Genomic DNA, 112,921 nt, shown 5'->3' on the forward strand with positions numbered 1-112,921 from the left:
CGGCGAGTCACTTTTTGTCAAACGCGACAAAAAGTAACCAAAAAACGCTGCGCTCCATTCATCCGGCCCTCCGCTTCGCTCCGGGTTCCCTCACTCCGGCCTTACTCCCGGGAGGACCGCGCTGAACGCCCCATCCTGGGGCGCAGCGCTTGACGGGCATTCATGCCCGTCACCTCCCTCCGCAAGACCTGCGTTCGGCCTCCTGAAGTCGCGAAGTTACGGGCGGCGCCTGCACTGGCGCAGCTGGCGCTCGCAGGCTATGGGGTTGACCTTTTGATCGCCAAAGGCAAAGGCAAAGACAAAGGCAAAGGCAAAGGCAAAGTCGAAGCAGCGAGCTTCAAAGGGCGTTGTGGCGAGCCAGGGCCCATTCCACGTGTTCGCGTACCAGCTCCGAAGGATCATCCCGCCGCGCATTGAGCGCCTCCAGCACGGGGATGGTCGACGGGGCGTTGCCAAGCCCCACCGCGAGGTTGCGCAGGAACCGTTCATACCCCGCCCGGCGCAATGGCGAGCCTTCGGTGCAGCCGAGAAAACGCTTTTCATCCCACAGGAACAGTTCGGCCAGCTCGATATTGTCCAGCCCCCGGCGGGGCATGAAGTCGTCTTCGGTCGTGGTCTTGGCGAAACGGTTCCACGGGCAGACGATCTGGCAATCGTCGCAACCAAACACTCGGTTACCGATCAATGAACGCAGTTCCATTGGAATGGCCCCGCGCAATTCGATGGTCAGGTACGAGATGCAGCGCCGGGCATCGAGCTGATAGGGCCCGACGAACGCCTGGGTCGGGCAGATGTCCAGGCAGGCCTGGCACCGCCCGCAATGATCGCTACCCTGCACGCCGTCGATCGGCAGCGGCAAGTCGACGAACAACTCGGCGAGGAAGAAATAGCTGCCCGCCTTGCGGTTGAGCAGCAGGGTGTTCTTGCCTATCCAGCCAAGGCCGGCCTCCTGGGCCAGGGCTTTCTCCAGCACCGGAGCGCTGTCGACGAAGGCGCGGTAGCCGAACGGGCCGATGGCTTCCTGGATGCGGTCGGCGAAGTGCTGCACCCGCTTGCGCACCAGCTTGTGATAGTCGCGGCCCAGGGCATAGCGCGAGATGTAGGCTTTTTCAGGGTCCGCCAAGCGCTTTGCCATCTGCGTGTCGCCGGGCAGGTAGTCCATGCGCAGCGAGATCACCCGCAAGGTGCCGGGTATCAGCTCGGCCGGGCGCGAGCGCTTGTTGCCATGCTCGCCCATGTACTCCATCTCGCCATTGTGGCCAGCGGCCAGCCAACGCTGCAGGTGCTGTTCGTGCTCGCCAAGGTCGACACCGGCGATGCCGACATGGGCAAAACCGAGTTCGCGGCCCCAATCCTTGATCGATTGGGCCAGTGTGGCGATGTCTGGAAGGTCGGCGGACATGTATGAACAAGCATTACAAGCGGAGGTGCGTATAATTCTGCCAGACATCGGAGCCTTTGACCCCATGCCTCAGACCAAACACCCCCCATTACCGCTCAGCAGCCTGACCTTGGCCAGGTTGCCGCCACGTGCTGCTGATGCCCACAAGGGCGATTTCGGCCATGTGCTGGTGGTCGGCGGCGACCTGGGCACAGGCGGCGCGGTCATGCTCAGTGGCGAGGCGGCGTTGCGTTGCGGCGCCGGCCTGGTCAGCGTCGCCACCCGCCCCGAGCACGTAGCTGCGGGGCTGACACGCCTGCCCGAGACCATGTGGCTGGGCGTGAGCTCGGCCAACCAGCTGATGCCGCTGCTCGAGCGTGCCACGGTGCTGGTGGTCGGCCCTGGCCTCGGCCAGGCCGGGTGGGGGCGCAGCCTGTTGTCGGCGGTGGCCAATGCCCACCGACCACAGGTGTGGGACGCCGATGCGCTCAACTTGCTGGCGCGCACGCCACTGGCACTGCCCAGCGGCAGCATCCTCACCCCGCACCCCGGCGAGGCCGCGCGCCTGCTGGGGATTTCCACCGAGGCGGTGCAGGCTGACCGGCCGGGTGCGGCGCGCAAGCTTGCGCGTCGTTACGCCAGCGTCTGTGTGCTCAAGGGCGCCGGCACGTTGGTGGCCGACCCTGCCGGGCAACTGGCTTTTTGCGGCCGTGGGCACCCAGCCATGGCCGGTGCCGGATTGGGCGATGTGTTGACTGGCGTGCTGGCAGCCTTGCTGGCCCAGGGGCTGGATGCCTGGCAGGCCGCGTGCCTGGGGGTGTGGCTGCATGCGTGCGCCGGCGAGCGGTTGGGTGTCAAAGGTAGAGGGCTGGCGGCCAGTGATCTGGTGCCGGTCATTAGAGCGTTATTGGAGGAGCATTCAGCGTGTCAGGCATAACCCTGTTTCTGGGCGACGAGGACGCCACCGTCGCCTTTGGCGCGAAACTGGCCGAAGTGACCAAAGGTCATGGTGTGATTTTTCTCGAGGGCGACCTGGGGGCCGGCAAAACCACCCTGTCCCGCGGGCTGATCCGGGGCCTGGGTCATACCGGCCCGGTGAAAAGTCCGACATTTACCGTGGTTGAACCCTACGAGATAGGTGATGTTCGCGCCTTCCATTTCGACCTCTATCGTCTGGTCGACCCGGAAGAGCTTGAATTCATGGGCATTCGCGATTATTTCGAGGGCGATGCATTGTGCCTGTTCGAATGGCCCGATAAAGGTGCGGGCGTTTTGCCAAAGCCCGACCTGACCATTACCATAAGCCCGCAAGCGGGCGGACGTTCGCTGAACCTTTCGCCGCAGGGGGCACGCGGCGAAGCCTGGTGTGCCGTTCTGGCCAAAGAATTCATACAGTAAGTGGGGAAAGGTATGCGCATACGCGCACTGGTCGCTGTCGTTGGGCTGCTGCTGACCGCGGTGACCGTTGACGCTCTGGCCGTCACTCAAGTCAAGAGCATGCGCCTGTGGCGCGCTCCGGACAACACGCGGCTGGTCTTCGACCTGTCCGGGCCTGTGCAGCACAGCGTCTTCACCCTCACCGCTCCCGATCGTCTGGTGATCGACATCAACGGTGCCACCCTGGGGGCGCCGCTGAACGTCTCCACCTCGAACACGCCGATCACCAGCGTGCGTTCGGCCCAGCGCACGCCCACCGACCTGCGCGTGGTGGTCGACCTGAAGAAAGCCGTGTCGCCGAAGAGCTTCACCCTGGCCCCGAACGCCCAGTATGGCAATCGCCTGGTGGTCGACCTGTACGACCAGGAAGCCGACGCCATCGCCGCCAGCAACCCGACACCGCCGCCGACACCGCAGCCACCGGCCACCACGCCGGCGGTGCCCGTCACCCCGGCGCAGCCGGCGATCAAGTTGCCACCGGCACCGAGTGGCAAGCGTGACATCGTGGTCGCCATCGACGCCGGCCACGGCGGCGAAGACCCGGGCGCGTCCGGCTCGCGTGGCCAGCACGAGAAAGACATCGTGCTGGATATCGCCAAGGAACTGCAGCGCCAGATCAACTCCGAGAAGGGTTATCGCGCCGAGCTGACCCGCACCGGCGACTACTTCATCCCGCTGCGCAAGCGCACCGAGATCGCCCGCAAGAAGGGCGCCGACCTGTTCGTCTCGATCCACGCCGACGCCGCGCCGTCCAAGGCTGCCTTCGGCGCCTCGGTGTTCGCCCTGTCCGACCGCGGTGCCACCTCCGAGACCGCCCGCTGGCTGGCCGACACGGAAAACCGCTCCGACCTGATCGGCGGTGCCGGCAACGTCAGCCTCGACGACAAGGACCGCATGCTGGCCGGCGTGCTGCTCGACTTGTCGATGACCGCCACCCTCAGTTCCAGCCTCAATGTCGGGCAGAAGGTGCTTGGCAACATGGGCCGGGTCACGCCGCTGCACAAGCAGCGGGTGGAGCAGGCCGGGTTTATGGTGTTGAAGTCGCCGGACATCCCTTCGATCCTCGTTGAAACCGGGTTCATCTCCAATGCCAACGAGGCGGCCAAGCTGGCTACCCGCAGTCATCAGCAGGCCTTGGCGCGTTCGATCCATACCGGTGTGCGTCAGTTCTTCCAGCAGAACCCGCCGCCTGGCACCTACATTGCCTGGCTGCGTGACAGCGGCAAGATCGCCGAGGGCCCGCGTGAGCACACCGTGCGACCGGGCGAGACCCTGGCGATGATCGCCGTGCGCTACCAGGTGAGTGTTGCCGCCCTGCGCAGCAGCAACAGCCTGAAAAGCGATGAGTTGAAAGTCGGCCAGCACCTCGACATTCCGACCACCGCCCTGGCGTCCCAGCGATGAGTGGCGGCTCGCGCATCCAGCTGCTCAGCCCGCGGCTGGCCAACCAGATTGCCGCCGGCGAGGTAGTCGAACGTCCCGCGTCGGTGGCCAAGGAACTGCTGGAGAACAGCCTCGACTCCGGTGCCCGGCGTATCGAGGTCGAGGTCGAGCAGGGCGGCGTGAAGTTGCTGCGGGTGCGCGACAATGGCAGCGGCATCGCCCCTGACGACCTGCCGCTCGCCCTGGCGCGCCATGCCACCAGCAAGATTCGTGAGCTGGAAGACCTCGAAGGTGTGCTCAGCCTCGGGTTTCGCGGCGAGGCGCTGGCATCGATCAGCTCGGTCGCCCGCCTGACCCTCACCTCGCGTACTGCCGAGGCGAGCGAGGCCTGGCAGGTGGAGACCGAGGGGCGCGACATGCTCCCGCGGGTGCAGCCGGCGGCTCATCCGGTCGGCACCTCGGTCGAAGTGCGTGACCTGTTCTTCAATACCCCGGCCCGACGCAAGTTCCTCAAGGCCGAAAAGACCGAATTCGATCACCTGCAGGAGGTGATCCGGCGTCTGGCGCTGGCGCGCTTCGACGTGGGCTTTCACCTGCGGCACAACGGCAAGACCATCTTCAGCCTGCATGAGGCCGCCGACGAGATGGCGCGGGCGCGGCGCGTCGGCACCATCTGCGGCCCGGGCTTCCTCGAGCAGGCGCTGCCGATCGATGTCGAGCGCAACGGCCTGCGCCTGTGGGGTTGGGTGGGCTTGCCGACCTTCTCGCGCAGCCAGGCCGACCTGCAGTACTTCTTCGTCAATGGCCGCGCGGTGCGCGACAAGCTGGTCGCCCATGCGGTGCGCCAGGCTTATCGGGATGTGCTGTTCAATGGTCGGCACCCGACCTTCGTGCTGTTCCTCGAGTGCGACCCGACTGGCGTGGACGTCAACGTCCACCCCACCAAGCACGAAGTGCGCTTCCGTGAAGGGCGCATGGTCCATGACTTCCTCTACGGCACCTTGCACCGTGCCCTGGCCGATGTGCGCCCGGAAGACCAGCTTGCCGCGCCGGCGGCCAGCGACGAACTGGTCCGCCCCAGCGGCTTGCAGGCTGGCGAGTTCGGCCCCCAAGGCGAAATGCGCCTGGCCTCGCCAGTGCTCGAGCAGCCTCAGGGCGAGCAGCGGGGCTTCGCTTCGAGCGGTTCGGGCGCGGGCTATCAGTACCAGTATACGCCCAGGCCCTCCCAGCCGCTGAATGCCGGCGAGGCGCAGGCGGCCTACCGCGAGTTCTACGCCCCCCTGGACAATGCCGCCGCCGCGCCGAGCGCGTTGCCGGAAAGCCAGGGCGATATCCCACCGCTCGGCTACGCGCTGGCGCAGCTCAAGGGGATCTATATCCTTGCCGAGAACGCCGTCGGCCTGGTGCTGGTGGATATGCACGCCGCCCATGAGCGGATCATGTACGAGCGTCTGAAGGTGGCCATGGCCAGTGAAGGCTTGAGCGGCCAGCCATTGCTGGTGCCCGAGTCGCTGGCGTTGAGCCAGCGCGAAGCCGATTGCGCCGAGGAGCATGCCCAATGGTTCCAGCGCCTGGGCTTCGAACTGCAGCGCCTGGGCCCGGAAACCCTGGCGATCCGCCAGATCCCGGCCTTGCTCAAACAGGCCGAGGCTAATCGCCTGGTGCAGGATGTGCTGGCGGACCTCATGGAGTACGGCACCAGTGACCGTATCCAGGCGCACCTCAACGAGCTGCTGGGGACCATGGCCTGCCATGGCGCGGTGCGGGCCAACCGGCGTCTGGCCATCCCGGAGATGAACGCCTTGCTGCGCGACATGGAGAACACCGAGCGCAGCGGCCAGTGCAACCACGGCCGACCGACCTGGACTCAGATGGGCCTGGACGATCTGGACAAGCTGTTCCTGCGGGGGCGATGACATGAGTGCCAGACCTCCGGCGATTTTCCTCATGGGCCCGACCGCGGCCGGCAAGACCGACCTGGCGATCGAGCTGACCAGCAAGCTGCCCTGCGAGCTGATCAGTGTCGACTCGGCGCTGGTCTATCGCGGCATGGACATCGGTACCGCCAAGCCCTCCAAGGAAGTGCTGGCCGCGCATCCGCACCGCCTGATCGACATTCTCGACCCCGCCGAAAGCTACTCGGCCAAGCGTTTCTGCACCGATGCACTCCAAGCCATGGCCGAGATCACCGCGCGCGGCAAGATCCCGCTGCTGGTTGGCGGCACCATGCTCTACTACAAGGCACTGGTCGATGGCCTGGCGGACATGCCGCCAGCCGATGCCACGGTCCGCGCCGAGCTCGAGGCACAGGCGCAGGCCCTCGGCCTGGCCGAATTGCACCGGCAACTGGCCGAAGTCGATCCAGAGTCGGCGGCGCGCATTCATCCGAATGACCCGCAGCGGCTGATCCGTGCGCTTGAAGTGTACAAAGTGAGCGGCGAGAGCATGACCGCCCACCGTCAGCGTCAATACGCGCAAAGTAGCGGCGCAGACGCAGGCGCGGGCGAGCATTTGCCCTATACTGTCGCCAGCCTGGCGATAGCGCCTACAGATCGTCACATTTTGCATCAGCGAATTGCGTTACGATTTTCACAGATGCTGGAACAGGGCTTTGTCGACGAGGTCCGAACGCTGCGGGCCAGAAGTGACTTGCACGCCGAGCTGCCGTCTATAAGGGCAGTGGGGTATCGGCAGGTGTGGGACTACCTCGACGGCAAGCTGAATGAGAATGAGATGCGTGAACGCGGTATCATTGCCACGCGTCAGCTGGCCAAGCGGCAATTCACCTGGTTGCGCGGCTGGTCCGACGTCCACTGGCTGGATAGCCTGGCCTGCGACAATCTGTCCCGCACCTTGAAATACCTGGGGACCGTCTCCATATTGAGCTGAGTCCCTGCCAGTTGCCGTCTATTCTTGCGAAGGGGCGGCATAATTTATCGATTTTCTTGATTTTCTATTATTGATCCTTACAGGAGTGCGGCATATGTCAAAAGGGCATTCGCTACAAGACCCTTACTTGAACACCTTGAGAAAAGAAAAAGTCCCGGTTTCGATCTATCTGGTCAACGGGATCAAGCTGCAGGGCCAGATCGAATCCTTCGACCAGTTCGTCGTGCTGCTGAAAAACACCGTCAGCCAGATGGTCTACAAGCACGCCATTTCGACCGTCGTCCCAGCACGCCCGGTTCGTCTGCCAAGCCCGACCGATGGTGAGCACGGCGACAGCGAGCCAGGCAACGCTTGAAAAAAGTAGGAGCCTGCATTGTTCTTTGAGCGCCACGGTGGTGGTGAGCGAGCGTTGCTCGTTCACTTGGAAGGTCAGAACCCTGAGGCGCGCGAAGACCCGCAGGAGTTTCAGGAGCTGGCGCTGTCGGCCGGAGCCGATATCGTTTCGCTGGTGACAGTGGCGCGGCATCAGCCCACCGCCAAGTTTCTGATCGGCAGTGGCAAGGTCGAGGAGTTGCGCGACCTGGTCCATTCGGCCGAAGCCGACCTTGTGATTTTCAATCACACCCTCACGCCCAGCCAGGAACGCAACCTCGAGCGCGTCTTCGAGTGTCGCGTGCTGGACCGTACCGGGCTGATTCTCGATATCTTCGCCCAGCGGGCGCGTACTCACGAAGGCAAGCTGCAGGTCGAACTGGCCCAGCTCGAGCACATGAGCACGCGACTGGTACGCGGTTGGACCCACCTTGAGCGGCAGAAAGGCGGTATCGGCCTGCGTGGCCCGGGTGAAACCCAGCTCGAAACCGACCGCCGCCTGCTGCGGGTGCGCCTGCGCCAGATCAAGGCACGCCTGGAGAAGGTGCGCAGCCAGCGCGAGCAGGCCCGTCGTGGGCGCAAGCGCGCCGACATTCCTTCGGTGTCGCTGGTGGGTTATACCAACGCCGGTAAATCGACCCTGTTCAACGCACTCACGCAATCCGATGTGTATGCCGCGGACCAGCTGTTCGCCACCCTCGACCCGACCTTGCGCCGGCTCGAGCTGGCCGACCTGGGGCCGATCGTGCTGGCCGACACCGTAGGTTTCATCCGCCACCTGCCGCACAAGCTGGTCGAGGCATTTCGGGCTACGCTCGAAGAGTCGAGCAACTCCGACCTGCTGCTGCACGTGATCGATGCCCATGAGCCCGAGCGCATGGAGCAGATCGAACAGGTACTGGCGGTGCTGGGCGAGATCGGTGCCGAGAGCTTGCCGATCCTCGAGGTCTATAACAAACTCGACCTGCTCGAAGATGTCGAGCCGCAGATCCAGCGCGATGCCGATGGCAAGCCGCAGCGGGTCTGGGTATCGGCACGCGATGGACGAGGCCTGGAGCTGGTTGGCCAGGCGATTGCCGAGTTGCTGGGGGACGATCTTTATGTCGGAACCCTGTGCCTGGAGCAACGGTTTGCCCGCCTGCGCGCGCAATTCTTTGCCCTGGGTGCCGTGCAGAGTGAAGAGCATGATGAAGAAGGGCGCAGCCTGCTGAGCGTGCGACTGCCCAGGGTCGAGCTGAATCGCCTGGTCAGCCGCGAAGGCATGGAGCCGCAAGTGTTTGTCGAGCAACACACTTTGCAATAAATGCCCGTCGAGGTCGCCGGGCAGCCGTGACAGGCATTCTGTAGCATTGGACGGCGCGCCGTGGGCGCGTCTTTGCTTTATCAGATGGAGAGCGCTATGGCTTGGAACGAGCCGGGTGGCAACTCGAACAATCAGGATCCCTGGGGCGGCCGCCGTAATGGTGGCGGCGGTGGTGGCGACAAGAAAGGTCCACCGGATCTGGACGAGGCCTTCCGCAAGCTGCAGGACAGCCTGAACGGCATGTTCGGCAGTGGCAAGAAACGTGGCGGCGGCGGTGACCGCAATATCGGCAAGGGTGGCGGCTACGGGCTGCTGGGCATCGGCCTGGCGGCTCTGGCGGCAATCTGGCTGTACAACGCCGTCTATGTCGTGGACGAGCAGGAGCAGGCCGTGGTGCTGCGCTTCGGCAAGTACTACGAGACCGTCGGTCCCGGCCTGAATATCTACTTCCCGCCGATCGACCGCAAGTACATGGAAAACGTGACCCGCGAGCGGGCCTACACCAAGCAGGGGCAGATGCTCACCGAAGACGAGAACATCGTCGAAGTGCCACTGACCGTGCAGTACCGCATCAGCAACCTGCAGGACTTCGTGCTCAACGTCGACCAGCCGGAAGTCAGCCTGCAGCATGCGACTGACAGCGCCCTGCGCCACGTGGTGGGTTCCACCTCGATGGACCAGGTGCTGACAGAAGGCCGCGAGCAGATGGCCGTGGACATCCGCGAGCGTCTGCAGCGTTTCCTCGACACCTACCGTACCGGTATCACCGTCACCCAGGTCAACGTACAGAGCGCGGCAGCCCCGCGTGAAGTGCAGGAAGCCTTCGACGACGTGATCCGTGCCCGTGAGGACGAGCAGCGTGCGCGCAACCAGGCCGAGTCCTACGCCAACGGCGTGGTGCCGGAGGCCCGTGGCCAGGCGCAGCGCATCATCGAGGACGCCAACGGCTACCGCGATGAAGTCATCGCCCGTGCCAAGGGTGAGGCCGATCGCTTCACCAAGCTGGTCGCCGAGTACCGCAAGGCGCCGGAGGTCACGCGTCAGCGTCTGTACCTGGACACCATGCAGGAGGTCTACAGCAACTCCAGCAAGGTCCTGGTCACGGCCAAGGACGGGCAGAACAACCTGCTCTACCTGCCGTTGGACAAGATGGTCGAAGGCAGCCGCGGCACCAGTGCAGCGCCGTCCAGCAGCGTATCGCCGTCGGTCAATGACGCCGCCGCGCGTGCCGCCCAGGATCTGCAACCACAACCGCCGCTGCGTTCCAGGGAGAGCCGCTGATGAGCAATAAGTCACTGTTCGCCCTGATCGGCGCCGTGGTGCTGGCGATCGCCGCCTGGAACTGCTTCTACATCGTTTCGCAGACTGAACGCGCGGTACTGCTGCAGTTCGGCCGCGTGGTCAAGGCCGATGTCCAGCCTGGCCTGCACGTGAAGGTGCCGTACGTCAACCAGGTGCGCAAGTTCGACGCCCGCCTGATGACCCTCGACGCGCCGACCCAGCGTTTCCTGACGCTGGAGAAGAAAGCGGTGATGGTCGATGCCTACGCCAAATGGCGGGTCAAGGACGCCGAGCGCTTCTATACCGCAACGTCGGGTATGAAGCAGATCGCCGACGAGCGCCTGTCGCGTCGTCTGGAAAGCGGCCTGCGTGACCAGTTTGGTAAACGCACCCTGCACGAAGTGGTTTCCGGTGAGCGTGATGCGCTGATGGCGGATATCACCGCCTCGCTGAACCGCATGGCCAGCAAGGAGCTGGGTATCGAAGTGGTCGACGTTCGCGTCAAGGCCATCGACCTGCCCAAGGAAGTCAACCGCAGCGTGTTCGACCGTATGAGCACCGAGCGCGAGCGTGAAGCCCGCGAGCACCGTGCCAAGGGTAACGAACTGGCCGAAGGTATTCGTGCCGACGCCGACCGTCAGCGCCGCGTGCTGCTGGCCGAAGCGTACCGCGAAGCGGAAGAGACCCGCGGTGATGGCGATGCCCAGGCAGCTGCCATCTATGCCAAGGCGTACACGCAGGACGCCGATTTCTACGCGTTCTACCGTAGCCTCAAGGCCTACCGCGAAAGCTTCTCCAGCAAGAGCGACGTGCTGGTCCTGGATTCTAAGAACGAGTTCTTCCGCTTCCTGGACAAGAGCAAGCCCTGATCGTGCTCTCATGAGGGATTCGCCCCGCCGGGCAGCTAAAATGCCTGGTGGGGTGCATCCTGAATGAAAAGGGGTGTATGATGAGTCAGCCGGGAAATTCCCGGCTTTTTTGCGTCTGCAAGGTTGATTGGCAAACGGCCAGTTGACGGTTTGGTCAGGTCGCAAGGCAATTCGAGGGTATTGGCTACGGTGGTTGCGCTGGGATCAGTGCTGCCCGCTGTTGTGCGTCAATGCCTGCTTTACTCACGGCTCGCCAGCTGGCAGGCCGCCCGGACCAGAGGGGAAATGGCGTAATGGCAACGGTAGACCGCTGGCTACTGCCAGATGGCATCGAGGAAGTACTGCCACCTGAGGCCGCGCGCATCGAGATCGCGCGTCGTCAGGTGTTGGACCTGTTCCAGAGTTGGGGTTACGAACTGGTCGTCACCCCGCATATCGAGTACCTGGAGTCGCTGCTCACCGGCGCCGGCCAGGACCTGGACCAGCGTACCTTCAAGGTCGTCGACCCGCAGTCCGGCCGCCTGATGGGCTTCCGTGCCGACTTCACGCCGCAGGTGGCGCGCATCGACGCCCACACCCTGCGCCGTGAAGGCCCGAGCCGCCTGTGCTATGCCGGCAGCGTGCTGCATGCACAGCCGCGTGCCCTGTCGACCTCGCGCAGCCCGATCCAGCTGGGCGCCGAGCTGTACGGCGACGCCAGCCCTACCAGCGATGTCGAAGTCATCAGCCTGATGCTCGCCACGCTGCAACTGACCGATGTCGCCGATGTGCACATGGACCTTGGCCATGTCGGTATCTATCGCGGCCTGGCCCGTGCCGCCAACCTGTCCGGCGCGGTCGAGCAGCAACTGTTCGATGCCCTGCAGCGCAAAGCCGTCGATGAAGTGCAGGCGCTGACCGCAGACCTGCCGAAGGACCTGGGCAACATGCTGCGCGCCCTGTGCGAGCTCTGCGGTGGTCGTGAAGTGCTGGCCGAGGCCCGTGTGCGCCTGGGCCGTGCCCCCGCCAGCGTGCTGGCGGCGCTGGACGACCTGTTGGCGATCGCCGATCGCCTGGCTTCGCGCTACCCGGACCTGCCGCTGTACTTCGACCTCGGCGAATTGCGCGGCTACCACTATCACACCGGCGTGGTGTTCGCCGTGTTCGTGCCTGGCGAAGGTCAATCGATCGCCCAGGGCGGCCGCTATGACGACATCGGCGCCGATTTTGGCCGGGCACGCCCGGCCACCGGATTCTCCACGGATTTGAAGACCCTGGTCACACTGGGGCGAGCGGAGGTCGTATTGCCTGCTGGCGGCATCTGGATGCCCGACAGCAGCGATGCGGCCCTCTGGCAGATGGTCTGCCAGTTGCGCAACGAGGGCCAGCGAGTGGTCCAGGCTTTGCCTGGCCAGCCGCTGAGTGCTGCTCTCGAGGCGGATTGTGATCGGCAATTGATTCAGCAAGACGGGCGCTGGCAGGTTCTGCCGCTGACCCATTGAGATTCTTCGCCGGCAATGGGCCGGCACCAAGTTTGCGTGAATGAGGACAAATGTAATGGGTAAGAATGTCGTCGTCCTGGGCACCCAGTGGGGTGATGAGGGCAAAGGCAAGATCGTCGATCTGCTGACCGAACATGCTGCCGCCGTCGTGCGCTACCAAGGTGGCCACAACGCGGGCCACACCCTGGTGATCAACGGTGAGAAGACTGTTCTGCACCTGATTCCGTCCGGCATCCTGCGTGAAGGCGTGCAATGCCTGATCGGCAACGGCGTGGTCGTTGCCCCGGATGCCCTGATGCGTGAAATCACCAAGCTGGAAGAGAAGGGCGTACCGGTGCGCGAGCGCCTGCGCATTTCCCCGGCGGCTCCGCTGATCCTGTCGTACCACGTGGCCCTCGACCAGGCCCGTGAAAAAGCCCGCGGCGAAGCCAAGATCGGCACCACCGGTCGTGGTATCGGCCCGGCCTACGAAGACAAGGTGGCCCGTCGCGGCCTGCGCGTCGGCGACCTGTTCCACCGCGAGCGCTTCGCCGCCAAGCTCGGTGAGCTGCTGGATTACCACAACTTCCAGCTGGTGAACTACTACAAAGAGCCGGCCATCGACTTCCAGCAGACCCTGGACGAGTGCATGGCCTACGCCGAGCAGCTCAAGCCGATGATGCTCGACGTCACCGCCGAACTGCACAACCTGCGCCGCGCCGGCAAGGACATCATGTTCGAAGGCGCCCAGGGCTCGCTGCTGGACATCGACCACGGCACCTACCCGTATGTCACCAGTTCCAACACCACCGCCGGCGGCATCTCCACCGGTTCCGGCGTTGGCCCGATGTACCTGGACTACATCCTGGGCATCACCAAGGCCTACACCACTCGCGTCGGTTCCGGTCCGTTCCCGACCGAGCTGTTCGACGAGACCGGCGCCACCCTGGCCAAGCGTGGCCATGAGTTCGGCTCCACCACCGGCCGTGCCCGTCGTTGCGGCTGGTTCGATGCCGTGATCCTGCGTCGCGCCATCGACGTCAACAGCATCTCGGGCATCTGCCTGACCAAGCTGGACGTGCTGGACGGCCTGGAAACCATCAACATCTGCGTTGGCTACAAGAACGAGAACGGTGCCGTCATCGACGCGCCTTCCGATGCCGACAGCTACATCGGCCTGGAGCCGGTGTACGAAGAGATGCCAGGCTGGAGCGAGTCGACCTTGGGCGTTAAAACCCTGGAAGAGTTGCCGCAGGCCGCGCGCAACTACATCAAGCGCATCGAGGAGCTGGTCGGCGCGCCGATCGACATCATCTCGACTGGTCCGGACCGCAACGAGACCATCGTGCTGCGTCATCCGTTCGCCTGATCAGCTACTTGCTAGCTGACTGAACGCCGCGCCCCCGCAAGGAGGCGCGGCGTTTTCATATGGGTACGAAGTAGCGGGAGGCTTGCCCCGCGCGTGGCATCGGCGCAGGCAATTTCGCTGCCATGGATAATCGCCTCATATCTTTGGCATTTATACCTGCTGTCTCAGGCACAACCCTTGCTGTAAGAAGTTTCTGTAGATGCCATCAAAGTAATGGCGCCAGAAACACGAGGGTTACAACGTGTCTGCCATCCTTTCACTGTTACGAAGCCGCCTCTTGCGGCCTGTGTTTGTTGCGCTTGGTATCGCTCTTCTGGTGCAGGTGCTGGTTGCCGTTGCACTGACGCGGAGCACGGTCACCGCCCTGGAAGCCGATTTGGGGGCGCGCCTGGGCAATGACAGCCAGAAACTGGCTGCCGAACTGGAGCAGGCCGGGGAGGATGTCCGGGCTGGGCTCGACAGCCTTTCCGTCAGTACGCGTCAGCGTTTGAGTGCGGGCCTGTCCAGCCGTCTGCAGGATGAGCAGCAGCAGTTGCGCGCGACGCTGGAGGAAAATCTCAGGGACTCGGCCCATGAAATGGCCGATCTGTTGGCCTCGGTCGCGCCACGGGCGATCTGGGACAACGATGTGCCGATGCTCTCGGACTTCGCTCGCCGTGCCCAGCGCAATCCCAACGTGTTGTTCGTGATCTACGACGATGCCCAGGGCCAGCACCTGACCCGCTACCTCAACCGGCAGAACCCGATCAACCAGGCATTGATGGAAAAAGGCCAGGGCGAACGGGCGCTGGACAAGGTGCTGGATGCCGCACGCAAGGATTCGTCGGTGTACTTCGTAGAGGCGTCGATCAACCCCAACGGCGCAGAGATCGGCAAGGTGCTGATGGGCGTGTCCACCGCGGGCATCGACCAGGAGCTCAAGGCTCTGGATCAGCGCTTCGCGGCCTTGATCGCCAGTGGCGAGCAACTGGTCGGGGACAGCCTGGTGGCCGCCGCCGCCGACAGTGGCAAGGCCTTGCGTGCGCGCCTGGAGACAGCCCAGCACAGCGCCACGGCGATGCAGGCCAATACCGCGCAGACGGTGCGTGATGCCGCCGCCGAGCTGCGCTGGCGCATCGGCCTGGGTCTGGTGCTGGTCGGTCTGGGTGTGCTGCTGGTGGTGGCCGTGGTGCTCGGGCGTCGCGTCCTCAGCAAGCTCGGCCTGCTGATCGCCGCGTTGAACGACCTGGCCGCCGGCGAAGGCGACCTGACCAAGCGCGTCAAGCTCGACAGCCGTGACGAGATCGGTGACATGGCTTCGGCGGTCAATCGCTTCGTCGACAAGCTGCAGCCCATCGTCCGCGAAGCCGGCGAAGTGGCGCAGCGTACTGGCGTGGAGATCGACAGCATGGCCCAGCGCAACGCCGGTGCCGATGCCGCTGCCGCGTTGCAGCGCGACGAAGTGGCTGCCAGCCTGCGCGACCTGTCGAGTATGGCTGACGAGGCCCAGGCCGAGAGCCATGCCATGCAGGCGGCATTGCAGCAGGTGGTGGACATTCGCCAGGCGACCGACGAGAACAGTCGTGCTTCGACGCAGCTGGCGCGGTTGATCGAGAACCTGGCCGGCGAAGTGCAGACTGGCTCCCAGGTGATCGAGCGGCTGGCCAAGCAGAGCGAGCAGATCGAGGTGGTACTGACTGTGATCCATGGCATTGCCGAGCAGACCAACCTGTTGGCGCTCAACGCCGCCATCGAAGCGGCGCGGGCTGGAGAAACCGGGCGCGGTTTCGCCGTGGTGGCCGATGAGGTGCGTGCCTTGGCGAGCAAGACACAGAGCTCGACCGGGGATATCCAATCGCATATCGCTGCGCTGCAGCAAGGCGCCAAGGAGGCGGTGGCGACCATCAGTCAGGCCGGGCGCCAGGCCAGTGAAGGCTTGCTGGTGTTACGCGACAATGAGCGGCGCCAGCAGTCGGTGCAGGCTGCGGTCGAGCAGGTGCATGCGGCGATCGGCCTGGCCACGCGAGCGGCCGAGCAGCAGGCCAGCGGCGCGCAAGCCGTGCGTGGGCGAGTCGAAACCATCCATGCCCAGGCCGAGCGTTCGGCCGAGGTGGTAATGCAGACCACCGCCAGCAGCAAGGTACTGGATGACCTGGCGGCGCAGTTGCGGGCCAGTCTGGGGCAGTTCAGGGCCTGAGGAAAGGTGGGGGGCTGATCGCCGGCAAGCCGGCTCCCACATTTACAGTGCGGCTTGAGAGCGACGCGGTAGGGGTGGGAGCCGGCTTGTCGTGGCGACGAACCGCGGCAAAAGGGGCGCAACGCGCCCCCAAGAGGAGGTTGTCACGCCTTGTTCAGGTACATCCTGGTAGTCAGCAGATACACCGGCAGCCCCGACACCACGATCAACAACGCCGCATAAGGCGCCGCCGCCGCGAACTCGACGTTGGCGGTATGCGCCCACACCTCGGTGGCCAAGGTGGTCATCCCGGTCGGGCTGAGCAGCAGGGTCGCGGTCAGTTCCTTCATCGCATCCAGGAACACCAGGGCGAACGCTGCTGCCATCGCCGGGAAGATGATCGGCAAGGTAACCCGGCAGAAGGCTGCGAAGCTGCTGGCGCCCAAGGTGCGCGCCGCCTCTTCCAGGGTTGGCGAGGCCTTGTTCAGTGCGGTGCGCACCGGCGACTGCGCCAACGGCAGGAACAGCAAGGCATAGGCCAGGATCAGCAGCGCCGTAGTCTGGTACAGCGCCGGCACATAGTGCAGGGCGAAGAACACCAGGGTCAGTGCAATGACCAGACCGGGCAGGGCGTGCAGCAGATAGGGCAACCGCTCGGCCCAGATCGCCAGGCGCCCCTTGTAGCGAACCACCAGGAAGCTGATTGGCAGTGCCAGCAGCACGCAGAAGCCAGCGCCACCCAATGACACCGACAGCGAGGTGCCCAGGGCCTTACCGATGGCCGCGACCGGGAAGGCCGCCGATGAGCCCACGCTCAGCCAGTAGCCGAGCATGGCCAGTGGAATGCCACTGCCCAGCACCGCCAGCGCTAGGCAGAACAGCTGCCCCAGTGGCATCCAGCCGCGCAGTCGCAAGGGTTGGGCGCGGCGCGCCACGCCCTGGCCAATGCGCACATGACGCGCCTTGCCACGCACCCGCAGTTCCAGCCACAGCATCGCCAGGCACAGCACCAGCAGCACCGCCGAGAGCATCGCGGCGTTGGCGTTGCTGAATTCCAGTTCGAACTGCTGGTAGATCGCCGTGGTAAAGGTCTGCAGGCCAAGGATCGACAGGGCGCCGAACTCCACCAGCATGTGCAGGGCAATCAGCAGCCCGCCGCCGAGCATCGACGGCCACAGCAACGGCAGGGTGATCTTGCGGAACACGCCCCAGCGGCTGCAGCCCAGCGTGCGCGCCGACTCCTCCAGCGCGGTATCCAGGTTGCGCAGGGTGGCGGCCACCGGCAGGAACACCAGCGGGTACTTCGACAGTGCCATCACCAGGATCGCCCCGCCCAGCCCTTCGAAGTCCGAACTCAGCGACACCCAGGTGAAGCTGCTGACGAACGATGGCACGGCAAACGGCAGGCATAGCACCACGCCCCACAGGCGTCGGCCAGGCAGGTCGCTGCGCTCCAGCAGCCAGGCCAGGGCCACGCCCACCACCAGGCACAGCGCGGTGACGCCGACCATCAGCAGCAGGGTGTTGCGCAGCAAGCCCCACACGAACGGACGCCATAGCAGGCGCAGGGCTTCATGCCAGCCGGCATCCCAGGCCTTGAGCCCGACGTACAGCAATGGCAGCAGGCTCATGGCCACCAGGAACAGCACGGGCAGCACCACCCAGATGGACGGGCGCTTGCGCTTGGGGACGAAGCGCGCCAAGGCGGGCGAGGGCAGGGCGGCAGTCATCAGAGCAGGCCAACCTCACGTTCCAGCTCGATGGCTTCCTCGGCATTGCCAAGGTCGGCCGGCGAGATCTTCGGCGGGCGCAGCTCATCGAACGGCTTCAGGCCACGGTCAGAGACCATGCCTTTATGCAGCGGGTATTCGGCGGTGGTCTGGGTGATCACGCGCTGGCCTTCTTCGCTGGCCATCCAGTTGAGCAGGGCCTGTGCTTCTTTCGGATGCTTGCTGGCCTTGACCGCAGCGGCGCCGGAGATGGTCACCAGGTTGCCGGCGTCGCCGTCGGCCAGGTAGTACAGCTTGGAGTCGAGCTTGCCGCGCTCGCGCTCCAGGGCGTACCAGTAGTAGTTGTTCACCAGCACGGCGGCGACTTCGCCCTTCTCCACGGCCTTCAGTGCGACCATGTTGTTGGTGTAGGTCTTGCCGAAGGCTTTCAGGCCGGTCAGCCATTCTTCGGTGGCTTCGCGCCCGTGCATCTTGAGGATGGCCACCGCCTGTTCCTGGAAGGCGCCGCTGGTGGGCACGTAGCCGACACGGCCGTCCCATTCGGGGCCGGCGAAATCCATCACCGTGGTCGGCAGGTCTTTCTCATCGATCTTCTTCGGGTTGTAGACCACCACGCGGGTGCGCGCGGTAACGCCCATCCAAGTGCCGTTGGCGCCCACGTATTCCTTGGGCAGCATGTTCAGGGTGGCGTCGTCGATCTTCGCCAGTAGGCCCAGTTCGCCCAGGTTGTTCAGCGGTGGCGACTCTTCGGTATAGATGATGTCGGCCGGCGAGCGTTCGCCTTCCTCGATGATCTGGCTGGCCAACTGGTTGCTGCTGCCCTTGCGAATATTGATATGAATGCCGGTCTTGGCCTCGTAGGCCTTGGCGATGGCTTCACCGATTTCCTTGTGCTGGCCGTTGTACATCGTCAACGTGACCGGTTCGTCTGCCAGGGCGGCCGGAGCGCCGATCACCAGGCTCAGAACTGCGGCGGCCAGGGAGCGCATCAGCGGTTGCGGGCGGATCGTCATGCGGGTATTTCCTCGCTTACGGCTACATATTTGGAAACAATGGTAAACGAAATTGTTTCTCAAATGGGCGCATGTCGGGAAATTCATGGGTAGACGAAGGAGGGGCTGCCCGGCGACATGAAATCGCAGGCAAGAAAAAACCCACTAGCAAGCTAGTGGGTTTTTGAATGGTGCCCAGGAGAAGACTCGAACTTCCACGACCGTTAAGTCACTGATACCTGAAACCAGCGCGTCTACCAATTCCGCCACCTGGGCAAAGCTTTGCATTGTCTGCTGAAGGCGACTTTCGTCTGCTTTCACACAGTAGTAACAGATCCTTGGTCATCTGTTACTTGAAAATTTTTGGTGCCCAGGAGAAGACTCGAACTTCCACGACCGTTAAGTCACTGATACCTGAAACCAGCGCGTCTACCAATTCCGCCACCTGGGCACACATTCGAGATTAAAAGATGCTTTACAGCGTCGTTCATCTCTACTACAACTCCGGGGTTGTCCGTCGTTGTGGTGCGCACTATACGGACGCTCCTGATGGCTGTAAAGCCCCTGATCGAAAAAAAATTCAAAAAATTCAACCCGTTGATTCCACGCGCCTATTTCCGTTCGGCGGATACCGCGTCGGGGCTGTCCAAGGCTGACATTTCCGGTTTCAATACGTCTATGCCAGAATTCATATCTATATACCCCAAGGTGAACCCCTTCTGATGGCCGATTGGCAATCCCTCGATCCCGAGGCCGCTCGCGAAGCGGAAAAATACGACAACCCTATCCCCAGCCGTGAGCTGATCCTGCAGCGCCTCGCCGACCGTGGCGAGCCGGCTGCCCGCGAACAGCTGGCCGAAGAGTTCGGTCTTTACGAAGAAGACCAGATCGAAGCCCTGCGCCGCCGCCTGCGTGCCATGGAGCGCGACGGTCAGCTTATCTATACCCGGCGCGGCACCTATGCCCCGGTGGACAAGCTCGACCTTATTTGTGGCCGTGTCTCCGGGCACCGTGACGGCTTCGGCTTCCTCATCCCCGACGATGGTAGCGAGGACCTGTTCCTCAGCCCGGCACAGATGCGTCTGGTGTTCGATGGCGACCGCGGCCTGGCCCGGGTCTCCGGTGTAGACCGCCGTGGCCGTCGCGAAGGCGTGCTGGTAGAGATCATCTCCCGCGCCCATGAAAGCGTGGTTGGTCGCTACTTCGAAGAAGGCGGCATCGGCTACGTAACCCCTGACAATCCGAAAATCCAGCAGGAAGTCCTGGTCACTGCCGGACGCAACGGCGGCGCCAAGATCGGCCAGTTCGTGTCGATCAAGATCACTCACTGGCCAACCCCACGCTTCCAGCCGCAGGGTGATGTGGTCGAGGTGATCGGCAACTACATGGCTCCGGGCATGGAAATCGACATCGCCCTGCGCAGCTATGACATCCCGCATGTCTGGCCACAGGAAGTGATCAAGGAAGCGCGCAAGTTCCGCTCCGAAGTCGAGGAAAAAGATAAAGAGAAGCGCATCGACCTGCGTCATCTGCCTTTCGTCACCATCGACGGCGAAGACGCTCGCGACTTCGACGATGCGGTGTATTGCGAACCGTTGGGCAAGCTGCGCATGTTCTCCGGCGGCTGGCGCCTGTACGTGGCGATCGCCGACGTTTCCAGCTACGTGCGCCTGGGCTCGGCGCTGGATACCGAAGCGCAGCAACGGGGTAACTCGGTGTACTTCCCCGAGCGCGTCGTGCCGATGCTGCCCGAAGAACTGTCCAACGGCCTGTGCTCGCTGAACCCGCACGTCGATCGCCTGGCCATGGTCTGCGAAATGACCATCAACAAGGCCGGCCAGATGGTCGACTACCAGTTCTACGAGGGTGTGATCCACTCCCACGCGCGCCTGACCTACAACAAGGTCAGCAGCATGCTCGAGCATTCCCGCACCCGCGAAGGCAAGGCACTGCGCGAGGAGTACAGTGCGGTGTTGCCGGACCTGAAGAGCCTTTATGCCCTGTACAAGGTGCTCCTGGCGGCCCGTCACACCCGCGGTGCAATCGACTTCGAGACCCAGGAAACCCGGATCATCTTCGGTGAAGATCGCAAGATCGACGAAATCCGTCCGACCGTGCGCAACGACGCCCACAAGCTGATCGAGGAATGCATGCTGGCGGCCAACGTTGCGACGGCCGAGTTCCTGCAGAAACACAACGTGCCTGCGCTGTACCGCGTGCACGATGGTCCACCGCCCGAGCGTCTGGAAAAGTTGCGCGCATTCCTCGGTGAGCTGGGCCTGAGTCTGCACAAAGGCAAGGACCCTTCGCCTAAGGACTACCAGGCACTGCTGGCGAGCATCGCCGGGCGCCCGGACTTCCACCTGATCCAGACCGTCATGCTGCGCTCGCTGAGCCAGGCGGTGTACAGCGTCGAGAACAACGGCCACTTCGGCCTGAACTACGAGGCCTACACCCACTTCACCTCGCCGATCCGTCGTTACCCGGACCTGCTGGTGCACCGCGCCATCCGCAGCGTGATCCGCTCCAAGGTGGACACCCCGCACGTCAAGCGTGCCGGTGCCATGAGTATTCCCAAGGCGCGCATCTACCCGTACGACGAGAACAGTCTCGAGCAGATGGGCGAGCAGTGCTCGATGACCGAGCGCCGCGCCGACGAAGCTACCCGCGACGTGGTCAACTGGCTCAAGTGCGAGTACATGCGTGATCGCGTCGGCGAGACCTTCCCTGGCGTGATCACCGCGGTGACCGGCTTTGGCCTGTTCATCGAACTGACCGACATCTATGTCGAAGGCCTGGTGCATGTTAGCGCCCTGCCGGGTGACTACTACCACTTCGATCCTGTGCATCACCGCCTGTCCGGTGAGCGTAGCGGCCGCAGCTTCCGCCTGGGCGACACGGTCGAGGTTAAGGTCATGCGTGTCGACCTCGAGCAGCGCAAGATCGACTTCGAAATGTCGGAGAAGACCGTCACTGCACCGGTCGGCCGCAAGCCACGCGCTGCCGCGCAACCGGTGGCCGAGCAGGCGCCTGCCGTCGAAGCGAAGATTTCGCCCAAGCCGCGCAGCCGCAAGAGCGAGGCCTCCGAGGCGTACTTCCCGAAAGACGCGGTGCAGCGCAATGCCGAGGTGCGCAAGAGTCGTGAAATGAAGAAGGCGCTGATGGGCGAGGCGCGTGCCAGCGGCCATGCCGGCGGCAAGTCGGAAAAAGGTGGCAAGTCATCCGGCAAGCCGACCAAGCATCGCAAGGGGCCGCCCAAGTCCGGCGCGCCACGCAAGGGCAAGAACAAGTCATGAGTCAGCTGGAAAAGATCTACGGCGTGCATGCCGTGCAGGCACTGCTGCAACACCACCCCAAGCGGGTAAAGCAGATCTGGCTGTCCGAAGGGCGCAGTGAGCCACGCATCCAGGCTCTGCTGGAGCTGGCTGCGCAGAATCGCGTTCAGATCGGCCAGGCCGAGCGCCGTGAGCTCGACGCCTGGGTCGAAGGTGTGCACCAGGGGGTGGTTGCCGAGGTGAGCCCGAGCCAGGTGTGGGGCGAGGCGATGCTCGACGAACTGCTCGAGCGCACCGAGACGCCGCCCTTGATCCTGGTGCTCGATGGCGTCACCGACCCGCATAACCTCGGCGCCTGCCTGCGCACCGCCGATGCGGCCGGGGCGACCGCCGTGGTGATCCCCAAGGACAAGTCCGCGACCCTGACCGGCGTGGTGCGCAAGGTGGCCTGCGGCGCCGCCGAGGTGATGCCACTGGTGGCCGTGACCAACCTGGCACGTACCCTGGAGAAACTCCAGCAGCGCGGACTGTGGGTGGTCGGAACCGCTGGCGAGGCCGAACAGGAAATCTACCAGCAGGACCTGACCGGTCCGCTGGTGATGATCATGGGGGCCGAAGGCAAGGGCATGCGCCGCCTGACCCGTGAACACTGTGATTTCCTGGTGAAGTTGCCGATGGGTGGCAGCGTCAGCAGCCTGAACGTTTCGGTGGCCACCGGGGTGTGCCTGTTCGAGGCAGTGAGGCAGCGTCAGGCCAAGCGCTGATCTGACCGTGTGCGGGAGCGGCGCACCGCCGCTCCCTCGTTGTTTCTCAGGCTTGCGGCCTGTTGGGCGAATATGTTTCCGGCTGTTCAAATATTCGCCAACCTCCTTGCTTGTCCTTCCCGGCTTCTCTACAATTGCGCCCCTTGCCGAGCTGGCAGGCGCGCATGTGCCTTCTCTCTAGGGCAAGACATACAGTGTCATTCACTCCTTGTCTGACCAGGTTGCTGGCAGACTACTAACCCGTAAGGAGCATTCATGCGTCATTACGAAATCATCTTCCTGGTTCACCCGGACCAGAGCGAGCAAGTCGGCGGCATGGTTGAGCGTTACACCAAGCTGATCGAAGAAGATGGTGGCAAGATCCACCGCCTGGAAGACTGGGGCCGTCGTCAACTGGCCTACGCAATCAACAATGTTCACAAGGCTCACTACGTGATGCTGAACGTTGAGTGCTCCGGCAAGGCCCTGGCCGAGCTGGAAGACAACTTCCGCTACAACGATGCCGTGATCCGTAACCTGGTCATCCGTCGCGACGAAGCCGTCACCGGCCCGTCCGAGATGCTCAAGGCAGAAGAGAACCGCAGCGAGCGCCGTGAGCGTCGCGAACGTCCTGAGCATGCTGATGGCGCCGAAGGCGACGACAGCAATGACAGCGACAACAGCGATAACGCTGACGAGTAATCCACGGACCTTTTGAGGAGCCTATTACATGGCACGTTTCTTCCGTCGTCGTAAATTCTGCCGCTTCACTGCTGAAGACGTGAAAGAGATCGACTTCAAAGATCTCAACACCCTGAAAGCTTACGTATCCGAAACCGGCAAGATCGTTCCAAGCCGCATCACCGGTACCAAAGCTCGTTATCAGCGTCAGCTGGCCACCGCTATCAAGCGCGCCCGCTTCCTGGCCCTGCTGCCCTACACCGACAGCCACGGCCGCTGAGACCGGGTCGTCGACTAAGTAGCAAGGGATAGGCATGCGAGCGTTGGCAAGTTTCATCATGCGCGGTCGTGTGCAGGCCACCCTCGTGGTGGTCATCAGCGCGGTACTGCCGCTGCTGTTCTGGTTGAGTGCCGCCGCTGGGAGCCTGGTTCTCCTGCGGCGCGGGTTCAAGGACGCTTCATCGGTCATCGCCTGGGGCCTTCTGCCAGCGTTGATCATGGGGTTCTTCGGCGAACCGAGCACCTTGCTGGTGCTGCTGGGAACGCTGGGTCTGGCCGCCTTGTTGCGCGCTGGGCATTCGTGGACTCGGGTACTGCTGTCCAGTGTCGCGTTAGGCTTGCTATACAGCCTGATCCTGGATGCGGTGATGCGCGAGACCTTCGAGGTGCTGGCCAAGGCGCTTGAAAAAGCCCTGCCGCAGTTCGAGGGCCAACCGGTACTACCTGGTGAGCTGATCGGCCCTTTGCTGGTCGCTTCCAGTGCGGTAATGCTGCAGCTGTTCAGCCTGCTGGCTTTGATGCTGGCGCGGTATTGGCAGGCTGCGTTGTACAACCCCGGTGGTTTCGGGCGCGAGTTTCGCGAGCTGAGGCTGCCGCTGGTACCGATGCTGGTGCTGGTGTCATTGATGGTGTTGGGCCCGTTCATCGGGTCGCAGTTCATCGTCCTGGCCAGTGCGTCCAGTCTGGTGCTGCTGCTCGCTGGCATCGCCCTCATTCATGGGTTGGTGGCACAAGGGCGACTAGCTGGTTTCTGGCTGGTGGGGATGTACGTGACGCTGCCGCTGCTCATGCAGCTGATGTATCCGTTGCTCGTGGTTCTGGCCATTGTCGACAGCCTGATTGATTTTCGCGGTCGCAAGTCCCCTTCACAGGGTGACGACTCCGCGAACGGTGAAGGTTAAAAGTTAAGAGGTTTTACCAAATGGAACTGATCCTGCTGGAAAAAGTCGCCAACCTGGGCAACCTGGGCGACAAAGTAAACGTTAAGGCTGGTTACGGCCGTAACTTCCTGCTGCCATTCGGCAAGGCCACCGTTGCCAACGCCGCCAACCTGGCTGCGTTCGAAGAGCGCCGCGCCGAGCTGGAAAAAGCCGCAGCAGACAAGAAAGCTTCGGCTGAAAGCCGCGCTGCCCAACTGGCCGAGCTGGAAGTGACCATCACTGCCACCGCTGGCGACGAAGGCAAGCTGTTCGGTTCGATCGGCACCCACGACATCGCTGACGCCCTGACCGCCTCCGGCGTTGAAGTGGCCAAGGCTGAAGTTCGCCTGCCGAACGGCACTATCCGTCAGGTTGGCGAATACGACGTAGCCGTGCACCTGCACAGCGACGTTGAAGCTACCGTACGTGTGGTTGTCGTAGCTGCCTAAGCTGCCTTAATCGACTGGCCCCTCGTGGGTCAGGCGGTTAACATCGGGCACGGTCCTGTTTTGCGCAGGCCGTGCCCTTTGTCTTTTTCATCTTGCAGAATTTTTCGTGGCCATGAACGAGATCACCACCCCCGAACAACTCGACCTGCAAACCGCTGCCCTGAAGGTGCCGCCGCATTCCATCGAGGCCGAACAGGCCGTGCTCGGTGGCCTGATGCTGGACAACAACGCCTGGGAGCGAGTGCTGGACCAGGTGTCGGACGGCGATTTCTACCGGCATGACCATCGCCTGATCTTCCGCGCCATCCACAAGCTGGTGGACGCGAACCAGCCGTTCGACGTGGTCACCTTGCACGAACAGTTGGACAAGGAAGGTGTGTCCACCCAGGTGGGCGGCTTGGCGTATCTGGCCGAGCTGGCCAAGAACACCCCGTCGGTGGCCAACATCAAGGCCTACGCCGCGATCATCCGTGAGCGGGCCACGCTGCGACAGCTGATCAGCATCAGCACCGACATCGCCGACAACGCCTTCAACCCCCAGGGCCGTAACGCCGAAGAGATCCTCGATGACGCCGAACGGCAGATCTTCCAGATCGCCGAGGCGCGGCCGAAGACCGGTGGGCCGGTGGGGGTCAACGAACTGTTGACCATGGCCATCGATCGCATCGACACACTGTTCAACTCCGACAGCGATATCACGGGCGTGTCCACTGGCTTCACCGACCTGGATGAAAAAACCAGCGGCTTGCAGGCGGCAGACCTGATCATCGTCGCGGGCCGGCCGTCGATGGGCAAGACCACCTTCGCCATGAACCTGGTGGAAAACGCCGTGTTGCGCAGCGATAAGGTGGTGCTGGTGTTCTCCCTGGAGATGCCCGGTGAATCGCTGATCATGCGTATGCTGTCGTCGCTCGGGCGCATTGACCAGACCAAGGTGCGTTCCGGCCAACTGGACGACGACGACTGGCCGCGGCTGACTTCGGCGGTGAACCTGTTGAACGACCGCAAACTGTTCATCGATGACACTGCCGGCATCAGCCCCTCGGAAATGCGTGCGCGTACCCGCCGCTTGGCGCGAGAGCATGGCGAGATTGCCATGATCATGGTCGATTACCTGCAGCTGATGCAGATCCCGGGTTCGGCCGGTGACAACCGAACCAACGAGATTTCCGAGATCTCCCGCTCGCTCAAGGCGCTGGCCAAGGAATTCAACTGCCCGGTAATCGCCCTGTCACAGCTCAACCGCTCCCTCGAGCAGCGTCCCAACAAGCGCCCGGTCAACTCCGACTTGCGTGAATCGGGTGCGATCGAGCAGGACGCCGACGTGATCATGTTCGTTTACCGCGACGAGGTGTATCACCCGGAAACCGAACACAAGGGCGTGGCCGAGATCATCATCGGCAAGCAGCGTAACGGCCCCATCGGCTTCGTGCGCCTGGCGTTCATCGGCAAGTACACCCGTTTCGAGAATCTCGCGCCGGGCATGTATAACTTCGACGACGACGAATAAAACCATCGGGCTGGGCTGGCCCCTGTGGGAGCGGATCGTGGGAGCGGGCTTACCCGCGATGGCGATGGTGAATTCCCCGATGTCAACGCGAGGCAAGCTCGCTCCCACAGTGATATTTGTTGGCACGCTTGAATCCGACCACCACCGTCGGATTTGGTCAAAATTTGTGCTATATTTCGCGCCCGCGATTTCCCTGCACTTTAAAACCGGTCACTGACATGCAAGCAGCCAAACCACTCTACGACTATCCCAAGTACTGGGCCGAATGCTTCGGGCCAGCGCCGTTCCTGCCGATGAGCAGGGAGGAGATGGATCAGCTCGGCTGGGATTCCTGCGACATCATCATCGTGACCGGTGACGCCTACGTCGACCACGCGTCGTTCGGCATGGCCATCATCGGTCGACTGCTCGAGGCCCAGGGCTTCCGGGTGGGCATCATCGCCCAGCCGAATTGGCAGTCGAAAGACGACTTCATGAAGCTCGGCGAGCCGAACCTGTTCTTCGGGGTCGCGGCGGGCAACATGGACTCGATGATCAACCGCTACACCGCGGACAAGAAAATTCGTTCCGACGACGCCTATACGCCTGGCGGCCTTGCCGGCAAGCGCCCGGACCGCGCCAGCCTGGTGTACAGCCAGCGCTGCAAGGAAGCCTACAAGCATGTGCCGATCGTGCTTGGTGGCATCGAGGCTTCGCTGCGCCGCATCGCCCACTACGACTACTGGCAGGATAAGGTCCGCCATTCGATCCTGGTCGACGCCAGCGCCGACATCCTGCTGTACGGCAACGCCGAACGAGCGATCGTCGAGGTTGCCCAGCGCCTGTCCCAGGGTGAAAGCATCGAGCACATCACCGATGTGCGCGGCACCGCGTTCATTCGTCGCGACACCCCGCAGGGCTGGTTCGAGATCGACTCCACCCGTATCGACCGCCCGGGCCGCGTCGACAAGATCATCAACCCGTACGTGAACACCCAGGACACCCAGGCCTGTGCCATCGAGCAGGCCAAGGGCGACCAGGAAGACCCGAACGAAGCCAAGGTGGTGCAGATCCTCGATAGCCCGAGCGTCACCCGCGAGAAGTCGGTGATCCGCCTGCCGTCGTTCGAGAAGGTGCGCAACGACCCGGTGCTCTACGCCCATGCCAACCGCGTGCTGCACATGGAGACCAACCCGGGCAACGCCCGCGCCCTGGTGCAGAAGCATGGCGACGTGGATGTGTGGTTCAACCCGCCACCCATTCCCATGACCACCGAGGAAATGGACTACGTGTTCGGCATGCCCTATGCGCGCATCCCGCACCCGGCGTATGGCAAGGAGCGCATCCCGGCGTACGAGATGATTCGCTTCTCGGTTAACATCATGCGTGGCTGCTTCGGTGGCTGCACCTTCTGCTCGATCACCGAGCACGAAGGCCGGATCATCCAGAACCGCTCCCACGAGTCGATCCTGCACGAGATCGAGGAGATGCGCGACAAGGTGCCGGGCTTCACCGGCGTGGTCTCCGACCTCGGCGGCCCGACCGCCAACATGTACCGCATCGCCTGCAAGAGCCATGAAATCGAGAAGCACTGCCGCAAGCCGTCGTGCGTGTTCCCGGGCATCTGCGAGAACCTCAACACCGACCACAGCTCGCTGATCGAGCTGTACCGCAAGGCTCGTGCCCTGCCGGGGGTGAAGAAGATCCTGATCGCCTCGGGCCTGCGCTACGACCTGGCGGTGGAGTCGCCGGAGTACGTGCGTGAGCTGGTTACCCACCACGTCGGCGGTTACCTGAAGATTGCCCCGGAGCACACCGAGCGTGGTCCGCTGGACAAGATGATGAAGCCGGGCATCGGCACCTACGACCGCTTCAAGCGCATGTTCGAGAAGTTCTCGAAAGAGGCGGGCAAGGAGCAGTACCTGATCCCGTACTTCATCGCTGCCCACCCGGGCACCACCGACGAAGACATGATGAACCTGGCCCTGTGGCTCAAGGGCAACGGCTTCCGTGCCGACCAGGTGCAGGCGTTCTATCCGTCGCCGATGGCTTCGGCCACGGCCATGTACCACTCGGGCAAGAACCCGCTGCGCAAGGTCACCTACAAGAGCGAAGGGGTGGAGATCGTCAAGAGCGAGGAGCAGCGCCGCTTGCACAAGGCGTTCCTGCGCTATCACGATCCGAAGGGCTGGCCGATGCTGCGCGAAGCGCTGCAGCGCATGGGCCGCGCCGACCTGATCGGACCGGGCAAGCACCAGCTGATCCCGCTGCACCAGCCGGCGACCGACACTTACCAGAGTGCGCGGCGCAAGAACTCGACCCCGGCCGGGAGCCACAAGGTGGGCAAGGACCAGAAGATCCTCACCCAGCACACCGGCCTGCCGCCGCGCGCCAGCGATGGCAGCAAGCCGTGGGACAAGCGCGAGAAGGCCAAGGCCGAGGCGTTCGCCCGCAACCAGCAGGCGGCCAAGGAACGCAAGGAAGCGGCCAAGGGTGGCAAGGGCAAGAAGCCGCGCCAGCCGGTGATTCCGCGCTGATCATCAAAGGGGCTGCAAAGCAGCCCCTTCCTGGTCAATCAGGCTGTTTGTCGACCCACTTCGGCACCACGGGTGCAACGAAGCTGTCCATCCCGTCCAGCAACTCATCCGGCTGCTCCCCGAGCAACAGCATTGCCCGGTGCTGCGGCCGCACGAAGCCTTCCTCGACAATATGGTCGAGGAACCCGCCCAGCTTCGCGTAGAAACCATTCACATCCAGCAGCCCCAGCGGCTTGGCGTGATACCCCAGCTGCCCCCAGGTCCATACCTCGAACAGTTCCTCCAGCGTGCCCAGGCCACCTGGCAGGGCAATGAAGGCGTCGCTGAGTTCGGCCATGCGCGCCTTGCGCGCATGCATGCCGTCCACCACTTCAAGGCGGGTCAGGCCCTTGTGGCCGATTTCGGCGTTCATCAGGCTTTGCGGGATGATGCCGACGACTTCACCTCCCGCAGCCATGGCGGCATCGGCAACGGTGCCCATCAGGCCGACCGCGCCGCCGCCATAGACCAGCGTCAGGCCACGGCGGGCGATGGCCTGGCCGAGGGCGACGGCGGCTTCACGGTAGGCAGGGTTGGCACCGATGCTGGCGCCACAGAAGACACAAACGGAACGTACAGGCATTGCTTATCTCCCTTTACATGCGCGCACAGGGTAAGGCGCATGCCTGTCGGTTCCAAGGGGATCATTCGGGACGGGCGAACTCGCAGACCGCTGAACCGGCGGTACCGCAGGCGTAGGCTGCCAGCAGGCTGCGCATCATGTTGCTCAATGTCATGACATTTGCTCCTGATTGAGAGGTTGTCTCATCGTCCATTAAGAAGGCATGATGTGCACTTTGATTGGTTGTATACAATCCATTGAACAAATCTACTGGCTGGCGACTTGACACCCCTTGACCCATATCAGGTACGGGCGTCCTGTTTTCAGGCAGTCTCGCAATTGATAAAACCCTGCCAAGGAGATTCATGATGTTTGCGAAAGCTGTAGCGGTATCCCTGCTGACCCTCGCCAGCGCCTCCGTCTTCGCTGCTGACAAGTGCTCGGTGACTGTCGACTCGACTGACCAGATGTCCTTCAATACCAAGGAAATCACCGTCGACAAGAGCTGCAAGGAGTTCACCGTAAAACTGACCCACTCCGGCAGCCTGCCGAAGAACGTCATGGGGCATAACCTGGTGATCAGCAAGACCGCCGACATGCAAGGCATCGCCACCGAAGGCATGTCGCAAGGCCTGGACAAGGACTACATCAAGGCCGACAACGCCGCGATCATCGCCCACACCAAGATGATCGGCGCTCCTGAGAAAGAAACCGAAGTGAAGTTCGATGCCACCAAACTGGAAGCTGGCGGCGACTACAGCTTCTTCTGCACCTTCCCGGGCCACATCTCGATGATGAAGGGCAAGGTCGTCGTCAAGTAATCAAAACCTGACGCAATACCCTGTGGGAGCGGCCTTGCACCGCGATGGCGATGGTGAATCCACCACGTCATCGCAGGGCAAGGCCGCTCCCACAGTTGTTTCTAAGCCTGATCAAGGGGCGAACGGCAGCTCGCGCTTGTGCTGGGTCTTGCGGTAGGTAGCGACGATGATGTCGAACGCCTCCTGGCTCACCGGCTCACCGTGCAGGAAGGCGTCGATCTGCTGGTAGGTCACGCCGTGGGACGCTTCGTCCGGCTTGCCCGGTTCAAGGTCTTCCAGGTCTGCGGTCGGTACTTTCTCCACCAGCGATTCCGGCGCGCCAAAGCTGCGCGCAATGGCCCGCACCTGGTTTTTCACCAGCCCGCTCAGCGGTGCCAGGTCGCAGGCACCATCACCAAACTTGGTGAAGAAGCCCATTACCGCTTCGGCTGCATGGTCCGTGCCGATCACCAGGCCGGCACGGGCGCCGGCGACGGTGTATTGGGCGACCATGCGCGTGCGCGCCTTGACGTTGCCGACGACGAAGTCGACCAGGGTCGGCGAGCCGTTTTTCAGTTCCTCGACCTCTGCCGCCAAGGCCTTTACGGCTGGGGCGATGTCGATGGTGTGCACCTCGTCGGCCTTGATCACCTCCAGGCAGGCCTGGGCGTCGTGCTCGTCGTGCTGCACGTGGTATGGCAGGCGTACGGCGATGAAGGTATAGGCCTTGTCGCCGGTCTCGGCGCGCAGTTCGTTGATGGCGCGCTGGGCGAGGAGGGCGGCGGTCAGCGAGTCGACACCGCCACTGATGCCCAGTACCAGGGTCTTGAGCCGGGCATTGGCCAGGCAGTCCTTGATGAACGCCACGCGTCGGGCCACTTCCTGCTCGAGGGCGGCGGCATCGGCGAACGGCGGCTGCACCTTGAGCGCCTGGGCAATCTCTTGCTGAACGGCTTGCATGGGTTACTCCTTGCTGGGGACTTTGAATACATGGCGCATGTAGGCAACGAAGTTTTCGTCGCGGCACTGGGTCTTGGCGGCTTCGTCGGAGATCTTTGCCACCGGCGAGCCGTTGCAGTCGGTCATTTTAAGCACGATGCTCATGGGCGCCACGCCGGGAATGTCACAGGTCAGGTTGGTGCCGATGCCGAAGCTGACATTGATGCGCCCACGCAGGGCCCGGAAGATCTCCAGCGAGCGGGTCAGGTTCAGGCCATCGGAGAACACCAGGGTCTTGGTCATCGGGTCGATACCTAGCTTCTGGTAATGGGCGATGGCCTTTTCCGCCCAGGCCACCGGCTCGCCCGAGTCATGGCGCAGGCCATCGAACAGCTTGGCGAAGTACAGGTCGAAATCCTTCAGGAAGGCATCCATGGTGATGCAATCGGTCAAGGCGATGCCGAGCAGTCCGCGGTATTCGCGCACCCAGCAGTCCAGGGCGGCGATCTGGCTGTCGATCAGTCGTGGGCCGAGCTGCTGGTGGGCCATGATCCATTCATGGGCCATGGTGCCCAGGGGCTTGATATCCAGTTTCCATGCCAGGTCGACGTTGCTGGTGCCGACGAAGCGGCCCGGGAACTCATCGCGCAGCACCCGTACCACGTCTTCCTGCACGCGGCTGGAGAAGCGCCGGCGGGTGCCGAAGTCGGCTACCTGCAGTTCGGCCAGTTCGTCGTCGCTGGCGTGGGCGCGCAGCCAGTCGAACTTGCGATATAGCTGGTCGCGGGCTTCGGCCAGGCGCATGCGCGGATGCAGGTGGCGGTTGCGCACTTCGCTGATGATGGCCAGCAGCGGCACTTCGAACAGGATCACATGCAGCCATGGGCCTTTCAGGCGGAGAAACAGTTGGTCGTTCTCGATGCCGATGCGCACATAGCGCAGGTTGAAGCGGAACAGGCGCAGGAAACGCAGGAAGTCCGGCTTGAGGAAGCTGATGCGCTCGAGGAAGGCCAGTTGGCCGTCATCCAGGGTCAGCTCGCTGAGCAGCTCGAGCTGGTTGCGGATCTCGCCCAGGTAGGGGCGCAGGTCCTCGCCGTTGCGGCAGCGAAACTCCCATTCGACATCGGCGTCCGGGTAGTTGTGCAGGACGCCCTGCATCATCGTGAGCTTGTAGAAGTCGGTGTCGAGCAGGTTGTGCACGATGCGCTCGGCGAATGCGCTCTCGCTCATCAGGGGGAAGCTCCAAGGCGGGCAATAGCGACCATTGTGCCAGATCGCGGGGCAAGCCCGCTCCCACGCCGCCCACGATATTGGCCTCTGCAGGTAATTTTCCGTGTGCCAGCTAGCCTTCAAACAGTGCTCCCTGTAGCAGTCGCGCACCAGTGGTGTGCAGTTCGGTGACGTCCGCTGTTACAGCGCGGTTGCACGTTAACACTTGCGAGGGTTGCAATGATGGCAGGCGCTGGTTGCTCCTTGTCTAGGCGTGTTGGTGTCACTTGTCGTGCGGCAGACGGTTGCACGCTCAGTAAAGAAAAGGCCGCCGGTCGCCTCTGTCCACCCCTTGTCGTGTGTTTTCCCGGAAGACAAAACCACTGGCACGGCCCTTGCTCGGAGCACAGGGCTGAGAAGTTGTAGTGCCAACCAAAAAAATATTCTAGGAGCACCACCTCATGTCGCAGACGTTTTACAAGAAAGGTTTCCTGGCACTGGCTGTAGCCACCGCACTGGGTGTTTCTTCGTATGTTCAGGCCGACATCAAGATCGGCGTCGCGGGCCCGATGACCGGAGCCAACGCAGCGTTTGGCGAGCAGTACATGAAAGGTGCGCAGGCCGCGGCCGACGTGATCAACAAGGCTGGCGGCGTCAACGGCGAGCAGATCGTCCTGGTCAAGGGCGATGACGCTTGTGAACCGAAACAGGCCGTGGCCGTGGCCAACCGCCTGGTCGACCAGGACAAGGTGGCGGGCGTGGTCGGTCACTTCTGTTCCTCCAATACCATCCCCGCTTCCGAGGTTTACGACGAGGCCGGTGTGATCGCCATCACTCCCGGCTCCACCAACCCGCAGGTGACCGAGCGCGGCCTGTCCGCGATGTTCCGCATGTGCGGCCGTGACGACCAGCAGGGCATCGTCGCCGGCAACTACATTGTCGATGTGCTCAAGGGCAAGAAGGTGGTGGTGCTGCACGACAAGGACACCTATGGCCAGGGCCTGGCCGACGCGACCAAGGCGCAGCTTGAAAAGCGTGGCGTCAAACCCGTGCTGTACGAAGGCCTGACCCGTGGTGAGAAAGATTTCAGTGCCGTGGTCACCAAGATCCGTTCCGCGGGTGCCGACGTTGTCTACTTCGGCGGCCTGCACCCGGAGGCCGGCCCGCTGGTGCGCCAGCTGCGCGAGCAGGGGCTGAAAGACGTCAAGTTCATGTCCGATGACGGCATCGTCACCGACGAACTGGTCACCACCGCCGGTGGCGCGCAGTACGTCGAAGGCGTGTACATGACCTTCGGCGCCGACCCGCGCCTGCTGCCCGACAGCAAGGCGGTGGTCGAGGAGTTCCGCAAGAACGGCACCGAGCCTGAAGGCTACACCCTGTATGCCTACGCCTCGGTCCAGGCCCTGGCCGCCGCGTTCAACGGCGCCAAGTCGAACAAGGGCGAGGACGCCGCCAAGTGGCTCAAGGCCAACCCGGTCAAGACCGTCATGGGCGAGAAGAAGTGGGACCAGAAGGGCGACCTGACCGTCTCCGACTACGTGGTCTACCAGTGGGATGCCAAAGGCAAGTACCACCAGCTGGAAAAACAACAATAACAATGGCTGACGGCCCGGGCGCGCACTGCCCCGGGCCATAGCCCCGCGGTACCTGTCTTTGTCAGTAGATGTGCACAGTTCTGCGCTGCGAGGGCCGCTGCATCCGGGCCCTGCGTGGTCGGCGCTCGTGCAATCTCAATCAGGTGAGATTGCGTTATGGATGGTATTTTCCTGCAGCAACTGGTCAACGGCCTGACCCTCGGGTCGGTCTACGGCCTGATCGCCATCGGCTACACAATGGTCTATGGCATCATCGGCATGATCAACTTCGCGCACGGCGAGGTGTACATGATCTCCGCGTACCTCGCGGCGATCAGCCTGGCATTGCTGGCCTACTTCGGTATCGAGTCGTTTCCGCTGCTGATGCTGGGCACCCTGTTGTTCACCATCGTCGTCACTGGCGTCTATGGCTTCACCATCGAACGCATCGCCTACAAACCCCTGCGCAACTCCACCCGCCTGGCGCCCTTGATCAGCGCCATCGGCATTTCGCTGATCCTGCAGAACTACGCGCAGATCAGCCAGGGCGCCCGCCAGCAAGGCGTGCCGACCCTGCTCGAAGGCGCCATGCGCGTCGAAGTGGGCACCGGCTTCGTGCAGCTCACCTACACCAAGATCTTTATCCTGGTGGCCGCTTTCGTCGGCATGGGCCTGCTCACCTACGTGATCAAGTACACCAAGCTCGGGCGCATGTGCCGGGCCACGCAACAAGACCGCAAGATGGCCTCGATCCTGGGCATCAATACTGACCGGGTGATCTCCTACGTGTTCGTCATCGGCGCTGTGATGGCTGCGCTGGCGGGCGTGCTGATCACCATGAACTACGGCACCTTTGACTTCTACGCCGGCTTCATCATCGGCATCAAGGCCTTCACCGCCGCGGTGCTCGGCGGCATCGGCTCGCTGCCGGGAGCCATGCTTGGCGGGATCATCCTGGGGATTTCCGAATCGTTGTTCTCCGGCCTGATCAACTCCGACTACAAGGACGTGTTCAGCTTCTCGCTGCTGGTGATGATCCTCATCTTCCGTCCCCAAGGCCTGCTGGGTCGCCCGCTCGTGGCTAAGGTGTGAAACATGTCCGTTGCCAATACTGCCTCTACTTCGCAAACCAAGGGTTTCGACCTTAAACGCAGCCTGCTGGAGACCATCGTCGCCGGCTTGCTGGCCCTTATCGTCTTCGGCCCCGTCGTCGGCGTGGTGCTCGATGGCTACACGTTCAACGCCGAACCCGCCCGCGTCGCCTGGCTGGTCGGCGGCGTGATGATCGGGCGTTTCATCCTCAGCCTGTTCCTGCAGACGCCGACCGGCCAACGCATGCTCCAGGGCTTCGACAGCGGTGGCTCGGGCGTGCATGTGCTGGCGCCGAACTACAAGTCGCGCCTGCGCTACATCATCCCGGCGCTGATCGTCATCGCCATCGTGTTCCCGATCTTCGCCAACAAGTACCTGCTGACCGTGGTCATCCTCGGCCTGATCTACGTGCTGCTGGGGCTGGGCCTGAACATCGTGGTCGGCCTGGCCGGCCTGCTCGACCTGGGTTATGTGGCGTTCTACGCCATCGGTGCCTACGGCCTGGCGCTGGGCTATCAATACCTGGGCCTGGGCTTCTGGAGCGTGCTGCCACTGGCGGCCATTGCCGCGGCGCTGGCGGGGTGCATCCTCGGCTTCCCGGTGTTGCGCATGCATGGCGACTACCTGGCCATCGTCACCCTCGGCTTCGGCGAGATCATCCGCCTGGTGCTGAACAACTGGCTGTCGTTCACCGGCGGCCCCAACGGCATGCCGGCGCCGTCGCCGACGTTCCTGGGCCTGGAGTTCGGCCGGCGGGCCAAGGACGGCGGGGTGCCGATCCACGAGTTCTTCGGCTTCGAATACAACGCCAACCTCAAGTTCGTGTTCATCTACGCGGTGCTGTTCCTGGTGGTGCTGGCGGTGCTGTACATCAAGCACCGGCTGACCCGCATGCCGGTGGGCCGCGCCTGGGAAGCCTTGCGCGAGGACGAGATCGCCTGCCGCTCGATGGGCCTGAACCACGTACTGGTCAAGCTTTCCGCGTTCACCCTCGGCGCGTCCACCGCAGGCCTTGCCGGGGTGTTCTTCGCCACCTACCAGGGCTTCGTCAACCCATCGTCGTTCACCTTCTTCGAGTCCGCGCTGATCCTGGCCATCGTCGTGCTCGGCGGCATGGGCTCGACCGTGGGCGTGGTGATCGCGGCGTTCGTGCTGACCGTGGCGCCGGAGCTGCTGCGCAGCTTCTCCGAGTACCGGGTGCTGCTGTTCGGCGTGCTGATGGTGCTGATGATGATCTGGCGACCGCGGGGGCTGATCCGCATCAGCCGTACCGGCGTGGTCCCGCGTAAAGGAGTGGCGCCATGAGCGACGAAGTCATTCTGTCTGTAGATAACCTGATGATGCAGTTCGGTGGGATCAAGGCGCTCAGCGATGTCAGCCTGCAGGTCAAACGCAACCAGATCTTCGCCCTGATCGGCCCCAATGGCGCTGGCAAGACCACGGTGTTCAACTGCCTCACGGGCTTCTACAAGGCCACCGGCGGGCGGATCGAACTGAACGTGCGCGGCAGCCATACCAACGTCATCCAACTGCTCGGCGAGCGCTTCCGGGCGGCGGACTTCGTTTCGCCGGCACGCTTTGCCAACCGCCTGTACTACAAGATGTTCGGTGGCACCCACCTGGTCAACCGCGCCGGGCTGGCGCGCACCTTCCAGAACATCCGCCTGTTCAAGGAAATGTCGGTGGTTGAGAACCTGCTGGTGGCCCAGCACATGTGGGTCAACCGCAACCTCCTGGCCGGGGTGCTCAATACCCCGGGCTACCGCAAGGCCGAGAGCGATGCCCTCGACCATGCGTTCTACTGGCTGGAGGTGGTCGACCTGGTGGACTGCGCCAACCGCCTGGCCGGCGAGCTGTCCTACGGCCAGCAGCGTCGCCTGGAGATTGCCCGGGCGATGTGCACGCGGCCGAAGATCATCTGCCTGGACGAACCGGCTGCCGGCCTCAACCCCCAGGAAACCGAAGCGCTGAGCCGCATGATCCGTGTGCTGCGCGACGAGCATGACATCACCGTGGTGCTGATCGAGCACGACATGGGCATGGTCATGAGCATCTCCGACCACATCGTCGTGCTCGACCACGGCAACGTGATCGCCGAAGGATCACCGCAGGATATCCGCCACAACCCGACGGTGATTGCCGCCTACCTGGGTGCCGACGAAGAGGAACTGACATGAGCGCGCCCATTCTCGAGCTGAAGGACCTGGATGTGTTCTATGGGCCGATCCAGGCCCTGAAGAAGGTCTCGATGCACATCAACGAAGGCGAGACGGTCAGCCTGATCGGCGCCAACGGCGCGGGCAAGTCCACGCTGTTGATGTCGATCTTCGGCCAGCCGCGCGCGGCATCCGGGCAGATCGTCTATCGCGGTACCGACATCACCCGCAAGTCGTCGCACTACATCGCGTCCAATGGCATCGCCCAGTCCCCGGAGGGGCGTCGCGTGTTCCCCGACATGACCGTCGAGGAAAACCTGATGATGGGCACCATCCCGATCGGCGACAAGCATGCAGATCAGGACATGCAGCGCATGTACGAGCTGTTTCCGCGGCTCAAGGAACGGCGCAACCAGCGGGCCATGACCATGTCCGGGGGGGAGCAGCAGATGCTGGCGATTGCCCGGGCGCTGATGAGCCGGCCCAAGCTGCTGCTGCTCGATGAGCCGTCGCTGGGCCTGGCGCCGATCGTGGTCAAGCAGATCTTCTCGACCCTGCGCGAGCTGGCGCAGACCGGGATGACCATCTTCCTGGTCGAGCAGAATGCCAACCATGCGTTGAAGCTGTCGGACAGGGCCTATGTGATGGTCAACGGGCAGATCCGCATGACCGGGACGGGACAGGAGCTGTTGGTCAACGAGGAGGTGCGTAACGCCTACCTGGGCGGGCACTGAAGTAAATCGCGGGGCAAGTCGGTGCGGCAACCCGACTTGCCCCGCTATGCGTTTTATGCCTTTCAGCACATGTGGACAACTTGTCGCATATCTTTCTCGAAGCACTCCACAACTCCCACGCAAGCCATTGTTTCCACAGCTGGAAAACTTTCCACGGATTATGTGGAACCGCCTGTGGAAAACATGGTGGCACCTTGCTCAAGCCCTTGTGTAGCAACGCTTCCAAGGATCTGTTCGTTTTTTGATCAGGTGTTGCTTGTGCATGATTTATCGAGGGTTTTTAGCAGTAGCGCGGTTCATCCACAGTTGTTCGGATTCTGTGGATAAGTCTGTGAAAAAACTTTGGACAGACCGCCGCAGACGGCAGGCTGAAAGCGTTGCGCCATCACGGGCAGATGTCCACAGCAGGCAAAGGTTCCCTGGAGCCGACGAGTTGCCCCCAATCTGTGGGGAAAGCCTTGTGGATAAGATGCGCATAGCCTCACGAAAGCCCGCAATCACGGGGCTTTTCAGCGTCTGTACGTTTTTTGACCAGTCGCTGAAACGGTTGTCGACAACGCTTGCGCCGGGCATGCTGCAAGCCCCGCCGAGTACACCCAAGGATAAGAGCATGACATCAACAGTATTCATCACTGGCGCGACCTCCGGTTTCGGTGAAGCCACCGCCCGCCGTTTCGCCGATGCCGGCTGGAAGCTGGTGCTCACCGGTCGCCGCAAGGAGCGCCTGGATGCGCTGTGCCAAGAACTCTCGGCCAAGACCGAGGTGCATGGGCTGGTGGTCGATGTGCGTGATCGCCAGGCCATGGAGGCCGCCATCGCCAGCTTGCCGCCGAGCTTCGACAAGCTCCAGGGCCTGGTCAACAATGCCGGCCTGGCATTGGGTGTGGATGCGGCGCAGAACTGCAGCCTGGACGACTGGGAAACCATGGTCGACACCAACATCAAGGGCCTGATGTACACCACCCGCCTGTTGCTGCCGCGCCTGATCGCCCACGGGCGCGGCGCGTCGATCCTCAATGTCGGTTCGGTGGCGGGCAACTACCCGTATCCGGGCGCGAATGTGTATGGCGGCACCAAGGCCTTCGTCGGCCAGTTCTCGCTGAGCCTGCGCTGCGACCTGCGCGGCACTGGCGTGCGGGTCAGCAACATCGAGCCGGGACTGTGCGAAAGCGAGTTCTCGCTGGTGCGTTTCGGCGGCGACCAGGCAAAGTACGACGCTACCTACGCCGGTGCCGAGCCGATCCAGCCGCAGGACATCGCCGAGACCATCTTCTGGATCCTCAACCAGCCGGCGCATATCAACATCAATAGCCTTGAGCTGATGCCGGTTAGCCAGGACTGGGCAGGGTTCTCGATCGACCGGTCGGTTAAAGGTTGATTCGCTGATGATCGCGGGGCAAGTCGCATCGGCGCACCGCCCCGCGATAGCGTCAGGTCAGGCGCTGCAGACCTTCGAGGCAAGTCGCCAAATGATAGGGCGTGGTCGACGGCATGTCATGGCGGCTCACCGCCCCCTCGCCATCGCGGCACTCATGCCAGCCGCCTTCATGCAGGAAGCGTGACTCCAGCGCCGTGAGTTGCTCAAGCAGCCGCGCCTCGCTTCCCGGCCGCAGGGCCAGTGCCCGCAGGTACTCCGCCTGGGCCCAGATACGCTGTGTCGCGTCGATCACCTTGCCGTCCACATCCAGCGTCGCCAGCACCGCAGCATCCTTTACGCCGCACTGTTCGGCGAAGTCGAAGGCCCGCTCGATGGAGGCATGCAGCGCAGTACCGCGCAGCAACCCGGAAGTGTCGAGCAGGTAGAACCATTCGAACTGGTGGCCCGGCTCGAACCAGTTATCCACAGCCCCGCGCGGCTTCTCCAGCATCAGGCCATGGGCCGGTTCGACGAACTGCGCCTGCAGCGCTTCGCACAGCTGCAGCAGCGATTGGCGAACGTCGTCGTCCTCACGTACGGCCAGCACCTGCAGGAAGGCCTCGGCCAAGTGCATCTGCGGGTTCTGCAGCGGGCCGCTGCCCAGGTCTGACCAATCCTCACCCAGGCTGGCCTCGTACAGGCCATCGTCGCGGGCGAACTGCTCGTGGATCACCTCGAGGGCGCCATTGAGCGTGGCCTCCACCAGCCCTTCGTCGACCTTGCCCAGGTAATGGGCGCAAGCGAAGACGATGAAGGCGTGGGTGTAGAGGTCCTTGCGCCGGTCCAGCGGCCTGCCCTGGGCGTCGATGCTGTAGAACCAACCGCCGTGTTCGGCGTCATGGAAGTGCTTCTGCAACGAACGGAACAATGCCGCGGCGCGTTCGGCCGCGCCAGGTTGTTCGATGCGGCTGCTGAACAGGTACAGCTGGCGGGCGCAGGCCATGGCCCGGTAGCGTTGCACTGGCAGTGGCCGGTGCCGGGTGTCCAAAGCTTCGTACGGCAGGGCCATGTCGGCGTTCCAGCCCGGGCCTTGCCACAGCGGCACGATGCGCTCGGCGAAGTGCTGTTGGAAACGGGTCAGTGCGGGGCGGGGGTCGGACATGGTGGCGCTCGTGGACGGTCGGGCAGGGCGCCATGGTAGCAGAAGTGGCCATCGGTTCGTGGGAACGGGCAGCGTGGGAGCGGCGATGCGGCGACCCGACTTGCCCCGCTATGGCGCTATCGCGGGGCAAGTCGGGTCGCCGCATCGCCGCTCCCATGATCCTGTTTGGGCAAAAGCGTCAGGCTGGATTGCCCAGCCCCTGCCAATGCCGAGCGCCGACAAAAATGAAGCGCAGTTGCTGGGTGATCTTTTCCTGTGCCGTCAGTGCCTGTGCATGGCCCGGTTCGGGGCTGTCGATCAGCTCGGGCAGGGTGGCGAACACGGTCTTGACCACCAGGTCGGCCATCACCGCCAAAGCGGCGCCGTCCAGGTGCCGCCAGCGCGGCATGCGCGCAAGGTCGGTGGCCAGGTCGCTGCTGATGTCCTGGCGCAGGCGGGCGATGGCCTGGCGCACCGGTTGCGAGCCGCCGTACTGCTCGCGGGCCAGGAACAGGAACTGCGCGCGGTGGGCGGCGACCACGTCGAGGAAGATGCGCACCGAGGCATCGGTGATACCACCCAGTTCGAATTCGTTATGGCGCACCAGGCGGATGGTCTGGCGGAAGGTGGTGTCCACCTCGGCGACCAGGGCCAGGCCCAGGGCATCCATGTCAGGGAAGTGGCGGTAGAAGCCGGTGGGCACGATGCCGGCGGCCTTGGCCACCTCGCGCAGGCTGATGCTGCCGAAACCCCGGCCGCTCTCCATGAGCAGGCAGGCGGCATCCAGCAGGGCCTGGCGGGTTTGTAGCTTCTGTTCGGCGCGCGGCAGCATGGGGCAGGCTTCTATGACGGTACGGCTGGGCATTCTGGATAGAAAAACGAAGCCCGGTCAATGGACCGGGCTTGGAGGGGAGCAGCTACCGCACGGAGGGTTGTTGTTTTCGGCCATGGCGATCAGCTCACACGGCTGAGTTCGACCAGGCGATCCGAGCCACCCTCGGCTACACGGTTGTTGCGTTCGTTGAGGCGATCGGAGCCACCTTCGGCGACACGGTCGTTGCGTTCGATCAGGCGATCGGAGCCACCTTCGGCGACACGGTCATTGCGTTCGATCAGGCGATCAGAGCCACCCTCGGCGACACGGTCGTTGCGTTCGATCAGGCGATCCGAACCACCCTCGGCGACACGGTCATTGCGTTCGATCAGGCGATCAGAGCCACCTTCGGCAACACGGTTGTTACGTTCGAGCAGGCGTTCGGCACCGCCTTCGGCCACGCGGCCTGCACGTTCCTGCAGGCGCTCGGCGCCACCTTCTGCCAGGGGGTTCAGCGGTTGGCTGACGGTGATGGTGCTGGAGCGCGACTCGGCGCTCAGGTGCTGGTCTTCGGCTGGCAGGGCGAAGGCGTTGGCAGCAAGTACGGACAGGGTCAGGCTCAGCAGCAGATGGCGCTTCATGATTCGGTGCTCCTCTGGGGGGCTGGAAAGTGGGTACGGAGCCAATGCTACGCCCGGTAACTCCAGAGAAAAGTTCATCAGGATAATGGTAACAATCGACGGCATTGATACTGTGCGCGGAGCGCTCTGGCTCAATGTTTTCGGCGATGCGCCGAGCATTGAGGCAAGTCGACTCCCCGGTAACACTGCCACGCTCCGTAGACCAAAAGCTGAGAAAATCGTCAGGAAAATCTTGGTTATCATGCTGCGCGGATTAAACCCGGCGGGTTTTCATCAGTCCGACATAATGAGTGCCATCGTCGCGCCGCCTTCCAAGCAGTCAGGAGAATCACGCAATGACGCGCCCTGCCAGAATCATCGTCTGGACCTTCGCCACCCTGGCCACCCTGTTGGCAATCCTGGTGGTGGTGATCGCCACCTTCGACTGGAACCGCGTCAAGCCGCTGCTCAACGAGAAAGTCTCCGAAGCCCTGCACCGGCCTTTCGCGATCAACGGCAACCTCGCCGTGCACTGGCGCACCGAACCCGAGGAGGGTGGCTGGCGTGCCTTCGTGCCCTGGCCGCACTTCACCGCCGAAGACCTCACCCTGGGCAACCCCGAATGGCTCAAGGAGCCGCGCATGGTGGGCCTGGAGCGAGTGGATTTTCGCCTGGCGCCGCTGCCGCTGATCGTCCAGCGCATCAGCATCCCGCGCATCGACCTGGTCAAGCCCAGTGCCAGCCTCATCCGCCTGGCCGATGGCCGGGCCAACTGGGTGTTCGACTTCGGGCCCAAGGATGAGCACGAGGAGCCGTCGAAGTGGGTGCTGGACATCGGCGCGATCGGATTCGACCAGGGCAATGTCAGCTTCGACGACCAGACCCTGAAAACCAGCATGAAAGTGCAGGTTGATCCGCTGGGCAAGCCGATCCCGTTCAGCGATATCGTCGGCAAGGCCCGCGCCGAGAAAGCCGGCAATGCCCAGGACTATGCCTTCGGCTTCAAGGCCCAGGGGCGCTACAAGGGCCAGGCGGTTGCCGGCACCGGCAAGATCGGCGGCCTGCTGGCGCTGCAGGATGCCAGCCAGCCATTCCCGCTGCAGGCCGACGTGCGCATCGGCGATACCCACGTCGCCCTTGCCGGTACCCTGACCGACCCCCGCAACCTGGGCGCCCTCGACCTGCGCCTGAAGCTCTCCGGCAGCAGCCTGGGCAACCTCTACCCGCTGACCGGCGTGACCCTGCCAGACACGCCACCCTACGCCACCGACGGCCACCTGAGCGCCAACCTGCATGCCGCCGAGGGCGCGCATTTCCGCTATGAAGGCTTCAACGGCAAGATCGGCGACAGTGATATCCACGGCGGCCTGGCCTTCGTCGCCAGCCAGCCTCGGCCGAAACTGTCCGGCAACCTGGTCTCCAACCAACTGCTGTTCAAGGACCTGGCACCGCTGATCGGCGCCGATTCGAACGCCGAGCAGAAGGCCCGGGGCGGCGCCAGCAAGCAGCCGGCCAACAAGGTGTTGCCGGTAGAGGAGTTCCGCACCGAGCGCTGGCGGGCGATGGATGCCGATGTGACCTTCGCCGGCAAGCGCATCGTGCACAGCGAGAAACTGCCGTTCAATGACCTGTCTGCCCATGTGATTCTCGAGGACGGCCTGCTGCGCCTGGAACCGCTGCGCTTTGGCGTGGCCGGGGGCAACCTCGATTCCAACATCCGCCTGGACGGGCGCAGCACGCCGCTGCAGGGGCGTGCCCAGCTCACCGCCCGGGGCTTCAAGCTCAAGCAATTGTTCCCCAGCTTCGCGCCCATGCAGACCAGCTTCGGCGAGCTCAACGGCGACGCCGATATCAGTGGCAGGGGCAACTCGGTGGCGGCGCTGCTCGGTACTTCCAGCGGCGACCTGCGCCTGCTGATCAACGATGGCGCCATCAGCCGCAGCCTGATGGAGATCGCTGGGCTCAACGTGGGCAACTACGTGATCGGCAAGCTGTTTGGCGATGAGGAAGTGAAGATCAACTGTGCCGCAGCCGATGTCGGCATCAAGGAGGGCCTGGCGACCACCCGCCTGTTCGTCTTCGATACCGAGAACGCGATCATCTACATCGACGGCACGGCCAATTTCGCCAGCGAGCAACTGGACCTGAAGATCACCCCGGAATCGAAAGGGCTGCGGCTATTCTCGCTGCGGTCGCCATTGTACGTGCGCGGGCCGTTCGCCAAGCCCAGTGCCGGTGTGCAGGCAGTGCCGCTGGCGCTGCGTGGCGCGGGGATGGTGGCGTTGGGGGTGGTGGCGGGGCCTGCGGCGGGGCTGCTGGCGCTGATCGCGCCGAGCAGCGGGGATGTGCCCAACCAGTGCACGCCGTTGTTGCAGCAGATGCGCGCCGGCAAGGCGCCGGCGGCGGTGAAGGCCAAGAAGTAGGGGCGCTGCGCGCCCCCAATATTTACAACCCCTGCAACAGATCCGACATATCGTCGGCGTGCTCTTCTTCCTGGGCCAGGATGTCTTCGAAGATGCGCCGAGTGGTCGGGTCTTTATCACCGATGTACTGGATGATCTCGCGGTAGCTGTCGATGGCGATCCGTTCGGCCACCAGGTCCTCCAGCACCATCTCCTTCAATGAACTGCCCGCCACGTACTGGGCATGGGAATTCTTGGTCAGGTTGTCGGGGTTGAAGTCTGGCTCGCCGCCCAATTGCACGATGCGCTCGGCCAGCTTGTCGGCATGCTCGGCTTCCTGGGTGGCGTGCTCGAGGAACTCCGTGGCGGCGACGCTGGCCTTGATACCGCTGGCCATGAAGTAGTGACGCTTGTAGCGCAGCACGCAGACCAGCTCGGTGGCCAGCGACTCGTTGAGCAGGCGCAGGATCTTCTCGCGATCGGCGTGGTAACCCTCGGTCACCGCGCCTTGCTCGACATGCTGACGGGCACGTTCGCGCAGGGTTTTCACATCGGTCAGTTCAACGCTCATGTTCATCTCCGAAAGGATCAGGGTAGTCATGGGGTGTCATGCGCCGTGGACGGCGTCGCTGTCTTCCTGGCGTTGCTTGCAGGTCTTGAAGCCCTTGGCGTCGACATGGCCGGTGGCGTCGAAGCGCACGTAGTAGGGCTGTTGCTGGCCGTCACGGTTGAGGATGTAGTCGTTGCAGGTGCCACCGTGGGGCAGGTCGCTGACATTCGAAGGGCTGCCGCCGATGGCGATGACCTTCTGCATGGTCATGCCGTGCTCCACCTGCTTGACCAGCGGCTCGTTGCGGTAGGTGACGTAGTCCACCGGGTTTTCCGGGCGGCTGCCGCAGGCGGCGAGGGTGGCGCTTGCCAGAAGGATGGCCAGAGTCTGCTTGTACATGGTCCCGCTCCTTGCTCAGGGTCTGTTCTCCTTGGAACCGCGCAGCACGCCGGGAGTTCGATTGCGAATGACACAGGGCGCGCTGTAGTGTGGGCCGGTCGTCCATGGAAGAGGGCAGGGTGATGAGTCAGGAACTGGCCACGCGTTATCCATTGGTGCTGGTGCCGGGCATGCTCGGTTTCGTGCGGGTGCTGCTGTATCCCTACTGGTTCGGCATTGTCCCGGCGTTGCGCCGGGGCGGCGCGCAGGTGTATCCGGTGCAGGTGTCTCCGCTGCATTCCAGCGAGGTGCGCGGCGAGCAGCTGTTGATCATCATCGAGGACATCTGCCGGCGAACGGGGGCCGAGAAGGTCAACCTGATCGGCCACAGCCAGGGCGCGCTCAGTGCCCGCTATGCGGCGGCGAAGCGGCCAGGCCGGGTGGCCTCGGTGACCTCGGTGGCCGGCCCCAACCATGGCTCGGAACTGGCCGACCACCTTGAACGCACGGCGCCGGGCCACTCCGCCAAGGGGCGCCTCCTCAAGGCCGTGCTGCATGGTTTCGCCGTGCTGCTGGGCTGGCTGGAGACCGGCTGGCGCCGAGATCCGCTGCCGATCGACGTGCATGCCTCGCACCAGTCGCTGACCAGCGCCGGGGTGGCGCTGTTCAACCAGGCTTATCCACAGGGGCTGCCCGAGGTCTGGGGCGGCGAGGGGCCGGCCGAGGTGAACGGCGTGCGTTACTACTCCTGGTCAGGCACCTTGCAGCCGGGCCGCACCGACCAGGGGTTGAACCGCTTCGACGGCAGCAATCGCTTCTGCCGTCTGTTCGCCCGTAGCTTCGTGCGCGAGAAGGGTCACTGCGACGGCATGGTCGGGCGCTTCAGCTCGCACCTGGGCCAAGTGATCGGCGACGACTATCCGCTCGATCACCTGGACATCGTCAACCAGTCCCTCGGCGCCGTGGGCAAGGGCGCCGAGCCGGTGCGGCTGTTCACCGAACATGCTGCGCGGCTCAAGGCCGCGGGGTTGTGACCGTGCGCCGTACTGGCGTTGTCCAGCGCTCGGCCAGCAGCACGCCGACCAGTGTCAGCAAGCCGCCAACCAGGTGATAACTGGCCAGTTGCTCGTCCAGCACCACGGCGGCGATCACCGCCGTGACCACCGGCAGCAGGTTGAAGAACAGCGTGGTGCGGCTCGGGCCAAGGCGATGCACGGCCTGCATCCATACCCGCGGCGCGACCATCGAGGCCAGCAGGCCGGCATACAGCACCAGGCCGAAGTTGTGGCCGTTCAGCCCGGTCTTCGGTGACAGCACGAACAGCGGCAGCAGCACCAGGATAGCCACCAGCACCTGCAGGTAGAGCAACTGCAGCGGCGGCAGGCGCAGCTGCCATTTCTTCAGCAGGAAGCTGTACAGCGCATAGGCGAGGGTGGCCACCAGCATCATCAGGTCGCCACTGTTCAGGCCCTGATGTAGCAGCGTGCCAGGCTGCCCGGCCGAGACAACTTCGAGCACACCGAAGAACGACACGATCGCGCCCAGCAGCGCGCCGTAGCTCAGGCGCTGGCCCAGCCAGGCGATGGACAGGGCCAGTGACATCAGCGGCATCAGCGAGAGAATGATGCCCATGTTGGTGGCGCTGGTGATGCTGGCGGCGAAGTACGCCAGGCTCTGGTAGATGGCCATGCCCAGCACGCCCAGCACGAACACCTTGCCCAGGTGCGGGCGGATCGCCGCGCGGTTGCGCCAGACCTGGGGCAGCAGGAAGGGCGTGAACAGCAGGCCGGCCAGCAGCCAGCGGTAGAAGCCGATCTCTGCCGGGAAGATGGCCCCCGCGGACATCTTGGTGACCACGGTGTTGCCGGCCCAGATGAGGATGGCGATGAGGGGGAAGAGGTAGTTCATTGGGACTCTCAGGTAACGGGTGTCCCCTGCGGGAGCGGGCTCGCTCCTGCAGGGAGGGTATGACGGCGGGTATTATCGCTTGTCTGCTTGCATGCTTATACTTCCATCCAGACAACCTACCCCGCGAAGCAGACAGCATGACTCGCAAGTACCTCGACATTCCGCGCTTCGACCAGCTCCCGGCCCCGGTGTACTTTCGCTACGACGAATTCGGTGCCGACACCCACAGCGCCCCGCACCGTCACCCCTGGGGCCAGCTCAACTACGCGTCCCATGGCCTGATGCACCTGGACGTCGAAGGCCAGCGCTTCATCTCGCCGCCGCACTACGCCGTGTGGGTACCGCCGGATACCGAGCATGGCTGCTACAACCCCCAGGCCATCGTCTACCGCTCGGTCTACCTTGACCGCAGCCTGTGTGCCGGGCTGCCGGCGCAACCCTGCTGCCTGGTGATCAGCGACATCCTCAAGGCGATCCTTGGCGACTTCGCCCGCCGTGACCTGCGCGTCGCCCGGGACGAGCGTGACCAGCGCCTGGCACAGGTGCTGCTGGACCAGTTGCACCTGGCGCAGACCCAGACCTGCTACCTGCCCTTCGCCCGCAGCGACAGCCTGCGCCAGGTGCTTGAAGGATTGCATGACGAACCCGGCGACAACCGCCCGCTGGCTCACTGGGCCGGGCAGGTGCATGTCAGCGAGCGCACCCTGGCGCGGCAGTTCTTGCGTGAACTGGGAATGAGCTTCGGCGAATGGCGCCTGCGTCTGCGCTTTCTGCGCGCCATCGAGGCGCTCGAGGCAGGCACCGCGATCCAGTCCATCGCCTTCGACCTCGGCTACAGCAGCGCCTCGGCCTTCATAGCCATGTTCCAGCGCCAGGCCCGGTGCACCCCGGAACAGTACCGACGGCGAGCGCGGACAGAGATGTAAAAATTCTTGTCTACACTCAGCAGCGACGAGCGCGCATTCGGCGCGCAGGCAAGGAGACCACGCCATGAAGCTGCTGCACGTACCCCTGCTGGTGTTGGGCATGATGATCGCGGGGCAAGGATTTGCCGCCACCGCGCAACAGGAAAAGATGAAGACCTGCAACGCCGATGCCACTGCCAAGGCGCTCAAGGGCGACGAGCGCAAGGCATTCATGAGCACCTGCCTCAAGGCCAAGCCCGCCGCCACTCAGCAGGAAAAAATGAAAACCTGCAACGCCGACGCCACCACCAAAGCGCTCAAGGGCGATGAACGCAAGACCTTCATGAGCGACTGCCTGAAGAAGAAATGACCTGCGCCTATGCCTCTGCCGTGAAGGCTGGCAGACTGCGGAACTTTCCGCTGTCTGCCGTCGAGGCTGTATGACCTTCACCCCCCGCCAGATCACCCTTGCCAGCCTGCTCATCGTTGTCGCCGGCCTGCTGCTGGCGTTGCCGCTGAAACTGCTGCCCAGCTTGCTCGCCGGCCTGCTGGTATTCGAGCTGGTCAACATGCTGACGCCGCGCCTGCAACCGCTGATCGCTGGGCAGCGCGCACGCTGGCTCGCTGTGGCGCTGCTTGGCACCCTGGTAGTGAGCACATTGACCCTGCTGATCGCCGGTGCCTTCAGTTTCCTGTTGCATGAGGCCGAGAACCCCGGCGCCTCGCTGGACAAGTTCATGGGTTTGGTCGAGCGTGCGCGGGGCCAGTTGCCGCCGTTCATCGACGCCTACCTGCCGGCCAGTGCGGCCGAGTTCAAGGTGGCCATCGGCGATTGGCTCAAGAGTCACCTGAGCGAGTTGCAGCTCGTGGGCAAGGGCATGGCGCACATGTTCGTGACCCTGTTGATCGGCATGATCCTCGGCGCCATCGTCGCCCTGCAGCGCATCCCCGACATTTCCCGGCGCAAGCCCCTGGCCGCTGCCTTGTTCGAGCGCCTGAGCCTGCTGGTGCAGGCGTTTCGCAACATCGTCTTCGCGCAGATCAAGATCTCGCTGCTCAACACCTTCTTTACCGGCATCTTCCTCGCCGTGGTGTTGCCGCTGTTCGGCGTGCACCTGCCGCTGACCAAGACCCTGATCGTGCTGACCTTCCTGCTCGGGCTGCTGCCGGTAATCGGCAACCTGATGTCCAATACCCTGATCACCATCGTTGGTCTGTCGCTGTCGATCTGGGTGGCGATGGCGGCGCTGGGCTATCTGATCGTTATCCACAAGGTCGAGTATTTCCTCAACGCGCGGATCGTCGGCGGGCAGATCAGTGCCAAGGCCTGGGAGCTGTTGCTGGCGATGCTGGTGTTCGAGGCGGCGTTCGGCCTGCCGGGTGTGGTGGCGGGGCCGATCTACTACGCCTACTTGAAGAGCGAGTTGAAGCGGGCGGAGCTGGTCTGAGGATCACCAGGGCCGCAAAGCGGCCCCAAATCGATCAGAGCACGCCGTAACGCTTGCGCGCCTCGATCGCCAGGCCGCTGCCAATGCTGCCGAAGATATTGCCTTCCACATGCCGCGCATTGGGCAGCATCGCCGCCACGCTGTTGCGCAGCGCCGGAATGCCGCTGGAGCCGCCGGTGAAGAATACCGTGTCCACCTGGCTCTCGCTCACGCCGGCCTTGGCCAGCAATTCGCTCACACTGCCGCGCACGCGCTCGAGCAAACCGTCAATTGCATCTTCGAACAGTGCCCGGGTCAGCTCGGCCGACAGCTGCGGTTCGATCCGGCCAAAGTCGATGCTCCGGCTGTCGCGCTCGGTCAGCTCGATCTTGCTGGCTTCCACCTCCATCGCCAACCAGTGCCCGGCGCGCTGCTCGATCAGCTTGAACAGTCGGTCGATGCCGAGGGTGTCCTCGATGTCATAGCGCATGCTGCCCAGGGCCAGTTGCGACTTCTGCGCATACAGGGCGTTGATGGTGTGCCAGGTGGCCAGGTTGAGGTGGTAGCTGGTGGGCATCAGCGCGCCGCTCTTCATCCGGCTGCCGTAGCCGAACAGCGGCATCACGCCCTGCAGGCTCAGTTGCTTGTCGAAGTCGGTACCGCCGATGTGCACGCCGCCGGTGGCGAGGATGTCGTCATGGCGCTCGGCCACCAGGTGGCGCTCGGGCGACAGGCGGATCAGGGTAAAGTCCGAGGTACCACCGCCGATATCGACAATCAGTACCAGCTCTTCACGGCTGATGCCCGACTCGTAGTCGAAGGCCGCGGCGATCGGTTCGTACTGGAACGACACGTCCTTGAAGCCGATCTTGCGCGCAACTTCCGCCAGGGTATCCTCGGCTTCCTGGTCGGCGGCCGGGTCCTCGTCGACGAAGAATACCGGGCGGCCCAGCACCACCTGGTCGAATTCGCGGCCGGCATCGGCTTCGGCGCGCTTTTTCAGTTCGCCGATGAACATGCCCAGCAGGTCCTTGAACGGCAGGGCGCTGCCCAGCACGCTGGTGTCGTGCTTGATCAGCTTGGAGCCCAGCAGGCTCTTGAGCGAGCGCATCAGGCGGCCTTCGTAGCCCTCCAGGTACTCGTGCAGGGCCAGGCGGCCATACACCGGGCGACGTTCCTCGATGTTGAAGAAGACCACCGACGGCAGGGTGATCTTGCCGTCTTCCAGGGCGATCAGCGATTCGGCGCCAGGGCGGTGCCAGCCGACCGTGGAGTTGGAGGTGCCGAAGTCGATGCCGAGGGCGCGGGCCGGGGATACGTCAGACATGAAGGAGAGCTTCCGGAGGCAAAACGGCCGCGCAGTTTATGCCAGTCTGCGGCTAAATCAAGACCGGTCGTCTGCGATAGCGCAACCCCGGATGAACCTTGAAAGGCTATGCTTGACCCCAATCTTCAGTAGCAATACGTACATTCACATCGGTGATCCATAGATGGACTTCAAAGACTATTACAAGATACTCGGCGTCGAGGCGAGCGCGGACGAGAAGGCGATCAAGGCCGCTTACCGCAAGCTCGCGCGCAAGTATCACCCGGATGTCAGCAAGGAGCGTGACGCCGAGGACAAGTTCAAGGAGGCCAACGAGGCCTACGAAGTGCTTGGCGACAAGGACAAGCGCGCCGAGTACGACGAGATCCGCAAGTATGGCGGCCAGCATGGCCGGCCTTTCCAGGCACCGCCTGGCTGGCAGTCCCGTGGCGGCAATGGCGGCGGCGGTGGCTTCGAGGGCGGCGATTTTTCCGATTTCTTCAGCTCGATCTTCGGCGCCCGGGGTGGCAACCCCTTCGGTGGCGGCGGTGGCCGGCAACAACGTAGTACCGGCAGGCGAGGGCAGGACGTGGAACTGGAGCTGGCGGTGTTCCTCGAGGAAACCCTGAACAAGGAATCCAAGCAGATCAGCTTCCAGGTGCCGCAGACTAACGCTGCCGGCCAGCGCACCGGGTTCACCACCAAGACCCTGAACGTGAAGATCCCTGCCGGGGTGACCGACGGCGAGCGCATCCGCCTCAAGGGCCAGGGCGCGCCGGGCGTGGGCGGTGGCGCCAATGGCGACCTGTTCCTGACCATCCGCATGGCACCGCACCCGCTGTTCGATGTCGAAGGTCATGACCTGATCATCACCGTGCCGCTGGCACCGTGGGAGGCAGCGCTCGGCGCCAAGGTGGCCGTGCCGACCCTGACCGGCAAGATCAACCTGACCATCCGCCCCGACAGCCAGAGCGGCCAGCGCCTGCGGGTCAAGGGCATGGGCCTGCTGAACAAGCAGGGCGAGCGCGGCGACCTGTACGCCCAGCTCAAAGTCGTGATGCCCGCCCAATCCGATGACGCAACGCGTGCACTGTGGACCCAGCTCTCCGAGAAAGCCGCGTTCAATCCGAGGACTCAATGGAGTAAGTGATCATGAGCAGCACCCTGATCGTTCAACTGGACATGCGTACCCTTTGCCAGGAAGCCGACCTCACGGCCGATTGCGTGATCGAGATCGTCGAGCACGGCATTGTTGAACCTTCGGGGCGAACGCCGGAGGAATGGGTGTTCGACGACCGCGCGCCGGTCACCCTCAAGCGCGCGGTGAAGCTGCATGATCAGCTGGAGCTCGAATGGGAAGGGGTGGCCCTGGCGCTGGAATTGCTGGAGGAAGTGCAGCAGTTGCGCAGCGAGAACCACATGCTGCGCCAACGGTTGGGCCGGTTTACCCAGATGTGAACGTTGTGGGGCCGCACGGCGGCCCCTCGGGTTTCACGGCTGCGCCCCTGGACCGAGCATCAGTTGCATGAAGGTCAGGTCCAGCCACCGGCCGAACTTCACGCCCACCTGCGGCATCTGCCCGGTCACCACGAACCCCAGCCGCTCATGCAGGCGCACCGACGCGGCATTGCCGCTTTCGATGGCGGCGACCATCACATGCTTGCCACAGCCCCTGGCCCGCTCGACCAGTGCTGCCATCAGCACCGGCCCCAGACCTTTGCCGCGCTGGTCTCCACGGATGTACACCGAATGTTCGACCGTATGGCGAAAGCCCTCGAACGGCCGCCAGTCGCCGAATGAGGCGTAACCGAGCACGCCGCTGTCATCCACCGCCACCAGGATCGGATAACCCTGCTGCGCACGGGCCTCGAACCAGGCCAGGCGATTGGCCAGGTCCACCGGGGTTTCGTTCCAGATCGCCGTGGTGTTGGCCACGGCGTCATTGTAGATGTCGAGGATGCCCGGCACGTCGTCGATCAGGGCGTCGCGGATCTGGTAACTCATGACAGCGTCTCGCAAGGGAAGTGGTTGCAGATTAAATGGTAACCAGGCCGCGCACACCTTCGGCCTGCATGTTTTCGCCGCGGCCGCGCTGGACGATTTCGCCACGGGCCATGACCAGGTACTGGTCGGCCAGTTCCTCGGCGAAGTCGTAGAACTGCTCCACCAGCAGGATGGCCATGTCGCCACGGTCGGCGAGCTTGCGGATCACCGCGCCGATCTCCTTGATCACTGAGGGTTGGATACCTTCGGTGGGCTCGTCGAGGATCAGCAGGCGCGGGCGGCTGGCCAGGGCGCGGCCGATGGCCAATTGTTGCTGCTGGCCGCCGGACAGGTCGCCGCCACGGCGTTGTTTCATCTGCTCCAGCACCGGGAACAGTTCGTAGATGAATGCCGGCACATCCCGTGCCTCGCGGGCGGGGAACCGCGACAGGCCCATCAGCAGGTTTTCCTCCACGGTCAGGCGCGGGAAGATCTCGCGGCCCTGGGGCACGTAGGCGATGCCGGCCTGCACTCGTTGTTGTGGCTTGAGTGTGGTGATCGCTTTGCCTTCCCATTCCACGCGGCCCTCGCGGGCCGGCAGCAGGCCCATCAGGCAGCGCAGCAGGGTGGTCTTGCCCACGCCGTTGCGGCCCAGCAGGCAGGTGACCTCGCCGACCTTGGCCTCGAAGGACAGGCCGCGCAGGATGTGGCTACCGCCGTAGTACTGGTGCAGGGTGTCGATTTTCAGCATGTCTTGCCCTTGTGTGATTTGTGCGTGAGAGCGGGCTTCATAGGCCTATCTACCGAGGTACACCTCGACCACTCGCTCATCCTCCTGCACCTGCGCCAGCGACCCTTCGGCCAGCACACTGCCCTGATGCAGCACCGTCACATGGTCGGCAATGCTGCCGACGAACCCCATGTCATGCTCCACCACCATCAGCGAATGCCTGCGCGCCAGCGAGCGGAACAGCTCGGCGGTGAACTCGGTCTCGGCATCGGTCATCCCCGCCACCGGCTCATCAAGCAGCAGCAGCTTCGGCTCCTGCACCAGTAGCATGCCGATCTCCAGGAACTGCTTCTGCCCGTGGGACAGCAACCCCGCCTGGCGCTGGGCCAGGGGCAGCAGCCGCAAGGTGGTCAGCACCTCGTCGATGCGCTGGCGCTGCTCGCCGCTCAAGCGTGCCAGCAGGCTGGCCCACACCGACTTGTCGGCCTTGAGCGCCAGCTCCAGGTTCTCGAACACCGTCAACGCCTCGAACACCGTGGGCTTCTGGAATTTGCGGCCGATGCCGGCCTGGGCGATCTGGCATTCGCTCATGCGGGTCAGGTCGAGGGTGTCGCCGAAAAACGCGGTCCCCGTGTCGGGCCGAGTCTTGCCGGTGATCACGTCCATCATCGTGGTCTTGCCGGCGCCGTTGGGGCCGATGATGCAGCGCAACTCACCGACGCCGATGTACAGGTTCAGGTCGTTGAGCGCCTTGAAGCCGTCGAAACTGACGCTGATGCCCTCCAGGCTCAGCACCGTGCCGTGGCGGGTGTCGAGCCCAGTCTCGCGGCGCCGACCGAGGCCGATCGCCTCGCGACCGCTGCCGATCTGGTCGAAGATCGGTTCGAGCATGAATTCCGGATGTACCGGGGGCACGCTTCTCATGGCTGGCTCCTTTTCTTCACAAGGCCGACCACGCCCTTGGGCAGGTACAGGGTGACGAGGATGAACAGCGCGCCGAGGAAGAACAGCCAGAACTCGGGAAACGCCACGGTGAACCAGCTCTTCATGCCATTGACCAGGCCGGCGCCGAGCAGTGGCCCGATCAACGTGCCGCGCCCGCCCAGGGCCACCCACACGGCGGCCTCGATGGAGTTGGTCGGCGACATCTCGCTGGGGTTGATGATGCCCACCTGCGGCACGTACAGCGCCCCGGCCAGGCCGCACAGCACGGCGCTGAGCACCCATACCAGCAGCTTGAAGCCACGCGGGTCGTAGCCGCAGAACATCAGGCGGTTCTCGGCGTCACGCACGGCAGTGAGCAGGCGCCCGAACTTGCTCTGGGTCAGGCGCCAGCACAGGAACAGGCTGCCCAGCAGCAGGCCGACCGTGAGCAGGAACAGCACGGCCCGGGTGCCCTGGGCGGCGATGTCGAAACCGACGATGGTGCGGAAGCTGGTGAAGCCGTTGTTGCCGCCAAAGCCTGTCTCGTTGCGGAAGAACAGCAGCATCCCGGCGAAGGTCAGGGCCTGGGTCATGATCGAGAAATACACGCCCTTGATCCGCGAGCGGAAGGCGAAGAAGCCGAACACCAGCGCCAGCAGCCCCGGCGCCAGCACCACCAGGCACAGCGCCCAGGCGAAATGCTGGGTGCCGGCCCAGTACCAGGGCAGCTCGCTCCACGACAGGAAGGTCATGAACCCCGGCAGGCCGTCGCCGGCCGCCTGGCGCATCAGGTACATGCCCATGGCGTAGCCGCCCAGGGCGAAGAACAGGCCATGGCCGAGCGACAGCAACCCGGCGTAGCCCCAGACCAGGTCCAGGGCCAGGGCGACGATGGCGTAGCAGAGGACCTTGCCGACCAGGGTCAGGGTGTAGGCCGAGACCTGCAAGGCGTGCCCGTCGGGCAGCAGCGACAGCAGCGGCAGGGCCAGCAGCACCAGGACGACAACGGCGCCGACGGCCATTGAAACCCGGGTGCCGGCCTTGCGCGTGGCAGTGACAATCAATGGCTGGTTCATCAGTCGATTACCCGTCCCTTGAGGGCGAACAGGCCTTGCGGGCGCTTCTGGATGAACAGAATGATCAGCGCAAGGATGAGGATCTTGCCCAGCACCGCACCGATCTGCGGCTCCAGCAGTTTGTTGGCGATGCCCAGTCCGAAGGCCGCCCACAGGCTGCCAGCCAGTTGGCCGACACCGCCGAGCACCACCACCAGGAACGAGTCGATGATGTAGCTCTGGCCCAGGTCCGGCCCCACGTTGCCGACCTGGCTCAAGGCCACGCCGCCGAGCCCGGCGATGCCTGAGCCGAGGCCGAAGGCGAGCATGTCGACGCGGCCGGTGGACACCCCGCAGCAGGCGGCCATGTTGCGGTTCTGGGTGACCGCGCGCACGTTCAGGCCCAGCCGCGTGCGGTTGAGCAGCAGCCAGGTGAGCAGCACCACGGCGAGGGCGAAGCCGATGATCACCAGGCGGTTGTACGGCAGCACCAGGTTGGGCAGCACCTGGATGCCGCCGGACAGCCAGGCCGGGTTGCTTACCTCGACGTTCTGCGCGCCGAAGAGCAGGCGCACGGCCTGGATCAGGATCAGGCTGATGCCCCAGGTGGCCAGCAGGGTCTCCAGCGGGCGGCCATACAGGTGGCGGATCACCGTGCGCTCCAGGGCCATGCCGACCCCGGCGCTGACGGCGAAGGCCACCGGCAGGGCGATCAGCGGGTAAAACTCGATGGCACCGGGGGCATAGCGCTGCAGCAGCACCTGGACCATATAGGTGCTGTAGGCGCCGAGCATCAGCATCTCGCCGTGGGCCATGTTGATCACCCCGAGCAGGCCGAAGGTGATCGCCAGGCCCAGTGCCGCCAGCAGCAGAATCGAGCCCAGCGACAGACCGCTGAAGGCCTGGCCGAGCAGTTCGCCCACCAGCAGCTTGCGCTGTACCTGGGCCAGGCTGGTTTCGGCGGCGGTGCGCACGGCTGCGTCGGTTTCGGCGTTGGGTTGTAGTAGCGCTTCAAGCCGGGTGCGGGCCAGCGGGTCACCGGTTTCGCCGAGCAGACGCACGGCGGCCAGACGCACTGCCGGGTCGCTGGCGCCCAGTTGCAGGTTGGCCAGGGCCAAGCCGAGGGCCGCGTGCACGGCGGCGTCGGGTTCGGCGGCGAAGCGCCGGTCGAGGAAGGCCATCTGTGCCGGCTGGGCGCTTTTCTGCAACTGCTGGGCGGAGGCCAGGCGGATTGCGCTGTTGTCGCTGAGCAGCTGGTGGCTGGCCAGGGCGTTGTCGATCAGGCCGCGCAGGCGGTTGTTCAGGCGTAGTTTGCGGGTGTCATTTTCAGCGATGCGGCCCTGGCGCAGGTTGTCCAGCAGCGGCAGGCGGGCGGCGTCGGGTTGCGCGGCCCAGGTTTCGAGCAGGCGCGCCTGTTCGGCGGGTTTGGCGCTGAGGAAGAATTCGCCTTCGCTGGCTTGGGTGGCCAGGGGCAGTAGCAGTAGAAAGGTGAGCAGGAGTCTGAGCATGCGGGCCATCCTGGAAATCGGCGGTGGATTCATCGCGGATGAATCCGCTCCTACACGGACCTGTAGGAGCGGATTTATCCGCGATAGGGCTGCGCAGCAGCCCCAGTGCACTCAGTTACCCTTCACCGCATAATCCGGCCGCTTGTCATTCCCCGGAATGAACGGGCTCCACGGCTGCGCCCGCAACGGCTCTTCTGTCTGCCAGACCACACTGAACTGCCCGTCATCCTGGATCTCGCCGATCATTACCGGCTTGTGCAGGTGGTGGTTGCTCTTGTCCATGGTCAGGGTGAAGCCCGACGGTGCCTTGAAGCTCTGCCCGGCTAACGCTTCACGTACTTTGTCGACGTCCGTGGACTTGGCTTTCTCGGCGGCCTGCGCCCACATGTGAATGCCCACGTAGGTGGCTTCCATCGGATCGTTGGTCACCGCCTTGTCGGCCCCGGGCAGGCCCTTGGCCTTGGCGTAGGCCTTCCAGTCGGCGACGAACTTCTGGTTCACCGGGTTATCCACCGACTCGAAGTAGTTCCACGCCGCCAGGTGGCCCACCAGCGGCTTGGTGTCGATGCCGCGCAGCTCTTCTTCACCCACCGAGAACGCCACCACCGGCACATCGGTGGCCTTCAGCCCCTGGTTGGCCAGCTCCTTGTAGAACGGCACGTTGGAGTCGCCGTTGACCGTGGAGATCACCGCTGTCTTGCCGCCCGCCGAGAACTTCTTGATGTTGGCGACGATGGTCTGGTAATCGCTGTGGCCGAACGGCGTGTAGACCTCTTCGATATCCTTGTCGGCCACGCCCTTGCTGTGCAGGAATGCGCGCAAGATCTTGTTGGTGGTGCGCGGGTAGACGTAGTCGGTGCCCAGCAGGAAGAAGCGCTTGGCGCCGCCACCGTCCTCGCTCATCAGGTATTCCACCGCAGGGATCGCCTGCTGGTTGGGCGCCGCGCCGGTGTAGAACACGTTCGGCGACATCTCTTCACCCTCGTATTGCACCGGGTAGAACAGCAGGCCATTGAGCTCCTCGAACACCGGCAGCACCGACTTGCGCGACACCGAGGTCCAGCAGCCGAACACCACCGCCACCTTGTCCTGGGTCAGCAACTGGCGGCTCTTCTCGGCGAACAGCGGCCAGTTGGACGCAGGGTCCACCACCACCGCCTCGAGCTGCTTGCCGTTGACCCCGCCCTTGGCGTTGATCTCGTCGATGGTCATCAGCGCCATGTCCTTGAGCGAGGTCTCGGAAATGGCCATGGTCCCGGAAAGCGAATGCAAGATGCCGACCTTGATGGTCTCGGCGGCCTGGATGCTCCAGCTCAGGCCCATTGCGGCAATCGATGCGCTGAGGGTGAAGGCCTTGATCAGACTGCGTCGCTTCATGTGCTCACTCCGATGTGATGGTGGGTGTTGGCCAGATCGGAGATTGCAAGGGCTGTGCCGAGCGATGGAATGTGCTTGGTAGAGCGGTTATGCGACGAATCGGGGCGCGGGGTGTGGCCAGGATGGTGCTTGCTGCACAGGCTTGCACAGGATTGGGGCCCGGGGCGATGAACACTTTTGACACATAAGCGGTACTTGAGTACCGTGCCGCACCGCAGTAGTTTCTGCGGTTCGGGATTGGCGTCCCGCTGTCAGAACCGGGCACATCGCACCTGCGATAGCGTGTCCTGCATGGTTGCACCCGTTATGGGCGGAGCCGTGTGTGGGAGCCTTCGGGCTCACCGGACCTTCTGACCGGCAACGCCAACCCGCACGGCTCCGTCCACCCATATTGGCGTATGGGCACGGAGATACACTTCAGAAGGCTGCAAGGAGTCGCACCATGCTCAAGAAGATCGTTCCAGATCCACCGTTCGCATTTGTCGAGATCGCCACCTTTCATCGAGAGGTGCAGCCATGAACCAGGAATCGTTGGTCAACCTTACCCCGCGCAAATCACGTCCCGTCACCGCTTGTTCCCACTTTGGCACCTGCAATCACGCCCATGATCCGATTCTCTCGGTACGTGCTGGCGTTGATAGCGAGGATGCGCTGGTGTGCGCCGTGGCGGCGTTGAAGGCGGCGTATGAGACCAATGCTGCCGCGTTGGAGAAGGCGGGGGAGCCGTTGCGCAGTTTGCTGACGGCGACGGAGAACTCGCTGGAGAAAGGCCTGGCGTTGGCCGAAGCCGTGCTTGAAGGGTTGGAGCAAGGCTAGCGGGCCTCATAGCGGGGCAAGCCCGCTCCCACGCCGACCTCACACGGCAGGCGTGGGAGCGGGCTTGCCCCGCGATGGGTTCAGGATCAGTTGTTCGACGCCCCACGCACGGCGGTACGCGGCTGACGCCTGCTGCGCACGAACTGATAGGTCACCGCCAGAATCACGAACCAGATCGGCGTGACCACCAGCGCCGAGCGCGTATCCGCCTCCAGGCTCAACAGCACCAGAATGCCGGCAAAGAACACCAGGCACACGTAGCACATGAAACGCCCGCCGGGCATCTTGTAGGTGGACTGCTCATGCAGCGCCGCGCGCTGTTTGCGGTAGCTCAGGTACGACAGCAGGATCAGCGTCCATACGAACATGAACAGCACCGCCGACACCGTCGTCACCAGGGTGAAGGCTTCGATCACATTGGGTACCAGGTAGATCAGCACCGCGCCCAGCAGCAGGCATGTGCAGGAGAAGTACAGGCCGTTGGCCGGCACCGCGCGGCGCGAGAGTTTCTCGAACGCCTTGGGCGCATCGCCCTCCTGGGCCAGGCCGAACAGCATGCGGCTGGTGGAGAACACGCCGCTGTTGGCCGACGAGGCCGCAGAAGTCAGCACCACGAAGTTGATGATGCTTGCCGCCGCCGGCAGGCCGGCCAGCACGAACAGCTCGACGAACGGGCTCTTGCCCGGCACCACGTCGCGCCATGGGGTCACGGCCATGATGGCGATCAGCGCCAGCACGTAGAACACGATGATGCGGATCGGGATCGAGTTGATCGCCCGCGGCAGGGTGCGCTCGGGGTTCTTTGCTTCGGCGGCGGTGGTGCCCACCAGTTCGATACCGACGAAGGCGAATACGGCGATCTGGAAGCCGGCGAAGAAGCCCAGCAGGCCATTGGGGAACATGCCGCCGTCATTCCACAGGTTGGTCAGGGTGGCGGTGTGCCCACTCGGCGACTGGAAGCCGGTGATGACCATGTACAGGCCGGTGGCGACCAGGCCCATGATGGCGATGATCTTGATCAGGGCGAACCAGAATTCCATTTCGCCGAACATCTTCACCGTCACCAGGTTCAGCGACAGCAACAAGGCCACGCAGCTCAGCGCCGGTATCCACTGTGGCAAGTCCGGGAACCAGAATTGTGTGTAGGCGGCGATCGCCACCACGTCGGCGATGCCAGTGACCACCCAGCAGAACCAGTAGGTCCAGCCGGTGAAGTAGCCGGCCCAGGGGCCGAGCAGGTCGGCGGAGAAATCGATGAACGACTTGTAGTTGAGGTTCGACAGCAGCAGCTCGCCCATGGCGCGCATGACGAAGAACAGCATGAAGCCGATGATCATGTAGACGAAGATGATCGACGGGCCGGCCAGGCTGATGGTCTTGCCCGAGCCCATGAACAGGCCGGTGCCGATGGCGCCGCCAATGGCGATGAGCTGGATGTGACGGTTGGTCAGGTTGCGTTGCAGGTGCTGCTCTTCGGAGGGTGTCTGGGAGGTCCGGGTCATAGGCTGCATTCCATTGAGGGTCAGTCTTTTTGTGAGCGAAAGCCGAGTAGGCTATCACGTCGCGTTCCAATCGCGGGTGTGGCAGATCGGCACGATCTTGGCGGTACAGCGCGATGCTCGACATGACTGGAGTCAATGGTTGCATGGGCTGGCATCATCGCTGGCAAGCCGGCTCCCACAGGGATCGCATCCACCCTTGTGGGAGCCGGCTTGCCGGCGATCAGGCCGGAACAGCCAAGCAAGGTCTCAGGCCCGGGCCAAGGCCCGCTGCCGCACCACCAGGCTATCCACCCCCCACATCACCACCATGGACAACCCCACCAGCGGGAAGGCGAGGCCCAGCACCAGCATCACCGCCACCGCCGTCTTCCAGCGCGGCAGGTCATGGCGCAGTGGCGGCACCCCCAGCCCACCGGCCGGCTTGCGCTTCCACCACATCACCAGCCCGCTTACCGAACCCAGCAAGATCATCAGGCACACCAGCAGGATGACGAGCTGGTTCAACGGCCCGAACATCTTGCCCTCGTGCAGCATCACCCCCAGCTCCGTGGCGCGGGCCACCGGGCTGTAGTCCTGCCAGCGCACGTCGGCCAGCACCTGCCCGGTGTACTGGTCGACATGCAGGGTGGCGTCGTTGCGCGGATCGTCGGCGAACACCGCGATGGTGAACACGCCGTCGGCACTGGTCGGCAGGGTGATGCTGTAGCCCGGTTCGACCTTGCGCAGGGTGGCGACATCCTCGACTTGTTGCAGGCTGACCTGCGGCGCCGCTGGTGCGTGATCCATCATGTGATGCCCGGCATGCTCGGCATGGGCGCCGGACACTGGCATCGGCGTGTTCTCCATCGCCCACGGCACGGTCTGGCGGTGGGCGCTGTTGAGGTCGCGGGCTTCTTTGTCGGACTTGGGCACGTCGTTCCACATGGCCGCCGGGAAGCGGTTCCACAGGTCGGCGTACTGTTTGCCCCACAGCCCGGTCCAGGTCATGCCGCTGAGCAGCATCAGCAGCAGCAGGGCCGAGCCCCAGAAACCGGTGACGGCATGCAGGTCGCGCCACAGCAAGCGGCCGCGCGCGCTGAAACGTGGCCACAGCACGCCCGCGCTGCTGCGCCCGCGTGGCCACCAGAGATAGAGCCCGGACACCACCAGCACAATGCCCCAGCCCGCCGCCAGTTCAACCAGCCGGTCACCGACCGTGCCGACCATCAGTTCGCCATGCAAGGCGCGTGCGATGGCCTGCAGGTTCTGTTTGCCATCCTGCTCGCCCAGTACCTGGCCGCTGTACGGGTCGACGAAGACATTCAGCTCGCGCCCGCCGTCATGCACCACGAACTGTGCGCTGCGCTCGGCGCTCACCGGCGGCAGATACTGTCCCACCTGGCCTTGTGGATAAGCCTGGCGCACGTTGGCCAGCAGCGTGTCGGCGCCCTGTCGGTGATGGCCGGCCTCGACCACCATCAGCTCGCGGTACAGCAACGGATCGAGTTGCGGCTTGAACAGGTAGATGATCCCGGTAAGCGCCAGCAGGATCATGAATGGCGCCACGAACAGCCCGGCATAGAAATGCCAGCGCCACGCAAGGTTGTAGAAGGAAACGTTTGGTTTGCTCATTAGAGCCTCCCGTAGACCTTAAGTGGGCGCGGTCAGGTCCCGCGCCCGTTTGTTGTTGTCAGAAGCTGAAGTCGACCTTGGTCCAGAAGGTCCTGCCTGGCTCGTTCACCGGGTCCGTGGCGCTGGCCGGGTAGCCGAACCCGGCGTTCCCGGCCAGGTTCAGGTGCTCGGCGTAGGCCTTGTCGAACAGGTTGTCGACGCCCGCGCTGAGCTTGAGGTTGTTGTTGACCTTGTAGGCGCCGTTGAGCGAGAACACGCCGAAGCCTGAGCTTGCGTCGTAATCCTTGCCGACCACGTTGCCCTGGTTTTTGGCAATGCGGTTCTGCTCGTCGACCAGGCGCCACAGGGCACCGACGCTCCAGGTGTCGCGGCTGTAGGTCAGCCCCAGGCGGCTTTCCAGCGGTGGCATCTGTGGCAGGGCCTTGCCGTCGCTGCTGTTCTTGCCCCAGGCGTAGGCCAGGGTGGCGTCGGCCTTCCAGTTCTCGGTCAGTTTGTAGGCCGCGCCCAGTTCGCCGCCCATGATGCGGGCGTCGACGTTCTGCGCCTGGGAGGTGAGCGAGCCCATCATGTTGCGCTGGTAGTCGAACAGGATGTAGTCGCGGACCTGCCCGACATAACCCGAGGCCCAGGCCTCCAGGCGCTCGTCGCGGTACTGGATGCCGAAGTCGAGCTGGGTGGTCTTCTCCGGCTTGATGCCGTCGAAGGCGTTGACCGAGCCGGCCGGGGCGCGCTTGGGCGAGAACAGCTCCCAGTAGTCGGGGAAGCGCTGGGTGTGGCCGAGGCCGATGTAGGTGGTGGCCGGAATCGCCGCCAGGTCGTGCTCGTAGCGCACGAAGCCGCTGGGCAGGGTGTCGGCGCGGGTGTCGCCTTCGGTGGCGCTGCCCTTGCGGAAATCGCGGGCCGAGGCACGGTCCAGGCGGGCGCCGGTGACCAGGCGATCCTCACCGGTCGCATACCAGGTGAGCTCGCCGAAGGCGCCGTAGTTGTGGAAGTCGGCGTCCTTGGTCCAGGGCTGGCCCTTGTGCGCGTTGACGCCCATGCCGCCGCGCTGGCGGTGTTCGTTGGTCTGCGCGTCGATGCCGCTGATCAGTTGCACGTCGGCCCAGCGCCAGGTGGCCTTGATCCGTGCGCCCATGGTACGGCGGTCGACGTTGCTGACCATGGGCATGCCCATCATGCCGGTGCCCGACGGAGTGCGCAGGGTGTAGTTGTCCATCACGTGGTCAGCGTAGTTGTAGTAGACCTGCGCCTCGACCTTGTCGAGCACCTCGCCCAGGTTGGACTTCTCGAAGCGCAGCCCCAGGCTCTCGCGCTTGAACTGCGAACCGTCCATGCCGCGTCCGGCGGAGCGAGCCTCGCCGTCGCCCTTGCCAGCGGTCAGTTCCAGCAAGGTGTCGGCGTCCGGGGTCCAGCCGAGGCTGACGTCGCCGTTCCACTTGTCCCAGCGCGACGGCACGGTATCGCCGTTGCCGTCCTCGAAGTCGTCCGAGTGCGACTGGTTACCGATGAAGCGCACGTAGCCGAGCTGGTTGCCGGCCGCGGCGTCGAGGACCTTGTCGAAGCGGCCGTTGGAGCCAGCCAATACGCTGCCGTTGACCCGGCTACCCAACTCGCCGAACTTCTCCGGCTCACGCTCGAAGAGAATGGTGCCAGCCGAGCCGCCCGGCCCCCAGATCACGCTCTGCGGGCCCTTGATCACGGTGAGGCGGTCGTAGGTTTCCGGCGAGATGTACGAGGTTGGCGCGTCCATGCGGCCCGGGCAGGCGCCGAGCATCATGCCGCCGTTGGTGAGGATGTTCAGGCGCGAACCGAACATGCCGCGCAGCACCGGGTCGCCATTGGTGCCGCCAGCGCGGATCACCGAGAACCCGGGGATGGTCTTGAGGTAGTCACCGCCGTCGCTGGCCGGCACGGGCTGGCGCGGGTCCTTGGGGTTGGTGACCACGGTCAGCGGCGAGCTCGGGGCGATGGCGGTGATCACCGTCGGGCTCAGTTCGGCCGCGTCGTGGATGTGGCCTTCGTGGCCGGTTTCGGCGGCAAGGGCCAGTGGCGCGAGCAGCGAGCCGCAGAGCACGGCGATGGTGCCGCGCAGGGAAAGGGCAAAAACAGGGGTGCAGCCGGACATAATGATTCCAGTCGATCAGTCATGAGTCAGCGCGAAGCCTCCTGGCTTCGGGCGTTTATCGGGTTGTGTTCAGGCGACGATCGAACCGGGCGGCGCGCGGCTGCGGGCGCCGGGGAATACAGCCTGCCGGGCATGGCCCTGGCGCGTGGCATTGGCGAGGTGGACAGGGGGGAGTTGGCTGCCCGCAGTCAGCGGGCTGAGGGTCTGGGGCAGGGCGGGGCAGTTGAACAGCAGGCTGCAGTAGCCGCACTTCTCCCACATGACATGCAGCTGGCCATCGTTGCCGTGGCCATGGTGCTCGTCGTGAGCGTGGGCCATGGGCATGCTCATCGACATGTCCATGGGCATGCCGGCGTGGTGCTCCATTGGCATCGACTGGGAAACCAGCGGGCCGATGAAGATCATCCACATGGCGAACAGGCTCAGCCAGCCGCCACCGACGCGCCTGCGATCAGGGCGGGTGCTGCGGGCGGAGCTGTAGCGCGGCAGGCTCATGGCGAGCGCCTGTCAGTCGGTCAGTGCGTGTGTTCGTGCGCTGCGGCTTGTTCGGCCGGCGGCTGCTTCTGCACCGCGACGTCGACCGTGACGTCACCGGCTTTCTCGAAGTGCAGGGTCAGCGGGAAGCGTTTGCCATCGGTGAGCAGGCTGCGGTCCTTGGGCTGCATGATCATCACGTGGTAGGCGCTGGGGGCGAACACCACATCCTTGCCGGCCGGGACCAATACGCTAGGTACATGCTGCATCTTCATGGCGCCGGCGGCGCTCATCACATGCTCGTGCAACTGGGCGTCGTCGGTGATGGGGCTTTGCACCGAGAGCAGGCGGTCATCGGCCTTGCCGTTGTTGTGCACGACAAAGTAGGCCGCGACGTTAGGCGCGTTCGGCGGCAGCTCCAGCGACCAGGGGTGGGCGATGTGCAGGTCGCCGACGCTGTACTCGTGGGCGTTGGCGTAGGCGCCGGGCAGCAGCAGGGCGGCCAGGACGAGGGCTTGCTTGAGCATGGGTGAGTCTCCGGTCTGTTCAGTTTCTGAAGGACAGCGTAGTGAAATCAGACCAGCGGAGAGGCACGAGGATTGAGTGCGGGCCAGAGCTGGCGCGGCGTGGGTTGGTAGTCGGCGAGGTGCGGCAGGTGCCTGGCGATCAGAAGCGGCGGGTTGTGCAACTGTGGCGGGTAGCTGGGCAAGGCCAGCAGTGGCGCCGCGCCCAGGCAGCACCAGCAGTTCATCATGCTGGCGCTTTCGTCGCTTTGCTGCCCCAGGTCGATCTTGGCCAGGGCCTGGACATCGACCTTGGCCTTGTTGGCCATGCTGGAGCAGAAAGCCCCCCACAGCAGCTGCTCGGCCGGGCCTTTGGGCGCGGCAGAAGACAGCGGCATGGCCAGCAGGTTGAACAGCACTGCAAGGCAGGCTATCCAGGCAATGTGCCGACGTGGGGGCATGGAGAGATCCGGTCAGGAATCGTGATGGCTATTGTACGGCGGAGTATAGGTAAAAAAGCCGGGGTGCGGTGAAGTGCCGCACCTGGGGCTGCACAGCAGCCGCAGGTGATATCAGGCCTTGCCGCGCCCCATCAGGCCGCGCACGGTTTCCTGCAGGTCAGCCGGCAGCACCACGACTTTCGAATTGTCGCTGGCCGCCAGGTTTTCCATTGCGCCAATGTAACGCTCACCCAGCAGGTACATGGCCGGCACGGTCTCGCTACCCACGGCTTCCTTGACCAGGGTGATCGCCCGCGCCGACGCCTCGGCCAGGTTCACCTGGGCCTCGGCATCCAGCTTGGCCGCCTGCAGGCGCGCTTCGGCCTCGAGAATCGCCGCCTGCTTGTTGCCCTCGGCGCGGGTCACGTCGGCTTTACGTTCACGCTCGGCGGCGGCCTGACGCTCCATGGCGGTCTGCATGCTCGGCGACGGCTTGATGTCCTGGATCTCCACCGAGCGCACGGTCACGCCCCAGTCTTCGGTTTGCTCGGACATCGCCTCGCGCAGGCGCGCCTTGATCTGCTCGCGGCTGGACAGCGCCTCGTCCAGGTCCATGGCGCCGACGATGGCGCGCAGCGAGGTCATGGTCAGGCTGGTGACGGCGAACGAGAAGTTCTGCACGCCGTACGAGGCTTTCTGTGGGTCGACCACCTTGGCGAAGCACAGGGCGTTGGCGACGATCACCGCATTGTCCTTGGTGATGATTTCCTGCTGTTGCACATCGAGGATGATGTCCTTGGTCGGCAGGCGGTAGGCGACCACGTCCATGTACGGAATGACGATGTTCAGGCCCGGCTTGAGAGTGCTGTGGTAGCGGCCCAGGCGCTCGACGATCCATTCCTCGCCCTGGGGCACGATGCGCACGCCCTTGAACACGGTGATGAGGACGAATACAGCGAGGGTGGCGACGACGATGAGGCTGGTCATGGTGCGAACTTCCTTTTAGTGCGGATTCAGGCCCGGGTAACCCGGGCGGTGTTGCCTTCGATGGCGGCCAGGCGCACGCGCTCGCCGGCGGGGATGTCGCTGTCGGCGACGCAGGTCCATTCCTCGTTGCCGAGGATCGGTTTCTGGAAGCGCACCCGGCCTTTCTGGAACTGCGACACGTTGGCGGTCAGCAGGCCGACCTCGCCGATCACGCTGTCGGCGGTCCAGCGCACGTCTGGCTTCTTGCGGCGGAACACCTTGAACCAGAGCACGGTGGTGATCGATGAGAACACCACCCACAGCAGGCCCTGCATATCGAGTTGCAGGCTGGGCGCGAGCAGCGAGACGAGCGACACCAGCACGGCGCCGATGCCGAACCAGAGGATGAAGAAGGTGGGGAGTACCAGTTCCAGCAGGATCAAGGCCACGCCGAAGACGAGCCAGATCCACCATTGCATTTCCATATGGGTGGAGCCTTCCAGAAGGGGAGAGGTGATTTTACGGCAGGATCAAGGCACAGGGCCATCTCGCGACCGTCAGCGTGGATGTGTCACCCAATCTTCCACACGCAGCCCCGGAACACGCTGGAACTCGCGCAGGTTGTTGGTCACCAGCGTGAGGCCGCGCGCGCGGGCGTGGCCGGCAATCATTCTGTCGTAGGGGCCGATGGGCGTGCCGGCCTTGGCCAGTTCCGCACGTAGCTGCGCGGTGTGAGCTGCGCCCTGAATGTCGTAGTCAAGCACATCGAGCCGTGCGGCGAACCCCTCGACAATGGCCAGATTACGCTCCGGCGCGGCGGACTTTTCCGCACCGTAGATCAACTCCATCAGGGTTACCGTGCTGATGGCCAACTGGCCGTGGTGCCGATTGAATGCCTCGCGCACCACTTGTGGCTTGTTCTTGATGGTGAAAATGCAGATGTTGGTATCGAGCATGTACCTGAGCATCAGAATCCTTCGCGCTCCTGGTCGGCTGGCTGTTCCCTGCTCGCCATGAAGTCCGAACTCACATCGTCACCCTCGAACCAGCTGTCCCAGCTTTCGCCGGCAGGCGAGATGATACGGGAACGGCCCACCGCGACGATGTCCACTCGGGTGACGTCGTCTGGAAGGGCGAGGGCTTTTGGCATGCGGATAGCCTGGCTGCGGTTGCTTTTGAAGACTGCACCTTGCTCCATGATGGGCCTCCTTGAAAGCGCAAATGTATGTCCGGAGTTTAATTCCAGGAGTGGATATGTCAATGGGATATACGTAGCATGATCAGGCCTTGAACAGGCCGAGTGCCTCTAGCAGCGACCCTGCATCGTGAAATGCCCGATCCACTTCCGGCAGCACCGGCCGCTCGAGCACCAGTACTGGAATCCCGCGCTCCCGCGCCACTTCCAGTTTCGGCTCGGTGGCCGTGCTGCCGCTGTTCTTGCTCACCAGCACGTCGATCTGCCGACGTTCGAACAGGGCACGTTCATCGTCGATGAGGAATGGCCCGCGCGCACCGATCACTTCGCAGCGGTCATTGCCGGGGCACGCCTCGAGGGCGCGCAGGGTCCAGAACTGGTGTGGCGGGATTTCGTCCAGGTGTTGCAGGGGCTCTCGACCCAGGGTGAACAAGGGGCGTTCGAATGGGGCCAGCGCCGCGATCAGCCCGGCCCAGTCCTCGACTTCGCGCCAGTCATCACCGGGCTGCGCCTGCCATGCCGGACGGCGCAGGGCCCAGCAGGGAATGCCGGCGCAGTGTGCGGCGAGGGCGGCGTTGCGGCTGATCTGCGCGGCATAGGGATGGGTGGCGTCGATCAGCAGGTCGATGCCTTCGGCGCGCATGTACTCGGCCAGGCCTTCGGCGCCGCCATAGCCGCCGACTCGCACCTGGCAGGCCAGGTCCTGGGGAATGCGGCCGATGCCGGCGAGGCTGTAGACATGTTGCGGACCCAACTGGCGGGCGATGGCCAGGGCTTCGGTGACGCCGCCGAGGAGCAGGATGCGCCCGTTCATGCCACACCCGCCTTGCCGACGATGCCACCCTGGCGGTCGATGGCGAACACTTCCACCTGCACCTGGGCCGGCACCACGCTGCGGGCGAAGACCAGGGCGTGGCGGCACACCTCGTCACCCAGGGCGATGCCGGCGGCATGCGCCAGGGCGAGGGCCTGCTGGCTGGTGTTGGCGGCGACGATCGCCTGTTGCAGGGCCTGGTCCGCGCCAATGGCCGCCGCCCAGCCCGCCAGTTGCGGCAGGTCGATGCTCGAATGACGGCTGTGCAGGTCCATGTGCCCGGCCGCCAGCTTGCTGATCTTGCCGAAGCCGCCGCACAGCGTGAGGCGCGGCACCGGCACCTTGCGCAGGTGCTTGAGCACGGCGCCGACGAAGTCGCCCATCTCGATCAGGGCGATTTCCGGCAGGTCGTAGACCCGGCGCATGGTGTCTTCGCTGGCGTTGCCGGTACAGGCGGCGATGTGCGTGTAGCCGTTGGTGTGGGCGACGTCGATGCCCTGGTGGATCGAGGCGATGTAGGCCGAGCAGGAAAACGGCCGGACGATGCCGCTGGTACCGAGGATCGACAGCCCGCCGAGGATGCCCAGGCGCGGGTTCATGGTCTTCAGGGCCAGCGACTCGCCGTCCTGGACATTGACCGTGACTTCAAAACCGCCGTCATAGCCACATTCGCAGGCCAACTGTTGCAAGTGGTCGCCGATCATCCTGCGCGGTACCGGGTTGATCGCCGGCTCGCCGACGCCCAGCACCAGCCCCGGGCGGGTCACGGTCCCCACGCCTTGCCCGGCGACAAAGCGAATGCCGGGCTCGGCCAGCAGGCGCACCTGGCTGTAGAGCAGGGCGCCATGGGTGACATCGGGGTCGTCGCCGGCATCTTTCAGGGTGCCGGCTTCGGCGGCTTCGCCTTTGAGATGGCAGAACTCCAGGCGCATCTCTACCACCTTGCCCTTGGGCAGGGTGATGTGCACCGCGTCATTGTGCTGGCCGGTCAGCAGCAGGCGCGCCGCCGCCAGGCTGGTGGCGGTGGCGCAGCTGCCGGTGGTCAGGCCGCTGCGCAGGGGCGCGGGCTGTTCGCGGGTTTCTTCACGCATCGACGGGTTTCACCACATCGAGCAAAGTGATCGGCAGGGCCTGGCGCCAGGTGTCGAAACTGCCCAGCGGCTGGGTGTGGGCGATATGGATACGGGTCAACTCGCCGCCATGCTGGTCGCGAAACTGCGCCAGGGCGACCTCGCTTTGCAGCGTGACGGCGTTGGCAACCAGGCGCCCGCCCGGCAGCAGGCGCTGCCAGCACAGGTCGAGCACGCCTTCGCGGGTGACGCCGCCGCCGATGAAGATCGCGTCCGGACGCTCCAGCCCGGCCAAGGCCTCGGGTGCCTTGCCGCGGATCAGTTGCAGGCCGGGCACCCCGAGGGTGTCGCGGTTGTGTTCGATGTAGCCCTGGCGGCCTTCGTCTGCCTCGATCGCAAGGGTGCGGCAGCTGGGATGGGCGCGCATCCATTCGATGCCGATGGAGCCGCAACCGGCGCCTACGTCCCACAGCAGTTCGCCCGGCTGCGGTGCCAGGCGGGCCAGGGTAATCGCTCGTACGTCGCGCTTGGTCAGCTGGCCGTCGTGACGGAAGGCGCTATCGGGCAGGCCGGCCACGCGAGGCAGGCGTGGGGTATCAGGTGAGGCCTGGCATTCGATGGCGACCAGGTTGAGCAGGGCGATGTCGGTATGTGGCCAATCGTCGGCGGTGCCGCTCAGCGTTCGTTCCAGTGGGCCGCCGAGGTGTTCGAACACCTGGAGACGGCTGGGGCCGAAGCCACGTTCGCGCAACTGCGCGGCAATGGCCGCCGGGCTGCTTTCGTCGTTGCTCAACACCAGCAGGCGCATGCCGCTGTACAGGTGGGCATTGAGCGCCGCCAGCGGGCGGGCGACCACCGAGACCACCTGCACGTCCTGCAGCGGCCAACCCAGGCGGGCGGCGGCCAGGGCGCAGGAGGAGGGCATCGACAGCACCTGCAGTTCCTCGGCGGGCAGCTGGCGCGCCAGGCTGGCGCCGACGCCGTAGAACATCGGATCGCCGCTGGCCAATACGCATACCGGCTCACCGCGCAGGGCCAGGACCGGGGCCAGGGAGAAGGGGCTGGGCCAGTGCAGTTGCTCGGCGGTGACGCAGCGGGGCAACAGGGCCAGCTGGCGCGGGGCACCGATGATGCGCGTGGCTGCTAGCAGGGCGCGCCGGGCCTGTTTGCCCAGGCCGCTGAAGCCGTCTTCGCCGATGCCTATTACTGTCAGCCAGGGAGCCATCTGTTCCTCGTACCGTTCATTGATCGCGGGGCGTTCGACCACCGGTTTTTCATGCCGCCGGACAAAGCAGGCATAATACCGCGCCTTCTACACTGAAGCGCACTTTCACGATTGCCGGATGCCCCCTTGACGCCGCCCCTGCCCCCCGAAGTTTCGCCCCGTCCCTCGGCCTGCCCGGGGTTGTGGCGTATCGTCGCCGCGCGCGATGGCGGCATCTGCCGGATCAAGCTGCCCGGTGGCCTGCTGCTGGCCGACCAGGCCGATGCCGTGGCCGACGCCGCCGAGCGTTTTGCCGGAGGCGTGATCGAGGCGACCAACCGGGCCAATCTGCAGATTCGCGGCATCGGTGATGATCACCGGGGCCTGGTCGAGCATCTGCTGGTTGCCGGGCTCGGCCCGCGTGACGCGGCCGGTGATGATGTGCGCAACCTCATGGTCAGCCCATTGGCCGGTCTCGATCCGGCCATGGTGTTCGACACCCGACCGTTGGCCGGGCAGGTTCTCGACCTGCTGGAAAGTACACCCAGGTTCCACAAGCTGTCGGCCAAGTTCGCCATGCAACTCGATGGCGGCGAAGCGCTGGCGATGCTCGAGCACGCCCATGATCTATGGCTGTCCGCGATGCAGCGCGAAGGTCGCATCTGGTTGCGGTTCGGGCTCGCCAGCAGCCTGTCGAATAGCCAGGTGCTGGGCGCGGTGCCGGTGGACCAGGGGCTGGCGTTGGTGCGTGCAGTGCTGGAGCGCTTCCTCGACCTGGCGACGCCCGAGCAGTCGCGCATGCGTCAATTGCTGCAGGTGTGCCCGGTGGAGCACTTCCTTGAAGGGCTGCCCCTGCAAATCGACACCTCATCGCTGGCTTGGCAGCGCCCGGCAACGACAAGTGCCTGGCTTGGCGTGCTGCCCCAGCGCCAGGGCGTGGCCCTGGGCGTCGCGCCACCCCTTGGTCGCCTGACTCCGGCCATGCTGCGCGGCGCCGCCCATGTCGTCCGCCAATGGGGCGATGGCAGCTTGCGCCTGACGCCTTGGCAGAGCCTGGTACTGACCAACCTGAACCCGACCCATGTGCAGCCTGCCCGCGAACACCTTGCGGCCCTGGGCCTGCTGTGCCACAGCGAGCACCCGCTGGCGCGGGTCGTCGCCTGCACTGGCTCCAGCGGCTGCGCCAAGGGCCAGGCCGACACCAAGGCCGATGCCGTGACCCTGGCCGGCTTGCTGCACCACGGCGCCCCAGGCAGCGTGCACCTGTCCGCCTGCCCACGTTCCTGCGCCATGGCCCACACGGCCCCGGCCACCCTGCTGGCCCGCGCCCCGGGCCGCTATGACCTTTACTTGCGCGATGCGCGCCAGCCGGGCTTCGGCAGGCTGCGCGGCGCCGACCTCACCCCAGAAGAAGCAGGCGCCATGCTCGACCTGCCGACGGAGCACCTTGATGATTGACTACATCCGCGATGGTCAGGAGATCTATCGCAATTCCTTCCGCATCATCCGCGAGGAAGCCCGGCTCGAGCGGATCCCCGCCGATCTTGAAAAGCTCGCTGTGCGCGTGATCCATGCCTGCGGCATGGTCGAGGCCATCGATGGCCTGCAGTTTTCCGAAGGCGCCGGCACTGCCGGTCGCGAGGCCCTGGCCAAGGGCGCGCCGATCCTCTGCGACGCGCACATGGTCGCCGAAGGCATCACCCGCGCCCGTCTGCCGGCCAACAACCCGGTGATCTGCACCCTGCGCGACCCGAGCGTGCCGGACCTGGCCAAGGCCGAAGGCAACACCCGTTCCGCCGTGGCCCTGGGGCTGTGGCGTCCGCACCTGGAAGGCAGCGTGGTGGTGATTGGCAACGCGCCGACCGCGCTGTTCTACCTGCTGGAAATGCTCGATGCCGGTGCACCGAAACCGGCGTTGATCCTCGGCTTCCCGGTCGGCTTCGTCGGCGCCGCCGAATCCAAGGCGATGCTCGCCGCCGACAGCCGCGGCGTGCCGTTCGTGATCATGCAGGGCCGCCTGGGCGGCAGCGCGATGGCCGCCGCGGCAGTCAACGCCCTGGCCACGGAGGTGGAATAATGCAGGCACGCGGACGACTGCTGGGCCTGGGCGTGGGCCCAGGCGACCCTGAGCTGATCACGGTCAAGGCCTTGCGCCTGCTGCGCGAGGCTCCGGTGGTGGCGTACTTCGTCGCCAAGGGCAAGCGCGGCAATGCCTTCGGCATCATCGAAGCGCACCTGCAGGCCGAACAGACCCTGTTGCCGCTGGTGTACCCGGTGACCACCGAAGCGCTGCCCGCGCCGCTGTCCTATGAGCAGGTGATCAGCGACTTCTACGACGAAGCCAGCCTGCAGGTGGCCGAACACCTGGATGCCGGCCGTGACGTGGCGGTGATCTGCGAGGGCGACCCGTTCTTCTACGGCTCCTACATGTATCTGCACGACCGCTTGGCCTCGCGCTACGAGGCCCAGGTGATCCCGGGCGTGTGCTCGATGCTCGGCGGCGCCTCGGTGCTCGGAGCGCCGCTGGTGTATCGCAACCAGACCCTCACCGTGCTTTCTGGCGTGTTGCCCCATGAGGAGCTCAAGCGCCGTCTGGCCGATGCCGACGCCGCAGTGATCATGAAACTGGGACGCAACTTCCCCAAGGTGCGCCTGGTGCTCGCCGAACTGGGCATGGATAGCCGTGCGCTGTACGTGGAGCGGGCGACCATGGCCAACCAGAAGATCGTCGCGCTGGACGAGGTCGACCCACAGTCCTCGCCTTACTTCTCGCTGATCATCGTGCCGGGTGAGAAATGGCAGGGATGAACAAGGCTCCGGCAATCGTCATTCTCGGCCCGGGCAGCCTGGCCACCGCGCGGCGTATCCAGGCTTGTTATCCACAGGCGCTGATCCATGGCCTGGAAGGGCGCGTTGAAGGGGCCGACCGCTACTACGCAGCATTTGGCGACACCCTGCGGGCGCTGTACCAGCAGGACACGCCGATCATCGCCCTGTGCGCGGCGGGTATCGTCATTCGCACCCTGGCGCCGCTGTTGAGCGAAAAAGGCGTCGAGCCACCGGTACTGGTTGTGGCCGAGGACGGCAGCGCCGTGGTGCCGCTGCTCGGTGGCCTGGGTGGGGTCAATGTCATGGCCCGAGAGATTGGTGAGGCGCTGGGTGTGAGCGCGGCGATCACCACCAGTGGCGAACTGCGCTTTGGCACCTGCCTGCTCAACCCGCCCGAGGGTTACGCGCTGGGGGACCTGGAGCAGGGCAAGCGCTTCGTCTCCGACCTGCTGGCGGGCGAGACGGTGCGTGTCGAAGGCGACGCGCCGTGGCTCGAACACGCGCAGTTGCCCGCCAGTGACGAGGCGCAACGCACTATCCACGTGGGCAGCGCACTGCGTCCGGCCAGCCGGGACGAACTGCTGATCCATGCGCGTTGCGTGGTGGTGGCGGTCACGGCCGGTAGCGCCGACCTGGTGCACCAAATACGCGAGGAACTGCTGCGGGCGAACATCGCCGAGCCCGCGCTGGCCTGCCTGCTGGCGAGCGAAGCCGAGATGACGGAGCCGGCGCTGCACGAAGCTGCACAGGCACTGAATGTCGCACTGCGCTTCGCCCCGGCTGCCGAAAGCCTGGAGCGGATGCTGGCTGATGCAGTGCCGCAAGCGCGGGTAGGTTCGGCCGTCGGGCTCGCCCACGCCGTTTGCCCGGCACCTGTCGACATCGACCGCGTTGGCCGGCGCCGTGGCCGCCTGGCCGTGATCGGCCTGGGCCCTGGTGCCGCCGAGCTGATGGTACCGGCGGTCAAGGCTGAGCTGGCGCGTGCGCAGGATGTGCTGGGTTACGAAACCTACGTGCGCATGGCCGGCCCCTTCCGCAACGATCAGGTGCTGCATTGCACCGACAACCGCGAAGAGATGCAGCGCGCCCGCCATGCCTTCGAGCTGGCGGCGCAAGGGCGTTCGGTGGTGGTGGTGTCGTCGGGCGATCCGGGCGTGTTCGCCATGGCTGCCGCAGTGCTCGAAGCGCTCCACGAATCCAGTGACCCGGCCTGGCAGCGCGTCGAGCTGGAGATCCTGCCCGGTGTCTCGGCCTCGCTGGCTACCGCAGCCCAGGCAGGGGCGCCACTGGGCCACGACTTCTGCGTGATGTCGCTGTCCGACAACCTCAAGCCCTGGTCGATCATCGAGAAACGCCTCGACCTGGCGGCCCAGGCGGATCTGGTTCTGGCGTTCTACAACCCGATCTCCAAGTCCCGGCCGCATCAGCTGGGCGTGGCGCTGGAGCTGGTACGCCGCCATCGCGACGCAGGCACCCCCGTGGTGCTGGGCCGTGATATCGGCCGGCCAGGGCAGACCCTGCGGGTGGTGACCTTGGGCGAACTGCTGCCGGAGATGGTCGACATGCGCACCATGGTGCTGGTCGGCTCCTCGACCACCTGCACCTTCCCCCGTGCCGATGGCGGCCAGTGGGTGTACACGCCGCGCTGGTACCCCGCCAAGCCCTGAGCGCAGCCGGGGTCAGGGCAGCAGGTAGCCCTTGATCCCGGTGAAGATGATCTGCGCCGCGAGGGCGCAGACGAACAGCCCCATCAGGCGGCTGACGATCTGCAGACCCTGGTCGCCCAGGATCCGTTCGATACGGTGCGAGAGGTACAGCACCAGGCCCACGGTGAAGCTGGCCAGGGCGATGCTGACGATGGCCAGCAGCTTGTCGTCCCAGTGTGGCTGGCCCACGCCCATCACCAGCAGCGCGCCGATGGTGCCGGGGCCGACGGTGAGCGGAATGGTCAGCGGCACGATGGTCACGTCCTGCTGCACGTTGTCGGTCTGCACCGCCGACTTGCCCTGGGCCATGCCCAGCGCGGAGATGAACAGCACCGAGCCTGCGCCGATGCGGAAGGCGTCGGCGGTGATGCCGAATACCCCGAAGATCACCCGCCCGAACAGGTACAGCAGCACGCTGGCGACCAGCGTGGCAATGGCTACCCGCCAGGCCAGTTGCTTGCGCTCCTTGCTGGAGTGGCCGCGGGTCAGGCCGATGAAACATGAGAGCACGAAGAAGGGGCTGTAGAGCACGAGCATTTTCAGGTAGACGCTGAACAACTCATGGAGCATGGCGCTGGGTCCGCGACGGGAATGGGTGGCACCTGTATAGCACGGAACCTGTAGGAGCGGCTTCAACCGCGATCACCCGCGAAGCGGGTGCAAGATTGTGTGGTGGTTGCCTCGCGGCTGAAGCCGCTGCTACAGGATCTGCGTGGTGCCGTCGGACACCACCTGCCGCTGCCCCGCCCAGAACTGCACCAGCTCGCGCAATTGCGACAGCTCCACCGGCTTGGCCATGTGCCCGTCCATGCCGGCCAGGCGCGCGCGTTCCTTGTGCTCGTTGAGGATATGCGCGGTCAATGCCACCACCGGGGTGCGCGGGCGCTGGTTGGCGGTCTCCCAGGCGCGCAGCTGCTGGGTGGCGGAGAAACCGTCGAGCACTGGCATCTCGCAGTCCATCAGTACCAGGTCGTAGTGCTTGGCCTTCATCGCCTGCAGGGCCTCTTCGCCGTTGCTGGCGGTATCCGGCTCGAGGTTGAGCTTGCCGAGCATGCCGCGGATGACCTTGGTCGAGATGCTGTTGTCCTCGGCCACCAGGATGCGGAAGTCGCCGGGCAGGTCCAGCGGCACCGGGGTGCCGACCGGCAGCGGCGGCGCGGCCTGCTCGCGGCCGCGCAGGGCGAGTTCCTCGGCAAGGGTGGTCTTGAGCGTGTAGCCGGCCACCGGCTTGGCCAGGATGCGCTTGACCCCGGCGTTGCGGGCAATGATCTTGCTCGGCGCATTGCTGATACCGGTGAGCATCACCACCAGGATGTCGTGGTTCAGGCTCGGGTCTTCCTTGATCTTCGCCGCCAACTGCATGCCGGTCATGCCGGGCATGTTCTGGTCGAGCAGCACCGCGTCGAAGTAGTCGCGCAGGTGCGCCTTGGTGCGCAGCAAGGCCAGCGCCTCCTTGCCCGACGGCACCGCGCTGACGTTCATGCCCCAGGCGCTGCATTGCTGCACCAGCACCTTGCGGCAGGTGTCGTTGTCGTCCACCACCAGCACCCGGGCGTCGCGCAGCGGGCCGTCGAGGTCGGTGGGCGGCTGCTCCAGGCGCAGCGGGTCGAGCGGCAGGGTCAGCCACAGGGTGTTGCCCATGCTGGTGCTGGTCTTGATGCCGAACTCGCCCTGCATCAGGCCGATCAGTTGCTTGGCGATCACCAGGCCCAGGTGGCCACCGAGCTTGTTGCTGGAGAGGAAGTGGCGGCTGTGCAGCTCGGCCTGCAGCAAGGCGTCGCGCTCGGCCGGCGGCATGGGCTCGCCGCTGTCCTGCACTGCGATGCGCAGGCGCGGGCTGTCGCCACGCTGGTCGAGGGCCACCACCAGCAGGATCTCGCCCTGGGTGGTGTTCTTCAGGGCGTTGTCCAGCAGGCTCGACAAGGCCTGGCGCAGGCGCGTCGGGTCGCCGCTGACCACTCGCGGCACTTGTGGCTGGGTGAAGCTGATCAGCTCGATGTTCTGCTGTTCGGCCTTGGCCCGGAAGATGTTCAGGCAGTCCTCGATCAGGGCGTTGAGGTCGAACTGCACATCGTCCAGTTCGATCTGCCGCGACTCGAGCTTGGAGATGTCGAGGATTTCGTTGATCAGGGTGAGCAGTTCGTTGCCGGCGCTGTGGATGGTCTGCACATAGTCGCGCTGCTTGACCGACAGCGGCGTGCCGAGCAGCAGCTCGGTCATGCCCAGCACGCCGTTCATGGGGGTGCGGATCTCATGGCTGATCTTGGCCAGGAACTCGGCCTTGGCGTTGATCTCGGCGTCGCTGGCGGCCAGGGCGCGGCTGGCGCGGAAGCGCTCCTCGCTGATCCGGCGCAGGCGCTCGCTGACCGCGAGGTTGAGCAGCAGGCCGCTGACCACGGTCAGCGCCATGAGGATGCACAACAACCAGGGCGTGGAGGTGCGGGTGAGGCCCAGCAGGGCCGGTAGCAGCACCAGGCCGCCGAGGTTGAACACCAGCATCGCCACGGCGAACAGGCGCGCCGGGCCGTAGCCCTTGTACCAGTGATAGCCGCTGACCAGCAGCATGCTCACGCTGCCCAGGGCGAGCAGGGCATAGGTCATCAGGTTCAGCGGCAGCGTATCGACGAACAGCAGCACCAGGCCGCTGACGGCGGCCACCAGCATCTCCATGTGCAGCAGGCGGTTGAGCCGCGCCGAACTGCAGGGGGAGAAGAAATGCAGGGTGAAATACAATCCGGCCAGGCCAGCCAGTACCAGGGTCAGGTAGGCTGCCGGGGTCTGCGCGCTGTGCCACAGGTGCCACCAGGGGCCACTGAGGTTGAGCAGGATCAGCGCGCTGAGCAGCATCAGGCCGTGGTACAGCGCCAGCACCAGCGTGGTGCTGGAGCGTGTGTAGCCGAAGCGGATCAGGTTGTGCAGGATCAGCATGGCCAGCCCCCCGAACAGCAGGCCGAACAGCAGCGACTGGCGCTGGTCGGCAGCAGCGTGGGCGGTGGTCTCGACAGTGATGGCCGGGCGCAGCTGGTGTTCGGAAACCAGCCGCAGGTAGATATCCAGCGGTTGGTTGCTGTGCGGCAGTGGCAGCACGTGGTCCCTGCCGCGCAGGGTCGGGCTCAGGCCATCACCCTGCCGGCCATGGTGCAGCTGGCGCAGCAGTTTGCCGCCTTCCAGGGCGTAGAGGTCCAGGCGTGACAGGTCGGGGGCGAAAATGCGTACCAGTTGTTCCTGGTCGCTCGGATCCAGGCGGTAGTGCAACCACAGGGCCTGGTCGGGGAGGGCGGCATCCAGTTCTTCGAGGGCCAATGGGCTGAACTGGTTGCGGTAGCGTTCGGAGCGCACGTCGGACAGCTGCAGGTTGGCCTGTTCATCGAGCAGCGCCGACCAGCCCGCGGCCTGTTCGGCGTGTGCCGGGAGCAGGCAGAGCAGGGTCAGCAGGCTGACGATCAGGGCTATGGCAATCCGAAGCCGACGCACGACGAAATCCCTTCTTAGCTAATGTGCCGGATATCCACTATGCGCGGCGCGCCAAGGCGAAGGCAAGGCCCCGGCGGGGCCTTGACGACGAGCCGAAGGCCGTGCGCCGGGAACGGCACGACCGTTGGCTGCACTTTTACTGCTGCTCACCGCGCTCGCGGGCGATGGCCCGGTAGCCGATGTCGTTGCGGTAGAAGCTGGCGTCCCACTTGACCTGCTCGGCCAAGCGGTAGGCCTGCTGCTGGGCGGCTTCGACGGTGTCGCCCATGGCGGTGGCGCACAGTACGCGGCCACCGGCGGTGACCACCTGGCCGTCCTTCAGCGCGGTGCCGGCGTGGAACACTTTGCCTTCAAGCTTGGCGGCCGCGTCGAGGCCGCTGATCACGGCGCCTTTGGCGTAGTCGCCCGGGTAGCCACCGGCGGCCAGCACCACGCCCAGGCTAGGACGCGGATCCCACTGCGCCTCGACCTTGTCCAGGGCCTTGGCGAAGGCGGCTTCGATCAGCAGTACCAGGCTCGACTCCAGGCGCAGCATGACCGGCTGGGTTTCCGGGTCGCCGAAGCGGCAGTTGAACTCGATGACCTTGGGGTTGCCTGCCTTGTCGATCATCAGGCCGGCATACAGGAAGCCGGTGTAGACGTTGCCTTCCTCGGCCATGCCGCGCACGGTTGGCCAGATCACTTGGTCCATCACGCGCTGGTGCACGTCGGCGGTGACCACGGGGGCAGGGGAGTAGGCACCCATGCCGCCGGTGTTCGGGCCGGTATCCTGGTTGCCGACACGCTTGTGGTCCTGGCTGGTGGCCATGGGCAGCACGTTGTGGCCGTCGACCATGACGATGAAGCTGGCTTCTTCGCCGTCGAGGAACTCTTCGATCACCACGCGCGAACCGGCTTCACCGAAGGCGTTGCCGGCGAGCATGTCGCGCACGGCGTCTTCGGCTTCCTGCAAGGTCATGGCGACGATTACACCTTTACCGGCGGCCAGGCCGTCGGCCTTGATCACGATCGGCGCACCTTTTTCACGCAGGTAGGCCAGGGCCGGCTCGATCTCGGTGAAGTTCTGGTAGTCGGCAGTCGGGATCTTGTGGCGGGCCAGGAAGTCCTTGGTGAAGGCCTTGGAGCCTTCTAGCTGGGCCGCGCCCTTGGTCGGGCCGAAGCAGTCCAGGCCGCGGCTGCGGAACAGGTCCACGACACCGATCACCAGCGGCGCTTCCGGGCCGACGATGGTCAGGTCGACGTTCTTCTCGGCGAAGTCGGCCAGTTGCTCCAGGGCGGTGACGTCGATGGCGACGTTCTCGCACTTGGCTTCGCTGGCGGTGCCGGCGTTACCTGGCGCCACGAAGATTTTCTCGACCCGTGGGTCCTGGGCGACTTTCCAGGCCAGGGCGTGTTCGCGACCGCCGCTGCCGATGATCAAAACTTTCATGTCAAAACCTCGAAATCTGTCGAACGAGAGGCAGCACCCCTCGCTGTACGAGGTCGCACTGAAGCAGATGCCTGCTTCAGTGCGGCCGATTGCCATAATCAGTGGCGGAAGTGGCGCATGCCGGTGAATACCATGGCGATACCGGCTTCGTCGGCAGCGGCGATGACTTCGGCATCACGCATCGAACCACCTGGCTGGATCACCGCGCTGATACCCACTTTAGCCGCGTTGTCGATGCCATCACGGAACGGGAAGAACGCATCCGAAGCCATTACCGCGCCCTGCACTTGCAGGCCGGCATGTTCGGCCTTGATCGCGGCGATGCGCGCGGAGTTGACGCGGCTCATCTGGCCGGCGCCGACGCCGATGGTCTGGCGCTGCTTGGCGTAGACGATGGCGTTGGACTTGACGAACTTGGCCACTTTCCAGGCAAACACCAAGTCGTGGATTTCCTGCTCGGTCGGCGCACGCTTGGTGACGATCTTCAGGTCGTCGGCAGTGATCATGCCGATATCGCGGCTCTGCACCAGCAGGCCACCGTTGACGCGCTTGAAGTCCCAACCGGCGGCGCGCTCGGCTGGCCACTCGCCGCACTCCAGCAGACGCACGTTCTGCTTGGCGGCCACGACTTCGCGGGCGGCCTGGGAGATTTTCGGGGCAATGATCACTTCGACGAACTGGCGCTCGACGATGGCTTTGGCGGTTTCGCCGTCCAGCTCGCGGTTGAAGGCGATGATGCCGCCGAATGCCGACTCGGTGTCGGTAGCGTAGGCCAGGTCGTAGGCCTTGCGGATACCGCCTTCGTCTTCAGGCACCACGGCCACGCCGCACGGGTTGGCGTGCTTGACGATCACGCAGGCCGGCTTGACGAAGCTCTTCACGCACTCCAGCGCGGCGTCGGTATCGGCCACGTTGTTGAACGACAGCTCCTTGCCTTGCAGCTGGATGGCGGTGGAAATGCTGGCCTCGCCCTTCTTGGCCTCGACGTAGAACGCCGCGCTCTGGTGCGGGTTCTCGCCGTAGCGCATTTCCTGGGACTTGACGAACTGGCTGTTGAAGGTGCGCGGGAACTCGCTGCGATCTTCGGTGGACAGGGTGTCCTTGGCCTGGTCGATGGTGCCCATGTAGTTGGCGATCATGCCGTCGTAGGCGGCGGTGTGCTCGAAGGCCTTGAGCATCAGGTCGAAGCGCTGGGCGTAGGTCAGGCCGCCGGCTTTCAGGCCTTCGACAATGCCGGCGTAATCGCTGGCGTTGACCACGATGGCCACGTCCTTGTGGTTCTTCGCCGCGGAACGGACCATGGTCGGGCCGCCGATGTCGATGTTCTCGATGGCTGTCGGCAGGTCGCAGCCCGGCTTGCTGATGGTGGCTTCGAACGGGTACAAGTTGACCGCGACCAGGTCGATCGGCTTGATGCCATGCTCGTTCATGATGGCGTCGTCGGTGCCGCGACGGCCCAGGATGCCGCCGTGGATCTTCGGATGCAGGGTCTTGACCCGGCCGTCCATCATTTCGGCGAAGCCGGTGTAGTCGGCCACTTCCACCGCGTTGACGCCGTTGTCCTTGAGCAGCTTGTAGGTGCCGCCGGTGGACAGGATCTCGACACCGAGCTGTTGCAGCTCCCGGGCGAATTCGAGGATACCGGTCTTGTCGGAGACGCTGATCAGGGCGCGGCGGATCGGCAGGCGGGTAGTCTGGTCGGTCATTTCAGATTCCATAACGCGGTGGAGTCAGCAAAAAAGGCGCCTTTTTGCATGAGCGCCTTTTCTGGTTGGGGTTCTGGCCTTACAACAGATCGTACTGCTTGAGCTTCTTGCGCAGCGTGCCTCGGTTGAGCCCGAGCATCTCGCTGGCTTTGGTCTGGTTGCCCTTTACGTAGTTCATCACGCATTCGAGCAGCGGCGCCTCGACTTCCGAGAGCACCAGGTTGTACACGTCCGTGACGGTAGCGCCTTCCAGGTGGGCGAAGTAGTTGTGCAGCGCCTTCTCGACGCTGTCGCGCAGGGTCTGGCCCTCCTCGCTCGGCGTGTTCAGGTGCTGCTTGAGGTTGGCGTTGTCGCTCACGGGCGTTGTTCCACTCACTAATGTCTCGGTCATCATCGTCATGCGGCCACCCCTTGTTCGTCCTCTGTCCCAAGGCTCTGTCGACGTTCGGCAAAATAAGCCTGAACGTTGGCGCACTGCGCTTGTGTGTCTTGCAAAGCGTTGAACTGGCTGCGGAACTCCTTGCCGCCAGGTCGGGTTGCCAGATACCAGCCAACGTGCTTGCGGGCGATCCGCACGCCCATCACATCGCCATAGAAGGCATGCAGCGCGGCCAGGTGTTCCAGCAGAATGCGTTCCACTTCGTCCAGCGCCGGGGTGGGCAGGTGCTCGCCCGTGCGCAGGTAATGCTCGATCTCGCGGAAAATCCACGGCCGCCCTTGGGCGGCACGGCCGATCAGCAGGCCGTCGGCGCCGGTGGCATGCAGCACCGCCCGGGCCTTTTCCGGCGAAGTGATGTCGCCGTTGGCGAAAACCGGGATCGACACCGCCTGCTTGATCGCGGCGATGGTGTCGTACTCGGCGTCACCGGTGTACAGGTCGGCGCGTGTGCGGCCATGCACCGCCAGCGCCTGGATGCCGGCCTGTTCGGCGATCTTCGCCACGTTCAGGCCGTTCTTGCTTGCCCGGTCCCAGCCGGTGCGGATCTTCAGCGTCACCGGCACGTCCACGGCGCCGACGACGGCGTGGAGGATTTCGGTGACCAAGGCTTCATCTCTCAATAAAGCAGAGCCTGCGGCCTTGTTGCAGACTTTTTTCGCCGGGCAACCCATGTTGATGTCGATGATCTGCGCGCCGGCCTCGACATTGGCCCGGGCCGCCTCGGCCATCATCTGCGCATCGCCGCCGGCGATCTGCACCGAGCGTGGCTCGGGATCGCTTTCATGTATGCGGCGCAGGCTCGACTTGCGGCTATTCCACAGACGCATGTCGCTGGAGACCATCTCCGAGACCACCATGCCCGCTCCCAGACGCTTGCACAGGGTACGGAAAGGTTGGTCCGTGACGCCGGCCATCGGGGCCAGGATCAGGTTGTTCTGCAGTGTGTAAGGGCCGATGCGTACCGCCGACATAGGTGTTCCCTGTTGTGGGGCCGAATCATTGGAGTCGAAAAAGGGATGGCATGATACCCGCTCTCGATGACCGGATAAAGATGAATCTGGATAAAATCTGAACAGTTGCGGCGTTATGACATCCAGTGCCAAGCGGCAAGCTTCAAGCTGCAAGAGGGCTGCGGACAGGCATTTACCTGCGGTGTGAAGCTTGCCGCCTGTCGCTTACTCCGGCGAACGGAAGCTCAGGCTGTAGTTCACCGCCTTCGGCCCAGGGTCGAGGATGTCCAGGGCGATGTGGATCGGCGTCTGGCTGGGCATCTCGCCGCGCCCGGCCAGCTCGCCCGACAGGTACTCGCTTGGTTTGAAGCGCCGGCTGGCGATCAGCTGGCCGTTGAGGTCGGCGAAGCGCAATTCGAGAAGGGGGAAGGGCTGGGCGAAGGGCGCGCGGTTGTAGATGATCGCGTCGACGATCAGCGCCCCTTTGAAGTCCGGGTGGCTGCGCACTACCAGATTGCTGCTTTTGATCCGCGAGATGTCTACGCGGGTCGGCACCTGGCAGCCGAACATCGGGCACAGCTGCTGGAACCAAGGGCGATACTGGTCCTGGCGGGCCATTTCGTCGAAGTGGAACCAGACGTACTGGAATGCCAGCAGGCCCGCGGCCAGCAGTGTCAGGAAACCCCACAGCAGGCGTTTGCCCCAGTTCGGGGCGGGCTTTTCCCAGCCCAGCTGCAACGGGTCGTCGACCACGTCGACCAGCGGCTCCTTGCGCGCGCGTTCGGGCTTGGCGGCCAGGCTCGGTTCCAGGCGTTGCCCGGGATGTTCTTCGGGGTCATAGTCGCGGGCCGAGAACGGCGCGCTGTGCACCTCGTCGTCAAGCGCCGAAAGGCCCTTCTCCGGCAAGGGTTCGTCGTGGTTGGGCAACTGCCGCGAGGGTTCGTCGAGTGGCTGATTGCGCACTGGAGGCTCATCGTCCAGCTCGAGGCTGGTCGCGCCGAGGGTAGGCTCGGTGCGCTCGTCGTCGGCCGGCGCCAGGTCCAGCGGCTCCTGCTCGACCAGCATCGGTGCGTCCTCGCGCTCCTGCGCAGGCTCACGGTCGCCGTCAGTGGCGGTGCCGAACGGTTCATCGCCAGGCCCATCGCCGAGCTGATCGTCGCGGCGGGCCTGGAGCATGCCTTTGGCCGGGGCGGCGCGCCGATCACCCGGGCTGCGCCGTTCAAGGCGCGCCAGCTCCTGGTCGAGATCGAGGGCATCCAGTTCCTCGGCCGTGACCGTCCAGTTGTCCTCGCTCGGTGCCGGCGGGGCGGCCTCCGGTTGCACGGCTGCGGGCGCTGGCACGGCCGGCTCGGCTGCCGGCGCCGGCGCACGGGTGTCGCCTTCGCCAGCCGCGGCGCGGTTCTGCTCCAGCAGTTGTTTCGCCGCGTTGAACACCTGCAGGCATTGGCCGCAGCGCACCACGCCGCGGGCCACGCTCAACTGGTGATGGGTGACGCGAAAGCTGGTCTGGCAATGCGGGCACTGGGTGACGAAACTGTCGGTCATGCGGCTGTCCGGGAAGCTGTGCAGGAGTTGAGTCTAGGCGCGCTTAGCGGCGGCGACCACTGATACGTACCCAGCCGTCGCGTACGACGATCGGGTCCAGGTCGAAGTCGGCGGCATAGGCGGCGGCCACTTCCTCACCCTGTTCGGCGAGGATGCCCGACAGCGCCAGCAGGCCGCCGGGGCGAACCAGGCCGGATAGCTGCGGCGCCAGCGATACCAGCGGGCCGGCCAGGATGTTGGCGACCAGCACGTCGGCCTGCATGGCCGGCATCTGCTCGGGCAGGTACAGGTCGAACGTGTCGTCGGCAATGCCGTTGCGCTGGGCGTTGTCACGGGAGGCCTCGATAGCCTGCACGTCGATGTCGGTGCCGACCGCGTGGCGGGCGCCGAGCAGCAGCGCGGCAATGGCCAGGATGCCCGAGCCGCAGCCGAAGTCGAGCACTTGCGTGCCTTGCAGCTGCTGGCCGTCGAGCCATTCCAGGCACAGCGCGGTGGTCGGGTGGGTACCCGTGCCAAAGGCCAGGCCCGGGTCGAGCAGCAGGTTCACCGCGTCCTTTTCCGGGGCTTCGTGCCAGCTTGGCACGATCCACAGGCGCTGGCCGAAGCGCATCGGCTGGAAGTTGTCCATCCAGCTGCGCTCCCAGTCCTGGTCCTCGATCACCTCGGCGTGGTACTCGGGCAGCTCGGCGCCGGTCAGCAGGCGCAGGTGGGCGAACACCTGCTCGGGCTCGGCATCGGCCTCGAACAGCGCCAGCAGGTGCGTGTGCGACCACAGCGGGGTGGTGTTGAGGTCCGGTTCGAAGATCGGCTGGTCTTCTGCGTCCATGAAGGTCACCGAGACGGCGCCCACTTCAAGCAGGGCGTCTTCGTAGGTTTCGGCTTGTTCCGGGCTGATGGCCAGGCGTACTTGCAGCCAGGGCATGGCGGGCACCTTTGGTAAATCGACAGGGGCAGCCCGAGGCTGCGCGAAAAGGCCGCCAGTTTACTTGAGTGCGTGGGGTTTGTGCAGGACGCAGTTGTGCTGGCGGCTTTGCCGGCGCCATCGCGGGGCTGGCCCGCTCCCACCAGAGAGCGGGGCTGCCTTGCGGTTCAGAGACTGCGCGCCCGCGTCACCCGGTCCACCAGGTACACAAGCCCGTGATAATCGATGCCACTGTGGCTCGACAGGCCGATCTCGCAGGTGCGGCTGGTGGAGATCCCCTCGCTGCAATACTGCACCGCGTCCTTGAGGGTACGCAGCGAATGGGCGTTGAGCTCCGGTGTGGTGAAGCCCTTGTCGCCGGCGAAGCCGCAGCAATGGATGCCTTCGGGGATCACCACCTGCTTGCTGCAGCGCCGCGCCAGGTCGATCAGCGCCTGGCTTTCGCCCAGGTGCTGGGTGCTGCAGGTCACGTGCACCGCCACGGGCTCGTCCTGGGGGGTGAACTCCAGCTTGTCGACCAGGTGGGTGCGGATGAAGCGCACCGGGTCGTACAGGTCCAGCCGCGATTCGCCCAGGTCCTGCACCAGGCGCAGGGTGCAGGGGCTGGTGTCGCAGTAGATCGGGTCAAGGCCGCCGCGGCTGGCGTGCAGCAGTGCGTTGATCAGTTCCTGGCGCTTGTGCTCGGCCTGCTCGGGGTAGCCCTTGGAGGCGAACGGCTGGCCGCAGCACAGACTGTCGGCGTTGTCCGGGAACACTACCTGGTAGCCGGCCTTCTCCAGCAGGGCACGGGTCTTGTCCAGCAGCGAACTCTGCTCGCGGTCGGCATAGGCCGGGCCCATCACCCGCGAAACACAGGCGGCCAGGTAGACCACGCGAGGGCGGGCGTCGTGGCTCGCGGTGCTGAGCTCGACGGCCCGCAGCGGCTGCGGCATGGCGGGGGTCCACTGCGGCAGGCGGCCTTTGCTGGCCTTGCTCAGGCGGGCGCTGAGCCGGCTCATGCGCGGGGCGCCGAGCAGCTTGCGCGCGCCATTGGCGGCGGCCAGCGTGAATCGCGCGCCGCGCAAGGTGGCGTGAAAATGCTCGGCCAGCCAGTCGGCGGCCTTGCCGTGCTCGGCCGCCTGACCGCGCAGCTTCTTCACCAGCTCGCCGGTGTTGATGCCCACCGGGCAGCGCTGGGCGCACAGGCCGGTGGCGGCGCAGGTGTCGATGCCCTGGTACTGGTAGGTGCGCAGCAGTTCGCGGGTATCAACGCCGGCGCGTTTCTTCGCCTGGATGTCGCGCCACATGACGATGCGCTGGCGCGGGCTCAAGGTAAGGCCTTTTGACGGACACACCGGCTCGCAGAAACCGCACTCGATGCACTTGTCGACGATCTCGTCGGCGGCCGGCAGCGGCTTGAGGTTCTTCAGGTGGATGTCGGGGTCCTCGCTCAGCACCACATCGGGGTTGAGGATGCCGTTGGGGTCGAGCAGGCGCTTGAGCTTCCACATCAGCTGGTAGGCGTCATGCCCCCATTCCAGTTCGACGAAGGGCGCCATGTTGCGCCCGGTGCCGTGCTCGGCCTTGAGCGAGCCGCCGAATTCCACTGCCACCAGCTGCGCCACGTCGTCCATGAAGGCCTGGTAGCGCGCCACTTCCTCGGCGCTGTTGAAGCCCTGGGTGAAGACGAAGTGCAGGTTGCCTTCCAGGGCGTGGCCGAAAATGATCGCCTCGTCGTAGCGGTGCTTGTCGAACAGCTGGATCAGGCGGTTGACGCCTTCGGCCAGTTGCTCGATGGGGAAGGTCACGTCCTCGATGATCACCGTGGTGCCGGTCTGGCGCACGGCGCCGACGGCGGGGAAGGTATCCTTGCGGATCTTCCACAGCTGGTTGTACACCGCCGGGTCTTCGCTGAACGCGACCTTCTGCTCCAGCGGGTAGTCGTCGATGGACGCCATCACCTGCTCGAGCTGCTCGTGCAGCAGGCTCTGGCTGGCGGCGCGGCACTCGATCAGCAGGGCGCAGGCGTTGGCCGACAGGTCCTTGACCCACGCCGGCATGCCCGGCATCTCCTGCACCGAGCGCAGGCTGCGGCGGTCGAGCAGCTCCACGGCGGAGACTGGCTGGCGCTTGAGCACGGTCACGGCGCGGCAGCAGCTTTCGACGCTGGGGAACACCAGCAGCGCGCTGGCCTTGTGCGGGTGGTCGGGCACGGTGTTGTAGGTGACGGCGCTGATGAAACCAAGGGTGCCTTCGGAACCGACCAGCAGGTGCTGGAGGATATCGAGCGGCTGGTCATAGTCCACCAGTGCGTTGAGTGATAGCCCCGTGGTGTTTTTCAGCCGGTACTTGTGCCGGATGCGCTCAGCCAGCGCGGTGTTGGTGCGGGTCTCGCGGCCAAGGCGGGCCAGTTCGTCCAGGAGGCCGGCGTGGCTGTGCTCAAAGGCGGCGACGCTGGCCGGGTCCTCGCTGTCCAGGCGAGTGCCGTCGGCCAGCACCAGGCGCAGACCGGCGAGGGTGTGATAGGTGTTCTGCGCGGTGCCGCAGCACATGCCGCTGGCATTGTTGGCGACGATGCCGCCGATCTTGCAGGCGTTGATCGATGCCGGGTCCGGGCCGATCTTGCGCCCATAGGGGGCCAGCCAGGCATTGGCCTGGGCGCCGATCACGCCGGGCTGTAGTCGGATCTGCCCGCCCTGGTGGCGAATCTCCCGGCCATTCCAGTTGTCGCCGAGCACGATCAGCACCGAGTCGCTGATGGCCTGGCCGGACAGGCTGGTGCCGGCGGCGCGGAAGGTCACCGGCACCCGGTCGCGATGGGCCAGCTGGATCAGCGCGACCACTTCGTTCTCGGACTCCACGCGCAGCACCAGCTTGGGGATCAGCCGGTAGAAGCTGGCGTCGGTGCCGAAGGCCAGGGTCGAGGTCGGGTCGTCGAAGCGGCGTTCGGCGGGGATCAGGCGCTCGGCATCACGCAGGAACGCGGCGGGCAGGCTCATGCAGTCTCCTCGCGGGGCCGCGGCGTCTGGTGCGCGGCGTGCCCCGGGTATTCAGGCGTTGGTGGGCGCGCTCAGGCGCCCAGTTCGCGGACCAGCGAGTCTTTGCTGATCTCGCCGATGGACTTGGCGCCGGTCAGCACCATGGCCACGCGCATCTCTTTCTCGAACAGCTCCAGCAGGTTCTTCACCCCGGCCTCGCCGTGGGTGGCCAGGGCATAGAGGAAGGCGCGGCCGATCAGCACGCTGTCGGCGCCCAGGGCGATCATGCGCACCACATCGAGGCCGCTGCGGATGCCGGAGTCGGCGAGGATCTTGATATCGCCCTTCACCGCGTCGGCGATGGCCGGCAGGGCGCGGGCGCTGGACAGCACGCCATCGAGCTGGCGGCCGCCGTGGTTGGAGACGACGATACCGTCGGCGCCGAACTTGACCGCGTCGCGGGCGTCATCGGCGTCGAGGATGCCCTTGATGATCATCGGACCATCCCAGAATTCGCGGATCCACTCCAGGTCTTTCCAGGAGATGGACGGGTCGAAGTTGTTGCCCAGCCAGCCGATGTAGTCGGCAAGGCCCGTGGGGTTGCCGCGGTAGGCGGAGATATTGCCCAGGTCGTGGGGGCGGCCCATCACGCCGACGTCCCACGCCCATTGCGGGTGGGTCATCGCTTGCAGCACGCGGCGCAGCGGGCCGTTGGCGCCGCTCATGCCGGAGTGGGCATCGCGGTAGCGCGCGCCGGGCACGGGCATGTCGACGGTGAACACCAGGGTCTTCACTCCGGCGGCCTTGGCGCGCTCCAGGGCGTTGCGCATGAAGCCGCGGTCCTTGAGCACATACAGCTGGAACCACATCGGCCGGTCGATGGCCGGGGCCACTTCTTCGATCGGGCACACCGATACCGTCGACATCGTGAACGGAATGCCATGGGCCGCCGCTGCGCGTGCCGCCTGCACTTCGCCACGGCGGGCGTACATGCCGGTGAGGCCGACCGGGGCCAGGGCCACGGGCATGCTCAGGGTTTCGTCGAACAGCTGCGTCTGCAAGCTCAGCTCGGACATGTTCTTCAGCACGCGCTGGCGCAAGGCGATGCCGGCCAGGTCCGAGACGTTGTGGCGCAGGGTGTGTTCGGCGTAGGCGCCGCCGTCGGCGTAGTGGAACAGGAAGGGAGGCAGCTTGCGTTGGGCCGCGGCGCGATAGTCGGTGGAGGCGGAAATGATCATGGATTCTCGCAGCGTTGCTTGTGGGGAATGCCGGGCGCGTCAAGGCGCCCGGCCCCTTTCACTTTAGTGATGAACCAGCATGCCAGTGAGCCAGTAGGCCTGGACCAGAGTGATCAGGCCGACGATGGTGGCGAAGAACAGGCTGTGCTTGACGGTGAAGCGGAACAGGTCGGATTCCTTGCCGACCAGGCCTGTGGCGGCGCAGGCCACGGCGATCGACTGCGGCGAGATCATCTTGCCGGTCACGCCGCCACTGGTGTTGGCCGCCACAAGCAGGGTGTCGTTGACGCCGATCTGGTGCGCGGTAGTAGCCTGCAGCGAGCTGAACAGGGCGTTGGACGAGGTATCCGAACCGGTCAGGAACACGCCCAGCCAGCCGAGGAACGGCGAGAAGAACGGGAACGCCGCGCCGGTGCCGGCCAACACCAGGGCCATGGTCGAAGACATGCCCGAGTAGTTGGTGACGAAGGCGAAGGCCAGCACCATGCCTATCGACAGGATCGGCCAGCGCAGTTCCCAGAAGGTTTCTTTGAAAGTGGTAAGACCAGTTTTGAAGTTGATCTTCAGCACCCACATCGAGATCAGTGCCGAGAGGAAGATCGCGGTGCCGGTGGCGGAGATCGGGTCGAGCTTGAACACCGCCGGCATGGCGGTGGGCGCTGTGACGATTGGTGCGGTCTTGACCACCAGCTGGTCGAGGTGCGGGATGGCGAAGTTGAACACGAAGTTGTACATCGCGCCGCCTGGGGCGAAGGCCGCCTTGAACGGTTTCAGGGTCCAGATGGTGACCAGTACGGTGAGGATCAGGAATGGCGACCAGGCCTTGAAGATCTCGCCAAAGCTGTACGGGCTCGGTTGGCTGCCGCTGGATTGCACGACGGCGGCGCCGACACTGCCCTTGGCCTCGGCGAATGCGCGCTTGGGCTGCCAGACCTTGAGGAACAGGGTCAAGGCGATCAGGCTGGCCAGGGCCGAGGTGATGTCGGGCAGCTCCGGGCCGATGAAGTTGGAGGTGAAGTACTGGGTGACGGCGAAGCTCAGGCCGGCCACCAGGGCGGCAGGCCAGGTCTCTTTCACGCCGCGCACGCCGTCCATCATGAACACCAGCCAGAACGGCACGAACAGCGACAGCAGCGGCAGTTGGCGGCCGGTCATGGCGCCGATGTGGAAGGCATCGATGCCAGTCACCTGGCCGGCGACGATGATCGGGATGCCCAGGGCGCCGAAGGCCACCGGGGCGGTGTTGGCGATCAGGCACAGGCCGGCGGCGTACAGTGGGTTGAAGCCCAGGCCCACCAGCAGCGCGGCGGTGATCGCTACCGGGGCGCCGAAGCCGGCCGCGCCTTCGAGGAAGGCGCCGAAGCAGAAGCCGATCAGCAGTACTTGCAGGCGCTGGTCGTCGGTGATCGACAGTACCGAGCTGCGGATGACTTCGAACTGGCCACTCTTGACCGTGAGTTTGTAGAGGAACACCGCGGCGACGATGATCCAGGCAATCGGCCACAGGCCGTAGAGGAAGCCATAACCCGCAGCGGCCAGTGCCATGTCGACAGGCATCTGGAAGGCGAAGATCGCCACCAGGATCGACAGTGCCAGGGTGATGCTGCCGGCGACGTGGCCCTTGAGGCGGAACACGGCGAGGGCGAGGAAGAAGAACACGATTGGGATGACCGCCGCCAGCGCGGACAGGCCAAGGCTACCAAGCGGGGTATAGAGTTGTTGCCAGGTTTGCATATGGGGTGGCCCCTAATTGTTGTTGGTCAAGGCACTGGCATTGGATAATTGGTAAGACCAATTTACAATGGCTGGTCGCTAGGTTAAGAGCGCCACGCAGGGTGTGTCAATTTGTCCTGTGGGAAACTTTGGTCGGATGCCGATGAGCGGGCATCTGATTGGCTGGGAAAAACGCCGCCTGACGGCTGTCGGCGCAAGCCGGATAGGCGCAGAATAGGCGCCCCCGGATTGGCATCCCCGGGGTTCGTGGAGAGCATGTGATGGTTTTTGATCAGGTCCGCCAGCGGCGCCTGTCCGACGACATCGTCGATCGGTTGGAAGGGATGATTCTCGAAGGCACCCTCACCTCGGGTCAGCGCCTGCCGGCCGAGCGCGCCCTGGCCGAGCAGTTCGGCGTGTCGCGGCCGTCGTTGCGCGAGGCTATCCAGAAGCTGGTGGCCAAGGGCTTGCTGGTCAGTCGCCAGGGCGGCGGCAACTATGTGGCCGAGTCATTGGGCTCGACCTTCAGCGACCCCTTGCTGAAGCTGCTCGAATCCAGCCCCGAGGCGCAGCGTGACCTGCTGGAGTTTCGTCATACGCTGGAGGCGTCCTGCGCCTACTACGCGGCGCAGCGCGCCACCGAGCCGGATCGTGAGCGGCTGAAGACTGCGTTCGACGCCTTGCAGGACTGCTACAACCGTGTCGGTGAGGTGGATCGGGCGGAGGAGGGGGCTGCCGATGCTCGCTTCCATCTGGCCATTGCCGAGGCCAGCCACAATGCCGTGTTGTTGCACACTATTCGCGGGTTGTTCGACCTGCTCAAGCGCAATGTGGTGACCAACATTGGCGGCATGTACCAACAACGCACTGAGACCCGCGACATGCTGATCAGCCAGCATCGCGAGTTGTACCTGGCGATTGTCGAAGGGCGTGCGGAGGACGCGCGGGAGGTTTCCAGCCGGCACATCCTGTATGTGCAGGAGGTGCTGCAGGAGGCGCAGCAGGAAGCACAGCGGGTTGCGCGGGCGGAGCGGCGCAGCGGGCGCTGATTCTGGGCTTCGTGGGAGCGGGCTGGCCCCGCGATCGCGCTAGCATGGGCAGCGGTGCTGCCTGGCCTGGCGCGATCGCGGGGCAAGCCCGCTCCCACGGGAAAGGTCAGGCCGAGCCTTACTCTTCCTTGCCCTTGTTGCGCATCGTGCGCTGCAGCTCGCGGTTGGAGTCGCGCTCGCGCACGGTATCGCGCTTGTCGAACTCCTTCTTGCCCTTGCCGAGTGCGATCTCACACTTGATCAGGTGCTTGCTCCAGTACAGCGACATCGCCACGCAGGTGTAGCCCTTCTGCGCCACGGCCGCTTCCAGGCGCTCGAGCTCGCGCTTGTTCAGCAGCAGCTTGCGGGTGCGGATGGGGTCGGCAATGACGTGGGTGCTGGCGGTGTTCAGTGGGGTGATGTGGCTGCCGAACAGCCAGGCTTCGCCATCCTTGAGCAGCACGTAGCTGTCGGTCAGGTGCGCCTTGCCGGCCCGCAGGCTTTTTACTTCCCAGCCGGACAGGACCAGCCCGGCCTCGAACTTGTGTTCGATGAAGTAATCGTGTCGCGCTTTCTTGTTCTGCGCGATGGTCCCGGTCGGATGCTTCTTTTGTTTAGCCATAGGGGCGGCATTATAGGCAGTCGCCGCGTCCTCGGCTACGGGGTTTAGCTGCGCTTGAGCCTGTTGTGTGAATCCCGGACAATGCAACCCACGCTCTGCCGCGCAGAGCCGTTTTCAAGGCGCTGACAAGCGCTGCCGCCCAGTTTGGAAGTGACGCCTGGATGACTACCCATATTCAACGCTCCGCTCTGCTGCCGTACCCTGCCCAGGCGCTCTACGACCTGGTCAACGATGTGGCGAGCTACCCGGAGTTCCTGCCCTGGTGCTCGGCGTCCACAGTGCTCGAGGCCAGTGATACGCACATGCGCGCCAGGTTGGAAGTGGCCAAGGGTGGCATGAGCCAGCAGTTCATCACGCGCAATGTGCTGGTGCCGGGGCAGTCGATCGAGATGAACCTGGAAGAGGGGCCGTTCACCCAGTTGCATGGGCTGTGGGTGTTCAAGCCGCTGGGAGAAAAGGCCTGCAAGATCAGCCTCGACCTGTCGTTCGACTACGCCGGTGCCCTGGTGCGGGCCACCTTGGGGCCACTGTTCAACCAGGCAGCCAACACCATGGTCGATGCCTTCTGCCAGCGGGCCAAGCAGCTCAATGGTTGAGGGTGCGCGTGGCGGGTGAGTAAACTCCGTCATTCATGCAGGCAATAAAAAGCCCGGAAACGATCCGGGCTTTTTAGTGTCGGCGCATTTACTGCGGCGAAGTTTCCAGCGGTGCTGGTGTTGGCACCGGGGTGGTCTCGACGTTGTCGATTTCCTTTTGCAGCGAGTCTTCCAGCGAGCCTGGCTTGGCCGGCTTCTCGGACTGGCTCGGTTGCTTGTCCGGGTTGACTGTAGTGTCGCCGCTGCCGCCGAGGATTTCCTGGTCGCGGCTGACGCCTGGCATGAAGTCGCCTGAGAGGTTGACCAGTTGGTCGTTCTCGTTGAAGAAAATGCTCATGCGCTCTTGCTGGCGCTGGCCGCCGCCAGGCTGCAGGCTGTAGAGGTAATCCCAGCGATTGGTGTGGAAAGTGTCCTGCAGCAGGGGGTTACCCATGATAAACCTTACTTGTCGGCGGGTCATTCCCGGGCGCAATTGGTCTATCATGTCCTGCGTGACGACATTGCCCTGCTGGATGTCGATTTTGTAAACCCCGGGAAACGAGCAACCGGCGAGTGCGAGCAGTCCCACGAGGGTGAGGCTGTTTAGCAAGAGCTTGGTGTTTTGCATCGGTGGGCGACTTCCACTATCTTGGCTGGACAACGTAAACCCCGATCATACCCGTATTAAGAGAAGCTGCGAAGCAGCATCGGCGAGAAAGCTGACCATGGTTGAAAATAGCGAATTGCGCAAAGCGGGCCTCAAGGTAACCCTGCCTCGAGTAAAGATTCTTCAGATGCTCGACTCCGCCGAGCAGCGTCACATGAGTGCCGAGGATGTGTACAAGGCGCTGATGGAAGCTGGCGAAGATGTCGGTCTGGCGACCGTGTACCGCGTACTGACCCAATTCGAAGCGGCGGGCCTGGTGGAGCGCCACAACTTTGATGGCGGCCACGCGGTGTTCGAGCTGGCGGATGGCAAGCACCACGATCACATGGTCAACGTGGACAGCGGTGAAGTCATTGAATTCTTCGATGCCGAAATCGAGAAGCGCCAGAAAGAGATTGTTGCCGAGCATGGCTTCGAGCTGGTGGACCACAATCTGGTGCTGTACGTACGTAAAAAGAAGTAACGATTGAATCGTTATTGACGACAAAGGCGACCTTCGGGTCGCCTTTGTGCTTTTTGGGTTGGGCTCGCTTCGGCCGCTCAGGTCTTGCTGGTCACAACCATCTTGCGCGCATGGGCCAGCGACTCCTTGGTGAGGTCGATGCCGCCCAGCATCCGCGCCACTTCCTCGACCCGCTCGCGCTTGCCCAGGCTGGCCACGGCGGTGTGTGTGGTGTCGCTGTTGCGCACCTTGTGCACGAACAGGTGGTGATGCCCTTGGGCGGCTACCTGTGGCAGGTGGGTCACGGTCAGCACCTGGCCGCGTTCGCCGAGGCGGCGAAGCAATTGGCCGACGATCTCGGCGGTCGGGCCGCCGATACCCACGTCGACTTCGTCGAATACCAGGGTCGGAATGCGTGAAGTCTGTGCGGTGATCACCTGGATCGCCAGGCTGATGCGTGACAGCTCGCCGCCTGAGGCCACCTTGGCCAGGCCCTTGAGTGGCTGACCAGGGTTGGCGCTGACCAGCAGCTCGATCTGCTCCAGGCCGTGGGGCGAGAGGTCAGTGCTTTCGAAGGGGGTGAGTTCGATGCAGAAACGCCCGCCTGGCATGCCCAGGCGCTGGATTTCCTGCTCCACTGCGGTGGCCAGCTGTTTGGCCGCCTGCTGGCGCAGGGCGCTGAGCTCAATGGCCTTCTCTTTATAGTGCTGGGCGAAGGCCGCGAGCTCCTCGCCCAGTCGCTCGATCGATTCGTCGCTGGCATTCAGGCCCTCCAGCTCTTCCATCAGCCGCTGTTGCAGGTGCGGAAGTTCGGTGGGGTGCACGCGGTGTTTGCGCGCGAGGGTATAGATAGTGTCCAGGCGTTCTTCGAGGGTCTGCAGGCGCATCGGGTCGGCATCGAAGTTGTCGAGGAAGCGGTTGAGTTCGCCGACGGCCTCCTCCACCTGGATCTGCGCGCTGGCAATCAGGTTGACCGCCTCGCCCAGTGCCTTGGGTGCATTGCCTACCGCGCCGAGGCGATTGAGGCTCATGGTCAGGGCGCTCAGTACGTTGCCCGAATCGCTTTCGCTGCACTGCTCGATGACCTGGCGGCAGATGCCGAAGAGTGCCTCGGCGTTGGTCAGGTTCTTGTGCTCCTGCTCCAGCTGTTCCAGCTCGTTTTCGCCAAGGCCGAGGTTGTCGAGTTCTTCCAGCTGGTAGCTGAGCAACTGGTGGCGCGCCCGCTGCTCGTCGCCGGAGTTGCTCAGGCGCTCCAGCTCCTGGCGCGTCTGGTTCCAGCGCTTGGCGGCCAACTGCACCTGGCGGGCCAGGTCGGTGGCGCCGGCGTACTCGTCCACCAGGCGGCGATGGGTGTCGGTTTTCAGTAGTGACTGGTGTTCGTGCTGGCTGTGGATGTCGATCAGCAGCTCGCCCAGCGCCTTGAGGTCGCCCAGCGGGCAGGGGGTGCCATTGATGTAGCCGCGGCTGCGGCCCTCGGCGGTGATCACCCGGCGCAGGATGCACGGGCCGTCGCTTTCCAGGTCGCGCTCGGCGAGCCAGGCGTGCGCTTCGGGGATGTCGACCAGGTCGAAGGTGGCGAGGATGTCCGCCTTGTCGGTGCCCGGACGCACCACGCCACTGTCGGCGCGGTCGCCAAGGGCCAGGCCGAGGGCGTCGAGCATGATCGACTTGCCGGCCCCGGTCTCGCCGGTGATGACGGACATCCCGCGGGCGATCTCGAGGTCGAGGTGTTCGACGATGGCGTAGTTGTGGATGGACAGGTGCACCAGCATTGGGGCGGCTCCCGAGGGGTCGTGTCTGGATATTTATACAGTGCTTTTCGCGAGTCTGCCAATAGCCGGTCGACGAATGTGGAAAAGCACCTGCCCCCTTGAACCTGGTTTTTCCGACCCCATATAGCCGGCAAGACATGGCGAGCCTGGCTCGCACGACAGAAATCGTGGAGGAGAAACCCAATGGCTGACGAACAGCTGGATGAGAAGAACCTGAATTCCGAAGAAGCCGGTGCAGCAACCGCCGACGCGCGCGTTCTGGAGCTCGAAGAGCAGCTGGCCGCCGCCAAGGACCAATCCCTGCGCGCCGCCGCCGACCTGCAGAACATCCGTCGCCGTGCCGAGCAGGACGTCGAGAAGGCGCACAAGTTCGCCCTGGAGAAGTTCTCCTCCGACCTGCTGCCGGTGATCGACAGTCTGGAGCTGGCCCTGGCGCACTCCAGCGCCGAAGACGAGAACGTCAAGAAGATCCGTGAAGGTGTCGAGCTGACCCTGAAGATGTTCCAGGACACCCTCAAGCGCTACAACCTTGAGGCCGTCGATCCGCACGGTCAGCCGTTCAACGCCGAACACCACCAGGCGATGGCCATGCAGGAAAGCGCCGATGTCGAGCCGAACAGCGTGATCAACGTGTTCCAGAAGGGCTACCTGCTCAACGGCCGCCTGCTGCGCCCCGCCATGGTGGTGGTCAGCAAGGCGCCGAGCGCTGCGCAACCTTCGATCAATGAAAAGGCTTGAAATCTTTCCGGGCGCCCCCATCTAGGTGTCAAGCCTTCAAGTATTAGTGCAGATGGCCAAAGCAGTCACTGCTACCAAATTCAAGTTTCGGGAGAATCATCATGGGTAAAATCATCGGTATCGACCTGGGGACCACCAACTCCTGCGTCTCCGTGCTGGAAAACGGCACTGCCAAGGTCATCGAGAACGCCGAAGGCGCGCGCACCACGCCTTCGATCATCGCCTACGCCAACGACGGCGAAATCCTGGTTGGCCAGTCGGCCAAGCGCCAGGCGGTCACCAACCCGCACAACACCCTGTTCGCGGTGAAGCGCCTGATCGGCCGCCGCTTCGAAGAAGACGTCGTCCAGAAAGACATCAAGCTGGTGCCTTACAAGATCGTCAAGGCCAACAACGGTGATGCCTGGGTCGAGGCTTCCGGCAAGGAAATGGCGCCGCCGCAGATCAGCGCCGAAGTCCTGAAGAAAATGAAGAAGACCGCCGAAGACTACCTCGGCGAGCCTGTCACTGAAGCGGTCATCACCGTGCCGGCCTACTTCAACGACAGCCAGCGCCAGGCAACCAAGGACGCCGGCCGCATCGCTGGCCTGGACGTCAAGCGCATCATCAACGAACCGACTGCCGCCGCGCTGGCCTACGGCATGGACAAGGGCAAGGGCGACCACACCGTCATCGTCTATGACCTGGGTGGTGGTACCTTCGACGTGTCGGTCATCGAAATCGCCGAAGTCGACGGTGAGCACCAGTTCGAAGTACTGGCCACCAACGGCGACACCTTCCTGGGTGGTGAAGACTTTGACATGCGCCTGATCGACTACCTCGTCGACGAGTTCAAGAAAGAGTCCGGCATGGACCTGAAGAACGATCCCCTGGCCCTGCAGCGCCTGAAAGAAGCCGCTGAAAAAGCCAAGATCGAGCTGTCCTCGGCCCAGTCGACCGACGTCAACCTGCCGTACATCACTGCAGACGCAACCGGTCCGAAACACCTGAACGTGAAGATCTCCCGCGCCAAGCTGGAGTCGCTGGTCGAAGACCTGGTCAACCGTACCATCGAGCCATGCCGAATCGCCCTGAAGGACGCCGGCATCGATGCCAGCAAGATCGACGACGTGATCCTGGTCGGTGGCCAGACCCGTATGCCGATGGTGCAGAAAGCCGTTGCCGACTTCTTCGGCAAGGAAGCGCGCAAGGACGTCAACCCGGACGAAGCCGTCGCCATGGGTGCCGCCATCCAGGGCGCCGTTCTGGCTGGTGACGTGAAGGACGTACTGCTGCTGGACGTCAGCCCGCTGACCCTGGGTATCGAAACCATGGGTGGCGTGATGACCGCGCTGATCGAGAAGAACACCACCATCCCGACCAAGAAGTCGCAGGTGTTCTCGACCGCCGATGACAACCAGGGCGCCGTGACCATCCACGTGCTGCAGGGCGAGCGCAAGCAAGCTTCGCAGAACAAGTCGCTGGGCAAGTTCGACCTGGCCGATATTCCGCCGGCTCCACGTGGCGTACCGCAGATCGAAGTGACCTTCGACATCGACGCCAACGGCATCCTGCACGTCGGTGCGAAGGACAAGGCCACCGGCAAGGCGCAGTCGATCGTGATCAAGGCCAACTCCGGCCTGTCCGACGAAGAAATCGAGAAAATGGTGCGTGACGCCGAGGCCAATGCCGAGGAAGACCGCAAGTTCGAAGAGCTGGCCGCCGCCCGTAACCAGGGTGACGCGCTGGTCCACTCGACCCGCAAGATGATCACTGAAGCGGGTGACAAGGTCACCGCCGAAGAGAAAACTGCCATCGAGGCCGCCGTGGTAGCCCTGGAAGCCGCCGTCAAGGGCGACGACAAGGCTGCCATCGACGCCAAGGTCGAGGAGCTGTCCAAGGTTTCGGCCCCTGTTGCCCAGAAGATGTACGCCGAGCAACAGGCCGAGCAACCGCAGGGCGGCGCCCAGCAGGCCGAGCCGGAAGCCAAGCATGACGACGTGGTTGACGCCGAGTTCGAAGAAGTAAAAGACAACAACAAGCAGTAAATCCTGCATGTTGTCGCCCAGTTCACCGTCGTTTGCCGGTGAGCTGGTAGGATGTCGCCGCGCGGGGGCTTGCTCCCGCGTTGGCGTGTCTGGAACACGAGAATTATTTACAGCATCTGTCTGGGCGCATTCGCGTATGGCGGCAGGTGCTGACGGCATGGCGCACCGATGCGCAGAGGTATGCCGAACGCCCCCAAGAGTGCAAATGACCTATGGCAAAGCGTGATTTTTATGAAGTCCTGGGTGTCGAGCGTGGCGCCAGTGAAGGTGATCTGAAGAAGGCCTACCGCCGTCTGGCGATGAAGTACCACCCTGACCGCAACCCGGGTGACAAAGAGTCCGAAGACCTGTTCAAGGAGGCCAACGAGGCCTACGAAGTGCTGTCGGATGCCAGCAAGCGTGCGGCGTACGACCAGTACGGCCATGCCGGCGTCGACCCGAGCATGGGCGGAGGCGGTGCCGGCTTCGGTGGTGCCAACTTCTCCGATATCTTCGGCGATGTCTTCAGTGATTTCTTCGGCGGTGGTCGTGGTGGTGGTCGTGGCGGCGCCCAGCGTGGCAGCGACCTGCGCTACACCCTCGAGCTCAATCTCGAAGAGGCGGTGCGCGGTACCACGGTCAATATCCGCGTCCCCACGCTGGTCAACTGCAAGCCGTGCGATGGCTCCGGCGCCAAGAAGGGCTCGACCCCGTCGACCTGCCCGACCTGTGGCGGTATCGGCCAGGTGCGCATGCAGCAGGGCTTCTTCGCGGTGCAGCAGACCTGCCCGCGCTGCCACGGCCAGGGCAAGATCATCACCGATCCTTGCGGCTCGTGCCACGGCGAAGGCCGTGTCGAGGAATACAAGACCCTGTCGGTCAAGGTGCCGGCTGGCGTCGATACCGGCGATCGCATCCGCCTGTCCGGCGAAGGCGAGGCGGGTGCCCATGGCGGCCCTACCGGTGACCTGTACGTGGTCGTCAATGTGCGCGAGCACCCGATCTTCCAGCGCGACGGCAAGCACCTCTACTGCGAAGTGCCGATCAGCTATACCGATGCCGCCCTGGGGGGCGAGCTGGAAGTGCCGACCCTCGATGGTCGCGTGAAGCTGAAGATCCCCGAAGGTACCCAGACCGGCAAGCAGTTCCGCTTGCGTGGCAAGGGCGTGGCACCGGTGCGCGGTGGCGCGGCAGGCGACCTGCTGTGCCGAGTGGCGGTGGAAACGCCGGTCAACCTCAGCCGTCGCCAGCGCGAGCTGCTCGAAGAGCTGCGCGATTCGCTGGAAGGCGACAGCTCCCATTCGCCCAAGGCCAGCGGCTGGTTCGAGGGTGTGAAGCGCTTCTTCGGCGATCTCTGAGAAGGAACAGGCTATGCGACGTATTGCGGTAATGGGCGCGGCGGGGCGGATGGGCAAGACCCTCGTCGAGGCTGTGCAGCAGCAGGCGCCCCAGACCGGGCTGACGGCGGCGATCGATCGCCCGGACAGCTCGCTGGTCGGGGCCGATGCCGGCGAACTGGCGGCCCTGGGGCGTATCGGCGTGCCGATCTGCGATGACCTGGCCAAGGTCGCCGACGAGTTCGATGTGCTGATTGACTTCACGCATCCTTCGGTGACCCTGAAGAACCTGGCGTTCTGCCGCAAGGCAGGCAAGGCCATGGTCATCGGCACCACCGGTTTCACGCCGGAAGAGAAAGAGCTGCTGGCGGAGGCGGGCAAGGAAATCCCGATCGTCTTCGCCGCGAACTTCAGCGTGGGCGTGAACCTCAGCCTCAAGCTGCTGGACATGGCGGCCCGGGTGCTGGGCGATGATGTGGATATCGAGATCATCGAGGCCCATCACCGGCACAAGGTCGATGCGCCGTCGGGGACCGCGCTGCGCATGGGTGAAGTGGTTGCCAATGCGCTGGGGCGTGACCTGCAGGAAGTGGCGGTTTATGGGCGCGAAGGCCAGACCGGTGCTCGTGATCGCAAGACCATCGGTTTCGCCACCGTGCGTGCCGGTGATGTGGTCGGTGACCACACTGTACTGTTCGCCGCCGAAGGCGAGCGCCTGGAGATCACCCACAAGGCCTCCAGCCGCATGACGTTCGCCAAGGGCGCCGTGCGCGCTGCGCTGTGGCTGGAAGGGCGCGAGCCTGGCCTGTACGACATGCAAGACGTGCTCGAACTGCGTTGATGCCGTGGGGCTGCCTGGCAGCCCCTTGTCGCATTGGTGTGTTTTAGAGACACATCTACGGTAGACCGAAAACGCACTTTTCTGTAAGCTACAGCTTTAGTGTGTCCACTAAAAGCGCGCAGCGAATTGAATTCAGCACTTAAAAGCGGGGTGACGTGTCCATACGTCACTCCGCTTTTTTGCAACCTGCGATCGCCCTTTCATGCTTGATTTACGGGAGGTCTTCTTGACAAAGCCAGCCATACTCGCCCTTGCCGACGGCAGTATTTTTCGCGGTGAAGCCATTGGTGCCGACGGTCAGACCGTTGGTGAGGTGGTATTCAACACCGCTATGACCGGCTACCAGGAAATCCTTACAGACCCTTCCTACTCGCAGCAAATCGTCACCCTGACCTACCCGCACATCGGCAATACCGGCACTACCCCGGAAGACGCCGAATCCAACCGCGTCTGGTCCGCCGGCCTGGTCATCCGCGACCTGCCGCTGCTGGCCAGCAACTGGCGCAATACCCAGTCGCTGCCTGAGTACCTCAAGGCCAACAACGTTGTCGCCATCGCCGGTATCGATACCCGTCGCCTGACCCGTATCCTGCGTGAAAAGGGCGCCCAGAACGGCTGCATCCTCGCCGGTGACAACATCACCGAAGAGCAGGCCATCGCCGCTGCCCGTGCCTTCCCGGGCCTGAAGGGCATGGACCTGGCCAAGGTCGTTTCCACCAAGGAGCGCTACGAGTGGCGTTCCAGCGTGTGGGAACTGAAGTCCGACAGCCACCCGACCATCGACGCTGCCGACCTGCCTTACCACGTGGTTGCCTTTGACTACGGCGTCAAGCTGAACATCCTGCGCATGCTGGTCGCGCGTGGTTGCCGCGTGACCGTGGTGCCAGCCCAGACCCCGGCCAGCGAAGTGCTCGCGCTCAACCCCGATGGTGTGTTCCTGTCCAACGGCCCTGGTGATCCGGAGCCATGCGACTACGCCATCCAGGCGATCAAGGAAATCCTCGAAACCGAGATTCCGGTCTTCGGCATCTGCCTCGGCCACCAGCTGCTGGCCCTGGCCTCCGGCGCCAAGACCGTGAAGATGGGCCATGGCCACCACGGTGCCAACCACCCGGTCCAGGACCTGGACACCGGCGTGGTCATGATCACCAGCCAGAACCACGGCTTTGCCGTCGACGAAGCCACCTTGCCGGCTAACGTACGCGCCATTCACAAGTCGCTGTTCGACGGCACCCTGCAGGGTATCGAGCGCACCGACAAGAGCGCGTTCAGCTTCCAGGGCCACCCTGAAGCGAGCCCGGGCCCGACCGATGTCGCGCCACTGTTCGATCGTTTCACCGATGCCATGGCCAAGCGCCGCTGAGCATCCTGCTTCAAGGCCCCGGGCCGGCTTGTGCCGCGCCCGGAAGCGCCTGACCCAGATTGTTCAAAGCGGCTTGCCGACTGACCCCGGATTTGAGTGACCACCATGCCAAAACGTACAGACATCAAAAGCATCCTGATTCTCGGCGCTGGCCCGATCGTGATCGGCCAGGCCTGTGAGTTCGACTATTCCGGCGCCCAGGCCTGCAAGGCCCTGCGCGAGGAAGGTTTCCGCGTCATCCTGGTGAATTCCAACCCAGCCACCATCATGACCGACCCGGCCATGGCCGACGCCACCTACATCGAGCCGATCAAATGGCAATCGGTGGCCAAGATCATCGAAAAAGAGCGCCCGGACGCCGTCCTGCCGACCATGGGCGGCCAGACCGCGCTGAACTGCGCCCTGGACCTGGAGCGCCATGGCGTTCTGGAAAAGTTCGGCGTAGAGATGATCGGTGCCAACGCCGACACCATCGACAAGGCCGAAGACCGCTCGCGCTTCGACAAGGCCATGAAGGATATCGGCCTTGAGTGCCCGCGCTCGGGTATCGCCCACAGCATGGAAGAGGCCAATGCGGTCCTCGAGAAGCTCGGCTTCCCATGCATCATCCGCCCGTCCTTCACCATGGGCGGCACCGGTGGCGGTATTGCCTACAACCGTGAAGAGTTCGAAGAAATCTGCACCCGTGGTCTGGACCTGTCGCCGACCAAGGAACTGCTGATCGACGAATCGCTGATCGGCTGGAAGGAATACGAGATGGAGGTGGTCCGCGACAAGAAGGACAACTGCATCATCGTCTGCTCCATCGAAAACTTCGACCCGATGGGCGTGCACACCGGTGACTCGATTACCGTGGCTCCGGCACAGACCCTGACCGACAAGGAATACCAGATCATGCGCAACGCCTCGCTGGCGGTGCTGCGTGAAATCGGTGTCGAAACCGGTGGTTCCAACGTGCAGTTCGGCATCTGCCCGAACACCGGCCGCATGGTCGTGATCGAGATGAACCCGCGTGTTTCGCGTTCGTCCGCCCTGGCGTCCAAGGCCACTGGCTTCCCGATCGCCAAGATCGCCGCCAAGCTGGCCATCGGCTACACCCTGGACGAACTGCAGAACGACATCACCGGCGGCCGTACCCCGGCGTCCTTCGAGCCGTCGATCGACTACGTCGTCACCAAGCTGCCACGCTTCGCCTTCGAGAAGTTCCCCAAGGCCGACGCCCGTCTGACCACCCAGATGAAGTCTGTTGGTGAAGTCATGGCCATCGGCCGTACCTTCCAGGAATCCCTGCAGAAAGCCCTGCGTGGCCTGGAAGTCGGCGCCTGCGGCCTCGACCCGAAAGTCGACCTGGCCAGCCCGGAAGCCGCCAGCATCCTCAAGCGCGAACTGACCGTGCCGGGTGCCGAGCGTATCTGGTATGTCGCCGATGCCATGCGTTCGGGCATGACCATCGAGGAAATCTTCCAGCTGACCGGCATCGACCTGTGGTTCCTGGTGCAGATGGAAGACCTGATCAAGGAAGAAGAGAAGGTCAAGACCCTGGCCCTGTCGGCGATCGACAAGGACTACATGCTGCGCCTCAAGCGCAAGGGCTTCTCGGACCAGCGCCTGGCCAAGCTGCTCGGCATCACCGACAAGAACCTGCGCCGTCACCGCCACAAGCTGGAAGTGTTCCCGGTGTACAAGCGCGTCGACACCTGCGCCGCCGAGTTCGCCACCGACACCGCCTACCTGTACTCGACCTACGAGGAAGAGTGCGAGGCCAACCCGTCGACCCGCGACAAGATCATGATCCTGGGCGGTGGGCCGAACCGTATCGGCCAAGGCATCGAGTTCGACTACTGCTGCGTGCACGCAGCGCTGGCACTGCGTGAAGACGGTTACGAGACCATCATGGTCAACTGCAACCCGGAAACCGTCTCCACCGACTACGACACCTCCGACCGTCTGTACTTCGAGCCGCTGACCCTGGAAGACGTGCTGGAAGTCTGCCGCGTCGAGAAGCCGAAGGGCGTCATCGTCCACTACGGCGGCCAGACCCCGCTGAAACTGGCCCGTGCCCTGGAAGAAGCCGGCGTGCCAATCATCGGCACCAGCCCGGACGCCATCGACCGCGCCGAAGACCGCGAGCGTTTCCAGCAGATGGTTCAGCGCCTGAACCTGCTGCAGCCGCCAAACGCCACCGTGCGCAGCGAAGACGAAGCCATCAAGGCGGCCGGCACTATCGGCTACCCGCTGGTGGTGCGCCCGTCCTACGTACTGGGCGGCCGTGCGATGGAGATCGTCTACGAGCTGGACGAGCTCAAGCGTTACCTGCGTGAAGCGGTGCAAGTGTCCAACGACAGCCCGGTGCTGCTCGACCACTTCCTCAACTGCGCCATCGAGATGGACGTGGATGCGGTCTGCGACGGCACCGACGTGGTGATCGGCGCGATCATGCAGCACATCGAGCAGGCCGGCGTTCACTCCGGTGACTCGGCGTGCTCGCTGCCACCTTACTCGCTGAGCAAGGAAGTGCAGGACGAAGTCCGCGTACAGGTCAAGAAAATGGCCCTGGAACTGGGCGTGGTCGGCCTGATGAACGTGCAGCTGGCCCTGCAGGGCGACAAGATCTACGTGATCGAGGTCAACCCGCGCGCCTCGCGTACCGTGCCGTTCGTGTCCAAGTGCATCGGCACCTCGCTGGCGATGATCGCCGCGCGCGTCATGGCTGGTAAAACCCTGAAAGAACTGGGCTTCACCCAGGAAATCATCCCGAACTTCTACAGCGTGAAGGAAGCCGTCTTCCCGTTCGCCAAGTTCCCAGGGGTTGACCCGATCCTCGGCCCTGAGATGAAATCCACCGGTGAAGTCATGGGTGTCGGCGACAGCTTCGGTGAAGCCTTCGCCAAGGCCCAGATGGGCGCCAGCGAAGTGCTGCCGACCGGCGGTACCGCGTTCATCAGCGTGCGCGACGACGACAAGCCGCAAGTGGCTGGCGTTGCCCGCGACCTGATCGCCCTGGGCTTCGAAGTGGTTGCAACTGCAGGTACCGCCAAGGTTATCGAAGCGGCCGGCCTGAAAGTGCGCCGTGTGAACAAGGTGACCGAGGGTCGCCCACACGTGGTCGACATGATCAAGAACGACGAAGTGTCGCTGATCATCAACACCACCGAAGGCCGCCAGTCGATCGCCGACTCCTACTCGATTCGTCGCAATGCGCTGCAGCACAAGATTTACTGCACCACCACCATTGCGGCCGGTGAAGCCATCTGCGAGGCGCTGAAATTCGGTCCGGAAAAGACCGTTCGTCGCCTGCAGGATCTGCATGCAGGACTCAAAGCATGAGCATTACCAAGTACCCGATGACCGTCCAGGGCGCTCGCGCCCTGGAAGAAGAGCATCTGTTCCTGAGCAAGACCGAGCGCCCGCGCCTGAGCCAGGCTATCGGTGAGGCCCGCGAGCTGGGCGATCTCAAGGAAAACGCCGAATACCATGCCGCCCGTGAGGAGCAGGGCATGGTCGAGGCGCGTATTCGCGATATCGAAGGCCGCCTGCAGAACTCGGTGGTGATCGACGTGACCACCATTGCCCACACCGGCAAGGTCATCTTCGGCACCACTGTCGATCTGGAGAACACTGAAACCGGCGATCAGGTGACCTACCAGATCGTTGGCGAAGATGAAGCCGACGTGAAGAAAGGCAAGCTTTCCAGCGGTGCACCTATCGCCCGTGCCATCATTGGCAAGGAAGAAGGTGACACGGTGGTCGTGAAGACGCCGAACGGTACGGTCGAGTACGAGATTGTCGAAGTCAAGCACATCTGACCGGCGCCTGCGGGCGCCATCCCTCGAGGTGATCCTCTGGCAGCTGGCCCAGGTTTTCTGGGTCGGCGGCCTGTGGGTGTTCCACGTGGGGCTGGTGCCTGCGCTGAAAGTCAGTGGCCTGGCGCCGTTGCTGGTGCACGACATTGCTGCACAGATCGACCGTTGGTTGATCGGCGTGGCAATGCTCGGGCTGTTGACCCAGCTGGCGGTATTGGCGAGGGTGGATGGCCTGGCGGCCTGGTGGCGGCAATTTCGCGGCCAGATGCTGTTGCTCGGTTTTGCTGCCTGCGTCAGCTACTACACTCTGCGCTACGGGATCTCCGTGGGCGAACGCTGGCAGATGTTCTGCTTTTTGGTGCTGGGTTTTTCCGGCATCGTGCTGGTGGCCCAGCCGGTTCCGGTCAGGGCGCGCAAGGCGCGCCACTGATCGGCGCCACCGTTACTTGAAGCGGTGGATGTTGGACAGCTGCTTGTTCGGCTGTGGATTCTTGCGGTAGATCAGCGCCTTCTTGCCGATGGTCTGCACCAGCTCGGCGCGGCCGACCTTGCACAATTCGGCGATCGCGGCGGCGCGCTCTTCACGGTCTTCCGAACGGATTTCGACCTTGATCAGCTCGTGATCGGCCAGGGCGCGTTCCAGTTCGGCGGCGACGCCTTCGTTCACACCGTTGCCAGCAACGATCAGGACCGGCTTCAGGTCATGACCAATGGACTTGTATTGCTTCTTCTGCTCGTTATTGAGCGGCATAATCTGACCCTTTTCGTCTGATTCTGTAAAATTGACGGGCATTTTACCCGAGGGCCGCTGGCTCCGCCCAGTCAAACACGACGCATATCATCGAGGTGCCCCGTGGTACAACGTTCCAAAAGCAGCGCAAACTGGCTGCGAGAGCATTTCAACGATCCTTTTGTGAAACAGGCGCAGAAGGATGGCTACCGCTCGCGTGCGAGCTACAAACTGCTGGAGATCCAGGAAAAAGACCGTCTGATCCGCCCCGGCATGAGCGTGATCGACCTCGGCGCAGCGCCAGGTGGCTGGTCGCAGGTGACCAGTCGTCTGATTGGTGGCCAAGGGCGGTTGATCGCCTCGGACATCCTGGAAATGGACTCGATCCCGGACGTTACCTTCATCCAGGGCGACTTTACCCAGGACGAAGTGTTGCAGCAGATCCTGCAGGCGGTCGGTGATTCGCACGTAGACCTTGTGATTTCCGATATGGCCCCCAATATGAGTGGTACGCCCGCGGTGGACATGCCGCGTGCCATGTTCCTCTGTGAACTGGCCCTGGATCTGGCTACCCGCGTGCTCAAGCCCGGCGGGGATTTCCTGATCAAGATCTTCCAGGGCGAGGGTTTCGACATGTACCTGAAGGACGTGCGCAGCAAGTTCGACAAGGTGCAGATGCGCAAGCCGTCGTCCTCGCGGGATCGCTCCCGCGAACAGTACCTGTTGGGCAAGGGTTTCAAGGGAGCGTGAAAGGCGTGCTGCGGGGTTGCCGATAGTTATTTCCAATCGGCGGCTCCGTCTGGATCGTCCGAACTTCGTGTAGTCTAGCTTTCACAAAGGGTTACAGACGGTGCCTGCGGATGCGTGGGTAATGTAGTAAGTTAGGGCGATGAATATCATGCGAGGCACGGCTGCGTCGTGCGCCGGCCTCAGAGGGTAGCGAATTGAACGACATGGCAAAGAATCTGATCCTCTGGTTGATCATCGCCGCCGTCCTGGTGACGGTGATGAACAACTTCTCGAGCCCTAACGAGCCGCAGACCCTCAACTATTCCGACTTCATCCAGCAGGTCAAGGATGGCAAGGTCGAGCGCGTGACCGTCGACGGCTACATCATTACCGGCAAGCGCACCGACGGCGACAACTTCAAGACCGTCCGCCCGGCCATCACCGATAACGGCCTGATCGGCGATCTGGTCGATAACCACGTCACCGTCGAAGGCAAGCAGCCTGAGCAGCAGAGCATCTGGACCCAGTTGCTGGTGGCCAGTTTCCCGATCCTGGTGATCATCGCCGTGTTCATGTTCTTCATGCGCCAGATGCAGGGCGGTGCCGGTGGTAAAGGCGGCCCGATGAGCTTCGGCAAGAGCAAGGCGCGCCTGCTGTCCGAAGATCAGGTCAAGACTACCCTGGCTGACGTTGCTGGTTGCGACGAGGCCAAGGAAGAAGTTGGCGAGCTGGTCGAGTTCCTGCGTGACCCAGGCAAGTTCCAGCGCCTGGGTGGCCGCATTCCCCGCGGTGTGCTGATGGTCGGCCCGCCCGGTACCGGTAAGACCCTGCTGGCCAAGGCCATCGCCGGCGAAGCCAAGGTGCCGTTCTTCACCATTTCCGGTTCCGACTTCGTCGAGATGTTCGTCGGCGTGGGTGCCAGCCGCGTGCGCGACATGTTCGAGCAAGCCAAGAAACATGCTCCTTGCATTATCTTCATCGACGAGATCGACGCCGTCGGCCGCCACCGTGGCGCCGGCATGGGCGGCGGTCACGACGAGCGTGAGCAGACCCTGAACCAGTTGCTGGTCGAAATGGATGGCTTCGAGATGAACGATGGCATCATCGTCATCGCCGCCACCAACCGTCCCGACGTGCTCGACCCGGCGCTGCTGCGTCCCGGTCGCTTCGACCGCCAAGTTGTGGTCGGCCTGCCGGACATCCGTGGTCGCGAGCAGATCCTCAAAGTGCACATGCGCAAGGTGCCAATCGGCGAGAACGTCAACGCGGCGGTCATCGCCCGCGGTACCCCTGGCTTCTCCGGTGCCGACCTGGCCAACCTGGTCAACGAGGCGTCGCTGTTCGCTGCCCGTTCCAGCAAGCGCGTAGTCGAGATGAAGGAGTTCGAGCTGGCCAAGGACAAGATCATGATGGGCGCCGAGCGCAAGACCATGGTCATGTCCGAGAAAGAGAAGCAGAACACCGCTTACCACGAAGCTGGCCACGCCATCGTCGGCCGTGTCGTCCCCGAGCATGATCCGGTGTACAAGGTGTCGATCATTCCGCGTGGTCGTGCCCTGGGTGTGACCATGTTCCTGCCGGAAGAAGACCGTTACAGCCTGTCCAAGCGTGCGCTGATCAGCCAGATCTGCTCGCTTTACGGCGGTCGTATCGCTGAAGAGATGACCCTGGGCTTCGATGGTGTGACCACTGGCGCCTCCAACGACATCATGCGTGCGAGCCAGATTGCCCGGAACATGGTCACCAAGTGGGGCCTGTCCGAAAAACTCGGGCCGCTGATGTACGCCGAAGAAGAGGGCGAGGTATTCCTCGGCCGTAGCGCGGGTAGCCAGCATGCCAGCGTTTCCGGCGAGACGGCGAAGATGATCGACTCCGAAGTGCGCAGCATCATCGACCAGTGCTATGCCACGGCCAAGCAGATTCTCACCGACAATCGCGACAAGCTCGACGCCATGGCCGAGGCCTTGATGAAGTACGAAACCATCGATGCCGACCAGATCGACGACATTATGGCGGGCCGCACTCCACGTGAGCCACGTGACTGGGACAACGATGCCGGGACCTCTGGCAAGCAAGCTTCCCAGGATGATCGTCCGGAGTCGCCGATCGGCGGTCCAGCGGCTCAGCACTAAGGGTTTCTATGACCTCACAGCAGTACCCGACCCGGTTGCCTTGCGGCAACCGGGTTCTTGATTTGTCCCGTACCCATGTCATGGGTATCCTCAATGTCACCCCAGACTCGTTCTCCGATGGTGGGCGCTTCAGTCAGCGCGATGCGGCTCTGCGTCATGCCGAGGAGATGGTGGCGGCCGGAGCGACCCTGATCGACGTGGGGGGCGAATCCACCCGCCCGGGTGCCCGCGCCGTTTCGCCTACCGAGGAGCTGGAGCGTGTGGCGCCGATTGTCGAGGCGATCAACAGCCGGCTCGACGTGGTCATTTCGGTCGATACCTCGACACCTGCTGTCATGCGCGAATCCGCGCGCCTCGGTGCTGGCTTGATCAATGACGTGCGCGCCCTGGAGCGCGACGGTGCGCTTGATGCGGCGGCGGATACCGGCTTGCCGGTGTGTCTCATGCACATGCGTGGCGAGCCGGGCAACATGCAGGACAATCCACAGTACGAAGATGTGACAGCCGATGTTACGCGCTATCTTGAACAGCGTATGGCCGCCTGTGCGGCGGCGGGCATCGGGGCTGAGCGCATCATCCTCGATCCGGGGTTCGGCTTTGCCAAGACCCTCGAGCACAACCTCAGCCTTTTCAAACACATGGAAGCACTCTATCGCCTCGGCAGGCCGCTACTGGTAGGTGTCTCGCGCAAGAGCATGATCGGCCTCGCGCTGGGCCGCCCCGTCGGTGAGCGCCTGTACGGTAGCCTGGCGCTGGCGGCATTGGCCATGACCAAGGGTGCGAGCATCCTGCGGGTGCATGACGTGGCGGAAACCGTCGACGTGGTGCGCATGATCGCGGCCGTGCAGAGCGCCGAATAAGAACATTGGAGTCACTATGAGCAGAAAATACTTTGGTACCGATGGTATCCGTGGTCGCGTTGGCCAGTTCCCCATCACCCCGGACTTCATGCTGAAACTCGGCTGGGCGGCGGGCATGGCCTTCCGCAAGCAAGGCAATTGCCGTGTGCTGGTGGGCAAGGACACCCGTATCTCGGGCTATATGTTCGAATCCGCGCTGGAGGCCGGACTGTCTGCGGCCGGCGCCGACGTGATGCTGCTCGGGCCGATGCCGACGCCTGCCATCGCCTACCTGACCCGCACCTTCCATGCCGAAGCGGGTATCGTCATCAGTGCTTCGCACAATCCGCATGATGACAACGGCATCAAGTTCTTCTCCGGTGCCGGTACCAAGCTGCCGGACGAAGTCGAGCTGATGATCGAGGAACTGCTCGACCAGCCGATGACCGTCGTCGAGTCCAGCAAGCTGGGCAAGGTTTCGCGCATCAACGACGCGGCGGGGCGCTACATCGAGTTCTGCAAGAGCAGCGTGCCCAGCAGCACCAGTTTCGAAGGCCTCAAGATCGTGGTGGACTGCGCGCATGGTGCCACCTACAAGGTGGCGCCGAGTGTGTTCCGTGAGCTGGGTGCCGACGTTACCGTGCTCCACGCCGCACCGGATGGTCTGAACATCAACGAAAACTGCGGTTCGACCCATATCGAGTCGCTGCAGGCGGCGGTGCTGGTCGGACATGCGGACATCGGCATCGCCTTCGACGGCGACGGTGACCGTGTGTTGATGGTCGATCATACCGGCACCATCGTCGATGGCGACGAGCTGCTGTTCATCATCGGTCGCGACATGCAGGAGCGCGGCAAGCTGCAAGGCGGCGTGGTCGGAACGCTGATGAGCAACCTGGGTCTGGAGTTGGCGTTCAAGGAGCTTGATATTCCGTTCGTGCGCGCCAAGGTTGGTGATCGCTACGTGATGGCCGAGCTGCTCGAACGCGAATGGCTGCTGGGTGGTGAAAATTCCGGGCATGTCGTCTGCGGCAGCCACACCACCACGGGAGATGCGATCATCGCCGCGCTGCAAGTGCTGATGGCGCTCAAGCGCCGTGGCGAGAACCTCGCCCAGGCCCGCCAGGCGGTGCGCAAGTGCCCGCAGGTGCTGATCAACGTGCGCTTTGCCGCGGGCAAGAG

At 64.1% G+C, this 112,921-nt stretch carries 101 protein-coding genes, 2 tRNA genes and 2 pseudogenes (1 of these 105 cut by a window edge); 56 read left to right on the forward strand and 49 right to left on the reverse strand.

The genetic code is table 11. The features are described from left to right. Positions 1–337: 337 nt before the first annotated feature. Positions 338–1,402: a tRNA epoxyqueuosine(34) reductase QueG gene (gene queG, locus BMY03_RS21190; RefSeq protein WP_023630646.1), complete on the reverse strand. Its 1,065-nt coding sequence runs from the start codon at positions 1,400–1,402 to the stop codon at positions 338–340. A gap of 64 nt (positions 1,403–1,466) precedes the next feature. Between queG and BMY03_RS21195 the strand changes: the two genes are divergently transcribed. The 13 genes and pseudogenes from BMY03_RS21195 to BMY03_RS27060 all read left to right on the forward strand — a co-directional run. Then, positions 1,467–2,318: an NAD(P)H-hydrate dehydratase gene (locus BMY03_RS21195; protein WP_038706895.1), complete on the forward strand. Its 852-nt coding sequence runs from the start codon at positions 1,467–1,469 to the stop codon at positions 2,316–2,318. Next, a complete protein-coding gene (gene tsaE / locus BMY03_RS21200) occupies positions 2,306–2,779 on the forward strand; it encodes a tRNA (adenosine(37)-N6)-threonylcarbamoyltransferase complex ATPase subunit type 1 TsaE (protein ID WP_023631735.1) in 474 nt (157 codons plus the stop codon). The genes BMY03_RS21195 and tsaE overlap by 13 nt, the downstream gene beginning before the upstream one ends. Continuing rightward, positions 2,780–4,222 (forward strand): N-acetylmuramoyl-L-alanine amidase, encoded by a 1,443-nt coding sequence (locus BMY03_RS21205; RefSeq protein WP_376780524.1) that lies wholly within the window; start codon positions 2,780–2,782, stop codon positions 4,220–4,222. Beyond that, a complete protein-coding gene (gene mutL, locus BMY03_RS21210; protein ID WP_038706893.1) occupies positions 4,219–6,117 on the forward strand; it encodes a DNA mismatch repair endonuclease MutL in 1,899 nt (632 codons plus the stop codon). The genes BMY03_RS21205 and mutL overlap by 4 nt, the downstream gene beginning before the upstream one ends. Before the next feature lies 1 nt (position 6,118). After that, the gene (gene miaA / locus BMY03_RS21215) at positions 6,119–7,090 is read left to right on the forward strand and encodes a tRNA (adenosine(37)-N6)-dimethylallyltransferase MiaA (RefSeq protein WP_094012214.1); all 972 of its coding nucleotides are present in this window, start codon (positions 6,119–6,121) and stop codon (positions 7,088–7,090) included. Positions 7,091–7,184: 94 nt separating this feature from the next. Next, positions 7,185–7,445 (forward strand): RNA chaperone Hfq, encoded by a 261-nt coding sequence (gene hfq / locus BMY03_RS21220; RefSeq protein ID WP_023629894.1) that lies wholly within the window; start codon positions 7,185–7,187, stop codon positions 7,443–7,445. A gap of 18 nt (positions 7,446–7,463) precedes the next feature. Then, positions 7,464–8,765: a ribosome rescue GTPase HflX gene (gene hflX, locus BMY03_RS21225; RefSeq protein ID WP_023629895.1), complete on the forward strand. Its 1,302-nt coding sequence runs from the start codon at positions 7,464–7,466 to the stop codon at positions 8,763–8,765. Positions 8,766–8,861: 96 nt separating this feature from the next. Beyond that, positions 8,862–10,046: an FtsH protease activity modulator HflK gene (gene hflK, locus BMY03_RS21230; RefSeq protein WP_038706892.1), complete on the forward strand. Its 1,185-nt coding sequence runs from the start codon at positions 8,862–8,864 to the stop codon at positions 10,044–10,046. Then, the gene (gene hflC / locus BMY03_RS21235) at positions 10,046–10,915 is read left to right on the forward strand and encodes a protease modulator HflC (RefSeq protein WP_023629896.1); all 870 of its coding nucleotides are present in this window, start codon (positions 10,046–10,048) and stop codon (positions 10,913–10,915) included. Before hflK ends, hflC begins: the two co-directional genes overlap by 1 nt. A gap of 293 nt (positions 10,916–11,208) precedes the next feature. After that, a complete protein-coding gene (locus BMY03_RS21240; RefSeq protein ID WP_038706891.1) occupies positions 11,209–12,396 on the forward strand; it encodes an ATP phosphoribosyltransferase regulatory subunit in 1,188 nt (395 codons plus the stop codon). Between the two features lie 55 nt (positions 12,397–12,451). Next, the gene (locus BMY03_RS21245; RefSeq protein WP_028688256.1) at positions 12,452–13,744 is read left to right on the forward strand and encodes an adenylosuccinate synthase; all 1,293 of its coding nucleotides are present in this window, start codon (positions 12,452–12,454) and stop codon (positions 13,742–13,744) included. A gap of 1,057 nt (positions 13,745–14,801) precedes the next feature. Then, positions 14,802–15,014, forward strand: a pseudogene (locus BMY03_RS27055) (methyl-accepting chemotaxis protein); the annotation flags it as partial. A gap of 390 nt (positions 15,015–15,404) precedes the next feature. Beyond that, positions 15,405–15,920, forward strand: a pseudogene (locus BMY03_RS27060) (methyl-accepting chemotaxis protein); the annotation flags it as partial. A gap of 143 nt (positions 15,921–16,063) precedes the next feature. Here the strand turns inward: BMY03_RS27060 and BMY03_RS21255 are convergent. From BMY03_RS21255 to BMY03_RS21270, 4 genes are all read right to left on the reverse strand, one after another. Continuing rightward, on the reverse strand, positions 16,064–17,629 hold the full coding sequence (locus BMY03_RS21255) for an ABC transporter permease (RefSeq protein ID WP_038706889.1): 1,566 nt from the start codon (positions 17,627–17,629) through the stop codon (positions 16,064–16,066). After that, on the reverse strand, positions 17,629–18,642 hold the full coding sequence (locus BMY03_RS21260; RefSeq protein WP_094012215.1) for an extracellular solute-binding protein: 1,014 nt from the start codon (positions 18,640–18,642) through the stop codon (positions 17,629–17,631). Before BMY03_RS21260 ends, BMY03_RS21255 begins: the two co-directional genes overlap by 1 nt. Positions 18,643–18,810: 168 nt before the next feature. Continuing rightward, a tRNA-Leu gene (locus tag BMY03_RS21265) sits at positions 18,811–18,897 on the reverse strand. An 88-nt stretch (positions 18,898–18,985) separates the two neighbouring features. Beyond that, positions 18,986–19,072: transfer RNA gene (locus tag BMY03_RS21270), tRNA-Leu, on the reverse strand. 98 nt (positions 19,073–19,170) lie between these two features. On the opposite strand from BMY03_RS21270, the gene BMY03_RS26435 reads away from it, so the two are divergent. The 9 genes from BMY03_RS26435 (at position 19,171) to BMY03_RS21310 (ending at position 28,994) form a co-directional block, all read left to right on the forward strand. Then, positions 19,171–19,344, forward strand: a complete 174-nt coding sequence (locus BMY03_RS26435) for a hypothetical protein (protein WP_023629372.1) — start codon at positions 19,171–19,173, stop codon at positions 19,342–19,344. After that, positions 19,344–21,917, forward strand: coding sequence for a ribonuclease R (rnr, locus tag BMY03_RS21275; protein WP_094012216.1), 2,574 nt, complete (start codon positions 19,344–19,346; stop codon positions 21,915–21,917). Before BMY03_RS26435 ends, rnr begins: the two co-directional genes overlap by 1 nt. Beyond that, a complete protein-coding gene (rlmB, locus tag BMY03_RS21280; RefSeq protein WP_023629371.1) occupies positions 21,914–22,660 on the forward strand; it encodes a 23S rRNA (guanosine(2251)-2'-O)-methyltransferase RlmB in 747 nt (248 codons plus the stop codon). Before rnr ends, rlmB begins: the two co-directional genes overlap by 4 nt. Positions 22,661–22,915: 255 nt before the next feature. After that, positions 22,916–23,341 carry a 30S ribosomal protein S6 gene (rpsF, locus tag BMY03_RS21285; RefSeq protein WP_023629370.1) on the forward strand — a complete coding sequence of 142 codons (426 nt, stop codon included), beginning with the start codon at positions 22,916–22,918 and terminating at the stop codon, positions 23,339–23,341. A 28-nt stretch (positions 23,342–23,369) separates the two neighbouring features. Continuing rightward, positions 23,370–23,600, forward strand: a complete 231-nt coding sequence (gene rpsR, locus BMY03_RS21290; RefSeq protein ID WP_003249563.1) for a 30S ribosomal protein S18 — start codon at positions 23,370–23,372, stop codon at positions 23,598–23,600. 34 nt (positions 23,601–23,634) lie between these two features. Continuing rightward, positions 23,635–24,501: a hypothetical protein gene (locus BMY03_RS21295; protein ID WP_023629369.1), complete on the forward strand. Its 867-nt coding sequence runs from the start codon at positions 23,635–23,637 to the stop codon at positions 24,499–24,501. 20 nt (positions 24,502–24,521) lie between these two features. Beyond that, entirely contained in the window at positions 24,522–24,968 is a 447-nt protein-coding gene (gene rplI / locus BMY03_RS21300; RefSeq protein WP_011535934.1) for a 50S ribosomal protein L9, read from the forward strand. Between the two features lie 112 nt (positions 24,969–25,080). Continuing rightward, positions 25,081–26,478, forward strand: a complete 1,398-nt coding sequence (dnaB, locus tag BMY03_RS21305; RefSeq protein WP_023629368.1) for a replicative DNA helicase — start codon at positions 25,081–25,083, stop codon at positions 26,476–26,478. A 218-nt stretch (positions 26,479–26,696) separates the two neighbouring features. After that, a complete protein-coding gene (locus BMY03_RS21310) occupies positions 26,697–28,994 on the forward strand; it encodes a YgiQ family radical SAM protein (protein WP_094012217.1) in 2,298 nt (765 codons plus the stop codon). Between the two features lie 34 nt (positions 28,995–29,028). Here the strand turns inward: BMY03_RS21310 and BMY03_RS21315 are convergent, their stop codons facing one another. Beyond that, entirely contained in the window at positions 29,029–29,616 is a 588-nt protein-coding gene (locus tag BMY03_RS21315; protein WP_094012218.1) for a cytokinin riboside 5'-monophosphate phosphoribohydrolase, read from the reverse strand. A gap of 347 nt (positions 29,617–29,963) precedes the next feature. On the opposite strand from BMY03_RS21315, the gene azu reads away from it, so the two are divergent. Next, positions 29,964–30,416 carry an azurin gene (gene azu / locus BMY03_RS21320; protein ID WP_023629364.1) on the forward strand — a complete coding sequence of 151 codons (453 nt, stop codon included), beginning with the start codon at positions 29,964–29,966 and terminating at the stop codon, positions 30,414–30,416. A 111-nt stretch (positions 30,417–30,527) separates the two neighbouring features. Here azu and nadE read toward each other — a convergent pair whose 3' ends face one another. Together nadE and pncB are read right to left on the reverse strand one after the other, a co-directional pair. Then, entirely contained in the window at positions 30,528–31,355 is an 828-nt protein-coding gene (nadE, locus tag BMY03_RS21325) for an ammonia-dependent NAD(+) synthetase (RefSeq protein ID WP_031314652.1), read from the reverse strand. Between the two features lie 3 nt (positions 31,356–31,358). Next, positions 31,359–32,564: a nicotinate phosphoribosyltransferase gene (pncB, locus tag BMY03_RS21330; RefSeq protein ID WP_031314651.1), complete on the reverse strand. Its 1,206-nt coding sequence runs from the start codon at positions 32,562–32,564 to the stop codon at positions 31,359–31,361. A 440-nt stretch (positions 32,565–33,004) separates the two neighbouring features. On the opposite strand from pncB, the gene BMY03_RS21340 reads away from it, so the two are divergent. The 6 genes from BMY03_RS21340 to BMY03_RS21365 all read left to right on the forward strand — a co-directional run bounded on the left by BMY03_RS21340 (position 33,005) and on the right by BMY03_RS21365 (position 39,480). Further along, positions 33,005–34,141 (forward strand): branched-chain amino acid ABC transporter substrate-binding protein, encoded by a 1,137-nt coding sequence (locus BMY03_RS21340; RefSeq protein ID WP_094012219.1) that lies wholly within the window; start codon positions 33,005–33,007, stop codon positions 34,139–34,141. A gap of 156 nt (positions 34,142–34,297) precedes the next feature. Beyond that, complete coding sequence (locus tag BMY03_RS21345; RefSeq protein WP_019098910.1) at positions 34,298–35,212, forward strand: ABC transporter permease subunit; 915 nt, start codon at positions 34,298–34,300, stop codon at positions 35,210–35,212. 3 nt (positions 35,213–35,215) lie between these two features. Beyond that, entirely contained in the window at positions 35,216–36,517 is a 1,302-nt protein-coding gene (livM, locus tag BMY03_RS21350; RefSeq protein WP_023629362.1) for a high-affinity branched-chain amino acid ABC transporter permease LivM, read from the forward strand. Further along, on the forward strand, positions 36,514–37,389 hold the full coding sequence (locus tag BMY03_RS21355; RefSeq protein ID WP_031314650.1) for an ABC transporter ATP-binding protein: 876 nt from the start codon (positions 36,514–36,516) through the stop codon (positions 37,387–37,389). The genes livM and BMY03_RS21355 overlap by 4 nt, the downstream gene beginning before the upstream one ends. Then, positions 37,386–38,102 (forward strand): ABC transporter ATP-binding protein, encoded by a 717-nt coding sequence (locus BMY03_RS21360; RefSeq protein ID WP_023629375.1) that lies wholly within the window; start codon positions 37,386–37,388, stop codon positions 38,100–38,102. Before BMY03_RS21355 ends, BMY03_RS21360 begins: the two co-directional genes overlap by 4 nt. 610 nt (positions 38,103–38,712) lie before the next feature. After that, the gene (locus BMY03_RS21365) at positions 38,713–39,480 is read left to right on the forward strand and encodes an SDR family oxidoreductase (RefSeq protein ID WP_094012220.1); all 768 of its coding nucleotides are present in this window, start codon (positions 38,713–38,715) and stop codon (positions 39,478–39,480) included. A gap of 52 nt (positions 39,481–39,532) precedes the next feature. Here the strand turns inward: BMY03_RS21365 and BMY03_RS21370 are convergent, their stop codons facing one another. The 3 genes from BMY03_RS21370 to BMY03_RS21380 form a co-directional block, all read right to left on the reverse strand. Next, positions 39,533–40,621: an AGE family epimerase/isomerase gene (locus BMY03_RS21370; protein ID WP_094012221.1), complete on the reverse strand. Its 1,089-nt coding sequence runs from the start codon at positions 40,619–40,621 to the stop codon at positions 39,533–39,535. 178 nt (positions 40,622–40,799) lie between these two features. Beyond that, positions 40,800–41,432 (reverse strand): TetR family transcriptional regulator, encoded by a 633-nt coding sequence (locus BMY03_RS21375; RefSeq protein ID WP_038706886.1) that lies wholly within the window; start codon positions 41,430–41,432, stop codon positions 40,800–40,802. Positions 41,433–41,554: 122 nt separating this feature from the next. Beyond that, positions 41,555–42,055: a phage infection protein gene (locus tag BMY03_RS21380; protein WP_094012222.1), complete on the reverse strand. Its 501-nt coding sequence runs from the start codon at positions 42,053–42,055 to the stop codon at positions 41,555–41,557. 335 nt (positions 42,056–42,390) lie between these two features. Here BMY03_RS21380 and BMY03_RS21385 point away from each other — a divergent pair, with 335 nt between their 5' ends. Next, a complete protein-coding gene (locus BMY03_RS21385) occupies positions 42,391–44,457 on the forward strand; it encodes an AsmA family protein (protein WP_094012223.1) in 2,067 nt (688 codons plus the stop codon). 22 nt (positions 44,458–44,479) lie between these two features. Here the strand turns inward: BMY03_RS21385 and BMY03_RS21390 are convergent, their stop codons facing one another. Both BMY03_RS21390 and osmE read right to left on the reverse strand, forming a co-directional pair. Then, positions 44,480–45,037, reverse strand: coding sequence for a ferritin-like domain-containing protein (locus tag BMY03_RS21390; protein WP_094012224.1), 558 nt, complete (start codon positions 45,035–45,037; stop codon positions 44,480–44,482). Positions 45,038–45,043: 6 nt separating this feature from the next. Continuing rightward, positions 45,044–45,385 carry an osmotically-inducible lipoprotein OsmE gene (gene osmE / locus BMY03_RS21395; RefSeq protein WP_094012225.1) on the reverse strand — a complete coding sequence of 114 codons (342 nt, stop codon included), beginning with the start codon at positions 45,383–45,385 and terminating at the stop codon, positions 45,044–45,046. A 122-nt stretch (positions 45,386–45,507) separates the two neighbouring features. Between osmE and BMY03_RS21400 the strand changes: the two genes are divergently transcribed. Continuing rightward, a complete protein-coding gene (locus tag BMY03_RS21400) occupies positions 45,508–46,398 on the forward strand; it encodes a lipase family alpha/beta hydrolase (protein ID WP_094012226.1) in 891 nt (296 codons plus the stop codon). On the opposite strand, the gene BMY03_RS21405 is transcribed toward BMY03_RS21400, so the two are convergent. After that, complete coding sequence (locus tag BMY03_RS21405) at positions 46,379–47,272, reverse strand: DMT family transporter (RefSeq protein WP_023632532.1); 894 nt, start codon at positions 47,270–47,272, stop codon at positions 46,379–46,381. The two genes, BMY03_RS21400 and BMY03_RS21405, sit on opposite strands and share 20 nt — an antisense overlap. A 137-nt stretch (positions 47,273–47,409) precedes the next feature. Here BMY03_RS21405 and BMY03_RS21410 point away from each other — a divergent pair, with 137 nt between their 5' ends. From BMY03_RS21410 to BMY03_RS21420, 3 genes are all read left to right on the forward strand, one after another. Beyond that, positions 47,410–48,198, forward strand: coding sequence for an AraC family transcriptional regulator (locus tag BMY03_RS21410; protein ID WP_094012227.1), 789 nt, complete (start codon positions 47,410–47,412; stop codon positions 48,196–48,198). 64 nt (positions 48,199–48,262) lie between these two features. Then, positions 48,263–48,547: a PsiF family protein gene (locus tag BMY03_RS21415; RefSeq protein WP_023630090.1), complete on the forward strand. Its 285-nt coding sequence runs from the start codon at positions 48,263–48,265 to the stop codon at positions 48,545–48,547. A 70-nt stretch (positions 48,548–48,617) separates the two neighbouring features. Next, the gene (locus BMY03_RS21420; RefSeq protein ID WP_023630089.1) at positions 48,618–49,625 is read left to right on the forward strand and encodes an AI-2E family transporter; all 1,008 of its coding nucleotides are present in this window, start codon (positions 48,618–48,620) and stop codon (positions 49,623–49,625) included. Positions 49,626–49,659: 34 nt separating this feature from the next. Here the strand turns inward: BMY03_RS21420 and BMY03_RS21425 are convergent, their stop codons facing one another. Then, positions 49,660–50,931 carry an Hsp70 family protein gene (locus BMY03_RS21425; RefSeq protein WP_094012228.1) on the reverse strand — a complete coding sequence of 424 codons (1,272 nt, stop codon included), beginning with the start codon at positions 50,929–50,931 and terminating at the stop codon, positions 49,660–49,662. Between the two features lie 163 nt (positions 50,932–51,094). On the opposite strand from BMY03_RS21425, the gene cbpA reads away from it, so the two are divergent. Continuing rightward, the gene (gene cbpA, locus BMY03_RS21430; RefSeq protein ID WP_094012229.1) at positions 51,095–52,060 is read left to right on the forward strand and encodes a curved DNA-binding protein; all 966 of its coding nucleotides are present in this window, start codon (positions 51,095–51,097) and stop codon (positions 52,058–52,060) included. A 2-nt stretch (positions 52,061–52,062) separates the two neighbouring features. Continuing rightward, positions 52,063–52,368 (forward strand): chaperone modulator CbpM, encoded by a 306-nt coding sequence (locus tag BMY03_RS21435; protein ID WP_023630087.1) that lies wholly within the window; start codon positions 52,063–52,065, stop codon positions 52,366–52,368. 33 nt (positions 52,369–52,401) lie between these two features. On the opposite strand, the gene BMY03_RS21440 is transcribed toward BMY03_RS21435, so the two are convergent. The 6 genes from BMY03_RS21440 to urtA all read right to left on the reverse strand — a co-directional run bounded on the left by BMY03_RS21440 (position 52,402) and on the right by urtA (position 58,487). Next, positions 52,402–52,914, reverse strand: coding sequence for a GNAT family N-acetyltransferase (locus tag BMY03_RS21440; protein ID WP_094012230.1), 513 nt, complete (start codon positions 52,912–52,914; stop codon positions 52,402–52,404). A 31-nt stretch (positions 52,915–52,945) separates the two neighbouring features. Further along, positions 52,946–53,644 (reverse strand): urea ABC transporter ATP-binding subunit UrtE, encoded by a 699-nt coding sequence (urtE, locus tag BMY03_RS21445; protein ID WP_023630085.1) that lies wholly within the window; start codon positions 53,642–53,644, stop codon positions 52,946–52,948. A gap of 45 nt (positions 53,645–53,689) precedes the next feature. Next, the gene (urtD, locus tag BMY03_RS21450; protein WP_094012231.1) at positions 53,690–54,547 is read right to left on the reverse strand and encodes an urea ABC transporter ATP-binding protein UrtD; all 858 of its coding nucleotides are present in this window, start codon (positions 54,545–54,547) and stop codon (positions 53,690–53,692) included. Further along, entirely contained in the window at positions 54,544–55,623 is a 1,080-nt protein-coding gene (gene urtC, locus BMY03_RS21455; RefSeq protein ID WP_062572703.1) for an urea ABC transporter permease subunit UrtC, read from the reverse strand. Before urtC ends, urtD begins: the two co-directional genes overlap by 4 nt. Further along, complete coding sequence (urtB, locus tag BMY03_RS21460; RefSeq protein WP_177182943.1) at positions 55,623–57,110, reverse strand: urea ABC transporter permease subunit UrtB; 1,488 nt, start codon at positions 57,108–57,110, stop codon at positions 55,623–55,625. Before urtB ends, urtC begins: the two co-directional genes overlap by 1 nt. Positions 57,111–57,221: 111 nt before the next feature. Further along, the gene (urtA, locus tag BMY03_RS21465) at positions 57,222–58,487 is read right to left on the reverse strand and encodes an urea ABC transporter substrate-binding protein (RefSeq protein ID WP_094012233.1); all 1,266 of its coding nucleotides are present in this window, start codon (positions 58,485–58,487) and stop codon (positions 57,222–57,224) included. A 516-nt stretch (positions 58,488–59,003) separates the two neighbouring features. Between urtA and BMY03_RS21470 the strand changes: the two genes are divergently transcribed. Next, entirely contained in the window at positions 59,004–59,303 is a 300-nt protein-coding gene (locus BMY03_RS21470) for a hypothetical protein (RefSeq protein WP_028691297.1), read from the forward strand. 86 nt (positions 59,304–59,389) lie between these two features. On the opposite strand, the gene cycA is transcribed toward BMY03_RS21470, so the two are convergent. From cycA to cbiE, 13 genes are all read right to left on the reverse strand, one after another. Continuing rightward, a complete protein-coding gene (gene cycA, locus BMY03_RS21475; protein WP_094012234.1) occupies positions 59,390–60,805 on the reverse strand; it encodes a D-serine/D-alanine/glycine transporter in 1,416 nt (471 codons plus the stop codon). 246 nt (positions 60,806–61,051) lie between these two features. After that, positions 61,052–62,416, reverse strand: coding sequence for a PepSY-associated TM helix domain-containing protein (locus BMY03_RS21480; RefSeq protein ID WP_094012235.1), 1,365 nt, complete (start codon positions 62,414–62,416; stop codon positions 61,052–61,054). A gap of 58 nt (positions 62,417–62,474) precedes the next feature. After that, positions 62,475–64,541: a TonB-dependent copper receptor gene (locus BMY03_RS21485; protein ID WP_094012236.1), complete on the reverse strand. Its 2,067-nt coding sequence runs from the start codon at positions 64,539–64,541 to the stop codon at positions 62,475–62,477. A 69-nt stretch (positions 64,542–64,610) separates the two neighbouring features. Then, complete coding sequence (locus BMY03_RS21490) at positions 64,611–65,036, reverse strand: DUF2946 domain-containing protein (RefSeq protein WP_023631117.1); 426 nt, start codon at positions 65,034–65,036, stop codon at positions 64,611–64,613. Between the two features lie 20 nt (positions 65,037–65,056). Further along, positions 65,057–65,542 (reverse strand): copper chaperone PCu(A)C, encoded by a 486-nt coding sequence (locus BMY03_RS21495; RefSeq protein WP_023631116.1) that lies wholly within the window; start codon positions 65,540–65,542, stop codon positions 65,057–65,059. A gap of 47 nt (positions 65,543–65,589) precedes the next feature. Then, positions 65,590–65,979 carry a DUF2946 domain-containing protein gene (locus BMY03_RS21500; RefSeq protein ID WP_094012237.1) on the reverse strand — a complete coding sequence of 130 codons (390 nt, stop codon included), beginning with the start codon at positions 65,977–65,979 and terminating at the stop codon, positions 65,590–65,592. A gap of 111 nt (positions 65,980–66,090) precedes the next feature. Continuing rightward, complete coding sequence (locus BMY03_RS21505; protein WP_023631114.1) at positions 66,091–66,945, reverse strand: SPFH domain-containing protein; 855 nt, start codon at positions 66,943–66,945, stop codon at positions 66,091–66,093. A gap of 26 nt (positions 66,946–66,971) precedes the next feature. Then, positions 66,972–67,409 (reverse strand): NfeD family protein, encoded by a 438-nt coding sequence (locus tag BMY03_RS21510; protein ID WP_088852331.1) that lies wholly within the window; start codon positions 67,407–67,409, stop codon positions 66,972–66,974. 72 nt (positions 67,410–67,481) lie between these two features. Continuing rightward, positions 67,482–67,892 (reverse strand): type II toxin-antitoxin system tRNA(fMet)-specific endonuclease VapC, encoded by a 411-nt coding sequence (vapC, locus tag BMY03_RS21515; RefSeq protein ID WP_028691288.1) that lies wholly within the window; start codon positions 67,890–67,892, stop codon positions 67,482–67,484. Next, positions 67,892–68,122, reverse strand: a complete 231-nt coding sequence (gene vapB / locus BMY03_RS21520; RefSeq protein WP_094012238.1) for a type II toxin-antitoxin system VapB family antitoxin — start codon at positions 68,120–68,122, stop codon at positions 67,892–67,894. Before vapB ends, vapC begins: the two co-directional genes overlap by 1 nt. Before the next feature lie 82 nt (positions 68,123–68,204). Next, the gene (locus BMY03_RS21525; RefSeq protein WP_028691287.1) at positions 68,205–68,933 is read right to left on the reverse strand and encodes a cobalt-precorrin-6A reductase; all 729 of its coding nucleotides are present in this window, start codon (positions 68,931–68,933) and stop codon (positions 68,205–68,207) included. After that, a complete protein-coding gene (locus BMY03_RS21530; RefSeq protein ID WP_094012239.1) occupies positions 68,930–70,024 on the reverse strand; it encodes a cobalt-precorrin-5B (C(1))-methyltransferase in 1,095 nt (364 codons plus the stop codon). The genes BMY03_RS21525 and BMY03_RS21530 overlap by 4 nt, the downstream gene beginning before the upstream one ends. Then, a complete protein-coding gene (gene cbiE, locus BMY03_RS21535; RefSeq protein ID WP_094012268.1) occupies positions 70,017–71,228 on the reverse strand; it encodes a precorrin-6y C5,15-methyltransferase (decarboxylating) subunit CbiE in 1,212 nt (403 codons plus the stop codon). The genes BMY03_RS21530 and cbiE overlap by 8 nt, the downstream gene beginning before the upstream one ends. A 111-nt stretch (positions 71,229–71,339) precedes the next feature. Between cbiE and cobG the strand changes: the two genes are divergently transcribed. Genes cobG through cobJ form a run of 4 tightly spaced genes read left to right on the forward strand, consistent with a single transcriptional unit; the run spans position 71,340 to position 75,703 of the window. Then, the gene (gene cobG / locus BMY03_RS21540) at positions 71,340–72,665 is read left to right on the forward strand and encodes a precorrin-3B synthase (RefSeq protein ID WP_094012240.1); all 1,326 of its coding nucleotides are present in this window, start codon (positions 71,340–71,342) and stop codon (positions 72,663–72,665) included. Then, the gene (locus BMY03_RS21545) at positions 72,658–73,284 is read left to right on the forward strand and encodes a precorrin-8X methylmutase (protein ID WP_094012241.1); all 627 of its coding nucleotides are present in this window, start codon (positions 72,658–72,660) and stop codon (positions 73,282–73,284) included. The genes cobG and BMY03_RS21545 overlap by 8 nt, the downstream gene beginning before the upstream one ends. Further along, positions 73,284–74,015 carry a precorrin-2 C(20)-methyltransferase gene (locus BMY03_RS21550; protein ID WP_031316572.1) on the forward strand — a complete coding sequence of 244 codons (732 nt, stop codon included), beginning with the start codon at positions 73,284–73,286 and terminating at the stop codon, positions 74,013–74,015. The genes BMY03_RS21545 and BMY03_RS21550 overlap by 1 nt, the downstream gene beginning before the upstream one ends. After that, a complete protein-coding gene (gene cobJ / locus BMY03_RS21555; RefSeq protein ID WP_094012242.1) occupies positions 74,003–75,703 on the forward strand; it encodes a precorrin-3B C(17)-methyltransferase in 1,701 nt (566 codons plus the stop codon). The genes BMY03_RS21550 and cobJ overlap by 13 nt, the downstream gene beginning before the upstream one ends. 12 nt (positions 75,704–75,715) lie before the next feature. Here cobJ and BMY03_RS21560 read toward each other — a convergent pair whose 3' ends face one another. The 11 genes from BMY03_RS21560 to BMY03_RS21610 all read right to left on the reverse strand — a co-directional run bounded on the left by BMY03_RS21560 (position 75,716) and on the right by BMY03_RS21610 (position 92,136). Beyond that, the gene (locus BMY03_RS21560) at positions 75,716–76,312 is read right to left on the reverse strand and encodes a MarC family protein (protein ID WP_023633040.1); all 597 of its coding nucleotides are present in this window, start codon (positions 76,310–76,312) and stop codon (positions 75,716–75,718) included. A 129-nt stretch (positions 76,313–76,441) separates the two neighbouring features. Beyond that, positions 76,442–79,216, reverse strand: a complete 2,775-nt coding sequence (locus BMY03_RS21565) for a hybrid sensor histidine kinase/response regulator (RefSeq protein WP_038706876.1) — start codon at positions 79,214–79,216, stop codon at positions 76,442–76,444. A gap of 136 nt (positions 79,217–79,352) precedes the next feature. Continuing rightward, positions 79,353–80,645 (reverse strand): phosphoribosylamine--glycine ligase, encoded by a 1,293-nt coding sequence (gene purD / locus BMY03_RS21570; RefSeq protein WP_038706875.1) that lies wholly within the window; start codon positions 80,643–80,645, stop codon positions 79,353–79,355. A gap of 98 nt (positions 80,646–80,743) precedes the next feature. Beyond that, on the reverse strand, positions 80,744–82,351 hold the full coding sequence (gene purH, locus BMY03_RS21575) for a bifunctional phosphoribosylaminoimidazolecarboxamide formyltransferase/IMP cyclohydrolase (protein ID WP_094012243.1): 1,608 nt from the start codon (positions 82,349–82,351) through the stop codon (positions 80,744–80,746). A 79-nt stretch (positions 82,352–82,430) separates the two neighbouring features. Beyond that, positions 82,431–82,751: a DNA-binding transcriptional regulator Fis gene (gene fis, locus BMY03_RS21580; protein ID WP_011535876.1), complete on the reverse strand. Its 321-nt coding sequence runs from the start codon at positions 82,749–82,751 to the stop codon at positions 82,431–82,433. Further along, complete coding sequence (gene dusB, locus BMY03_RS21585; protein WP_038706874.1) at positions 82,748–83,761, reverse strand: tRNA dihydrouridine synthase DusB; 1,014 nt, start codon at positions 83,759–83,761, stop codon at positions 82,748–82,750. Before dusB ends, fis begins: the two co-directional genes overlap by 4 nt. 204 nt (positions 83,762–83,965) lie before the next feature. Further along, positions 83,966–85,285: a DUF3426 domain-containing protein gene (locus BMY03_RS21590; protein WP_094012244.1), complete on the reverse strand. Its 1,320-nt coding sequence runs from the start codon at positions 85,283–85,285 to the stop codon at positions 83,966–83,968. A gap of 43 nt (positions 85,286–85,328) precedes the next feature. Continuing rightward, on the reverse strand, positions 85,329–86,207 hold the full coding sequence (prmA, locus tag BMY03_RS21595; protein WP_046854052.1) for a 50S ribosomal protein L11 methyltransferase: 879 nt from the start codon (positions 86,205–86,207) through the stop codon (positions 85,329–85,331). 167 nt (positions 86,208–86,374) lie between these two features. Then, positions 86,375–89,185 (reverse strand): FAD-binding and (Fe-S)-binding domain-containing protein, encoded by a 2,811-nt coding sequence (locus BMY03_RS21600; protein ID WP_094012245.1) that lies wholly within the window; start codon positions 89,183–89,185, stop codon positions 86,375–86,377. A gap of 71 nt (positions 89,186–89,256) precedes the next feature. Continuing rightward, on the reverse strand, positions 89,257–90,402 hold the full coding sequence (gene lldD, locus BMY03_RS21605; protein ID WP_038706870.1) for an FMN-dependent L-lactate dehydrogenase LldD: 1,146 nt from the start codon (positions 90,400–90,402) through the stop codon (positions 89,257–89,259). A 63-nt stretch (positions 90,403–90,465) separates the two neighbouring features. Beyond that, complete coding sequence (locus tag BMY03_RS21610; RefSeq protein WP_038706869.1) at positions 90,466–92,136, reverse strand: lactate permease LctP family transporter; 1,671 nt, start codon at positions 92,134–92,136, stop codon at positions 90,466–90,468. 260 nt (positions 92,137–92,396) lie between these two features. Between BMY03_RS21610 and BMY03_RS21615 the strand changes: the two genes are divergently transcribed. Then, positions 92,397–93,164: an FCD domain-containing protein gene (locus BMY03_RS21615; protein ID WP_023629356.1), complete on the forward strand. Its 768-nt coding sequence runs from the start codon at positions 92,397–92,399 to the stop codon at positions 93,162–93,164. 118 nt (positions 93,165–93,282) lie between these two features. Here BMY03_RS21615 and smpB read toward each other — a convergent pair whose 3' ends face one another. After that, positions 93,283–93,765 (reverse strand): SsrA-binding protein SmpB, encoded by a 483-nt coding sequence (smpB, locus tag BMY03_RS21620; RefSeq protein WP_023629355.1) that lies wholly within the window; start codon positions 93,763–93,765, stop codon positions 93,283–93,285. Between the two features lie 161 nt (positions 93,766–93,926). Here smpB and BMY03_RS21625 point away from each other — a divergent pair, with 161 nt between their 5' ends. After that, a complete protein-coding gene (locus tag BMY03_RS21625; protein WP_038706868.1) occupies positions 93,927–94,361 on the forward strand; it encodes a type II toxin-antitoxin system RatA family toxin in 435 nt (144 codons plus the stop codon). A gap of 88 nt (positions 94,362–94,449) precedes the next feature. On the opposite strand, the gene BMY03_RS21630 is transcribed toward BMY03_RS21625, so the two are convergent. Continuing rightward, a complete protein-coding gene (locus BMY03_RS21630) occupies positions 94,450–94,968 on the reverse strand; it encodes an outer membrane protein assembly factor BamE (protein WP_023629354.1) in 519 nt (172 codons plus the stop codon). Positions 94,969–95,065: 97 nt separating this feature from the next. Between BMY03_RS21630 and fur the strand changes: the two genes are divergently transcribed. Then, a complete protein-coding gene (gene fur / locus BMY03_RS21635) occupies positions 95,066–95,470 on the forward strand; it encodes a ferric iron uptake transcriptional regulator (RefSeq protein ID WP_028691268.1) in 405 nt (134 codons plus the stop codon). Positions 95,471–95,547: 77 nt separating this feature from the next. Here the strand turns inward: fur and recN are convergent, their stop codons facing one another. Continuing rightward, positions 95,548–97,221 (reverse strand): DNA repair protein RecN, encoded by a 1,674-nt coding sequence (gene recN, locus BMY03_RS21640; protein WP_094012246.1) that lies wholly within the window; start codon positions 97,219–97,221, stop codon positions 95,548–95,550. 183 nt (positions 97,222–97,404) lie between these two features. Between recN and grpE the strand changes: the two genes are divergently transcribed. From grpE to BMY03_RS21680, 8 genes are all read left to right on the forward strand, one after another. Further along, positions 97,405–97,959, forward strand: a complete 555-nt coding sequence (gene grpE, locus BMY03_RS21645) for a nucleotide exchange factor GrpE (protein WP_023629352.1) — start codon at positions 97,405–97,407, stop codon at positions 97,957–97,959. Between the two features lie 101 nt (positions 97,960–98,060). Next, positions 98,061–99,986 carry a molecular chaperone DnaK gene (gene dnaK, locus BMY03_RS21650; protein ID WP_023629351.1) on the forward strand — a complete coding sequence of 642 codons (1,926 nt, stop codon included), beginning with the start codon at positions 98,061–98,063 and terminating at the stop codon, positions 99,984–99,986. Between the two features lie 212 nt (positions 99,987–100,198). Next, positions 100,199–101,323, forward strand: a complete 1,125-nt coding sequence (dnaJ, locus tag BMY03_RS21655) for a molecular chaperone DnaJ (RefSeq protein WP_028691264.1) — start codon at positions 100,199–100,201, stop codon at positions 101,321–101,323. Between the two features lie 13 nt (positions 101,324–101,336). Beyond that, on the forward strand, positions 101,337–102,143 hold the full coding sequence (gene dapB, locus BMY03_RS21660; RefSeq protein WP_038706867.1) for a 4-hydroxy-tetrahydrodipicolinate reductase: 807 nt from the start codon (positions 101,337–101,339) through the stop codon (positions 102,141–102,143). A gap of 226 nt (positions 102,144–102,369) precedes the next feature. Beyond that, positions 102,370–103,506, forward strand: a complete 1,137-nt coding sequence (gene carA / locus BMY03_RS21665) for a glutamine-hydrolyzing carbamoyl-phosphate synthase small subunit (RefSeq protein WP_094012247.1) — start codon at positions 102,370–102,372, stop codon at positions 103,504–103,506. Between the two features lie 105 nt (positions 103,507–103,611). Then, a complete protein-coding gene (carB, locus tag BMY03_RS21670; RefSeq protein ID WP_031314636.1) occupies positions 103,612–106,833 on the forward strand; it encodes a carbamoyl-phosphate synthase large subunit in 3,222 nt (1,073 codons plus the stop codon). Beyond that, the gene (greA, locus tag BMY03_RS21675) at positions 106,830–107,312 is read left to right on the forward strand and encodes a transcription elongation factor GreA (RefSeq protein ID WP_082120346.1); all 483 of its coding nucleotides are present in this window, start codon (positions 106,830–106,832) and stop codon (positions 107,310–107,312) included. Before carB ends, greA begins: the two co-directional genes overlap by 4 nt. Next, positions 107,290–107,739 carry an MFS transporter gene (locus BMY03_RS21680; RefSeq protein WP_094012248.1) on the forward strand — a complete coding sequence of 150 codons (450 nt, stop codon included), beginning with the start codon at positions 107,290–107,292 and terminating at the stop codon, positions 107,737–107,739. The genes greA and BMY03_RS21680 overlap by 23 nt, the downstream gene beginning before the upstream one ends. Positions 107,740–107,751: 12 nt before the next feature. On the opposite strand, the gene BMY03_RS21685 is transcribed toward BMY03_RS21680, so the two are convergent. Beyond that, positions 107,752–108,060 carry a YhbY family RNA-binding protein gene (locus BMY03_RS21685; RefSeq protein WP_027595032.1) on the reverse strand — a complete coding sequence of 103 codons (309 nt, stop codon included), beginning with the start codon at positions 108,058–108,060 and terminating at the stop codon, positions 107,752–107,754. A gap of 102 nt (positions 108,061–108,162) precedes the next feature. Here BMY03_RS21685 and rlmE point away from each other — a divergent pair, with 102 nt between their 5' ends. From rlmE to glmM, 4 genes are all read left to right on the forward strand, one after another. Further along, positions 108,163–108,789 carry a 23S rRNA (uridine(2552)-2'-O)-methyltransferase RlmE gene (rlmE, locus tag BMY03_RS21690; RefSeq protein WP_011532133.1) on the forward strand — a complete coding sequence of 209 codons (627 nt, stop codon included), beginning with the start codon at positions 108,163–108,165 and terminating at the stop codon, positions 108,787–108,789. Positions 108,790–108,992: 203 nt separating this feature from the next. Beyond that, complete coding sequence (gene ftsH, locus BMY03_RS21695) at positions 108,993–110,900, forward strand: ATP-dependent zinc metalloprotease FtsH (RefSeq protein WP_038706866.1); 1,908 nt, start codon at positions 108,993–108,995, stop codon at positions 110,898–110,900. 8 nt (positions 110,901–110,908) lie between these two features. Continuing rightward, the gene (gene folP, locus BMY03_RS21700; protein WP_094012249.1) at positions 110,909–111,760 is read left to right on the forward strand and encodes a dihydropteroate synthase; all 852 of its coding nucleotides are present in this window, start codon (positions 110,909–110,911) and stop codon (positions 111,758–111,760) included. 16 nt (positions 111,761–111,776) lie between these two features. Beyond that, positions 111,777–112,921 carry the 5' portion of a phosphoglucosamine mutase gene (gene glmM / locus BMY03_RS21705; protein WP_077418147.1) on the forward strand. 196 nt of this gene lie beyond the right edge of the window, so 1,145 of the gene's 1,341 nt are visible here — the first part of the coding sequence; it begins with the start codon at positions 111,777–111,779; its stop codon lies off the right edge, out of view.

This window comes from Pseudomonas soli (assembly GCF_900110655.1).
Classification (GTDB): Bacteria; Pseudomonadota; Gammaproteobacteria; order Pseudomonadales; family Pseudomonadaceae; genus Aquipseudomonas; species Aquipseudomonas soli.

Excerpts from the sequence above, each read along its gene's own strand:
- queG (WP_023630646.1), bottom strand. The coding sequence starts at position 1,402 with ATGTCCGCCGACCTTCCAGACATCGCCACACTGGCCCAATCGATCAAG.
- BMY03_RS21195 (WP_038706895.1), top strand. The coding sequence starts at position 1,467 with ATGCCTCAGACCAAACACCCCCCATTACCGCTCAGCAGCCTGACCTTG.
- mutL (WP_038706893.1), top strand. The coding sequence starts at position 4,219 with ATGAGTGGCGGCTCGCGCATCCAGCTGCTCAGCCCGCGGCTGGCCAAC.
- miaA (WP_094012214.1), top strand. The coding sequence starts at position 6,119 with ATGAGTGCCAGACCTCCGGCGATTTTCCTCATGGGCCCGACCGCGGCC.
- hfq (WP_023629894.1), top strand. The coding sequence starts at position 7,185 with ATGTCAAAAGGGCATTCGCTACAAGACCCTTACTTGAACACCTTGAGA.
- hflK (WP_038706892.1), top strand. The coding sequence starts at position 8,862 with ATGGCTTGGAACGAGCCGGGTGGCAACTCGAACAATCAGGATCCCTGG.
- hflC (WP_023629896.1), top strand. The coding sequence starts at position 10,046 with ATGAGCAATAAGTCACTGTTCGCCCTGATCGGCGCCGTGGTGCTGGCG.
- BMY03_RS21240 (WP_038706891.1), top strand. The coding sequence starts at position 11,209 with ATGGCAACGGTAGACCGCTGGCTACTGCCAGATGGCATCGAGGAAGTA.
- BMY03_RS21245 (WP_028688256.1), top strand. The coding sequence starts at position 12,452 with ATGGGTAAGAATGTCGTCGTCCTGGGCACCCAGTGGGGTGATGAGGGC.
- BMY03_RS21255 (WP_038706889.1), bottom strand. The coding sequence starts at position 17,629 with ATGACTGCCGCCCTGCCCTCGCCCGCCTTGGCGCGCTTCGTCCCCAAG.
- BMY03_RS21260 (WP_094012215.1), bottom strand. The coding sequence starts at position 18,642 with ATGACGATCCGCCCGCAACCGCTGATGCGCTCCCTGGCCGCCGCAGTT.
- BMY03_RS26435 (WP_023629372.1), top strand. The coding sequence starts at position 19,171 with ATGGCTGTAAAGCCCCTGATCGAAAAAAAATTCAAAAAATTCAACCCG.
- rnr (WP_094012216.1), top strand. The coding sequence starts at position 19,344 with ATGGCCGATTGGCAATCCCTCGATCCCGAGGCCGCTCGCGAAGCGGAA.
- rlmB (WP_023629371.1), top strand. The coding sequence starts at position 21,914 with ATGAGTCAGCTGGAAAAGATCTACGGCGTGCATGCCGTGCAGGCACTG.
- rpsF (WP_023629370.1), top strand. The coding sequence starts at position 22,916 with ATGCGTCATTACGAAATCATCTTCCTGGTTCACCCGGACCAGAGCGAG.
- rpsR (WP_003249563.1), top strand. The coding sequence starts at position 23,370 with ATGGCACGTTTCTTCCGTCGTCGTAAATTCTGCCGCTTCACTGCTGAA.
- BMY03_RS21295 (WP_023629369.1), top strand. The coding sequence starts at position 23,635 with ATGCGAGCGTTGGCAAGTTTCATCATGCGCGGTCGTGTGCAGGCCACC.
- rplI (WP_011535934.1), top strand. The coding sequence starts at position 24,522 with ATGGAACTGATCCTGCTGGAAAAAGTCGCCAACCTGGGCAACCTGGGC.
- dnaB (WP_023629368.1), top strand. The coding sequence starts at position 25,081 with ATGAACGAGATCACCACCCCCGAACAACTCGACCTGCAAACCGCTGCC.
- BMY03_RS21310 (WP_094012217.1), top strand. The coding sequence starts at position 26,697 with ATGCAAGCAGCCAAACCACTCTACGACTATCCCAAGTACTGGGCCGAA.
- BMY03_RS21315 (WP_094012218.1), bottom strand. The coding sequence starts at position 29,616 with ATGCCTGTACGTTCCGTTTGTGTCTTCTGTGGCGCCAGCATCGGTGCC.
- azu (WP_023629364.1), top strand. The coding sequence starts at position 29,964 with ATGTTTGCGAAAGCTGTAGCGGTATCCCTGCTGACCCTCGCCAGCGCC.
- nadE (WP_031314652.1), bottom strand. The coding sequence starts at position 31,355 with ATGCAAGCCGTTCAGCAAGAGATTGCCCAGGCGCTCAAGGTGCAGCCG.
- pncB (WP_031314651.1), bottom strand. The coding sequence starts at position 32,564 with ATGAGCGAGAGCGCATTCGCCGAGCGCATCGTGCACAACCTGCTCGAC.
- BMY03_RS21340 (WP_094012219.1), top strand. The coding sequence starts at position 33,005 with ATGTCGCAGACGTTTTACAAGAAAGGTTTCCTGGCACTGGCTGTAGCC.
- BMY03_RS21345 (WP_019098910.1), top strand. The coding sequence starts at position 34,298 with ATGGATGGTATTTTCCTGCAGCAACTGGTCAACGGCCTGACCCTCGGG.
- livM (WP_023629362.1), top strand. The coding sequence starts at position 35,216 with ATGTCCGTTGCCAATACTGCCTCTACTTCGCAAACCAAGGGTTTCGAC.
- BMY03_RS21355 (WP_031314650.1), top strand. The coding sequence starts at position 36,514 with ATGAGCGACGAAGTCATTCTGTCTGTAGATAACCTGATGATGCAGTTC.
- BMY03_RS21360 (WP_023629375.1), top strand. The coding sequence starts at position 37,386 with ATGAGCGCGCCCATTCTCGAGCTGAAGGACCTGGATGTGTTCTATGGG.
- BMY03_RS21365 (WP_094012220.1), top strand. The coding sequence starts at position 38,713 with ATGACATCAACAGTATTCATCACTGGCGCGACCTCCGGTTTCGGTGAA.
- BMY03_RS21370 (WP_094012221.1), bottom strand. The coding sequence starts at position 40,621 with ATGTCCGACCCCCGCCCCGCACTGACCCGTTTCCAACAGCACTTCGCC.
- BMY03_RS21375 (WP_038706886.1), bottom strand. The coding sequence starts at position 41,432 with ATGCTGCCGCGCGCCGAACAGAAGCTACAAACCCGCCAGGCCCTGCTG.
- BMY03_RS21380 (WP_094012222.1), bottom strand. The coding sequence starts at position 42,055 with ATGAAGCGCCATCTGCTGCTGAGCCTGACCCTGTCCGTACTTGCTGCC.
- BMY03_RS21385 (WP_094012223.1), top strand. The coding sequence starts at position 42,391 with ATGACGCGCCCTGCCAGAATCATCGTCTGGACCTTCGCCACCCTGGCC.
- BMY03_RS21390 (WP_094012224.1), bottom strand. The coding sequence starts at position 45,037 with ATGACTACCCTGATCCTTTCGGAGATGAACATGAGCGTTGAACTGACC.
- osmE (WP_094012225.1), bottom strand. The coding sequence starts at position 45,385 with ATGTACAAGCAGACTCTGGCCATCCTTCTGGCAAGCGCCACCCTCGCC.
- BMY03_RS21400 (WP_094012226.1), top strand. The coding sequence starts at position 45,508 with ATGAGTCAGGAACTGGCCACGCGTTATCCATTGGTGCTGGTGCCGGGC.
- BMY03_RS21405 (WP_023632532.1), bottom strand. The coding sequence starts at position 47,272 with ATGAACTACCTCTTCCCCCTCATCGCCATCCTCATCTGGGCCGGCAAC.
- BMY03_RS21410 (WP_094012227.1), top strand. The coding sequence starts at position 47,410 with ATGACTCGCAAGTACCTCGACATTCCGCGCTTCGACCAGCTCCCGGCC.
- BMY03_RS21415 (WP_023630090.1), top strand. The coding sequence starts at position 48,263 with ATGAAGCTGCTGCACGTACCCCTGCTGGTGTTGGGCATGATGATCGCG.
- BMY03_RS21420 (WP_023630089.1), top strand. The coding sequence starts at position 48,618 with ATGACCTTCACCCCCCGCCAGATCACCCTTGCCAGCCTGCTCATCGTT.
- BMY03_RS21425 (WP_094012228.1), bottom strand. The coding sequence starts at position 50,931 with ATGTCTGACGTATCCCCGGCCCGCGCCCTCGGCATCGACTTCGGCACC.
- cbpA (WP_094012229.1), top strand. The coding sequence starts at position 51,095 with ATGGACTTCAAAGACTATTACAAGATACTCGGCGTCGAGGCGAGCGCG.
- BMY03_RS21435 (WP_023630087.1), top strand. The coding sequence starts at position 52,063 with ATGAGCAGCACCCTGATCGTTCAACTGGACATGCGTACCCTTTGCCAG.
- BMY03_RS21440 (WP_094012230.1), bottom strand. The coding sequence starts at position 52,914 with ATGAGTTACCAGATCCGCGACGCCCTGATCGACGACGTGCCGGGCATC.
- urtE (WP_023630085.1), bottom strand. The coding sequence starts at position 53,644 with ATGCTGAAAATCGACACCCTGCACCAGTACTACGGCGGTAGCCACATC.
- urtD (WP_094012231.1), bottom strand. The coding sequence starts at position 54,547 with ATGAGAAGCGTGCCCCCGGTACATCCGGAATTCATGCTCGAACCGATC.
- urtC (WP_062572703.1), bottom strand. The coding sequence starts at position 55,623 with ATGAACCAGCCATTGATTGTCACTGCCACGCGCAAGGCCGGCACCCGG.
- urtB (WP_177182943.1), bottom strand. The coding sequence starts at position 57,110 with ATGCTCAGACTCCTGCTCACCTTTCTACTGCTACTGCCCCTGGCCACC.
- urtA (WP_094012233.1), bottom strand. The coding sequence starts at position 58,487 with ATGAAGCGACGCAGTCTGATCAAGGCCTTCACCCTCAGCGCATCGATT.
- BMY03_RS21470 (WP_028691297.1), top strand. The coding sequence starts at position 59,004 with ATGAACCAGGAATCGTTGGTCAACCTTACCCCGCGCAAATCACGTCCC.
- cycA (WP_094012234.1), bottom strand. The coding sequence starts at position 60,805 with ATGACCCGGACCTCCCAGACACCCTCCGAAGAGCAGCACCTGCAACGC.
- BMY03_RS21480 (WP_094012235.1), bottom strand. The coding sequence starts at position 62,416 with ATGAGCAAACCAAACGTTTCCTTCTACAACCTTGCGTGGCGCTGGCAT.
- BMY03_RS21485 (WP_094012236.1), bottom strand. The coding sequence starts at position 64,541 with ATGTCCGGCTGCACCCCTGTTTTTGCCCTTTCCCTGCGCGGCACCATC.
- BMY03_RS21490 (WP_023631117.1), bottom strand. The coding sequence starts at position 65,036 with ATGAGCCTGCCGCGCTACAGCTCCGCCCGCAGCACCCGCCCTGATCGC.
- BMY03_RS21495 (WP_023631116.1), bottom strand. The coding sequence starts at position 65,542 with ATGCTCAAGCAAGCCCTCGTCCTGGCCGCCCTGCTGCTGCCCGGCGCC.
- BMY03_RS21500 (WP_094012237.1), bottom strand. The coding sequence starts at position 65,979 with ATGCCCCCACGTCGGCACATTGCCTGGATAGCCTGCCTTGCAGTGCTG.
- BMY03_RS21505 (WP_023631114.1), bottom strand. The coding sequence starts at position 66,945 with ATGACCAGCCTCATCGTCGTCGCCACCCTCGCTGTATTCGTCCTCATC.
- BMY03_RS21510 (WP_088852331.1), bottom strand. The coding sequence starts at position 67,409 with ATGGAAATGCAATGGTGGATCTGGCTCGTCTTCGGCGTGGCCTTGATC.
- vapC (WP_028691288.1), bottom strand. The coding sequence starts at position 67,892 with ATGCTCAGGTACATGCTCGATACCAACATCTGCATTTTCACCATCAAG.
- vapB (WP_094012238.1), bottom strand. The coding sequence starts at position 68,122 with ATGGAGCAAGGTGCAGTCTTCAAAAGCAACCGCAGCCAGGCTATCCGC.
- BMY03_RS21525 (WP_028691287.1), bottom strand. The coding sequence starts at position 68,933 with ATGAACGGGCGCATCCTGCTCCTCGGCGGCGTCACCGAAGCCCTGGCC.
- BMY03_RS21530 (WP_094012239.1), bottom strand. The coding sequence starts at position 70,024 with ATGCGTGAAGAAACCCGCGAACAGCCCGCGCCCCTGCGCAGCGGCCTG.
- cbiE (WP_094012268.1), bottom strand. The coding sequence starts at position 71,228 with ATGGCTCCCTGGCTGACAGTAATAGGCATCGGCGAAGACGGCTTCAGC.
- BMY03_RS21545 (WP_094012241.1), top strand. The coding sequence starts at position 72,658 with ATGATTGACTACATCCGCGATGGTCAGGAGATCTATCGCAATTCCTTC.
- BMY03_RS21550 (WP_031316572.1), top strand. The coding sequence starts at position 73,284 with ATGCAGGCACGCGGACGACTGCTGGGCCTGGGCGTGGGCCCAGGCGAC.
- cobJ (WP_094012242.1), top strand. The coding sequence starts at position 74,003 with ATGGCAGGGATGAACAAGGCTCCGGCAATCGTCATTCTCGGCCCGGGC.
- BMY03_RS21560 (WP_023633040.1), bottom strand. The coding sequence starts at position 76,312 with ATGCTCCATGAGTTGTTCAGCGTCTACCTGAAAATGCTCGTGCTCTAC.
- purD (WP_038706875.1), bottom strand. The coding sequence starts at position 80,645 with ATGAAAGTTTTGATCATCGGCAGCGGCGGTCGCGAACACGCCCTGGCC.
- purH (WP_094012243.1), bottom strand. The coding sequence starts at position 82,351 with ATGACCGACCAGACTACCCGCCTGCCGATCCGCCGCGCCCTGATCAGC.
- fis (WP_011535876.1), bottom strand. The coding sequence starts at position 82,751 with ATGACGATGATGACCGAGACATTAGTGAGTGGAACAACGCCCGTGAGC.
- dusB (WP_038706874.1), bottom strand. The coding sequence starts at position 83,761 with ATGTCGGCGGTACGCATCGGCCCTTACACACTGCAGAACAACCTGATC.
- BMY03_RS21590 (WP_094012244.1), bottom strand. The coding sequence starts at position 85,285 with ATGACCGACAGTTTCGTCACCCAGTGCCCGCATTGCCAGACCAGCTTT.
- prmA (WP_046854052.1), bottom strand. The coding sequence starts at position 86,207 with ATGCCCTGGCTGCAAGTACGCCTGGCCATCAGCCCGGAACAAGCCGAA.
- BMY03_RS21600 (WP_094012245.1), bottom strand. The coding sequence starts at position 89,185 with ATGAGCCTGCCCGCCGCGTTCCTGCGTGATGCCGAGCGCCTGATCCCC.
- lldD (WP_038706870.1), bottom strand. The coding sequence starts at position 90,402 with ATGATCATTTCCGCCTCCACCGACTATCGCGCCGCGGCCCAACGCAAG.
- BMY03_RS21610 (WP_038706869.1), bottom strand. The coding sequence starts at position 92,136 with ATGCAAACCTGGCAACAACTCTATACCCCGCTTGGTAGCCTTGGCCTG.
- BMY03_RS21615 (WP_023629356.1), top strand. The coding sequence starts at position 92,397 with ATGGTTTTTGATCAGGTCCGCCAGCGGCGCCTGTCCGACGACATCGTC.
- smpB (WP_023629355.1), bottom strand. The coding sequence starts at position 93,765 with ATGGCTAAACAAAAGAAGCATCCGACCGGGACCATCGCGCAGAACAAG.
- BMY03_RS21625 (WP_038706868.1), top strand. The coding sequence starts at position 93,927 with ATGACTACCCATATTCAACGCTCCGCTCTGCTGCCGTACCCTGCCCAG.
- BMY03_RS21630 (WP_023629354.1), bottom strand. The coding sequence starts at position 94,968 with ATGCAAAACACCAAGCTCTTGCTAAACAGCCTCACCCTCGTGGGACTG.
- fur (WP_028691268.1), top strand. The coding sequence starts at position 95,066 with ATGGTTGAAAATAGCGAATTGCGCAAAGCGGGCCTCAAGGTAACCCTG.
- recN (WP_094012246.1), bottom strand. The coding sequence starts at position 97,221 with ATGCTGGTGCACCTGTCCATCCACAACTACGCCATCGTCGAACACCTC.
- grpE (WP_023629352.1), top strand. The coding sequence starts at position 97,405 with ATGGCTGACGAACAGCTGGATGAGAAGAACCTGAATTCCGAAGAAGCC.
- dnaK (WP_023629351.1), top strand. The coding sequence starts at position 98,061 with ATGGGTAAAATCATCGGTATCGACCTGGGGACCACCAACTCCTGCGTC.
- dnaJ (WP_028691264.1), top strand. The coding sequence starts at position 100,199 with ATGGCAAAGCGTGATTTTTATGAAGTCCTGGGTGTCGAGCGTGGCGCC.
- dapB (WP_038706867.1), top strand. The coding sequence starts at position 101,337 with ATGCGACGTATTGCGGTAATGGGCGCGGCGGGGCGGATGGGCAAGACC.
- carB (WP_031314636.1), top strand. The coding sequence starts at position 103,612 with ATGCCAAAACGTACAGACATCAAAAGCATCCTGATTCTCGGCGCTGGC.
- greA (WP_082120346.1), top strand. The coding sequence starts at position 106,830 with ATGAGCATTACCAAGTACCCGATGACCGTCCAGGGCGCTCGCGCCCTG.
- BMY03_RS21685 (WP_027595032.1), bottom strand. The coding sequence starts at position 108,060 with ATGCCGCTCAATAACGAGCAGAAGAAGCAATACAAGTCCATTGGTCAT.
- ftsH (WP_038706866.1), top strand. The coding sequence starts at position 108,993 with ATGGCAAAGAATCTGATCCTCTGGTTGATCATCGCCGCCGTCCTGGTG.
- folP (WP_094012249.1), top strand. The coding sequence starts at position 110,909 with ATGACCTCACAGCAGTACCCGACCCGGTTGCCTTGCGGCAACCGGGTT.